We start from the raw sequence: 115,343 nt of genomic DNA on the forward strand, positions 1-115,343 counted from the left end.
GCGCAGCGAAGCAATCCAGAGCGGTTCCACACTGCCCTGGATTGCTTCGCTGCGCTCGCAATGACGTCGGCATGATGATCCGATCGGTCAATTCAACGCGCCGAACGGCACATCCGAATCCCCTCGCTTAACCTTTCAGATAGGTTAGACCTGTCATATAGGTTGCAACGCCGACTCCCCGGGCACGTACCCGAGAGAGCGGCGTCGGGAGAGAACTATGAAATCACGGATCTGCCTGCTCGCCGGTGTTTCGTTCCTGGCCGCAGTTACCGCCTCTGGCCCGGCGATGGCGCAAAGCGCCGCGCCTGCCGCGGTATCTGCCGCCGCTGAAACCGCGCCCGAGATCGTCGTCACCGCCCGCAAGCGCACGGAGACGCTGCTCGATGTTCCCGTCGCCGTCACCGCTGTCAGCGGCGATGCACTGGCCAAACGCAACATCAATTCGGTGCGCGAGGCCGCCGTGCTGACGCCGGGCCTCAACATCAGCAGCGACGGCGCGGGCCGCGCCTTCGTGTCGATCCGCGGTGTCGGCGTGACGCTGGTGCAGTCTGTCCAGCCGGGCGTGGGCCTGTTCGTGGACGGCATCTATCGTCCCAACACGGCCTATCTCAACAACCCGCTGCTCGACGTGGAGCGGATCGAGGTGCTGCGCGGACCACAGGGCACGCTGTACGGCAAGAACACGCTGGGCGGCGCGATCAACGTCATCACCCGCCAGCCCGGCAACGATTTCGAGGCGCGCGGACAGGCCAGCTATGCCGGGCCGGACAATGCCTGGCTGGTGTCCGGCTCCGTCTCGGCGCCGATCGTCACCGACAAGCTGGCGATCCGCGTGGGCGCCTCGCACCGCCAGCAGGACGGTTTCATCAACAACACCCAGATCGGCGGCAAGGCCAACAGGCTGAACACCGATCTCGGTCAGCACCACCATCCGCGCCACGCCCACCGAAGACCTGACGATCGTGATCAACGGCTACTACGACTGGGTGAAGGGCGCCAACGTGCCCTACGCCCGCGTCACCGGCCCGACCGACTATTCGCGCGACAACCAGTTCGACAGCCTCGGCACCACCACGTACCGCTATCGCGGCATCAATGCCCGCATCGAAACCCCGATCGAGGCGCTGAACACCAAGGTCTCGCTGCTCGCCGCCTACGATCTGCGCAACACCAGCGCGCCCGACACCGATGGCGATTTCGGCCCGAGCGACCCTGCCCTGCCGATCCCCGCCGTGCGGCAGGGCGGCACCGATGCACTGCGCACCAAGACCGTGGAACTGCGCTTCGACACCGAATTGAGCGACCAGTTCTCCACGCTCTTCGGTCTCTTCTACAGCCGCGAGACGACCCGCTCCGACCAGCTGACCAACATCGCCATCCCGCTGATCGGCCTCAGCCTCAACAACCGCGCGCAGAATTCGACCAAGGCCGATACCTACGCCGCCTTCGGCACCGCATTCTGGAAGCCGAGCCCTGACTGGGAAGTCGCGCTCGGCCTGCGCTACGATCACGAGGACCGCTCCGCGACCGGCCGTGTCAATGGCGGCACGCCCACCAGCGTCGGCCTGAAGTCCAACCAGGTCGAGCCGCGCCTTTCGGTGACGCGGCACTGGAACAAGGAGTTCATGACGTACGCCTCGGTCGCGCGCGGCTATCGCGGCGGCGGCTTCAACGCGGTGACGGCCCCGGTGCGCGTCTACAAAGGCGACTCCGCCTGGACTTACGAAGTGGGCGCCAAGTACGCCTCGGCAGATCGCAGCTTCACCCTTGCGGGCGACGTGTTCTATTCCGATTACAAGAACTACATCGGCCTCAACTCGATCGCCCCGGCTTCGACCGGCGGGCTCGTCACCGTCGATCTCAACTCGGGCGACGTCGAAAGCTACGGCGCCGAAGTGGAGGCCACTTTCAAGCCGGTGCCGGAATGGACTCTCTCGGGCGGCGCCACTTATATGCATGCCCGCCTGACCGACAGTTCGCCTTACACCGCCGTCACCGGCCGCACCCTGGCGACCGACCGTCTGACCTTCCAGCCCGACTGGATGTTCAACCTGTCGAGCGATTACGTCGTGCCGGTCGGTGAAAACAGCCTCACCTTCAGCGCCAGCGTCAACGGCAAGGGCAGCCGCTCGGCCGCCAGCCTCAACCAGACGACGCCGACGATCCTCAAGAGCTACGTCCTCGCCAACGGCTCGATCACCTACCGCATGGGCAATGTCGAACTCGCGGTGTTCGGCAACAACCTGTTCAACAAGAAGTATTTCGACAGCTACATCGAGAAGACGACGCTGGCGCTTGCCGGGCTGCCCGCGTCCGACCTCGGCATCATCGGCGACCTTCGCCGCTACGGCGTGCGCGCCAGCTTCCGTTTCTGAGGGACACCATGTCAGCCCACTACACCCCGCAGCCGCGCAAGCCTCTGCCCGAAGGTTTCCTGACGGCGCTGCGCAGCCTGTTCGGCGATCGCCTGCAGATGGGCGAGGCGATCCGCCTGCAGCACGGCAGCAGCGAGGCGCACTTCACGCCAAGCCTGCCCGATGCGGTGGTCTTCCCCTCTCGACCGAGGAAGTGGTCTCGCTGGTCAAGCTGTGCGGCGCGGCGCAGGTGCCCGTCATTCCCTTCGGCGCGGGCACCTCGATCGAGGGCAACACCATCCCCGTGCGCGGCGGGGTGACGGTGGACCTCAGCCGGATGGACGCGATCCTCGAAGTCCATGCCGAGGACTTCGACTGCACGGTGCAGGCCGGGGTACGGCGCGAACAGCTCAACGAGCACTTGCGCGACATGGGCCTGTTCTTCCCGATCGATCCGGGCGCCAACGCAACCATCGGCGGCATGGCGGCCACCCGTGCCTCGGGCACCAACGCGGTGCGCTACGGCACCATGCGCGAGGCGATCCTGTCGTTGCGGGTGGTGACGCCCGACGGCAAGGACATCCGCACCAGCCGCCGCGCCCGCAAGTCGGCGGCCGGGTACGATCTCACCCGCCTGATGATCGGCAGCGAGGGAACGCTGGGCATCATCACCGAAGTGACCCTGCGCCTCCACGGCATCCCGGAAGCGATATCGTCCGCAGTCTGCAGCTTCGAGACGCTGGAAGGCGCGGTCGATACGGTGGTGCAGGCGATCCAGATCGGTGTGCCGCTGGCGCGAGTGGAAATTCTCGACGACACGCAGATGCGCGCCGTCAACCGCTGGTCCAAGCTCGACTATCCCGAGCTGACGACGCTCTTCTTCGAGTTCCACGGGTCGCAAACTTATGTGGAGGAGCAGGTTCGAACGGTGGAGGAGATCGCCGGAATGAACGGCGGCGGCCAGTTCCGCTGGTCGAACCTGCCCGAAGAACGCTCGAAACTGTGGAAGGCCCGGCACGAGGCCTACTACGCCGCCGTCAACCTGCGTCCCGGCGCGGTCGGCTGGGCGACGGACGTCTGCGTGCCGATCAGCCGCCTCGCGCAGTGCATCACCGAAACCAAGCAGGATCTGGAGACCTCCAGCGTCCCCGGCACGATCCTGGGCCATGTCGGCGACGGCAACTTCCACGTCGTCTTCTCGGTCGATCCCACCGTGCCCGAGGAAATGGTCGAGGTGGAAGCGATCAACGAACGCCTCGTGCGCCGGGCGCTGGCCATGGACGGCACCTGCACCGGGGAACACGGCATCGGCCTTGGGAAGCAGGATTGGCTGGTCGAGGAGCTGGGTGACGCGGTACGCCTGATGCGCCTCATCAAGCAGGCGATCGACCCGCACGACCTGTTCAATCCGGGCAAGATCTTCGCGAAGGAGGGCTGATCGGTGGCAAGCATCGCCCTACCCGCCGCTCCCACTTTCTCCAGCCGCCTGGTCCCGCTGCTGATCCTGGCTATCGCGATGGCCGCGGGCTTCACGATGATGGGCTCGTTCAGCATGGTGCAGGAAGGCGCCAAGGCGGAAATGGGCCTCAGCGATACTACGCTGGGCGTCGTGCAGGGCGTGTCGGCGGCGGTGCCGCTGGTGCTGTTCTCGATCCCCATCGGCATCCTCGTCGATCGCCGCAACCGGGTCCGCCTTCTGATCGCACTGAGCCTGATCTGGACTGCTGGGACGCTGCTGACCGCCTTGGCGCACAGCATTCCCGTGCTGTTCGCCGCGCGCATGCTGGCGGGTATCGGCACCACCGGCGCGCTGACCGCCGCGCTCTCGCTGACCGCAGACTGGTGCGGCCCCGCCCAGCGCGGTCGGGCGATGCTGGTCGTCACCCTGGGCAAATGTCTGGGCCAGGCCGGTGCCTTCGCGCTGGCGGGCTGGCTGCTCGGCCTGCTGCTTCACGCGTCGCTGCCCGGTCTTTCCGGTCTGGCACCGTGGCGGAGCACGCATGTCCTGCTGGCCGCGATCAGCCTGGCGCTTACCCTGCCGCTGCTGACCTTGCGCGAACCCGCACGGCAGGAGGTGATGGCCAGCACGCATGCGCCCTTGCGCGTCGTTGCGGGTGAACTGTGGGCCCGCCGCGCGTTCCTGATACCGCTGTTCGTGGGGCAGGTCGGCGTGGTGATGGCCGATGCCGCCGCCGCGATCTGGGCCTCGCCCGTCCTTTCGCGCAGCTACGGCCTTGCCCCGCAGGACTTTGCCGGGTGGATGGGCGCGCTGATCTTCGCGACCGGCGTGGCAGGCTCGATCCTGGGCGGCATCGCGGCTGACTTCGGTCACAAGAGCGCCCGGCGCGGCGGCCTTCTGACCGGCGCGGTCGTGGCGGCGGCGATCGGCGTGCCCGCCGCGCTGTTTCCCGTCGCGCCCACCGTTCCGCTCTTCGCGCTCGCCATCGGCATGCTGATGCTGTGCGGGACGATCACCGGGCTCATAACCTCGGTGGCATTGACGGTATTGATCCCCAACGAGCTGCGCGGCCTGTGCATCGGCGCGTTCATCGCGCTTGCCGGCCTCGTCGGCTTCGGTGTCGCTCCTTCGCTGGTCACTGCGGTCAGCGGCCTGCTAGGCGGCGAGCCGCATCTCGGCCAGGCGCTGGCCATCGTCGGTGTAGGCGTCAGCGTGATCTCGGCGCTGGCCTTCGCGCAGGCCAGGCGCCACGCCCCACTTTCGGCGACCCGCGAACCTATCTGATAGCTATTGCCAACAGCTATCAGATAGGTTAAACTTTCTCCCGAAAAACAAAACGAGAGGCTGCCCGCATGCGAGGCCAGATGGCTGCGATCGAGGTTTCACCCGAGATGCTCACACTCGTAGGCCCCGGCAAGGTCGGCCGGATCGGCCCGCCACCGCGCGCGGTCGGGTTGGTCATTACGTTCGGCACGAAGGGCAGGGGCGCCAGCCTGCGCTACCTTTCCAGACCCAGTGTCCGCCTGCTCGACAGCGAGGTCGAAGCCCGCCTGATCCTGCTGGTCTCGCGCAATGCGTGCGAGCGGATCGCTGGCGGTCCCCTGCGCTTTTCCGACCATGCACTGTTCCACGTCCCCGTCGCACTCCGTACCATCGCGCTAGCAATCCGCGACTGCGATCTGCCGGAAGCGGCGGCCACGCCCTATCGGCTGGCGAAGAGCATCGAACTGCTGTGCGACCTGCTGCGCGCGCACGGCGCCGATGCGCTGGTGCCGATGAGCGCGGATGGCGCGCTGTCTCCCGAAGACACCCAGCGCCTGCTGGCAGCGCGGCGGGTGATCGACGAGCGCTGGGCCGAGAAGCTGACGCTGGACATGATCGCCCGCGCCTCGGGCCTCAATCGCGGCAAGCTGACGCGGGGCTTCCGCGAGATGTTCGACTGCACCGTGGCAGACGCCATCTCCGGCCAGCGCCTTGGCGAAGCGCGACAGATGCTGCTGGCGACCGACCTGCCGGTATCCTCTATCGGCTATCGCTGCGGCTATCTCAACAATGCCAGCTTCACCCGCGCCTTCGTGCGGCACTTCGGCGAAGTCCCCACCCGGTTCCGCGCGCGGAGCCTCGCGGCATGAGCACGCGCCCTGTCGAAAGCGGCGGCTCGCTGGTGGAGCACGCGGTGCAGGCAGTGCGCAGCCATATCCGCGATCACAACCTGAAAGTGGGTGACAGCCTGCCCGGCGAAGGCCATTTCGCCGCGGCGCTGGGCGTCAGTCGCGCGGTCATGCGCGAAGCGTTCGGCGCCTTGGCGGCTCTACGACTGCTCGACGTCGGCAATGGTCGCCGGGCGCGGGTCGGCGCGATCGACGGATCGGTGATCGGCGCCTCGCTGGACCACGCGGTGACCACGTCACAGATCAGCGTGGCCGAAGTTTGGGATGTCCGGCGCACGCTCGAAGTCCGCATAGCCGCCCTTGCGGCAGAGCGCCGCAGCGACGAACAGGCCAGGCAAATCCTGGCTCTTGCGGATGCTATGGTCCGGGATCAGGCAGACATGGCGCTGATGACCGCGCATGACACGCAATTCCATCAGGTCCTCGCGGCATCGACCGGAAACATGCTCTTTGCCCAGATCGTCCGTTCCTTTGCGCCGCAAATGGAAATTGCCGTTCCGCGCGCATGGGAAACCCGCCATGCGCAGGCCGAGAAGATGGCGATCCTCTCGCTGCACCGGCGCATTGCGGAGGCCATTGTCGATAAGCAGGCTTCAGAAGCGATTGCAGCCATGGAAGCCCATTTCGATGCCTCGATCGGCGATAACCTGGCCTGGTAACTTTACAGGAACCTATATTCCAACGTCGTCAAACGAATTTCTCAGTAACAACTGCGACGAAGCAAACTCACCAGCGAATGGGCAAGACTGCCAAACCGCATTTTTGCGCTTCCCTGATAGCAGGCGGCACCACTCACCGTACGATCGAAAGTAGCCAATCAGCAGCAAGAGGACGCAAAACCGATCATCGGCAGCTTTATCGAAACGAATAGGCCTACCGTCAGGACTCATTGATTGAGACAGAAGATGACGGTTGCAGCGATGCAGATGCCGGACATGAAGGTGTGGGCACAGCGTTCGTATCGAGTATGAATGCGCCGCCAATCCTTAAGCGTGCGGAACATGTTCTCGATCCTGTGTCGCTGGCGATAGAGCACGGCATCGCGCGGGATCGGTGCCTTCCGGTTTCTCTTTGACGGGATGCAGGCGGTGATGCCGCGCTCCGCGAGCGCCTTGCGAAACCATTCGGCATCGTAGCCTCGATCCCCGAGCAGTGCATTGGCTTTGGGCAGGGCGTCGAGCATCAGGGCAGCGCCTTCATAGTCGCTCATCTATCCTTCGCTCAGCAGCATGACCAGCGGTCTTCCCTGACCGTCGCAGACGGCATGGATCTCCGAGTTTCAGACCGCCTTTGGTGCGTCCGATACGTCGGGGAACAGCCCCTTTTTGAGCAGGCAGGCTACCCTACGATGCGCCTTGAGATGGGGCGCGTCGATCATCGACTGGTCGGGCTTGCCGCCTTTGGCCGAAAGAGCCGCGAAGATCTTGTCGAATACGCCAAACCTGCTCCACCGGATGAAGCGGTTATAGATCGTCTTGGGAGGTCCATAGTCAGCGGGCACATCGCGCCATCCCAGGCCATTCCTGATCACGAAGATAATACCACTGATGATCCGACGATCATCGACCCGTGGCACGCTGTGCGACAGCGGGAAATACGGCTCGATCCGGCGCTTCTGCGCCTCCGACAGCCAGAGCAGATCACTCATGGCGACGTCTCTCACGCAACCATTGAACCAACCTATCCCATCCTCGCAACCAATTTAATAGGTCCCTGAACCTAGATCACCTCAAGCGCGGCGAAGTGGGGATTGGGTGGGTGGATCGAACGGATGCGCGGTAGGCAGCGGAGCACTCGGGCACATCGCGACTTCAAACCTGGCCGCGTTACTGAAGGTCAATTCGATGTTAGGGCTTTTCGGCACTCGCTTTGTAAAGCTGCTTTATTTCGGCAAGCCTTCAGACGTCGTAGCTCACGTATGTAATAGTACGCTACTTCTAAAACCACCTCAAATTCTAGTCTTGCGCGCCGCGCCGATCCTGCACGTGAAAATCCGACCCTATTCGTGGTCATAAGACTTCCTCACTCGTCGGACTCTTCCACCGGAAGAGGTACATTGTGGCGGCTACGATAGCGGCGCTGTGCCCCAACTGCGCTCCATTCACCGAGGCAGTCGATTTTCCTGGATCGTACTTCGGCGAAAAGGGTTCCTGCCACGGCATCAGTCCGCAGCAGCCTTTTTGACGGCAACGTGATCGGATCTCGGCGGCTCTGCGAGCCGGGCACTCGTAGCCACGATCGCGACAGCAATTGCAAAGATGATAATTGTCGTCCTTGCCCAACCCTGCTGAGAAACCCTTCAAAAATTCGCCTGTTCGACTCCACCGGGCGCAAGTCAGTGCAGCTTTAATTGACGGCGGCATTACGCCTGCTGCAGCACATCAACTGTCCCAGCTGCTTCTTGATTGACGACGTCCAGGCAGCCCTTTTTTGAGCTGCAGACGCAGATGCTTGATGTTTGTGAATTGCCCGCTCCGCGCGAGATCGAACGGTACGCTCAAGGGGCGTGTCGCTAGAAATCCATTTCCAACCCCTGATCATCGAACCGAACATGCAGACCTTTGGCATCTGGCTCGGAAAACACGCACCGCCTCAGTCGCGGCTATTCTCCGCCTTCGACTTGAACCAACCGAACCGTAAAGACGCTTCCTTGTCCCTGGCCTTCGCTTTCGACAGAGACGCTGCCGCCATGCAAGGTCACCAGTCGGTGCACGAGAGCAAGACCGATGCCTAGTCCCCCTTGCGCATAGGCGCGATGATCCTCCACTTGCGCGAAAGCCTCGAAAATGCGCGCCTTCATATCGGCCGGTATGCCCATGCCATTGTCTGCAACCTCAATGACTATCTCGCCGCCGATGGTGCGGGCCGATAGCTTGATGGCGCCACCAGGCGGGGTGTACTTCGCTGCGTTTCCGAGCAAATTTGCGACGATCTGGGCAACCCGGGAATAGTCGCCGTCAAACCAAACGGGTTCCTCGGGCAGCACGACGGTCAGGTGATGATTCCCAGCCTCCATGTGGTGCTGGCTGCTTTCAACTGCGAAGCTCAAGGCGTCTGCCAGCGCAATCCGTTGAATTTTCAAAATCATTTTGCCTTCGGTGATGCGGGAGACGTCGAGCAAATCTTCCACCAGTCGCGTGAGGTGGGACACCGTACGCTCCATTCTGGCATGGATGATACCCGCCTGATCCGCGGAACGCGGACGCCCAAGAAGCTCCACCGCCCCCATGAGCGCTGCGACCGGGTTGCGCAGTTCGTGAGCAAGTACGGCAAGAAACCGATCCTTCGCGCGATCGGCCTCGCGAAGCGCGGCCGCGGACGCCGCCAGTTCATCGCGCTGGGCCGCTATCTGTTGCCGTTGCCGATGAAGATCGCACAGAACGCGCACCTTGCTACGCAGAACATGCGGTTCGATCGGTTTGGAGATGAAGTCGACCGCACCTGCCTCGTAACCCTGGAAACGTCGATGCGTATCAGCTGCGCCCGCTGTCACGAAGATGATAGGAACATGGCGTGTTCGCTGCATGCCACGCATCAGTTCCGCGAGTTGGAAGCCGTTCATCTCGGGCATCTGCACATCGAGAAGCGCAACGGCAAAGTCGTGCGCGAGTAGCAACTCTAGTGCTTCTGTACCTGATCGAGCCTTGAGAACTGTTATATTTTCGTCTGTGAGCAAAGCTTCGAGCGCCGTCAGATTGGCGGGAAGGTCGTCGACCAAGAGAACAGGAACGTGATCACTCATGTTCATGCCGCTTTCCTTCCGGCCTCGAGGAGGCGATCAGCGATCTGCGACAGCGAGAGCACGTGGGCGCTGCCGCAAGCGGCCAGCGCGGCATCTGGCATCGCCCGGGCATAAGCGGTCTGGGGGTCCTGCACATAGACCTGTCCGCCCGCTTCCGCCACCGCCTTAAGGCCCCGCGCACCGTCTTCGTTGGCGCCGGTCAGCACCATTGCTATCAAGTCGGAACCATATGCTTCGGCTGCGCTCTCAAACAGGACATCAATCGATGGCCGAGAAAAGAAGACCGGTGCGTCTGTGGACAGCGACAGCGTTTGGCTTGAACCTTCGGTCCGTTCGACAAGCAGGTGGTAGTCCGGCGGAGCAAAGTAGATCGTACCCGCCGTGATCGGCTCTTTGTCCTCAGCCTCACGAACCGCAACCTGGCACTTGACATCGAAGAGCGCGGCCAGTTCGCTGCGGCGTCCCGGAGGCACGTGGACAACCACGATAATCGGCAGGGCGAAGTCGCCGGGCAGCACCGGCAGGATGTGAAGCAGTGCCTGAATCGCGCCAGCCGAGGCGCCGATCACAATGGCCGCGGAGGCAGAGGCAACTCTCATGCTTTTCGCCGCTGGTAGATTTTCTCTTCGCGAACGAAATCTGCAAAATCGGCCGAGTGGGCTGAAAATCGCAAGGATCCTTCGAGCCCAGCCCGAGGAACCCGTTGCGGGTCAGCGAGTCGCGGAACAAGCCAACAGCGCGATCCTGTAGCGCTCGGTCGAAGTAGATCATCACGTTGCGGCAGGAAATCAGGTGCATTTCGGAGAAGACCGCGTCGGTAACCAAGCTGTGGTCCGAGAACACCACCCGCTCGCGCAGGGACTTATCGAACACTGCCCCTCCGTATCCGGTCGTGTAATAGTCGGAGAGCGACGATCGCCCTCCTGAAAGCCGGTGGTTTTCGGTGAAAGCCTTGATCCGCTCGAGCGGATAGATGCCGCGCTCGGCGGCTTCCAGCGCTTCGGAATTGATATCGGTTGCGTAGAACAATGTGCGCTTCTCCAGCCCCTCCTCGCGGAACAGGATGGTAAGCGAGTGCAGTTCCTCGCCTGCGCTGCAGCCCGCGATCCATACCTTGAGCGAGGGATAAGTGCGCAAGTGTGGCACGACCTTCTCGCGCAGCGCCTTGAAATAGCTGGGATCGCGAAAGAAATCGCTGACCTGCACAGTCAGGAAGCGCAGAACTTGCGCGGCCAGGGCAGGATCGTGGAGTAGCTTGTCCTGCAACGCTGAGAAGGTGGCAAACCCCATGCGCTCGCGTGCCTGGCGCAGGCGCCGCCTGATGGACGCCTGAGCGTAATTACGAAAATCGTAGTGGTAGCGGCGATAGATGGCCTCCAGCAGGAGGCGGATTTCGATATCCTCTATTTTATCCGCGTCCATCAGCATGACCTCATGCTCACCGCGGCATCCATACGCGCACCAGGCTGAGCAGCTTGTCGACTTCCAGCGGCTTTGCCATGTAGTCGTTGGCGCCGGCCTCGATGCACCGTTCCTGGTCGTCCGGCATCGCCTTGGCGGTCAAGGCGATGATCGGCAGCTTTGACCAGCGGGGATCCTGCCGCAACGCGCGAGTAGCGGTAAGCCCGTCCATTACCGGCATCATCACGTCCATCAGCACGAGGTCAATGCGCTTGGCAGGCTCGGATGCCGAGGCATCGAGCGCGTCGAGCGCCTCTTGGCCATTGCGGGCGATCTCCACGCTGGCGCCTTGCGGCTCGAGGATGTTGGTGAGGGAAAATACGTTGCGCACATCGTCCTCGACGACCAGAATTCGCCGCCCTTCCAGGATCGCATCACGATTACGGGCCGCGCGGATCATCGTCTGCTGCTCGGCCGGCAAGTCCGTCACGACCTGATGGAGGAACAGCGAAACCTCGTCGAGCAGCCGTTCAGGTGAGCGCGCGCCCTTGATGATGATGGAGTCGGAATAGCGCCGCAGCCGCTGCTCATCCTCGGGCGACAAATCATGTCCGGTATAGACGATCACGGGCGGGAAGGCGTACGCACCTTCCTTGCTGAGTGTTTCCAAGAGGCTGAACCCACTGGCATCAGGCAAATTGAGGTCGAGGACCATGCAGTCGAAGGTCGTCTCGCGCAGCGCCGCAAGGCATTCGGCAGCGCTGGCGACGCCAACTGTCTCTACATCGCCGGTAGCCAGCAAACGGCTGACGGCGTCGCGCTGCACCGCATCGTCCTCGACAATCAGAACCCGCTGCACATCGGAGGAAAGCTTGGCGGCCAGCGCCTCCAGCACGCCCGCCAGTTCCTCGCGCTTCACCGGCTTGACCAGGTAGCCGATCGCCCCGAGCGCCAGAGCGGTCTGGGTATGATCACTGCCCGAAACCACGTGAACCGGAATGTGCCGCGTCTCGACGTCTTGCTTCAAGCGGTCGAGCAGGGCGAGGCCTGATTGATCGGGCAATCCCACGTCAAGCACGACCGCATGAGGCTTGAACTTGCGGGCAAGGTTCAGTGCTTCTTCGGCCGTTCCGGTGACAAGACACTGGAAGCCCATCTCGCGCGACATGTCGCGCACGATTCCCGCGAATGCCGCGTCGTCCTCCACTACAAGCAAAACCCGCTGTCCGGCGCCGAGCACCTCGCGATCGTCCTCAACCTGCCTCACGATCGGTACGGCACGCGGCTGCGGCGAACTGGGCTGGGGCGCGGCGGCTGGCACCGGCAAGGACACTTCCGCAAGCCGAGCCGGATCGAAGGTCAGCGGGATAGTCAGCGTGAAGCGGCTGCCTTCGCCAACGATACTGGTCAGGGCAATGGAGCCGCCGAGCAGCCGCGCCAGTTCGCGCGAAATCGACAGTCCGAGACCAGTACCGCCAAATTTGCGGCTGATGGTTCCGTCAGCTTGCCGGAAAGCTTCGAAGATGCCCTTCTGCTGCTCATGCGGTATGCCGATGCCGGTATCGACCACTGTGAAAGAGACCTGCCCCTGCCCGGCGAGCGCGATCTCCAGCGTGACAGACCCGCGCTCGGTGAACTTGAAGGCATTGGAGAGCAGGTTTTTGAGAATCTGCTCGAGACGCTGGCGATCCGTTTCGATTTCGCCGGGCACAGCGGGGTCTACCGTGACCGAGAAGCCAAGGCCGCGATCTGCCGCCACCGGTTCGAATACCGGGCGTAAGTCCCGCGCGAACCGTTCGACGAGCACGGCTTCCGGACGGATCTGGAGATGCCCGGCCTCAATTTTCGAAAGGTCGAGAATATCATTGATGAGCGCCAGCAGGTCGTTGCCTGCGGATTCTGATGGTCCGGGCGAACTGGACCTGTTCATCGGTCAGATTCTCGCTGCGGTTATCGCCCAGCAACTTCGAGAGAATCAGCAGCGAATTGAGCGGAGTGCGCAGTTCGTGGCTCATGTTTGCCAGGAAGTCACTCTTGTAGCGGCTTGCTTGTTCCAGCTCGGCCGCCTTGGCCTCGACCGCTGCGTTCGAGCTGGCGAGATCGTCGCGCTGGTTCTCAAGCAGCTGCGCCTGCTCTTCGAGCTGCGAGTTGGTCTGCTCCAGTTCCACCTGCTGCTGCTCGAGGCTGGCCTGGGATTCCTTGAGCGCGCGTCCCTGCTCCTCCAGTTCCTCGTTGGAAACCCGAAGTTCCTCGCTTTGCACCTGCAGTTCCTCGGCGTGATGCTGAAGCTGAGATCGGTAGCGGGCCGAGCGGATCGCACTGCCCATCGAACTGGACGCTTCGGCAAGAAACGCCAGTACGTCCTCATCCACCCGCTGGAGAAAGCCAAGTTCGATAACACCCTGGACCGAACCGTCAGCGCTGGCAGGAGCAATGACCAGGTGGCGCGGCTTGTCATTCCCAAGCGAAGAACCGATCGTCAGATAGCCGTCGGGAATGTCGCTGAGCACCACCGGCTCGCCGTCCACCGCAACCTGGCCGAGCAATCCCTGCTTGCGATTGAACCGCTCGATGATCTGGGCATCAGGCGCCACTCCGTAAGCGGCGACGCGGCGGAAATGTCCGTTCTCGGACGAGAACACGGCGCCGGCCTGCGCCCCAAGATAGCGGACGAGGAAACCGAGAATGCCATCCCCCAGCGTGTCGATCGGCTGATCACCAAGCAAGGCGGCGGCCATCTCGACCTGACCAGTCTGTAGCCACTGCCGCTTGCGATTGGCAACGGCGGAGCGGTACATCAGCAGGCCGATGATCAGGGTCAGCGCGATCCCCAGCAGGCTGGAAAGCAATCCGCTCACCCACGCCGAGCGGTACGCCTGCTCCATCTCGGCGATGCGCTCGGTGCGCAGGCGGATTTCCTCCTGCTTCATGACACCCAGCTGCGCGCGCAGCTCGTCCATCTCGATCTTGCCGCGATCGCTGTTGACGATCGCCAGCGCCTGCGCGGCGCCGCCGGACTGCCGGAGTGCGATCGTTTCCTTCAGTTCAGCCAGCTTGCCATCGATGCGAGCGCGCAGCGGCGCAACACGAGCCTGCTGATCGGGATTGTCCCGGGTCAAGGTCGCAATCGTCGCGAAGCGGGCATCGATGTCGGACAGGGCCGCACGATAGGGAGCGAGATACCTCTCGTTTCCAGTCAGGAGATACCCCCGCTGCCCGGTTTCGGCATCCTGCATGGAGGACGTGAGATCGTTCATCCCGACGATGACTTCGTGTGAATGAACGATCTTGCGCATATCGTCGCGCAGCACAGTCACATTCATGTAAGCGACGCTGCCGCTGCCGATAAAGAAAACGACAGCCATCGCCAGACCAAGCATTGTCCAAGGGTCCATCCCCCGGCGCGATCCATGGTCATAACGGGCCTCGATGCGGGCAGGATTGAATCTCATGTAGCGTCCACAACAAGAACCCAGGAAAGCCTTCGCTTGCGTTGATTGTGTAGCTGGAGCAAGCACTTCTTCACTTCGAAAGGGGGCGCAGATCACGTCCTGCGCCGAAAACCGTGACGCCGCCCGCAAACAGACCGCTCACAAGTTCGCTAGCAAGTGCGACTTTAAGGCCCGTCCCTCGCTCACGTTGCCAGGCGACCGTCAGCGGAGGCGTACCACAGCTTCCAGGCCGACCTGCGCTTGGCAGCCGTTCCCATGGCCGATCCCTTATGAGACGCTCGGCGATCAAATCTGGGTCGCGAGGTGTAAACGGTACGGGAAGGAAGGCATTTACAGCGACTCGGTATGGACAACATAGCGCCAGGGACCGCTGCGGATCGCGTCGAAAGGATAGCAGGTCGCAAGGTCAAGCCGTTCGCCCATTGAATCATCCGGCGGAGCATAGCGGTCCCACCGCACGATGCTCGTACCGGTCACTCGGTAGCGCAGCAGCGTCCCCTCGCGCGTCTGAAGGGTGACAAAATCACCTGTGCGCATGTCATGCAGAAATCTGAAATGGGTGTCGCGATGAGCGGCTATAACGGCGGTGCCGGCGTGCCCTGGCATTGCCCCGGCCGGGAGCAGCGTCGGGCCGAAAGCGAGGGCTTGGCCCGATCCTCCGCCGAGAACGACGCGCGTCACGCCCAGCCTTGCAACAGATAGGCGCGCGACCGGCGCGGTATCGGCCCAGGGCCAGGGCCTGCGGGGCCGGTGGTCGACAAGACTCGCCTCGAAGGCATGGTCCAGCAGTGCTTGTGCGACCGCTGCCTTGGCGGGTATGTACAGCCCCCTGCCGATTTCGACCATTCCGCCCAGGCATAACGCCAGCAACAGGGTCGCCGCGACGCCGTGCCTGCAAAGGGCCTCTTTCGAACGGCGCGCAAGCTTGCCGGCGCGGCTCACGCCGCCCTCCGGCGCAGCAGGCAGGCGAAACCGGCAAGGCTCGCGAGCAGGAGGGCCAGGCCCCGGCCGAGCAGACCGAGAAAACCGGTGCCTGTCTGGGGCAGGTCCAGCGCCGCAGCCTGCATCGCGGCGCTATCGCCCGAACCTTGTGGATCAGCGACGTCCGGAGCAGCGCCCTGGCCGAAGAGAGTGTCGAAGTCCCAGCCCGCCGGCAGGTTGATCGGCAATTCCTCACGCGTCAGACGGGCGCCGGCGGGGCGAGACGGTGTCTCGTCAACCGCGACGAGGCTGGTGCGACTGGTGACGATACCGCTTTCCATGCCGATCCGTTCGACTTCGGCATCGGCCTGTTCGTCTTCCAGTTTGCCGAGCGCGCGGTCTGCCTCGATGTGGCTGATGCGGCTGCGGGCCCAGACTTTTTCTATGGCCGGGCTAGGCAGAGCGCTCGCCAGATCGACACGTCGCTCCCACGCCTTGCCGCCGATCGTGCCGCTCACGGTCAGGGTGCCCGAAAGGTGGTCGGTACGCCCCACCAGCACCAGCGGCCTGCCGGCATAGACGTCCGGAAGGCGCGAGGGGGTGAGCTCGAGCGAACCGCCTTCAACCCGCACGGAGAGGTCGCGCACTGCGGGATGACTGAGCACGTCGAGCAGCGGCATCATCTTGGCGGTGACTTCCCCGAGGCGCCGATATGCGTGTAGAGCCCCCACCGATCGTCGACATGCGCTCCATCAGGTAGTCGTTTGGCGCCGAGCCTATACCGACCATGAAGACATGGCTACGGCCCCCATCGGCGCCGATCGCGGCTACCATCTCGCGCTCGTTGGAGATTTCCCCGTCGGTCAGGAAAACGATCTGGCGCAGGATGGATGGATCGCTGCCGCCACCGGTCGCGGCATCCGCCAGCGCCGCCTTGAGCGCGGGCAGCATCTCCGTTCCGCCCTGCGCCTCCAGCGATCCGGCGAAGCGCCGGGCGAGATCGACCTGGTCAGGCGTGGCGGCGACGCTGTGGTCGAACAGCCGGGTCATAGTATCGTCGAAGCGGATCACGTTGAAGTGGTCCTGCGGTCGCAGCGTACCCAGCGCATGGAGCAGGCTGGCCTTGGCCTCTTCCATCGAATCGCCGCCCATCGAGCCGCTGTTGTCGATCACGAACACCATCTCGCGCGGAGGTGTCGGCAGCGAGGAGGTGTCGGCGGGCGGGGTCACCGAGGCCATCACGTAATCGCCCCTGGCGGTATGCTGCGCGAACAGGCCAAGTGTCGGATCGGCGGAGGCGGAGCGCCATTCCAGAACGAAGTCCCGGTCCGCCGGGACACTGCCGTCCAGCTTGATCGTGCGATCGCCGAGTGGACCGGTGATATTGACGCGGTGGTAGCGGCTGATGAGGTTGGCGACCTCGAAACCGGGGGCGAGGCGGACCGAAATCGACGTCGGGTTGACCGTTTCTCCAAGTCCCGGAGCGAGCACCGGTGCGGCGGTGACGGCATTGGCGTCGGCGACGGCAGCCACCGTGCCCAGCGTGTGCGGCGGTGTATAACGCGGGCCGGCGACCAGCGGCAGTCGGAGCGAGAAGGTGCCGTTGGCCTGGCCTACAGGGGCCTGGTACTCGATAGCGATCAGCACCGTTTCGCCCGGGCCGACGTTGGCGACCATGGTGGTGAACATGTTGGGTCGCTGTTGCTCGACGAGGCCGGCCTTGCGCCCGCTCGCTTTCGCCGCCTCGTAAGTGGCGCGGGCCTTTTCGCGGGGCTCTATGTGGCCGACGATCACGCGCTGGCCTACCACCATCCTGAGCGAATCCACCGCACCGTCCTGCGGCAGTGGATAAAGGTAGCTGGCCTCCATCCACTTGCCCGAGGTGTTGCGGAACGCCTGGACCACGCGCACGCGGGCCGTCTGACCGGTCACGGTCACGTCGATGTCGGTGCCGAGGCGCACGGCGGACATGCTCCGGACGATGCCTTGGCCACGCAGCATCAGGGTGCCGGTGGCGGGCCCCTCATCGCCCGAAGCGTCGTCGGATGCGCTCTCGTCGGCAGCGGCCGCGGTGGTTGCGTCAACGGCAAGCGCAATGGGAGCCCCGAAGGCCAGCACGGCGGCGGGGATCAGGGCGCGGCGGAGAGAGAGTGAATGCGGCATCGGATGGCTCCTGCGACTGGGGAGCCCACCCTCTATGCGCAGGGCGGTGCACACAGCCACGAGCAGTTTCAGCCGGTTCCTGCCGAGCCTTGCGCACGGCGACGCAAACTAGCGGAAGGATTGACGCAATGTGCGGATATGTGCGCATATGTACGCATGGACACGACCCTAGGAGATGACCGGCCAGACGCCGAGGGCCTCTCAGTAGAAAGCGCCGAGACCGCGCGGCGCGTACGCGAGGAAATCGCCCGGCGCCGTTTGTCGCGCCAGGCGCTGGCGGACATGGCGCGCATCAGCCTGTCGACGCTGGAAAAAGCGCTGGCGGGCAAGCGAGCCTTCACGCTCGCCACACTCCTGCGGATCGAGGAAGCACTGGGCGTAAGCCTTCGCTCCGCCTCTGCGCCGCCGGCGCCGACCGGCGGTGACATCGCGCCCGAGGCCATGGGGGCCTACGCCCGCTCGGCTGTGACCTGGCTGGAGGGATGCTATCTCACCGTCCGGCCCAGCTTCGGCACCACAGGCGGCCTGTTCGCATACCTGACGACGATCCGCTGGGTCGCGGAGAAGGCCTGCCTCGGCTTTGCTGAATCGGGTCGTTCGGATTCCCGGTTCGAGCAGGCCGGGCAGGTTTCCATGCCCAACCTCTCGGGCCACATCTATCTCGTCACCAACGAGCAGGGGCAGTACCGCCTCGCCATCCTGTCGCGCCCGACGATCGATGGCGGACTGTTCGGCATCCTGACGACCCTCGAAGTGGGCCATGGCTCGCAGTTGGTGCCGGCCGCTGCTCCCATCGCCTTGCGCAAGCTGGGGGATAGGGAGGACGCACCGCTTGGCCTGGTCACGCCCGAAATGCTCCATTTCGCCGCATATCGGGAGATGCTGGACCGCTCGATCGAGGGCGACTTCGCCCGCCTGCACGTTCCCGGATGAGCCGGGCCATGCCGACGGTCCATGTTCAGAAATGGATGTCTATGTAGTTTGTCAGGCCGTCGCATCATTCGAACTCGCGCAAGCGATAGTAGCGCCGCCTTTGGATGGTCGCGACCTGCCAGGTCTCGTCCTTGTCGTACACGCGGCTGCGTCGGGAGTGTGGGTGATCCCAATGCGGCCGGCGAGGGTGAAGTAGTCGGTGCCGATCTCTTTGATCGTATCGTCGAGGAGCGGGCGCTGGGCACGGCGCGGCCTCCGCTCGCGCAATTCCCATGAGCCGCCTTTGGGCACTTACTTAAGTAGTATCACGAGTATTGCACAGTCGATCCATTGCAGCGTCAGCCCATTGTTCGCGCGAAAGCGCTGTGCGGCCTTGCGATCGAGGATGCCGGTGGGGGCGGGAGAATAGTAACGCCGGGCTTTCGACAGCCCTTGCAATGCGTGCAATCGGTACCAGAAAGCAGCTTTTTAAGCACGTAGCCGCTATTCGCCTTTCAGTGTATCCGATGAACATGCCTGAACATGCTCCGCTCACCGTGCTCGAGACGTACCAACTTCACGGCGGTGCTTGGCCCAAATTGCGTAGTGATCACTTAGCGGAACGCTCATGGCTCGATCGCTTTTGCGACCTTTTACCGACTGGCGGTACTGTGCTGGATATCGGTTGTGGTTCCGGGCTGCCAGTTGCTGGCGATTTGATCGGCCGCGGCTTCAAGATCACGGGAGTAGATGGCACGCCGGCAATGCTTGAGCTGTTCCAACACAATCTACCTGGCGTTGAGGCGCATCTCATCGACATGCGGAAGCTCGCCTTCGATCGACGATTTTCAGGTCTTCTCGCATGGGATAGCCTTTTCCATCTCTCGCCTTCTGACCAACGTGAGATGTTTGCGCGCTTCCATGCGCATGCAGAATCTGGTGCGCCCCTTATGTTCACCAGTGGATCATCTGAAGGCGAAGCCATTGGCGATTTGGAAGGAGACCCACTCTATCATGGCAGCCTTGACTCTGAAGAGTATCAAAGCCTTTTGGACAAGGCTGGCTTCGTCGTCTTAGATCACGTCGTTGAAGACCCGTCTTGTGGCTTTCGCACCATCTGGTTGGCCAAACGCAAAGAGTGAGGAGAACGACGACCAAGATCGTGGACGCGCTCGTCAAAAGTTTGAAAGTTGCGCGCACCGGTGGTCTCGACCCGACTCTTGTCGGCCGCTCAACGCCGAAATTTCGCTTACCAAGTGCGGACCGGCAGCATTTCAATCCCGCGCACGTAGAAGCGGCCGATTACGGAATTCCAGCTTACCGGCGCGAAGCAGTTGCTCCGCAGCCTTCAGGCATGGCGTGTTGGTGCGAATGGGAAGTTAGATGCCGGCCAGTATCCACGCCTTTACATTTGCTCGATGCCGATTTGGAACCTGTTGTTTGAGCGGCGCCGATGCTGATGCGTCTGGGAGGAATTTGAGACGAAAGGTAGCATCAGGTGCTATAGCGAAGACAGTGCCGCAGCCAGATCGTCCTTGCGAAACGGTTTGGTCAGCCGCGGACGTTCGGCATCGATACCTTCAAGGTCCGCATACCCAGATGCCAGCAAGACGGGTACTTCTGGACGTGTGGATTGCACATTCTGGGCCAGTTCGAGCCCGCTCATTCCCGGCATCAGGTGATCGGTGATGAGGACATCGATATGCTGTCCTGATGCCATGATCTGCAAGGCTTCCTCTGCTGAACTGACTTCAATGGTCTCGTAACCGAGGTCCGATAGCATGTCGGCGGTGCTCATACGGACCAACGCTTCGTCGTCGACGAGAAGGGCAGTGCCCATGCGTGGGGCGTAAGGGATAATCGGAGGCGGTATCACGTACTCGTCAGCCCTTTGTTCGCTGAGCGGGAGCCATAACCGCATGTTCGTGCCGAGCCCGAGATGACTCTCGATCGTGAGCGCGCCGCCCAACTGGGAAGCCAGTCCGTGCACCATGGACAATCCCAGCCCCGTACCCTTGCCGATACCCTTGGTGGAAAAGAACGGCTCGATGGCACGGGCTATCGTGGCTTCGTCCATGCCGGTGCCGGTATCGGCTACCGAAAGACAGACGTACCTGCCTGGCACTAGCCGTGACCGGTGCCCCGAACCCACGTTTGCCACCGAAGCCGAGATACGTAGCGTACCTCCCTCCGGCATGGCATCGCGGGCATTCACGGCGAGGTTGAGGACCGCCATTTCCAGCTGGTTTGGATCCGCCTTGGCGGGCGGAATGTCCGCAGGGCTCTCGACGACGACCTTGATCTGCGGGCCAGTCGTGCTTTCGATGAGTTCGCCCATGTCCGCGACCAGTTTCGCAATATCGACCGCTGTGGATTGCAACGGCTGACGCCGCGCGAAAGCGAGCAGGCGCTGCACGAGAATCCTTGCGCGTTCTGCCGATTGTGCCGCGCCGGCAATCAGACGCTTTTCGCGCTCCCCGCCCACGTCTCTTCGCTGCAATAGATCGAGCGCACCTACGATCGGCGTGAGAAGATTGTTGAAGTCATGAGCAACGCCGCCGGTAAGCTGGCCCATGGCTTCCATTTTCTGGCTCTGACGAAGCGCTTCATGTGCTTCCTCCCGCTCGGTGACAGCTTCGGCAACCCGGGCCTCCAGCGTGGCGTTGAGGTCGCGAAGCGCAATCTCGGCCTGCTTGCGCGCGGTGATGTCAAGCGCTGTCCCGGCGACGCGCAAGCAGCGCCCGCTTGCGTCGAATAGACCCCGGCCCTTTGCTGCGACCCAGCGTTCGACGCCGTCCTCCTTGCCGATGGTGCGGTAATCGACATCGTACAAGGTACGAAGATCGGGGTCGGCAGCGGCAAGGTAGGCTGCTATGGTCGCGTCGCGGTCTTCCGGATGAAGCCCGCCGTAGAAATCGTTCATGCTCACCGGCACATCCGCGGATATCCCGAACATAGCCTTTGTCCTGGCCGGCCAGATCAAGCGGTCGCTGATGACATCGACATCCCAGAAGCCAATTTCTGCGTTCTCGACGGCCAGACGCAATCGCTCTTCGCTTTCCTTGAGACGCGCTTCGGCTCCGACACGCTCGACATGCGCCCAACACCGTTCGACAGTCTCCTTGACGAGCGCGATTTCCAATGTGGTCCAATGACGAGGTTCATTCTGATGGATCGCCATCATGGCCACCAGTGAGCCATTCTTGACGAGCGGGCAGCACACGATTGCATTGATGCCGATCGCCTGAAACATCTCCCGGCCCTCACCGGCATCCAGTTCTTCCGCCACGTCACTTACGACGAGGGTATTTCCCTCACGCATGTCGGCGGCTGCGCGTGGACCGAACAGATCGAGGCTGTAGACGCCGGCGGAGCTTACGATGCCGCTTGCCGTGTAGTCGCTGCAGAATCCAGAATCGATCAGCATCGGTGTCGACGTCCGCATAGGCGCATCGCGACGCCGCCAGCTTGCGCCCCAGCATCTCGGTCGCTGCTCGCATGGCGTCCGATGCGTCTCCGGCGCGGAACAGACGTTCCTCGATTTCTCCGAAGAACCGCAGTCGCGCTTCACTTTCGCGGAGCGTCGCTTCGGCTTCATGTTCACGCGTACGGTCGCGGAATATCTTGACGAATCCTGCATCACCGCCTGCCAGAGGCATGGTGAGGCCGGATCCCCAGAACCGCGAGCCGTCCTTGCGGACGTGCCATCGCTCGTTGACAGCGCGCCCGTCACCAACGGCGCGCTCCATCTCCTTGGCAGGCTCGCCACTTCCCGTGTCTTCTGTCGGGAAGAACATAGCGCCCGAATGGCCAAGTGCCTCGTGCTCTGCGTAACCCAGGAGCCGAGTGGCGCCACTGTTCCAGCCCGTGATCGTACCTGCAAGATCAAGCGTCACGATGGCGAAGTCTTCCGCCCCTTCTACGATCTGGCGGTAGCGTGCCTCGCTCGTCCGCAACTCGAGTTCGGTCAGGGCGCGGGCGATGACGATTCCCGCGGTGCGCACGACGAAGCCGACGATCTCTAGATCTTTTTCGACCGGAGCGCAGGTTTCGCGGTGATAAAGGGCAAGCGTACCCACGACTTCGCCCTGGGTGGACCGGATCGGGAATGACCAGCAGGCACGCAGGCCGTGCGCCAGCGCCAATTCCCGGTACTCGGACCATAGCGGGTCCGTTGCGATGTCGATGACGAACACCGGTTCCTTGCGGTGTGCTGCGCTCCCGCATGAGCCAACGGCGGGACCTATCGCGATACCGTCGATCGCTTCGTTATAGGCAGCGGGCAAGTTGGGGGCAGCGCCGTGCCTCAGCCGCTGGCTTTCCTGGTCAATCAGAAGGATCGAGGCGATGACCCCCGACGAGGACAACTCTTCGACCTCGCGCACGAGAGCCTCAAGGGTCACCGCAAGCGGTGCTTGGGCGACCGCGAGTTCGAGCACGCGGTTCTGAGCATCCGCCAGCGCGGCAGCATCGCGAACTTCGTATTGTCGAGCCCGGGCTTTCAGCGACGAGCGGATTGCGCCAAGCATCGCTTCGGCATGCAAGGGTCGCTCGAGCAGGACAACGTTGCCAAGCTCCGCCAGGCGCGCCGTTGCGGCGACTGTGCGCGGCGAGCGCGAACCGTTGGCAAGCACGACGAAGGGAACATCCGACCATTTCGGTTGCCCGGCCACCCAGGTTGCCAGTTGGGACGGAATTGGTGCTGCAAGAGCTTCTTCGGTGAGAAGAACAGTCCCGGCCCCTTCCAGCAGCCGCTCGACAAGGTCCTGCTGGTCAGAGCAGATGTGCGATGGAATCGCATTACGGGCAAGGAGGTCGGCGGCGATGGCCGCATCACGCCCGCGCGGCGCCAGGATCAAAACACGGAGGTTCATCCTAGCCGTTCGGCAACTCGCCATCCGGTTGAGCAGCCATCAGATTTCTTCCTTCACCTAAAAACGTGGGCACGCCGGTCAGAACGCCCTGGAATTGACGGAGCGGCTCACCCAATTGCAAGCCGTCCTCACTGATCTGAAACTCCCGGATCGTTCTTTCGTGCCGTGCCGTTCGCGTCTTGATCACAGATATGGCCTGACGAACTTCTCCGTGTGCCTCGAAATACCGAAGTTGAACCACGGTGTCCGACAGGTAGCTGAGATCGACATCCGAACGGACGTCTCCCGTCACGCCATGAAGGCCAAGGATAAGGAGGCTCGCCACACCTTTCTGACCGAGGTAGGTCAACATCTCGTGCATCTGCAGAACGAGGAATTGCTCGTTTGGCATCGATTGGAGATAGGCGTTGAGGCTGTCGATCACGACAATGCGGGCGCCGTGGCTTTCCACGGCGCTGCGAACCGAGGCTGCGAATTCGCCAGGCGACATCTCCGCCGGATCGATGGCGCGCATCAGCAGTTGCCCGCTTGTCAGATAGGGCTGCAAATCCATGCCAAGCGCCTTGCTGCGGACCATCAGCGTGGGCATGCGTTCGTCAAACAAGAAGTAAGCCGCGTTCTCGCCGCGCTCGAGAGCCGCGACCATGCATTGGACCGAAGTGGTCGTCTTGCCGACCCCGGCCGGTCCTGTCAGCAGAGTGGCCGTCCCGGGTACCAGCCCGCCGCCCAGCAAGGCGTCCAGTTCGGATGAGCCGGTCGTGATCGCCGCAGCGTTGTCGGCAGTGTCGTGCTCCGATGCGACGAGACGCGGGTAAACTCGCAGTCCGCCGCGCTCGATCTCGAAATCGTGATAGCCGCCCCGGAAGGCCAGACCGCGCATCTTCACGACATGGAGGCGTCGGCGCTGCGCGCCGAAGCTGGCGAGCGTCTGATCAAGCGAGATGACGCCGTGGGCAATGCTGTGGAGTTGAAGGTCGCTCCCCGAGGCACCTTTGTCATCCAGAAACAGGACGGTACATTCCCGGGTCGAGAAGAAATGTTTCAGCGCCAGGATTTGGCGCCGGTATCGGATGGGGCTTTGGGCGAGCAGCCTCAGCTCCGAAAGGCTGTCCAGCACCACGCGTGCAGGCCGCAACTCGTCGACCTTGGCCATAATGCTGCGAACCGTTTCCCCCAGTTCGACTTCACTCGGATGCAGAAGTGTCTGCTCCTGATCTTCGCTGAACCCATCGGCGGGAACCATCTCGAACAGGTGCAGACTGTCGAGAGACCAGCCGTGGGATGCGCCAACCGCCCGAAGCTCCACCTCGGTCTCGGCTAGCGTTATGTAAAGGCAGGATGCCCCCGCGGCCGCACCACTCAGCAAAAATCCGAGACCAAGCGTCGTCTTGCCCGTGCCCGGTGTTCCCTCGATCAGGTACATACGATCCAGGGTAAGGCCACCGTTTAGAATATCGTCGAGCCCGACTATGCCGGTAGAGGCCGTCTTGAGTGTTGGATCGTTGGCAGGCAATGGCGTTTCCTCGTTTGGATTAAAAGTCTGTTGGCAAAGGCAAACCGAAAGGGTGATCCGCTACCTACCAGCACGACGAACAAGGACAAAAAACCTAAAACGCCCCAAGCACAAAGTGTATCGAATCGGCTATAATCAGCCGTGCTCGACCATCTTGCTGCGTTCCCGACGTCCTGCCCTAGCATGCGTAGAAACGTCCAAGTTCATTCTCGTTCCCGCTGCCAACCGGGATTGCGCATGGTTCACACTCCATGCCGTCAGAGCCAGTCTTGTCCGAAGTGCAGACCGATCAAAACTTCCAGAACTGTGTCAGTTTGATGGGCAGCCTTCTAACTTTCGGTCTCCGGGATGAACGGTTAGCGGGGGAGCCGCGCTGGTTTAGAACGATCGGAATGAGGCGCAGATCTTGAAGTCAGTAAGACATCTTGGGTAGCGAATTTTCTCAGTCGTTCAGCAACCAACTTTACGCCCTTAGGTGCGGACAAGCAGCTTTCTCATCTTGCATGCCTAATATTGTCCGTTTGCGGGCAGTGATATTTCGTCAGATTATCTCTGAATTATGGCAGATAACGGCACCTTTTTTATTTCACTCTCCACCATAAAATTCCAAAGTTTTTCCTTCCATTAGCCCCAGCGCTATCATTTTAGATAAATTCAACACCTTGGCAGGAAAGCTGAATGACTGACCGGCTGACGTCGGTAGGATCATGAGGCGGGGCTGAAGCCATCCTTGTGTGTATGTTTGTCGAGATACCGCATGATGATGTCATCGGTGATGTTGCCGGAAGTGGTCGAGAAGTAGCCGCGTTGCCAGAAGCGCTGTCCCCAGTAGCGCTTGCGGATGTGCTCGAACTCCTGCTGGATCTTGCGTGACGAGCGCCCTTTGGCCCGACGCACGAAGTCCGCGACCGAGACGTGCGGCAGGATTTCGACGAACATGTGAACGTGATCCTTCGACAGGACCCCATTGATGATCGTCACGCCCATCTCGGCGCAGACTTGCCTGATGATTTCCCGGACCCGCAAGCGCACGTCGCCATGGAGCACCTTGAAGCGGTACTTCGGCGCCCACACCAGATGATAACGGTGATGGAATGTTGTGTGACAACCGCTCTTGTAGCGCATAGCCTGTAACCTGAGGGAAAACCGAAGACTTACGCCCTTCAGGCGGTCTTCGGTTTTCCCTCAGGTTACAGGCTTGCACGCGAGTCTAAGGCTGAAGCCAATATCCGACTGAAGTCGGAGGGGTTCCTCCTCGGAAGAGGACTCTAAATAGCAAAAAAATCGTTTAGTTTATTGCCAGAATGCTACCAATAACGGCCTATCCTATCGCCGATGCAGCATGAAATCCCGACACGCCGCCGAGACCCGGACCTGGATGAGAGGAGGCTCCGATGTGAAACAGTCGCTTTACGGGGGTTGCATGGTTTCGGGTCCCAGTGAAGGGGCGAAACAGATGGAACTGGTCGATGGAGCATACACCGGAATAAGGGTCGCCACCGACGAGGTTGGCGTTGGCCGCCTCAAGGTCATGCGGGCCGAGGACGCGCATGCCCAGCGTCGCGCGTTCGAGGTTGGGCACATGCGCGGTGATGCGCGCGATGATCCGCCGCGCATAGGCCTGCGCCATCTCGTCGTTCCAGCGGCCGTCGGCAGGCACCGCGATCTCACCGGCGGCGTCGCCCCGGATCGTGCGCGGCAGTTCCTGTAGCTGGATCCACAGCATCGAGGTGCCCGGCGGGCAGCGCGAGGGATCGGCGTGGGCGGGCTGGCCGACGACGATGGTGGCTTCGGCGGGAAGCAGCCCCCGGTCGGCCTCGTTCACCGCGCGCGAGATGCCGTCCATGCCGGGCGTCAGGTGCAGCAGGCCGACTTTGCCCAGCTCCGGATCGGCCCACTCGGGCGGCTCGGACAAGGCGATGTGTATCTGCATGCAGGCGCGGCCGTAGCGGTAGTCGGCGGCGCGCTCCGCCGTTGCGGGCGGGATATGCTCGGCCGGGAGAAGGCGCTGGTAGAGCTGCGTCGGCGTGACGTTGCAGGCCACCCCGCGCCGGGCGGTGAAGGTGCGGCCATCGGCGAGGCGTACGCCCGTCGCGCGGCCACGTTCGACGATGACTTCCTCCACGTCGGCATCGGTCAGCAGCGCGCCGCCGCCGCCTTCGATGATCGCCCGGAAGCCCGCGACGATGCGATCGCTGCCGCCTTCGACGAAGGGCAGGCCCGCCGCTTCCAGCGTGAACATGACTACCCGCGCCATCATCGCCGAGGCTGCGCTTTCCGGGCCGAGGCCGACATGCAGCACCCACGGCGCGATCAGCGCATGGACGAGGTCCGAACCGAACCGCGCCTCCAGCCAGTCGCGCGCGGATTTCAGCGAATCAGCACCGAAGGCGCTGAGCTGATCGATGCCCTGTTTCAGCAGCGTCTTGCCCAGCAGGCTGACGGTATCGAACGAGCGCGGCTCATTGCCCAGCAGGCCGAACAGGAGCGGCGCCTGTTCCTCGACGCCCGCCATCGCGCGCGCATGGGCGGCACCGTCGCCGGGATACGCCGCGTCGAATGCCGCGACGTTCGCTTCGCGCGATCGGCGCAGCAGCAGCGAGCGGCCATCGGGCAGCAGCACGCCGGTCGGGATTTCCGCCTGGACCATGCGGACGCCATGCGCTTCCAGCTTAGGCGCCAGCTGCGGGTAGAACGGTGTCGTCACGAACAGCGGATAGGACATCGAGAACAGGTCGTGCCGGAATCCCGGCACGGTCGCCTCCTCGGTGCGGATGCAGCCGCCCGCCACCGCCGCGCGCTCCAGAACGAGCACGCGGCGGCCCTTCGCCGTCAGTTGTGCCGCGCAGACCAGCGAGTTGATCCCGCTGCCGACAACGATGGCGTCCCAGTTGGTCTTCACGCGGGCACGGCGGTCTTGGCGGCAGGCGTGCGGATGCCTTCCGCCTCCAGCAGCGGCAGCACGGTATCGCGGAAGTAGGGGAACTCTTCGGCGTAATCGACGAAGGAGAGGGTAGTGCCGCCGAACCCGGCGCGGTGCAGGCCGATCAGCCCTTCGGCCACCTGTTCGGGCGTGCCGATGAGCGGGACGCCGCCGTGGCCCATGCCCATGCGGTCGCGGATCAGCGCCAGCAGATCATGCGGGAACGACTGCGCGTGCGCGAACTGCAGGTTCACGAGGTTGTCGAGCGCAACCGAATCGAGCGCGTCGCCAGTGAAGTGCGCCACGTAGTCCTTGGCTTCCTGTTCGGTCGGGCGGCAGACGACATGGCTGAAGGTCAGCACCTCGGCGCTGCGGTCCTGCTCGGCGGCTGCCTTGTGCAGGTCGGCGACTTCGGCGGCCGAGCGCGAGAGGTCGATCGCCGGGGTGAACAGGAAGTCGGCGTTGCGCACCGCGAAGTCGCGTCCCTGCGCGGACCCGGCGGCGTTGATGATCGGCGGGCGGGCGACGACGGGCTTGGGATCGGAGTGGATCTGTTCGAGCTGGAAGTGCTTGCCCTCCCAGTCGAAGCGCCCTTCGCGCGACCACAGCGCCTGCACCACGTCGAACCATTCCTGCGCATATTCGTAGCGCGTCTCGTGATCGGCGGCGAGCTTCAGGCCGAGCGCGCGGTATTCCGGCTCGTTCCAGCCCGCCACGATGTTGAGCCCTGCGCGGCCGCCACCGATGCGGTCGATCGTGGCGATCTGCTTGGCGATGACGACGGGGTTGTTCACTGCCGTATGAATCGTGGCGAAGACGGTGATGTCGCGAGTCGAAGCGAGCAGGGCCGAGGCCCAGGTCATCGTCTCCAGCACTGAGCCATGGAAGTCGGTTTCCCCGCCGTAGCCGATCCAGCGGGCGATCGGCAGCATGAAGTCTATCCCCGCCTCGTCGAGCATCTTCGCCAGCCTGAGATTGTTCTCCCAGCTTGCGTTCCAGCGCTCGGGAACCGTGGTGACGGACATACCGCCCGAACAGTTGGTTGCAAAGGTGCCCAGCTTGAAGTGGCCCGGACGCACCATCCCTCGATCCTGTGTCATGCTACTCCCCTTCTTCGATTTCTAAATAAAAAATTATGTTAGCTTTTGATGCTTGTCCATCGCAAAAATTACAGTTAGATTTCGACTCAAGGACAAACAGGAGTCCGAAACATGGGGCGAAGCAAGGCTTCCAGGCCGCCTGCGGGCGTGCCGGGACCGGGTGATCTCGATCAGCGCTGGCATCTCGCTTCGACACCGCACGAAGTGAATGTCACCGAACTCGAATTCGCATTGATGCGGGTTCGGGAGTCGTTCGAACGCTGGCAGGGCGAGTGTTTCGCCGCCGCCAGCGGGCTGTCCGCTTCGGGCAGCGAGAACGCGCTGCTGCACACCATTCGCCTTCACGAACGCGCCAAGCCGCTCAAGGAACTGGCGCGCCTGACCAACCGGGACGACGTTCCCAACATGCAGTACGCGCTGCGCAAGCTGACGAAGCTCGGATTGATCGAGCAGATCGGCAACCGCAGCAACGCGGTCTATCAGGTTACTGACAAGGGCCGCGAAATCTCTGATCTCTATGCGGAATTGCGCCGCCGACACCTCATCGAATTCACCGAAGTGGTGAAGGATATGGATGAACGGCTGCGCCAGACGACCCAGACGCTCAATCTGCTTTCCGGCATCTACGAACAGGCCGCGCGCGTCACCGCGACGCACCAGCGCTTTACTGACGGCCGATAGACGCCGGTTCATTCACTGACTGACACAGGCCGGAATTCCGGCGGCGCATACTCGCGTCCAAATAGTTCATATCTAAAGATTTTAGGCTTGAAGTTGTTTGCAGGAGGCTAGCGGCACCACGTCCCGGGCACACGGGCGGGCGCCTTGGTGAAATCAGTACCAAGGGGAGTAATCGTCATGAGGACATACACCAGTATCGCCGCCCTTGTGGTGGCGACCCTATGCGGCGTCTCGCAACCGGCGCTGGCGCAGGAAGCGCAGGCGGACAGCGGGGGCTCGGCGGCGAGATCGTCGTCACCGCGCAGAAGCGCGAGCAGAAGCTGCAGGACGTCGGCATCGCCATCACCGCCTATTCGGGCGAGCAGCTGCGCACGCTCAACGTTACCGACAGCCGCGATCTCGCGGCGTTCTCGCCGGGCGTGCATACCGGCGGCAACATCGCCGGGCAGAACACCCAGTTCACCATTCGCGGCGTGACGCAGAACGATTTCAACGACATCGTCGAGGCGCCCAACGCGGTCTATCTCGACGAAGGCTACATCGCGATCGCGCAGGGGCAGACTTTCGCGACCTTCGACATCGACCGTGTCGAAGTGCTGAAGAGCCCGCAGGGCACGCTGTTCGGCCGCAACGCGACGGGTGGCCTCGTCCACTTCGTCAGCACCAAGCCGAGCCTGACCGAAACCACGGGCTACATAGACGTAAAGGGCGGCATCTACGATTCCGTTGGTTCGCCGATGATGTTCCACGGCGAGGCTGCGCTCAACGTGCCGCTATCCACCACGCTGGCGGTACGCGGCGCGGTGATGTGGAACAAGAGCGACGCGCTGCTGCGCAACCGCTATCCTTCAGGCGCGGTGGGCGGATCGCCGGGCGCCGGAGCGGGCGCGAACCTGGGTGACGACGATACGCTGGCAGGTCGCCTGACGGTGCTGTTCGAGCCGACCGACACCGCCCGCTTCACGCTTTCTGGCAACGCCGCGCGCAGCCGCATGTCCACCGCGCCGTACCAGAGCAAGTCCACCATCGGCGTCTTCAATGCCGACGGCGAACTGATCGACGTGCGCAATGCCGCCGCCAATGAAACCCGCGCGACGATCGGCGCGAACGGGCAGGACATGGGTTCGGACACCGACAACAACGGCGTCTTCGGCGACAGCTACGGCCGCCCGGTCGCAGGCGGGGACTTCTTCGGCTACATCGACCCGGACGGGAAGGACTTCGCCACCTCCAGCGACTTCGCCTTCAAGAACCACAACCACGTCAAGACGCAAGGCCTCAACCTGACGGCTGAGTTCGACCTGTCGGATGCGGTCAGCCTGACTTCGGTGTCGGACTACAAGCACTTCGAGAAGCTGCTGTTCGTTGACGTCGATGCCGGGCCGGGCAATCAGGCGGCGAACTATGCGGGCGTCAATGCCAACACGTATTCGCAGGAACTGCGCCTCAACGGCTCTACCGACAGCCTGAACTGGGTGGCGGGCGGCTTCTACCTGCACATCGACAACCACTCGCTCAACGGCCTCAAGTTCCCGGTCGGCAGCGTGGTGCCGGGTGCGCCGATGGACCTTGGCGTCGATGCGCGGCTCAAGACCGACTCCTATTCCGCCTTCGGTCAGGTGGAATGGAAGTTCGCGCCCAAGCTGACGATGATCCTGGGCGGCCGCGTGATCCGCGAACAGAAGGACTACGCCTTCTTTCAGGGCATCTGGAGCACGCCGGATCTGCGCAAGGTCCACACCGGCACGCCCATCGTGATCGGCCCCGACAACGGCGCCCCTTACACCGACAAGCGCGGTCAGACGCTGTGGGCGGGCAAGGCGCAGATCGAGTACCGCCCCGACAGCGACCTGATGCTCTACTTCGGCGTCAATCGCGGCGTGAAGGCGGGCAGCTACAACGCGCAACTGGCGGGCGGCCTTGCCGTGCCGACGAGCGCGATCCCCTACAAGGGCGAGACGCTGACCAGCTACGAAGGCGGCTTCAAGTACACGTTCCCGGACGGCCGCTCGCGCTTCAACGTCTCGGCCTATTACTACGATTACAAGGACTACCAGGCGTTCCTGTTCACCGGCGTTTCGGGCGTGGTCATCAATGCCGATGCGCGCACTTACGGGATCGAGGCGGAAGTGTTCACGCAGCCGCTCGACGGACTGGACACCGGCCTTTCGCTCTCGTGGTTCGACGCCAAGGTCAAGGATGTGCCGCTGCGCGTCGACGGCCCGATCGTGCGCGACGTGGAGCCGGTCTACGCCCCGCACCTGCAGGCCACCGGCATCATCCGCTACGGCTTCGACGCGCTGGGCGGGCGGATGTCGGTGGGCGGCGATGCGCAATACACCAGCAGCTTCTACTACAACCTGCGCAACTTCTCGGCCGACAAGTTCGGCGGCTACGTGATGGTCAACGCCAGCGTGAACTGGAAGCTGGACCCGTGGGACATCACCTTCGCGGTGCGCAACCTGACCGACGCGCGCGCGGGCGTGCAGGGCTTCGACCTCGCGACGTTCTGCGGCTGCAACGAAGTCTCGTACAAGCCGCCGCGGATGTTCCAGATCGGCGCGCGCTATTCGTTCTGATCCCCTCAAAGGGTCGTCATTGCGAGCGGCGAAGCGGCGAAGCGGCGAAGCCGCGAAGCAATCCAAGGCCGCATAAGCCGCCCTGGATTGCTTCGCTACGCTCGCAATGACGAAGGTATGGGTATGGAATGAAACGGGCGCTTCCCTTGCGGGAGGCGCCCGTTTTCCGTTTCAGCGGCGGCGCAGCGTCTGGGAGGGCGTTTCGCCGAACAGCTGGCGGTATTGCCCGGCGAAGCGGCCGAATTCGAAGAAGCCCCAGCGGCTGGCGACGGCGGAAACCGTAACACCCTCGCTGGCCGAGAGCAGGTCGTCGCGCACGCGGCGCAGGCGCACCGTGCGCAGGTGCGCCATCGGCGAGGTGTCGCGGAACCGGCGGAACCCGTCGAACAGGGCGCGGCCGCTGACGCCGCTGGCCTTCACCAGATCCTCGATGCCGATGGGGTCGGCCGCGTGGTCCTCGATGAAGGTCTCGACCAGCCGGACATGGCGCGGCGCCACGGTGCAGGCGCGCGAGTGCAGGCTGTCCGAATAATTGTGCACTTGTCCTTCGAGCAGGCTCGTCAGCAGCGCGGTTTCCAGCAGTTCGAGGCTGACCGCATTGGCGCCGCTGCGCCCCTGATGCTCGACATGGCTGATGAGCAGTTGCACGAAGGGCCACCAGCTGGCGCCGGGCCCGTCCTTCGGAATGGCGAGGCGGAAGTTGAGCGGTTCGCGCAAGGGGCGGCCGAGCATCGCGGACAGCTGCTGCTCCAGCGCGGCGCGCTCGATGCGCACCATCAGCTTGGCGCAATCGGCCGACCAGCGCATCGCCACCTGCTCGGTCGGGTTGAGGATCGTGCCGAGTTCGCCGTGCGCGGCCACCAGTCGCCCGCCCGCCTCGACTTCCGCCTTGCCCGAATAGGGCAGCATCAGCAGGTAGAAGTCGCTTAGCCGCGACGGCTCCACGCGCACGTCGGCGCCGTAGCTCATCGCGCTCAGCGTGGTGCGCTTGAGCCGCACCGCGTTCTGCCACGCATCGACCCGCCCGCCGCGCTCGCACGGCGTCAGGAGATGGTCGCAATAGATCCGAGCGACCGTGTCGCGTGCATCGTCGACATCGGTCGACGCGAACAGGCGATGGCCGCTCAGCGGGCGGAATGTCCCGTCCAGCATGAGCCTGTGCTCCCCGTCATGGTCGGGCTTTCGGCCCGTCATCGTTATGGCGAAAGTACATCACGGAATGCTGCCATCTGCAACCATTCCATCGGATAAGGAGTCCCGCTTGAGGACCGCGACCATGCGCAAAGTGCAGCGCCTGTGCGCGCGGCGCTGCAAAACGCGCGGCAGGCGCTGCGGCGCCTTCCCCGCGCCCGTCGCCGGTACCAGACCGGCGCCATCGAAGCATGGCAAGGACGATCGACATGAAGGGTATCACAGGCAGGACAGTCATCATCACCGGCGGCGCGGCAAGCATCGGCAAGGTGCTGACCCGGCGCTTTCACGAGGAAGGTGCGAACGTGGTGATCGCGGCGCGCTCGGGCGCTCCGGCTGAGGAACTGGCGAGCGAACTGGGCACGCGGGCGCTGGCGGTGGAGACCGACATCCGCGATGACGCCGCGCTTTCGACGCTGGTGGCGCGCACGGTGGAGGCGTTCGGCGGTATCGACTGCATCGTCAACAACGCCTGCTCCTACGTCGACAACGGCGCGGCATCGAGCAGGGCCGAGTGGCTGGAGACGCTCGACGTCAATCTGGTCAGCGGGGCGATCCTGGTGGAGATGGCGCGGCCTCATCTGGCTAAGAATCGCGGCAGCGTGGTCAACATGGCCAGCATCAGCAGCCATGCCGCGCAGGCCGGCCGCTGGACCTATCCGGTGTCCAAGGCGGGCATCCTCCACCTGACCAAGCAGCAGGCGCTGGACTATGCGCCGCACGGTATCCGCGTGAATGCGCTGGTGGCGGGCTGGACATGGTCTGACCCGATCGCGGGGCTTTCGAGCGGTGATCTGGCGAAGGCCGATGCGGTGGCCGCCGAGTTCCACCTGCTCGGGCGTCTCGGGCGTCCTGAGGAAGTGGCCGACGGCGCTCTGTTCCTGTGTTCGGACCATGCCAGCTTCACCACCGGCTCCGAACTGCGGGTGGAGGGCGGCTATCTGGCGATGGGGCCGGAGCAGGCCGGACCTGCCATCGCCAAGCTGACCGGCGGCTCGGGCAGCGTGATCTGATTTCGGCACTGGCCGAATGGCGGCTGCACTGGCTGCATAGAGCCCGCGCGGCCGCCCTACCTATCCTGTGGTCATTCGATCAATCACAGGAAAAGGCTGGGCAAGATGACCAAGATCGGCATCGTGGGAGCAGGACAGGCAGGGTTGCAGCTGGGCATCGGGCTGCTGGACGGCGGCCATCAGGTGGTCATGCTTTCCAACCTCACCGGCGCGCAGATCGCCGCCGGGCGCGTCACGTCGAGCCAGTGCATGTTCGACACCGCCCGATCGCACGAAAGGGCGCTCGGCATCGCCTTCTGGGATGATGCCTGCCCGCCGGTGGAGGGCATCGGCTTCGCGCTGGCGGGGGAAGGTCCGGACAAACTGCTCGACTGGTCTGCACGGCTCGATGCGCCGGCGCAGTCGGTGGACCAGCGCGTGAAGATGCCGCGCTGGATGGATGAATTCGAGGCGCGCGGCGGCGAACTGCGCATCGTCGATGCCGGTATCGCCGAACTGGAAGACCTCGCGCGCGAATGCGATCTCGTGCTCGTCGCCTCGGGCAAGGGGGAAGTCGGGCGGCTGTTCGAGCGGGACGCGGAAAAGTCCCCCTTCGACAAACCGATGCGCAGCCTCGCGCTCACTTACGTCCACGGCATGCGCCCACGCGCGGAATACAGCGCGGTCAACTTCAACCTGATCCCGGGCATCGGTGAATACTTCGTGTTCCCCGCGCTGACGCTGAGCGGCCCGTGCGAGATCATGGTCTTCGAGGCGATCCCCGGCGGCCCGATGGACTTGTGGAGCGCCGGGGCCAGCCCCGAGGAGCATCTGGAAATCAGCCAGCACATCCTCAAGCGTTTCCTGCCCTGGGAATACGAGCGCAGCCGCGACTGCACGCTGACCGATGATCTCGGTGCGCTTTGCGGCCGCTTCCCGCCGACGGTGCGCAAGCCGGTGCTGACGCTGCCCTCGGGCGCGAAGGCGCTGGGCGTGGGCGATGCGGTCTGCCTCAACGATCCGATCACCGGTCAGGGGGCCAACAACGCCGCCAAGTGCGCCGCATCCTACCTCGCCTCGATCCGGGAAAACGAGGACAAGGCTTTCGACGCGGCGTGGATGCAGCGCACCTTCGACCGCTACTGGGACTATGCCCGCGATGTGGTCGCATGGACCAACGGCATGCTGCAGCCCCCGCCGCAGCATATGGTCCAACTGCTCGGCGCGGCCGGAGCGCAGCCGCGCGTGGCGCACTGGTTCGCCAACAACTTCGACGATCCGCGCGGGTTCTTCCCGACCATCGCCGACCCGGCGCTGACTGCGGCCTTCCTCGCGGAAACGGTGTGAGCCATGGACCGTATCGAACTGCGCCGCACTTTCGGCCGCTTCGCCACCGGCGTCACCATCGTCACCTGCGAGCGTGAAGGCGCGGTCCACGGGATGACCGCGAACAGCTTCACCTCGGTGTCGCTCGACCCCGCCTTGGTGCTCGTCAGCATCGGCAATCACGCACGCATGGCCGCCATGCTGCGCGAGGGCGGGCAATTCGGTCTCAACATCCTCGGCGCGGAGCAGCAGGGGCTGTCCAACCACTTCGCCGGACGACCGGGGGCGGCCGAAATTCCCTTCACCCGTCACGGCGCGGTGCCGCTGATCGAGGGCGCCCTCGCCCATCTCGTCTGCACCTTGCGCGACGTCTTCCCCGCCGGGGACCACGGCCTGTTCGTCGGCGAAGTGCTGCACCACGCACAGCGCGGCGGCGCTGAGGAGGAACCACTGCTCTTCTACGGCGGACAATACCGGCAGATCGACCGGGCCGCCTGACCAGACACTCAAAACAACGACGGGGAAAACACAATGACCATGAGGACGATGAAGACCGCGCTGAAGCTGGCTCTGGCCGCAGGCGCACTGGCCGCCCATCCCGCGCTTGCGACCGAAGCGGGCGGCGGCGTTTACCCCAACGGCGCCGAGGGCTATTCCGGCGCCGCCCTGCCCCCGCCCGGTACCTACCTGCTCGGCTACGTCGAGCACTACGATGCCGACCGCTTCAACGACGGCAACGGCGATTCCGGTCAGTTGCCAGACTTCCACGCCCGCGCCGACGCTGCGATCGCGCGCATCGTCCACGTCACCGACAAACGCATCCTCGGCGCGAGCTGGGCAATGCAGGCGATCGTGCCGGTGGTGAACCTGCGCGTCGGCGCGGCGGGCATGGCGGACGAGACGACCGGCATCGGCGACATCATCGTCGATCCGGTCATGCTGGGCTGGCATTTCCCGAGCGGCGTCCACATCACCACGGGCGTCGACGTGACGGTGCCGGTGGGCCGCTACAACCCGCGCAAGCTGTCGAACATCGGCCGCAACTACTGGAGCGTCGAGCCGGTCGTCGCCTTTGCCTATTACGGCAAGAGCGGTTTCTCCGCCGATCTCAAGCTGATGTACGATATGAATTTCCGCAATACGAACGCGATGGTCACGCCATTCAACCCGACCGGCGCCGATTACCGGTCAGGCGACGAGTTCCACGCGGACTTCGCGGTGGGCCAGCAGATCGGCAAGCTGAAGCTGGGCGCGGCAGGCTACTTCTACACCCAGACGAGCGATGATAAGGTTTCCGACGCGGGCGCGCAGGCCACCATCGACGCGCTGCGCGGCTTTCGCGGCAAGGTCTTCGCGGCGGGGCCGTCGATCAGCTATCAGGTCGGCAAGGCACAGATCATCGGCACCTGGCAGCATGAATTCCATGCCGAGTACCGACCGCAGGGCGAACGGCTTTGGCTGAAGATGGTCCTGCCACTCTGATCGGAACCAAGAGAAATAAGGCGAGAGCTTAAAGGAATGCAAAATGGCGGTTTGAAAGACGAAAAGGAGCGCATAGCCGAACGGCTGGTTGCCATCCCCGCCTGGCAACCTTTGGCAGAACTGGCCCTAGGCGGCTTACCACCCGCGATGGCGGACAAACCGTTTCGACCGGAGGAGCCCTCTCGCCTTCAAGACTTAGCCTTGTCGAGCGACATTCGCACGTCGAGACCCATTGAACGGCCCTTTCATTCAGGCACCCGTCCTTTGAATACGACAACTTCGGTCGACGAAGAGGCTGCCCTGCCCCAGCTCTCGCACGACTCTCAAGACCTTGTGCAGCATCTGACCACGCATGGTCAGTTCGTAGGCCCGCACCTCCGAACGAGAATACATCACCATTTCCATGAGCGCGAGCGCCTGCAATTCGGTCAGCCGCTGCGTCAGCATTTTCTCGCTTAAGGCTACCCGCAAACAGGTGCTGATCGCGTTCCAATCAATCCCGGTGGATACACTGAAAGCAGCGATCGCAGAGGCTGAGAACCAAGTGTCCAGGAACGGGTGCACCACCGACCTTACCGGCTCGGGCAACATCCATTTCACACATATCCCGGCCGGTTATTTTGCCGTTGATCCGCAAAGGGTTACTTAGATCAGAGGCGGGGGCGTCTGGTTTGACGATGGTCGGATCAACGGGCAGACCGTCAATCTGCGGCTTGCTTCGACATCCTCGTTGTCGCAGCCCAGGCTCAAATCGGAACCCAAAGGACGAATACCGAGGCGAAGGTCGAGGGCTGCGGCAAGATGGGAACTGGCCAATGACCTGGCTCAATCCCTGAATCGTTCGGAAGGGCGCGGTGACCTCGATCGAGCGACGTCAGCACCAACATCCCCTCACCGATTTTCACGCCATCACATTCCGGATTGGCCACGAGTGGTTCCGATATCCCGCTCCCATGCTGCCGATAATCGATGGTGACCGGGTGGTCGTAGTGGGGTGGAAAGTCAAATCCGACATCGCCGACAATTTCGTTGTGCTGCCTTACGAAAGCAAGCTGATGCGACTCTTTCATGGTTGGCTCTTGTTCGTCTTTGGAGCAGTCGCCATCGTAATTGCTCGGGGACTTCTGGCTAATCTTCTCTGGCTGCTTGAGGTTTTGACGGTAGAGATCGGATCATCCCTGATCTTCAATGCGATCGCGTGGCATGAAGGGTATCATCTGGCCGGACGCTATCTGCCGCCCAACTCGGTGAATGAAGCCCGCAAACCATAGCCGTCAACGCAAATCTTCAGAGGCAGCAGTTCCGCGCCACCCCCGAAAGCACCTTCATGCGCACACCGGATTCGCCGACGAGTTTGGGGTTGGTCCGCGTGATGTCCTGAAGTCTTCCGTTACCGCTCCTGACGCGGACGGAGGTGCATATAAACAGTATCGTTCCTGCTATTTCAACTGGCCTTGGCGCCGCAGCGCCGAATGCTGCGATCATTAGCCCCGCCGGCCAAGGCGTGGCGCACCTGACAAGGCCGCGACGAAGCGGAGGACCCGGCAAGCGAGGCGGACGGGTTGCACTGCGGCGAAGCGGGGCTATAGGGCTGCGACGCCTACCAATCACTTTGATGCCGCCAAAGGCCCTGCGCCGCCGCGCGCCGGAGGTGTCGCGACCACTAACGAGCGGCAAAGCCGCTCGTCCGGCCTGCTCTCAGAAGGATGCTGCCCGTCACGCATAGTCTCTCGGCTATGCCGACGAGACGCCCCCAAGTGGCACGGCTGACGCGGAGTGGAAGTAGAGCGCGATCAGAGCACGACCCTGAGATGCCACTCCCTCTCGTCCTCGCCTTCCCCGAAATAGCGGGTATCTCACGCGCCAAAGGAAAGAGATGTGTCGGCGCAGGATTAGCATAGGAAAGCCGCTTGGCGTCGCGCTGCCTAAAGCCTGACGGCCGAAGGCGCTACTAGAGCAAGCGCTCGCCGCGAACACAAAACAGGCGGTGAAAGAGCTGTTCGCTGCGCTCGCGGCCGAATGGCGTAAGCACCACCGACTTGGCTTTACCCACGGGATCGTGGATCAACCCTAGTTCGTGCAACGTCCTAAGGCAGATCAATCAAAGGACTTCCAGGCCCTACAGGCCCCTGACAACCGATCCAGATCGTGCAGTGTCAGAAACATCAATGCCAGCACCGCGTCATCGATCCGGTCGGCATCAATATCTTGCTCTTCCATCAGCAGTTCCTCACGGCGTCATCTGTATATCTCACGGCGTAACCTTCGGCGCCACCACGCAGGCTAACGGATCGATAGACGGAACGGCTGTGGTTGGTGGCAAGCGGCGACATTGGAACATTTGAGACTGTCGGCCCCGAGGTACCAGGCGTCGATTCCGGACGATCCGTGGGAGCGAACCTGCCTTCCGTTGGCACCGCTATTTCGGATACTGATGAGTTGTAACGCCGGATCTGAAAGCCGTCGTTTCTTTACCTGCGCTGACCGATACTCCTCCTCATCGAAATGCCTCCTCCCTCGTGGGTCATTCGCTTCGAACGCTATTCCATCGGTGACGAAGCCTGACAGCCCGTTGCCGCGACCAGGAGCACAGAGATGCTTCGTTAAGAATAAATTATCCAACCACCTTATGAATAGCACAAACTTTATACAGATCTAGGCGAACTATGCAAATGACGACACGCATAAGGATGCCACGGAGCGAAAAATCCGTTCACGAAATCGTGAGAACAAATCCTGCATTATCATGATAGTTATTTATACTGATAGTTAATTTATTATAATTTCTTGTCTTTTTCGGCTTCCGACTTGCCTGTAAGCTCGATTTGCACCTTGTGGATTGCGCCCGGAAACGGACCATTGGCCGCATAGTCCGTGGATACAGGCGCACCGGTGTCGATGCCGATGTCCATAGTCTCGCCCTGGCCCGCATCCTTGACATCGGCATAATCGAGATGGCTGCACCCTGCCTCGGCACCGTTAACGGTCATGCACATCGTACCGCCCGCTTTGCCGGCTCCGTCCGGAGTGAATGCGAACCCGATGTTCGAAGCGCCACGACCAAGGGCGATCTTGCCGACGATCTCGGCCTGATCCTGCGGGCGCTGCGTATAGGCCTGACGCACAACGGGCACGCCATCGCGCAGATAGAACGCCCAACCGCCAAAGCGGCTGCCGCGCGCCAGGATCGGCGCGGTGGCGCGCTCGACGTCGAGCGTCACGTCGGCGGAGATGGTGAATGCACGGCTGCGGAAGCTGGGCGCCTGGTTCTCGCTGATGCTCAGGTTCCCGCCCCAGTACGCAAACGAGGTGCGCCCCGAGGCATAGTGGGCATGCGAGGCGCCGAGCCGCGACTTCGCGAGGTTGTCGTCGAGCGGCAGCACGTGGTTGCGCCGCGCCTCCTCCAGCCACAACGCCTGCATCTGCGCCAGCTTGGCGGGATTGGCGCTGGCCAGGTCGCGGGACTGGCTAAAGTCCCTGGCGAGATCGTAGAGTTCCCATTTGTAGTCGGTGTAGGGGTTGCCGCCGGGATTGCCCATTTCCCAGGGCATCCGGCGCGGGGTGGTGTTCGCCATCCAGCCGTCGGCATAGATCGCGCGGTTGCCGAACATCTCGAAGTACTGGACCTTGTGCTGCTCGGGCGCGCGGGGATGGGTGAAGGTGTAGTCGAGGCTTACGCCGTCGACCGGCTGTTGATCGATGCCGTTGACCTGGCGAGGGACCGGCAGGCGCACGGCTTCGAGGATGGTCGGGAAGATGTCGGTCACATGGGCGAACTGCGTGCGCACTGTCCCGGTATCGTTCAGGTGCCCCGGCCACGACACGACCATGCCGTTGCGGATGGCGCCGAGGTGTGAGGACAACTGCTTCATGTAGCGGAACGGCGTGCCCATCGCCCAGCCCCACCCGGCGGGATATAGCTCGATGGTGTCCGGCCCGCCCATTGTGTCGATCACCCCGGCCACTTCTTCGGCGCTCTGCTCGAAATCATGGCTCATGTGCTGGACCTGATTGAGCGTCCCGGCCGGTGCGCCCTCGCCGCTGGGGCCGTTGTCGCCCACGAGGTAGAGGACCATGGTGTTGTCGGACTGGCCCATGCGGTCGAGTTCGTCGAGGATGCGGCCGACCTGCGCGTCCTGATAGGCGATCATCGCCGCGAACACTTCCATGTAGCGGGCATAGACCCGCTTCTGCACGGGTGTAAGCGAGGACCACGCCGGGATTTCGGCCGGGCGCGGCGTCAGCGTGGCATTAGCCGGGATCACCCCTTCGCGCTTCTGGCGCTGGAAGTTCTCTTCGCGCAGCGAATCCCAGCCCCTGTCGAACCGGCCCTTGAAGCGGGCGATCCATTCGGGAGGGGCCTGGTGCGGCGCATGGGCACTGCCGGGCGCGAAGTAGGCGAAGAATGGACGGTCCGGGCCAGTCGCCTTCTGCTGGTGGATCCAGTGGATCGCGTCATCGGCCAGCGCGAAATCCAGCGTCTGGCCCTGCGGCAGCGCCGGTGCGTCGACCGAGAGGGTATTGCGATAGAGGCGGGGGTTCCACTGGTTGGTATCCCCGATCACGAACCCGTAGAAATAGTCGAAGCCGAGCCCGGTGGGCCAGTGGTCGAACGGGCCTGACAGCGAGGATTCCCATGAGGGAATGTTGTGGTGCTTGCCGAAGAAGGCGGTGTTGTAGCCGTTGTCGCGCAGCACTTCACCGATCGAAGCGGCGCTGCGCGGAATGATGGAACTGTAGCCCGGATAGCCCGACGCCACGTCGGTCACCGCGCCGCTGCCCACCGCATGGCTGTTGCGCCCGGTCAGCAGCGCCGCGCGGGTGGGCGAGCACATGCCGGTGGTGTGGAAGTTGTTGTACCGCACGCCCCGCTTGGCGAGGCGATCGAGGTTGGGCGTGGGAATGGCGCCGCCGAACGCGGAGGTCACCGCAAAGCCGACGTCGTCGGTCATGATCAGCAGGACATTGGGCGCCCCGGCCGGTGCAGCGACGGGCACCGGCCAGTCGGGACGGGATTCGGCAACAGTGGTCCCGGTGACGCCGCGAAACGGGCTGTCGATGATCGGCAACACTTCGCGCGACCGGCCGTCGGGTGTGCTGGTCTGGATGTTCGACGCGGGTGCCACAGGTACGTTGGTCTGGGCACAGGCCGCGGCAACAATGCCGCAGCTTACGGTCAGGATCGCACTCGATCGCGCGAGTGCCTTGCGCAGAGATCCATTGCCAAACATGCCTGCCTTCACTCCTTGTTGTCTCGTCTGGTGAGGCACCGCGCCTGCCGCGACACGGCGCCCCCGTCAGGTCAGAACTTGAACTTCGCACCAATTCGAAAGGCGCGGCCCACTTCGTCGAAGTAGGCAACATTGGTTACCGTCGTCGTCTGCGGCGCGATCGAGGGATCGGTGTCCAGCAGGTTGTTGACGACGCCGTAGATCTGCACCGAACCGTCATCGGTCAGGTCGTAGCGCAAGTTGAGGTTGAGGTAGAACCGCGAGGACACGGTATTGTCGTTGATATCGACGCCCTCGACGAAAAGGTTGTCGTACTTGCCCGCCCCCACGAAGCGCCCGACCAGCGAGCCGCCGACGCGGCCGTGCTGGTAGGCGATGGTCGAGTTGCCGGTCCAGCGCGCTACGCCCGCGCCGTTGAACTGGTTGGCAAGGTTGGTGACGACCGCGCCATTGCTCTGTTCGAACTTGTCCACGTACGTCAGCAGGTTGCGCCAGGAGAACCGGCCGCCCAGCAGATCGGTCGAATATGACAGCTCGAAATCTACGCCGGCGGTAGCGAACGAGGCGAGGTTGATCTGGTTGATGTTGATCTGCGAGATCGTACCACCCGAACGAACCACCAGGCCGCACAGGCTCTGGTCGCCGGCATAGCAGCGATCGACGATGTTCTGCGCCGTCAGGCTGGTGATGGCGTCGTTTATCTTGATGTCGTAGTAGTCGACCGAAAGCTGGACGCCATTGATCCAGGTCGGCGCGTAAGTGACGCCGGCGGTGAAAGTGTTGGCTTTCTCCGGCTTGAGCGCGGTGCTGCCCGAGGTCAGCGTGGGAATGAAGATCGAGGCATTGCCGTTCTGCGGATCGGTCACGCTGGTGATGCGTGTAACGGACGAGGCGTAGAGTTCGGAGATGTTGGGCGCGCGAATGTCTCGCGATCGGGTGGCGCGCACCATCAGGCCCGACCCGATATCCCAGGTGCCGCCCAGCTTCCAGGTCACGTAGCCGCCACTGGTCGAATAGTCGGCGTAGCGGACCGCGCCGTTGAGGTCGATCGCCTTGGCAAACGGCAGGTCGCGCACGACCGGCAGTTCCATTTCGAGGTACGCCTCCCTGACGCTGTAGCGACCGTCGATCGGCTTGTAGTTGCCGGCCGCATAGGCGCCGGCGATCGAAGCGGCATCGGCGGTGGCGCTCGCTTGTTCGTGGCGATATTCGGCGCCGAGCGATGCGGCCAGTGGGCCGGCCCACAGTTCCGCGACGGGGCCGGTGAAGTTCACCGCCGCGACGTGCTGCTGGGTGACGAGGTGATAGTACTGGTCGCCCGTCAGGTATTCCTTGGCGGCGGTCGAATTGGTATCGCCGAACGGGTTGTAGGCGATGCAGCCGTTGCTCGGCGCCGTCAAGGTCGATCGGCACACCGCCTTGCCGGTGGCGGGGTCGATGACCGGATCTATGGCGGCCAGGTAGCGCGCATTGTTGCGCACGCCGTTGAAGCGGCCGACATAGTCGGTCTTGCCGTACTGATAGTAGGCGTCCCACTTCCAGGCGCCGATGCGGCCCTTGGCGTCGGTGACCGAGCGGTAGGTCTGGGTGGTGTTGTCGGACGTGTTCGGTCCGACGTCGAGCGACAGGCGCCCGAAGCCGAGGTTGGTCAGGCCCTTGGCATCCATTGCTGCGGCAAGCGCGGCGGGCAGGTACGCATTGTCGCGCTGGATCGTCAGCGTGCCGAAGTCGAATGGCGCGATCGCCTGTCCCGACGCGCGCGAACGAGCGTAGTAGAACGCGGTGCCGAACTCCAGCCCGTCGCCAGCGTCATAGTGGATGTCGCCGCTGGCCAACTGGCGCGAGATGCGCGGTGCGAGCGAGAAGTCGCTGAGGAAGCCCTGGCCAGCGCCGTCGCCGCCGATCATATACTGCGAACCGGCCAGCGTGCCCTGATTGAAGGGCACCGGGGTCCCATCGGCCGCGAACTGGATGCGGCGGGCGTCGGTGGTCCCGGTCAGGTCGCCGTAGGTCAGACCCGAGGTGACGAGACCGTAAGGCGTCATCGTCGAAGTGCGGACATGGTCGGAGATGATGCGCACCGGCAGGCCATTGATGGCGCGCGCGGGATTGGTCAGGATGCCGTATTCGCGCCGACCCCAGTCGCGCGTATACATGCTGCCGATACCGTCGTTGTGGAACACCTCGACCGCGCCGGACACGTGGAGACGGTCCTCCAGGAAGGCTGTGCCGCCATGCAGCGCGAAGCGATAGCCTTGCGCATCGCCCACTTGCGCCACATCGTACTGCGCATCGCCTTCCAGGCCCGTGAAGTTCTTCTTGTAGATGAGGTTGACCACGCCCGCGACCGCATCCGAACCATAGACCGCCGAAGCGCCGCCGGTGACGACCTCCACCCGGTCGATCAGAAGCGTCGGGATCATGTTGATATCGACCTGGCCGGTGATCGCGGTGGACACGTGGCGCTTGCCGTCGACGAGCAGCAGCGTGCGGTTGCTTCCAAGGCCGCGCAGATCGAGGAAGTTCGTACCGGCCTGCGTCGCGGTGGAGCTGGTGCTGGCCGACGAGGTGGTGGCGCGGAACGAAGGCAGTTCATTGAGCGCATCGGCGACGTTGCTGGTCGCCCGGGCAGCGAGGTAGTCGCCGCCCAGTACGGTGAGCGGCGTGGGAGAAGATGCACCATCGCGGGCGATGCGGGTGCCGGTTACGACGATATCGCCGGCAGGCGCCGGGCTTTCGGCATCGGTTGCAGCGGACTGTGCCCCCACCGGCACTGCAACCTGCGCCGTCGCAGGACTGGCCAGAGCGACCGACAACGCAGCGAAACTGGCCGTGCAGCTCAGAACGTCGTACCTCAGATGCAATTTGGAAAGCATGATGTTTCCCCCATTTGTCCAAGAGATGAATGCGCGCCTTGCCTCGCGCTGGCACCTTGAGCTCCGCCCCCGTTTTATTTTAGCATTGAACTATATAAGCCCGACGCCGGAGCGTCGGGCCTTCCCGGTCAGGCGTGCGCGGCGACCTTGCGCGCGGCCTGACCGGCCTGCGCGAACCCGTGCAGGAGGATGTCGACGTCGTTCGCGGCTACGGTCATGGCGTAGCCCTGTTCGATCCGCGCTGCGGCGGCTTCGGCAGTCGTGGTGAAGATACCGCACGGCGTATCGGCACGCTTGCAGGCTTCGAATACGCTCTGGCATGCCTGCTCGTGGCGCTCGTCGATCTGCGGGAAGCAGCCGAGCGACAGCGCCAGGTCGCCGGTCCCGATGAAGACGAAGTCGACCCCGTCGACCGCCGCGATCTCGGCCGCATTGTCGACGCCGGCGGAAGTCTCGATCATCACCCCGATCAGCGGATTGATGCTGCGCTTGTGATAGCGCGTGAAGCCTTCCGCAAGCGGGCGCACGCCGCCGCCCGAACGGATGCCGTCCTTCGGGAACGTGGCTGCAGCCACCGCTGCGCGGGCCTGCTCGGCCGTTTCGACCAACGGCACCAACACGCCCTCGGCGCCGCTGTCGAGCGCTTCGCCGATCGCCGGCATGGTGTTGGCAGCCACCCGCATGATCGCCGGCTTGGGGCCCAGCACGCTCACGGCGAGGTGCGAGGTCATGCGATCCCACAGGCCATGCTGGAGATCGATGATGGCAGCGTCGAAATAGTCCATTGCGCCGATCTCGATCAGCGGCACCGAACCCATCGCGAACCACGATGTGATCATGCCCCCGGCCTTGAGAGCCGCGCGCATGTCGCTCGCATTGGCGAGCACTGGATTGAGGGTGGTCATGTACATCCTTGAATAGATCCGGCTTGAATGGGGTCCGGCTGGAGGCGAGTTCAGAGAGCTCCGCCCGAGACAATGTCCTTGTTGTCGAAATCGCCCCGCGTCTTCTCCATCAGTGCGAAGAAGCGCCCCTGCGCGACATCGACGAAGCGGGTCATCAGATCGTAGACGGCGATGGAATTGCGGACGCGGAAGCCTTCCAGCAAGTCGGTCAGCAGCGCGATCACCACCATCTGCGTTTCCTTGTCGTGGAGCGTGCCGATCCGCACGGTCTGGACGTGGTCGACGAAGCGGCCGATCGTCGCGGCCAGGCGGGGGTTAGGCACGGCGTTGAGCCAAGCTTGGCGAAAGCGCGTGTTGGCCTGCATCAGGGCGAGCGGCTCATCCTGCTCCACCGCGTCGCAGGCCATGCGATAGGCCGCTTCGAGATCGGCCACGGCTTGCGCGTCAAGATTGTATGCGGCAGCCGCCGCAGCGCGCGGCTCGAGCATCTTACGGATCTCGAAGATGTCGGCGATGTCCTTCTGGGATAGTTCGGGCAGCATGAAGCCGCGCGTGGTGCCGACGAGGTATCCTTCATGGACCAGCCGCAGCAGCGCCTCGCGAACGGGCATACGCGACACGCCTAGTTCCGTGGCCAGCGCGGTATCGACCAGCTTGTCGCCCGGCCCCACGTCGCCGCGCTGAATGCGGGCGAGCACCTCCATGTAAGCGGGCGTTCCGCGCGCCCCACGATCGAGCTGATGCACTGTCATATCCGTATTCTCTTTCAAGACATGCCGCCTAACAAGTGCGTAACAGAATACGGTTTATAGATCGCTTGTCCATGCAAAAATACGCAAATTAGGAGATTATGGCAAAATAATTAAGGATCACACCCTTGACGGCCGCGCAAATCCATATTCTGTTATGCATATCAGTATTCGAAACGATGAGGGAAGTTTCCAATGCATACAGGGATCGCACATAACCGCTGGCTCGGAGCCAGCGCACTTGCACTCACACTGGCCGCAGCGACACCTGCGCTGGCGCAGGAAGCGTCCGCGCCGAACCCCGACATTGCCGAGTCGCCCGCCGGCGACATCGTCGTCACCGGCTCGCGCATCGCCCGGGACGGCTCCAGCGCACCCACTCCGGTCACCGTGCTCGGCGCCGACTATATGAACCAGCGCGGCCAATCGAACGTCGCCGATGCGCTCAACGAACTGCCTTCGTTCCGCCCGGCGCAGACGCCGCAGGGATCGTCGAACCGCTCGCAGATCGCTGGCTCCAACTTCGTCGATCTGCGCGGCCTGGGCAGTTCACGCACGTTGCTGCTGGTCGACGGCAAGCGCTTCGTGCCGTCCGCCGGCACCGGCCAGGTCGATCTCAACAATATTCCCTCGATCCTGATCGATCGCACGGAAGTGGTGACCGGCGGCGCTTCGGCCAGCTACGGGTCGGATGCCGTGGCCGGCGTGGTCAACCTGATCCTGAAGAAGGACTTCACGGGAATCCACGGCGATATCCAGTATGGCCAGTCGCAGAAGAACGACGCCAACGAATACCGCGCCGCGCTGCTCGTCGGCGGCTCGCTGCTCGACGATCGCCTGCACCTCATGGCCGCCGGCGAATACTACGACAACGAAGGTGCGGGCGACCAGTTTACCCGCGACTGGGGCCGCCGCCAGCCCGGCCTCGTCGTAAACCCGACTCCGGGCAACGGCACGCCCACCCGCGTGATCACCAACAACGTCCACGATTCGCGCCAGACCGACGGCGGCCTGATCACTTCGGGCCTGACCTGGGGCTCGCTCACCGGCACCAGCGATTCCCGCCTCGTGCAGTTCGCCGCCGACGGCACGCCCACGCCTTTCACCGTTGGCCAACTGGCCGGCAGCCAGCTGATGATCGGGGGCGACGGCGCCAGCTACTTCTACCGTGGCTTCGACCTGCTGCCGAAGATGGAGCGCAAGATCGGCTACGGCCGGGTGGCCTTCGACGCCACCGATTCACTGCGCCTGTTCGCCGACGTGTCCTATTCGGACAGCCAGGTGAACGGCCAGAGCGCCAACGCCTACAACTACGGCAACCTGAAGATCGCGGTCGACAACGCCTTCCTGCCTCAGGCGGTCCGCGATGCGATGGTGGCGAACAACCTGTCGTCGGTCAGCTTCGGGCGCTGGAGCGGCGATATCGGTCAGGTCACGACCGAACTGTCCACCCGCACTTTCCGCACCGTCCTGGGTGCCGAAGGCAAGATCGGCTCCGACTGGACCTATGAAGCCTCGTACGAATACGGCGAGACCAAGTACAGATCGCAAATCCACGGCCTGCGCCAGTCCGCCCTGTTCAGCCAGGCGCTCGATTCGGTGATCGACCCGGCGACCGGCAAGGCCGTGTGCCGCATTGCGCTGACCAACCCGGGCACGTCCTGCCTGGCGTTCAACCCGTTCGGCGTCGGCAATTTCAATCCGGCCTCGACCGACTACTTCACCGGCACCGCCTGGCTGCGCCAGAAGACCGTGCAGAACGCCGCCGCCTTCAACATCCAGGGCAAGGTTCTGGAACTGCCCGCCGGGCCGCTCCAGGTGGCGCTGGGTGCCGAGTACCGGAAGGAGCAGGTGAACGCCGATTCCGATACGGCGTCCCAGGCCTCGCTGTGGGACTATGCCAACCCCAAGCCGCTGCACGGATCGTACAACGCCAAGGAATTCTACGGCGAAGTCAACGTGCCGCTGATCAAGGACTGGGCCTTCGCCCAGCGCCTCGATGTGACCGGTGCCGTGCGTTACACCGACTACAGCACCTCGGGCAGCGTCACGACATGGAAGGCGGGCCTCGACTGGGCAGTGAACGACTTCCTGCGCCTTCGGGCCACTCGCTCGCGCGATATCCGCGCGCCCAACATCACCGAACTGTTCAGCACCTCGGTGTTTGGCCAGAACACGCTGCGCGATCCCAAGACCGGCGGCAGCTACTTCATGCCCACGATCACGTCAGGCAACACAGCGCTCAAGCCGGAGAAGGCCGATACGCTGACCGCCGGGATCGTCCTGACGCCGGGCACGCACCTGCGCCTTGCGGTCGATTACTTCGACATCAAGATCAACGATGCAATTTCGACGCTGGCCTTCCAGTCGATCCTCGATCGCTGCCAGACGGGCGAAACCGTGCTGTGCAGCCAGATCGTGCGCAATAGCAGCGACGTGGTGACCTCGGTGACGAACAAGTACATCAACGTCGCCAGCCTGAAGAACCGGGGCGTGGATATCGAGTTCAGCTACCGCCAGCCGCTGGACGAAATTTCCTCGCTGCCCGGCACCGTCAGCCTGCGCGCCTTCGCGACCTACACGATCAAGTCGACCACCAGCGACGGCCTCGTCACCACCCGCCTCGACGGGCAGGTGGTGAACACCGTCGCCAGCGTGCCGAGCTGGATCGTCAACACCAACCTCGGCTACGATGTCGGTCGCTTCGGGATGCAGTTGCAGGGCCGCTTCATCAGCGCCAGCAAGTACGACAACACCTATGTCGAAGGCGTCGATATCAACGACAATTCCGTGCCGAGCCGGCTCTACGTGAACCTCTCGGCACAGTACAAGCTGCTGGACAGCGACCTGGGTAACGTGGAAATCTTCGCGGTGATCAACAACCTGCTGGACAAGGACCCGCCGCTGGTTCCCGTCTACGGCGTGGGCGCCACCAACTTCGCATATTACGATGCGATCGGCCGCGCCGGCAAGGTGGGCGTCCGCTTCAAGTTCTAAGCTCCCAGCCGCGAGGGTCCGGTCGGCCATGACCGGCCGGGCCCTCGCTTCCATGACCCCAGACGCCTTTAACTGGTGACAGTTTTACGAGATGGAACGAGCCACACCCATGGATATGCCCGCCCTAGCGTCCACTTTGGCGGGGGATGGCGACGCCGCCCTGTTCGCCAAGGTCGCGCGCCGCCTGCTGCCGTTTCTGTTCGTGTGCTACCTGATCGCCCAGGTGGACCGCATGAACGTCGGCTTCGCCAAGCTCACCATGCTCAAGGACCTGGGGTTCAGCGAGCTGGTCTACGGCATCGGCGCGGGCACGTTCTTCATCGGCTACGTGCTGTTCGAAGTGCCCAGCAACATCGCGCTGAGAAAATTCGGCGCGCCGATGTGGCTGGGGCGGATCATGATCACCTGGGGCCTGCTGTCGATCGCGATGCTGTTCGTGCGCACGCCCGCCAGCTTCTACACCTTGCGCTTCCTGATCGGCGTGGCCGAGGCCGGGTTCTTCCCGGGTGTGATCTTCTATCTCACCTTGTGGTTCCCGGCCGCGCGGCGCACCCGCATGACGGCGATCTTCATGACCGCGATCGCGGTGGCCGGCGTCGTCGTCGGACCGGTCTCCGGCCTGATCCTGGAGACGCTGCATGATTTCGGCGGACTGCCCGGCTGGCAATGGCTGTTCATCATCGAAGGTACGCCGGCAGTGCTGCTGGGCATCGCCTGCATGAAGCGCCTCGACGCCGGACCTGCCAGCGCGCTCTGGCTCACCCCCGCAGAGCGCGACCGCCTGGCCGCCATCGTCGCGCAGGATGGCCCCGCAGCTGGCCCCGCAACTGGCCATGCCCCGCTGTCCTCAGTCATGACCAACGGCCGGGTCCTCGCGCTCAGCCTCGTCTACGGCTGCTACGGCACTTCGTTCTTCGGCTTCGTGTTCTGGCTGCCCACCATCATCCAGAGCGCCGGCATCGCCAGCCCGCTGATGATCGGCGTGCTCAGCACCATCCCCTGGCTGGTCGGGGTGGCCACCATGCTCACCCTCGCTTCGCGGGTGTCGAGCTTGCGCAACGTCGGCCCGCTGTTGATCGCATTGGCGCTGGTCTCGGCTTTCGGCTGGGCCGTGAGCCCGGCGGCGCTCGTCAGCATGCCGCTGGCGATGCTGTGCTGCTCGCTGGCGATGGCGGGTACGATGGGTTCGCTGCCGGTGTTCTGGAACCTGCCGACGGCGATGTTCACCGGCACCGCTGCCGCCGCCGCTATCGCGCTGATTTCGGCGCTGGGCAACATTCCCGGCTTCCTTTCGCCCTATCTCGTCGGCTGGATCAAGACTGCCACCGGCGCCTTCGATATCCCGATGTACGTCTTCGCCGCGACCATGCTGCTCGCCGCGATAGTTCTTTCGTTCCTGACGCGAGCACCCGCCCATGACTGACACCACCGCCCTTTCCACCACCACCACCGACGTCGTCGAGCGCCTGCTCGCCGCACTTGGCCCCGACATCGTCACGCTCGCACAAGAAGCAGACGGGCGCCGCTTCGCCGACTGGAGCGGTATTCCCTCGGGCGACGTCCTCGCCCTGATCCGCCCCCGCTCGACCGAAGAACTCTCGCAGGCCATGGCGATCTGCCACGCCGCCGGGCAGCCGGTGACCGTGCAGGGCGGACTTACGGGCCTTGCCGGCGGTGCCAGCGCGCTCGATGGCGAGATCGCCGTCAGCCTGGAGCGCATGAAGGCGATCGAGGAGGTCGATGCAGTCTCGGCGACGATGACCGTCCAGGCAGGCTGCGTGCTGCAGAGCGTTCAGGAAGCCGCGCTGGCGGCGGGCTACTTCTTCCCGCTCGACCTCGGCGCGCGGGGAAGCTGCACCATCGGCGGCGTGCTGGCGACCAATGCGGGCGGCAACCGCGTGATCAAGTACGGCATGACCCGCGACCTCGTGCTCGGCGTCGAGGCGGTGCTCGCCGATGGCCGCGTGATCAGCGGCCTGCACAAGATGCTCAAGAACAACAGCGGCTACGATCTCAAGAACCTGCTGATCGGCAGCGAGGGCACGCTGGGTATCATCACCCGCGTAGTCCTGCGTCTGCGTCCTCGCCCATTGGGAGTCTCGACCGCGTGGTGCGGACTGGACGACTTCAAGGCTGTCACCACGCTGCTGCGCCGTGCGCAGTCCGAACTCGCCGGCGGGGTATCGGCGTTCGAGGTGATGTGGCCGAGCTACCACGACTATGTGCTGGGCAACTTCCCCGAACTGCGCCGTCCTTTGGCGGGGAGCCACGGCTTCTATGTGCTGCTGGAAACGGACGGCGCCGATCCAGAGGCGCAGGGCGAGCAGTTCGAGGCCTTCCTCGCCCGCATGTTCGAAGAGGAAGTGCTGGAGGACGCGGCGGTCGCGATGTCAGAACGCGCCGCGCTGGATTTCTGGGCGGTGCGCGATGCGCCGGGTGAGTTCCCGCGCCTCGTTCCCAACATGATCGCCTTCGACATCAGCTTCGCGGTCAGCGACCTGGCCGAAGCTGCGAGCCGCATCACCCAAGGCCTGGAGGCGCGCCATCCCGGCTCGCTGGCGCTGGTCTACGGCCACCTCGGCGACGGGAACATCCACCTCATCGCCGACGTGCCGGGTGCGACGGCGGAGACGGTCGAAGCCGTCGAGGCCTTCGTCTACGGCGTCGTCTCCGACCTGGGAGGCTCGGTTTCAGCGGAACACGGCATCGGCCTCAAGAAGCGCAAGGTGCTCTCGCGCACGCGCACGCCCGACGAACTGACGACGATGAGCGCGATCAAGCAGGCGCTCGATCCTCGCGGCATCCTCGGGCGTGGGCGCATCCTGGGATGAGCGCGACTATCCCTCCCTTCCGCGATCGGCTCGACTGGAGCGCGGTGCCCGGCCAGGTGGTCGACGGCGCAATCCGCTACATGCTGATCCGGCCCGACGCGCTCATGGGTGCAATCATGCGCCTGTCGCCCGGTGCGCAGGCCGAGATGCTGGCGGCGCTCCACGCCTCCGTGCTGGACTTCGGCGGGCGATCGGCCGGCACCTACAACAAGACCGCCAGCCGCCCGCTGGTCGAGGTGGTGGCTCAGACCGCGCCGGACCTGGGCTGGGGCCTTTGGACCGTAGCCCACGAAGCGGACGCCATCCGCGTCACCGTCGAGGACAGCCCCTTCGCGGCCCCCTTGACCGGCGCGGCGCAGCCTGTGTGCACGGCGATGACCGGGATGCTCTCGGCCGTCGGCACGATCATGAGCGGCTCGCCCGTCACCGCCACCGAAACCCGGTGCGCCGCGCAGCACGGCGGCACCACCTGCCACTTCGCCATTCCAATGGAGCATAATGCATGAATCCGATGCTCGGCCCCAACCGCCTCAAGCTCGGCACCTTTGCCAGCAACGCCGACGGCGGCTTGTCCCTGACCACCGTGCCCGAACGCTGGACCGCCGCCTGGGACGACTGCCTCGCCGCGGCACGGACCGCCGACGAGGCAGGCCTAGACTTTCTGCTGCCGATCGCCCGCTGGCAGGGTTTCGGCGGTGCCACCCGTGCGCGCGAATGGTCGTTCGAGACGCTGACCTGGGCCTCGGCGCTTGCGGCTGCGACCAGCCGCATCGCGCTGTTCAGCACCGTGCACGTGCCGCTCGTCCACCCGCTGTTCGCGGCCAAGGCGCTGGCCACGATCGACCACGTCTCGCACGGGCGCGCCGGTCTCAACATCGTGTGCGGCTGGAATCCGAGCGAGTTCGGCATGTTTGGCATGACGCTGGACGACGACGGCTATGCCCGCGCCGCCGAATGGCTGGATGTGATCGAGAAGCTCTACGCCGCCGATGGTCCCATCGACTTCGAAGGCCGCTTCTACAAGCTGAAGCAGGCGATCACTCGCCCCGTCGCCCTGCAAAGGCCGCGCCCGGTGACGATGAACGCCGCCTTCAGCCCGCCGGGCCGCGACTTCGCCGCCAATGCCTGCGACCAGCTGTTCACGACCTTCACCACGATCGAGGAAGGCAAGCGCCACATCGCCGACATCGCCACGCGCGCCGCCGCTGCCGGGCGCGAGGTCGGCGTGAGCACCGTTTGCCACGTGGTGTGCCGCCCCACCGACGCTGAGGCCGAGGCCTATTACGAAGACTATGCCCTCACCAACGCCGACCACGATGGGGTCGAGCAGCATATGAGTTCAAAGCAGAAATTCTCCGGCTCGCACGATGACGAAAGCTATCGCCTCTACCGCCAGCGTTTCGCCGGCGGGGCCGGCAGTTTCCCGCTGGTAGGCTCGCCCGAGACGATCGCACGGCAGATGGCCGAGATATCGCAGGCCGGCTTCTCCGCCATCGCGCTGTCGTTCGTGAACTACCGCGAGGAGTTGCCTTACTTCTGCGAGAACGTCCTGCCGCTGCTGGTCGAGATGGGTTTGCGCGAAGATGTCATGGCCGTGGAAGCGGCCTGATGCGCAAGCAAGCCTTGATCGGTGGCGTGGCCCTGGTCGCCGCGATGATGGCAACGGCAATTGGCGCCGCGCCGGCACCGGCCTCGGCTCCTGACCCGAAGATGCGCAGCGCCGAAGCGGTGGCGGGCAAAGACCTCCGCGCACTTTACGATGTGCTCTGCCCCGTCGATGTCGTGCACCCGCCGGCGGAGAACGTGGCCGATCGGGCGAGCTGGTATTCGCCCCCGGCAAAGGCGTTCGACGATCTCTATTACGTCGGTCAGCAGGGCGTTTCCGCATGGGCGCTCAAGACCGACGAGGGCCTCATCCTGATCGACGCTCTGTTCGATTACTCGGTCGGTCCCGAGATCGTCGACGGGCTCAAGGCGCTCGGCCTCGATCCGGCGACGATCCGCTATGTCGTCGTCACTCATGGCCATGGTGATCACTACGGCGGCGCGCGCTACCTGCAGGACACTTACGACGCGCGGGTTGTGGCGAGCCGCAAGGACTGGGACGTGATCGCGCAGACCACCCGCTGGACCGATCCCAAACCTCGCCGCGACATCGTTGTCGATGGGGCGATGGACCTGGCCCTGGGCAGGACGGTAATCAGTCTGATCGAAACGCCCGGCCACACGCCCGGCACGCTGTCGCTGCTGTTCCCCGTCCACGACGGGGCTGAGCGCCATGTCGCCGCGCTGTGGGGCGGCACCGCGTTCAATACCCGGACGCGCGAGCAGTACGCGGGCATGGCCGCCTCGGCCGAGCGGTTCGCGGGGCTTGCGCGCCAGCGGGGTGCGGACGTCTGGCTGTCCAACCATCCGGTGTTCGACGATACGTTCGCGAAGATCGCCGCGGAGCGGAAAGGGGCAACCTCTCCCTTCGTGACGGGCCAGGCGACGGTGCAACGGGCCTTGAAAGTGGCCGCGCAGTGCAGCCGGGTCGCCCTTGCACGCGACTACCCATAGACCTCGAACCGGGTGGGCCATGACCTGCCGGACGGGCCGCAAGAACAGAAACGGAGCTTCCATGACTTATACGAGAACTCTCATTCGCGCGGCCGTCGTAGCCGCAGGCGCCACCTTGCTGCCGAGCGCAGCATCGGCGCAAAGCGCCCCGCCGCCGCAGTTCGCCATGTGCAAGGTCTGCCACAAGACCACCGACAAGGCTCCTTCCGCCATCGGCCCGACCCTTTGGCGCGTTGGCGGCCGCAAGGCCGGGACGCTGCCGGGCTATGCCTACTCGCCGGCGATGAAGCAGTCGGACCTGGTGTGGGATCGCAAGACGCTGATGGCCTTCCTCGCCAAGCCGCGCACCGTCGTGCCGGGGACCAAGATGGCCTATGCCGGGACCTCCGACCCCAAGGCGGCCGCCGCGCTTGCGGACTACCTGCTGGGGCTCAAGTGACCGTGCGCCGGATCGCCACCCTGCTGGTCGGCCATGCTACCCTAGCAGCCATGCCGGCGCTCGCCGCTCCCGATAAGGACGGGGTCGAGATGCGCGAGATATCGCCGGGTCTCACCTTGCCGTTCCGCGCGCTCGCGCCCGGATTGCCGCCGGTGCCGGACTACGGCAAAGCCAAGGCACCGCCGCTGCCGGTCGCCATTCCCGAGGGCTTCACGCCAATTTTCAACGGTCGTGACCTCGCCGGATGGCACGTCAGCAAGACATCCCGCCACGGCACCGCACCCGTCTTCGAGGTGCGTCAGGGCATCCTCATGGGCATGCAGAGCGCCCCGGGCCAGGGCGGCCAGTTGGTCACCGATCGCAAGTACCGCAATTTCGAACTCTCTTTCGACTTCAAGCCGGACTGGAGTGCTGACAGCGGCGTATTCTTCCGCACCACCGAAGAAGGCGCTGGCTATCAAGTCACGCTCGACTACGTTTCGAGCGACCGCGCCTACACGGCCGGGCCGGGGTTGAACCTGGGCAGTTTCATCGGTGAAGGCGGCGTCCAGGTGGGTGAGGTCCCGGCGACCTCGCCCAAGCTCGATCCCGCGCAGGCGGCGGCGAAACCGCAACCCGACTATGCGCATCCGCCGATCGAACCGGTTCCCGACTTCTGGAAGCGGGAGCAATGGAACCACGTCCGGATCCGCGTGGCCGGAGATGTCCCCCATGTAACGGTGTGGATCAACGGCACGCAAGTGAGCGACACCACCGACACCGCCAACCATGCGGTCGGGGGAATGGTGGCGGGACCGATCGCGCTGCAGGTCCATGGCGGCTGGCAGCGCTGGCGGCCGGGCGACGTGCTGCGCTGGCGCAACATCGCGATCCGCGAACTGCCCAAGGACGCGAAGTAACATGGACCGTCGGCTGTTCCTCGTCTCGGGCCTGTTCGCCGCCTCGCTTTCGCTGAGCGGTGCGCGGGCGGCATGGGCTGCACCCGCGCCTGCGGCAAGCGCCCTGACGGCGCCGCAGATGCGATTCCTGTCCGCCTTTTGCGACACCATCATCCCGGCCACGGATACCCCCGGGGCCCTGGCCGCCGGCGTGCCCGCCTTCATTGACCGTATTGCCGTGCGCGCCAGCGACGAAGCGCAGATCGCCGCCTTGCGCACCTCTATCGACGGGCTGGAGCGGGTGCTCGACACGGCTGCGGGTCGGCCCTTCGCGGCGGCCCCCGCGCCCGTGCGGCACACCGTCCTTGCACAAGTTGACGCCGCCTCGATGCTGGGCCGCAAGGATTGCCGCGTGCCCGCCACCAGCGCGGACGATGCCGATGGAGCAACCTACCGGCTGCTCAAGGCTATCACGGTCTGGGGCTTCTATACATCCGAAGCCGGTGGCTCGCAGGACCTGCGCTTCGAACTGGTGCCCGGCGGCTATGCGCCCGATATCGAGCTTGCCGCCGACTGGCGAAACTACTGCAACGAAACGGTGCTTGGCCAATGAGTATCTCGAAGGACTTCGATGCGATCGTGATCGGCTCGGGCATCACCGGTGGCTGGGCGGCCAAGGAACTGACCCAGCGCGGCCTCAAGGTCGCGATGATCGAGCGCGGCCGCGTGGTCGAGCACGGCACCGATTACGCAACCGAAACGCTGGCGCCCTGGGAGTTCGACTACCGCGCCCAGCGCGATCCCGCCGCCACTCATGAGGGCCTCGCCGGCTATGGCATGAGCAACGCCAACCTCAACGGTGCGTCCTCGCTCTACCCGCTGACCCAGGCGCCGGGCTTCTTCGTGGCACCGGAGGATCATCCCTACCAGACGCCGCAGGACGCACCGTTCAACTGGACCCGCGCCTATGTGATGGGTGGCCGCTCGCTGGTTTGGGGCCGCAAGTGCTTCCGCATGAGCGACCTCGACTTCACCGCCAACAAGCTGGACGGCCATGGCACCGACTGGCCGATCCGCTACGCCGACCTTGCACCGTGGTACGACCATGTCGAAAGCTTCATCGGCGTCTCGGGCAGCACCGAGGGGATCGCCCATCTGCCCGACGGCCAGTTCCAGCCGCCGATGGCGCTCAACCACGTCGAGCAGAAATTCAAGGAATGGATGGAGGCGCACTATCCCGGTCGCAAGTTCATTCCCAGCCGCCTCGCCAACATGACCGAGGCAAAGCCGGACGAAGGCCGCTCGAACTGCCAGTACCGTAACCTGTGCGCGCGTGGCTGTTCCTTCGGGGCCTATTTCAGCACGCAGAGTTCCACGCTCCCCGCCGCGCAGGCGACCGGGCTGCTGACGGTGCTGACCGACAGCCGCGTCGTGTCGATCGAACACGATCCCGCAACCCGGCGCGCCAGCGGCGTGCGCATGCGCAATACCACTACCGGCGCGACCACGACGGTGACCGGGCGCACGATCTTCCTGTGCGCATCGAGCTTCAACAGCACCGCGCTGCTGTTGCAATCCACCAGCGAGGCGTTCCCCACCGGCCTTGGCAATACCAGCGACGTGCTGGGCCGCTACATCATGGACCATGCCTCGGGCGTGCAGGTCGTCGCGCATGTGCCGGGCTATCAGGACCGCAACTACACGGGCTTCCGGCCGACCAACCATTTCATCCCGCGTTTCCGCAACGTCGGGGGCGACACCTCGCCCGCGTTCCTGCGCGGCTACGGCATCCAGCTCGACGCCGCGCGTGCCAGCTGGGAAGCGGGGGCTTTCGGCGCGGGCATCGGTGACGACCTCAAGCGCAAGGCCCGCCAGCGCGGCGACTGGCGCCTGCGCTTCAACCTGTTCGCCGAGACTTTGCCCGATGCCGAAAACCGCCTGACGCTGGACCCCGCGGCTCGCGACAAGGACGGTATCGCGCAAATCCGCGTCGCCCTGCGCTTCGGCGCCAACGAGCGCAAGTTGCTGGACGACGCCATCGCGCAAAGCGTCGAGATGGCCGAGGGCTTCGGCGCCACGGTCGTCTCCCGTCCCGGCGAGGGTTATGCGATCAAGGGCGCCATCCACGAGATGGGCGGTGTGCGCATGGGCCGCGATCCGGCCACCTCGATGCTCAACGGCTTCAACCAGATGCATGCGGTCGAAAATGTATTCGTGACCGATGGATCGGCGATGGCGTCAAGCGCCTGGCAGAACCCTTCACTCACCTACATGGCGATGACCGCGCGGGCTGCCGCATATGCGGTCGACGAGATCAAGCAAGGGAAAATCTAGCTATTGTTTCAATGCATTAGGGTGATATTTTTGCTGTATATCTTACTTCTACGCCCCCCAAAAGCATACGTTTGGGTTGCCCACCAGCCCTTGCCTAACTTGAATCAGCAAACTCATCACTGACGCGATGCCTTATCAGGTACCGATCTTAGTCTGTTCATTCCTCACTCTAAGTTGCTCGCGAAGGTCAGGATTGTCCGAAACCGACCCAGGCTGTGCGGAAACGTCTTCGCTGTCGTGGTCGATGGATGTCGTCCCAGGCCGAGTTTACGCGACGTTGTCTTAGCTGGCGATTGGTCTCAGCAAATTGCGGGTCTCATGACGTTGAGAGCGCGAGTGAGGTTGTAGGCGAGGACGTGGAGGGCCATTCGCGACTTGAGGATGCCAAAGAGATGCCCGACAGTCTGGCACCGGATGCGCATAGCGTCCGGATTAGCATCGAGCCGGTGCTGCATCTGTGCATGACCATAAGGGCGAAGATGGTCCATACAGGACCGCCTTTTCCGGTATTCGATTTAGAATTAAGGCTTGATACCGATCCATAGATACCTCTGCGCGGGAACGATTAGGCAGAATGATGGCTATGTTTGAACAGAGCTCAGTATCGGAGCGGATCTGAGCGGGTACCGAAGTCCTGAAGACTATGTGCGGCAAGCGGCATGAATCCGGGGTGATACTGGTGAAACACTCTAGGCTCAGGGCCTATTAAATTGGTTGCGAGGATGGGATAGGTTGGTTCAATGGTTGCGTGAGAGACGTCGCCATGAGTGATCTGCTCTGGCTGTCGGAGGCGCAGAAGCGCCGGATCGAGCCGTATTTCCCGCTGTCGCACAGCGTGCCACGGGTCGATGATCGTCGGATCATCAGTGGTATTATCTTCGTGATCAGGAATAGCCCGGGATGGCGCGATGTGCCCGCTGATTATGGACCTCCCAAGACGATCTATAACCGCTTCATCCGGTGGAGCAGGCTTAGCGTATTCAACAAGATCTTCGCGGCTCTTTCGGCCAAAGCCGGCAAGCCCGACCAGTTGGTGATCGACGCGACCCATCTCAAGGCGCATCGTGCGGCAGCCAGCGTGCTCAAAAAGGGGCTGTTCCCGACGTATCGGAGGCACCAAAGGCAGTCTGAACTCGGAGCTCCATGCCGTCTGCGACGGTCAGGGAAGACCGCTGGTCATGCTGCTGAGCGAAGGATAGATGAGCGACTATGAAGGCGCTGCCCTGATGCTCGACGCCTTGCCCAAAGCCGATGCACTGCTCGGCAATCGAGGCTACGATGCCGACTGGTTTCGCAAGGCGCTCGCGGAGCGCGGCATCACCGCCTGCATCCCGTCAAAGAGAAACCGGAAACCGACTCTTCAGACCCTGTCGTTCACAGACGGGTAGAGGAATGGTTAGTAAGTCGCACATCGTCTAGCAGGTGTTCGATCGCAGTGCGCTGCGCATCGGTGCCACCAATCCTGACGTCCCCATTGCAATGAGGTAAGTCATCGTGTCTCGCACGATAACCTTACCAAGCGCCCGCCGCCGTATCTGCAAGATATAGCGCGTCCAAGAGACAAACTTATTTGAAACCGTCCAGAACTGATACCCCTTCCTCGAAAGGCGTGTGCCATCAGCACCGGGAACACTCACGGGCAATAGCCGGGCGCCTTGCGCCTGACGCCGTGAGAGACACCTGGGAAGGAAGACAATGAGTTCCAGAGCTCTAGTATGCACCCTCATGTTAGGCGTGAGCACTCTCGGACTGACACGCCCCGTGCTAGCACAGGATCAAAGTTCAACGGGGCTGGACGTGCCAGCGGAGAAAGCACCAGCCGCAGAAGACGATGTTGCCGCAACGCCTCAAGACATCATCGTCACGGGTTCGCGTGTCATCAGGGACGGCTCGGCCAGCCCGACACCGCTCACAACCGTATCGACCGAAGCGCTGCTGGCGGCCTCCCCTTCGGGCACGATCTCGGATGCGTTGAATAATCTTCCGGTGTTCTCGGGCTCGCGTAATTCGTTCAGCAACCCTGGTTCCAACGCCACCGGCGTGCAGGGCGGCAACGGTGCCGCCAACGTCCTAAACTTGCGCAACCTGGGCACATACCGGACCCTCGTACTGTTCGACGGGCACCGTATTCCGCCCACGCTCTACAACTCGACCGTCGACGTCGATCTGATCCCGCAGGAACTGATCCAGAGCGTCGATGTCGTCACCGGCGGCGTTTCGGCAGTCTACGGCTCCGACGCTGTCTCGGGCGTGGTCAACTACGTGCTGAACAAGAAGTTCAACGGCTTCCGCGCCCATGCCGAGGCCGGCCTCTCGCAGTACGGAGATGCAGCGACCCGCAACATGGGCGGCGCAGCGGGCTTCGACGTCGGCGATCGCGGACACTTCGAGGCCAGCGTGCAGCACCGAGAGGCCGATGGCATCCTCCACCGCGTCGGTTCGCGCAGCTGGGACAACCTGGCCGCGCTGCAGGGCACGGGCTCGGCGACCAATCCTTATGTGCTGGACCAGGACGTGCGACTGGCTGCCTACAGCTTCGGCGGCAAGATCGCCTCGGGCGTGCTGGCCAACAAGACGTTCAACGCCAACGGCGTCCTCAGCGCCTTCGACGCCGGCACCTCGACCAACACCTCGTGCTGCCAGATCGGCGGCGACGGCGCCTACCAGGACGCCTCGATGATCTCTCCCTCGCGCGCGACGCAGCTGTTCGCCCGCTTCGACTATGACCTGACCGACGACGTCCACGTCTATGTGCAAGGCGCCGCCAACCTCAAGAAGAATAAGTCGTACACCGGCTGGAACGTCCTCAACGGCCTGACCATCAGCGCCGACAACGCTTTCCTGTCGCAGGACATCCAGGACCAGCTCGACGCCGCCGGGCAGACCACCTTCAAGATGAACGAAATCTGGTCGGGCGCCCCGCGCATCGAGGCGATGTCGAAGACCCGCCAGATCTACGTGAATGCGGGGATAGACGGCAAGCTGGGCGACTGGAACTGGGACGCGACGTACACGCACGGGTCCTCGCGCCTGAAGACAGTTATCAGCAACATCCCCAACCAGCAGCGCCTTGCCGCCGCGCTGGACGCCGTGGTCGATCCGGCGACCGGCAATGTCGTGTGCGCGGCCTCGCTGGTCAACTCGGCCTATGCCAACTGCGTCCCGCTGAACCTCTTTGGCCCCACCGCGTCGAGCCAGGCCGCGCAGGACTATGTGCTGGGCAGCGTCGGCTTCCTGACGCACACCAACATGGACGCCGCCGATGCCGCGATCAGCGGCACCCCGTTCGACACCTGGGCCGGCCCGGTCAACCTCGCGGTCTCGGCCGAATGGCGCCGGGTCTCGTTCGACGCATCGAGCACCGCGACCGCCACCGACTATGCGGACTGCACCAACCTCACCTACAACTGCAGCGTCACCACCGCGACCACTTCGGCGACGGCACTCTATCCCACCACCTTCCCCAACAGCGACACCGTCTCGCAGAGCGTCAAGGAAGCCGCACTCGAAGTCGAGGTGCCGCTGCTCAAGGACGTTCCCCTCTTCCGCTCGCTCAAACTGAACGCGGCGGCGCGCTATACTGACTACAGCACCAGTGGTGACTACTGGACGTGGAAGATTGGCGGTGTGTGGGAGGTCAACAACGACCTCAAGCTGCGCGGTACCATGTCGCGCGACATCCGGGCGCCCACGCTCTACGACCTGTTCCAGCCGACCACCGTCGTCGTGGGCACCTACACCGACGTCGCAGGCAACAAGTCTGTCTATGTGCCGTCGATCAACAACGGCAACCCGGATCTGACCGCGGAAGTCGGCCGTACCTACACGGCAGGGGCCGTCTACAAGCCAAGCTTCCTGCCCAGCACGACCTTCACCGTGGACTATTACCACACCGTCGTTTCTGACGCGATCACCACGGTACAGGGCTTCAACGCCGCCACACAGCAGGCCTGCATCAACACCGGCCTGTACTGCAACCTGATCGAACGCAACGCCGACGGCGACGTGACCGCATTCTACATCCGGCCGGAAAACATCGCCAAGGTAAAGACCTGGGGCATCGACGTCGAAGCCTCCTACGCCGGCCGCCTGTTCGACAAGGCGCTCAGCCTGCGCGTGCTGATGAACTACCAGCCGCACATCTACTACGAGCAGCCGGGCATCGCGACGATCGACCAGGGCGGCGCGGGCTGGGGCCAGAACGGTCTGATGCCCAGCCCGAGTGTGCAGGTTTCCGCGTTCCTGGGCTACCAGCTGACGGATTCGATCAAGCTCGACCTGTTCGAGAAGTTCCGCAACAAGTTCCGCCGCAGCGGTGTCGAGGCGCAGGTGTTCGCGGACGAATACGTCAGCAGCTATGCGACCACCAACCTGACGCTCACCTTCGATACCGGTTCGGCATGGAAGCTCCAGGACGGCGCGTTCTACGTCAGCGTGAGCAACCTGTTCAACGCCAAGCCCCCGCTCAGCGGCTACTATTCGGGCCAGAGCTCGGCCGGGCAGTCTTATTCGTTCTCCGACGATCCGACCGGCCGCGCCTTCCTCGTGGGCTTCCGTGTCAAGGGCTGAGGCGGGAGATGAACAGCAAGGCGCTCCCGATAACCGCAGCGATAAAGGCAACCGTGGGCGCGGCGCTCCTCCTGCTGGGCAGCCAGCAGACGGCGGCTAAATCGCCAGTTCAGGCCGCTCCGGCGGTCAAGACCACTTTCGTGCCGCTCGCGCGCGGGTGCCGGGGGTGCTATACGAACCGACAGTGCCCGGGCCCAAGGCCGCGACCGCCGTGTTCGCGATGCATTCCTCGGCGGACTACCTGAGCTTTTCCGCTTGCACCGAACTGGCGCAGCGCGGCTACCGGGTCCTGTGCGCCAACAACAGCACCAGCAAGTCCGGCGCCGCCAACGACGGCATGCTCGACCAGGTGCTGGTCGAGGCCAAGGCGGCGGTCTCATGGCTGCGGCGGCAGCCGGGCGTGCGGCACGTCGTGCTGCTGGGCCACAGCGGCGGCGGTACGGTGATGAGCGCCTACCAGTTCATCGCGGAGGGTGGCCTCGGCGCCTGCCGCTCGGCCGAAAAAATCTGGAAGTGCCCCGGCAGCCTGGCGGATCTGCCCCCGCCGATGGCGTGATGCTGATTGATTCCAACTGGGGCCTTGGCGCGATGACGCTGTTCAGCATCGACCCAGCCGTGAAGACCGAGGACAGCGGCACCGCGCTTGACCCGGCGCTGGACATGTACAATCCCGCCAACGGCTTCAGGGCAAGTGGCTCGCATTACCCGGCCGCCTTTACCCGCGCCTTCCTCAAGGCCGAAGGCGCCCGCAGCAACGCCCTGATCGCCAGCGCCGAAGCGCAGCTGGCCGCGATCGAGGCAGGCAAAGGCCCCTACTCGGACGATGCGCCCTTCGTGGTGCCCGGCGCGATCCTGCTCGGCAGCAACAACAAGTTGTTCTCGCAGGACGTCACGCTAATGGCGCACACGCGCAAGCCCTGGCCGCTGCTCCACGCCGATGGGAGCATGACTAACGGGATCATTCCCACCGTACGCGTGCCGGAGAACCAGCATAGCCAGACCCCTCGCTGATGAAGGGCGCGCTCAAGACGACGGTGCGCAATTACCTCAGTTCCTACGCGATCCGCACTGGCCCAAACTTCGCCTACGACGCGAGTTCAGTGCACGGCGTGGAGTGGACCTCGACGTATGCCAGCCCTCCCGGCAACGTGCAGGGCATCACCGCCCCGCTGCTGGTGATGGGTATGACCGGGCACTGGGAATACCTCGCCAGCGAAACGATCTACGAACTCGCGAAAAGCCGGGACAAGTCGATCGCCTTCGTCGAAGGCGCGACGCATCTCTACGACACCTGCAAGGCCTGCGAACACACGCCTGGGCAGTTCGGCGATACGCTGACGACAACCTACGACCATATCGACGGCTGGCTGAGCAAGCCGGGACGCTTTACCGATCGTCCCCATTGAGGCTGCCGGCCCGAGAGGCGTCGTAACAATACAAAAAGGAATGAAGATGCGCAGCAAGCTGGGCCACTCGGCTCTCGTCGCCTCGGGCCTTGCCGCCCTGGCATTCGCCGGTGCCGGCCATTCGCAGACGGCGGCTCAGGCGATGCCGACGACCATCGGCCATGACGCGCAATTGCTGATCACCGCAGTTCCCGCGCGAGGCAAGGCCGCGCTGTCGGTGACGAGCCCGGCCTTCGCCGCCGGCGCCGACATTCCGCTGGCGAGCACGCAGTACGGCGACAACCAATTCCCCGGCCTTGCGTGGACCCGTGGTCCGAAGGGGACGCGCTCCTACGTCGTCGTGATCCAGGGCATGCTCGGCAAGGACGGCGCGCTGGAGGCCCGCACCAGCATCCATTTCGTCGCCTACGACATCCCGGCAGGGACCACCTCACTAACGCAAGGGATGACCACGCTGCCCGCAGGCGCCGCCTATGGCCCGAACGTCCACGGCCCTGCCGCCGCCTATGCCGGGCCGCATACCCACGACGCCAGCCGTCACCCCTATCACGCGCAGGTGTTCGCGCTGGACTCCGCTCTGGATGCCCGCGCCGGGGCCAGCTTTGCGGCGCTCAGGGCGGCGATGGCGGGCCATGTCCTCGCCTCGGGCGAACTGGTGGGCTTCGCCGCGAAGCCCGCGTCGGCGCTGGGCGCAGGCGAACTCGCCGCATCCGTGCCGGTCAGGGTCGAGACCGGGCAGATCACCGGCGGTCCCGGCCGCGATACGTCGGTCGCGGTCTACAAGGGCATCCCCTATGCCGCGCCGCCGGTGGGCGATTTGCGCTGGCGCGCACCTGCCCCGGCCCTGCCCTGGACCGGCACGCGCAAGACCGAGACCTTCGGCCACGCGTGCCCGCAGCCCGGCGGCGAGATGGCGCGCGGCATGGCGCAAAGCGAGGACTGCCTTACGCTCAACGTGTGGTCGGGCGCCAAACCGGGCAGCGGCGAGAAGCGGCCGGTCTACGTGTGGATCTATGGCGGCGGGTTCATCGGCGGCACCGGCGCCAGCCCGGAGTTCGACGGCGAGGGCCTGGCGAAGAAGGGCGTGGTCGTCGTGACCTTCAATTACCGCGTCGGGGCGCTCGGGTTCCTTGCAACGCCAGAACTGAGCAAGGAGTCCCGCCACGGTGCCTCGGGCAATTACGGATTGCTCGACGATATCGCGGCGCTCCAGTGGGTCCAGCGCAACATCGAGGCCTTCGGCGGGGACCCGGCGCAAGTGACAATCGGCGGGCAGTCCGCCGGGGCCGGCTCGGTCGGTTTCCTGTCGATGTCCCCGCTCGCCAGGGGGCTGTTCCGCGCCGGGATCGCCGAAAGCCACGCGCGCTATCCGCGTGATACCGAACTGCGCTACCTTTCGGTCTCGTGGCGCCCGCTCGCATCGGCCGAGAAGCAGGGCGCGAAGTACGCCGCCGATCATGGCGCGAAAACCCTGGCCGAGCTGCGCGCGATGCCGTGGCAGCAGGTGATCGAGGGCAGCGCCACGATCGACGCCGGGGTCGAGACCGGCAGCGACGGTAAACCGCCGCTGTTCCGTCCGGTGGTGGACGGCTGGGTGATCCCTAAATCGTACTGGGACACCTACCAGTCGGGCACCCAGAACCGGATCGCCTACGTCGCGGGCAACAACAAGGACGAGACCGGCGCCGTCCCCGAAACCGCCTTCGCGGCGCTGCGCGCCAGCAAGACCCCGCCCCGCGCGGGCATGCCGCAGACCAGCGTCACCGTTGCTCAGTTCGAAGCCTCCGCCCGGCGCAAGTTCGGCAAGCTGGCCAGCGAGTTCCTCAAGCTCTACCCGGCCCGCACTGACGACGAAGCGGCCCTGCAGAACAACGCCTCGGTCCGCGACAATTCCCGCGTATCGACGTGGTTGTGGGGCACGCTGTGGACCAGGGCGAACCCGCAGCCGCTGCACACCTACTTCTGGACCCACGCCATCCCGGGACCCAGCCACGATACCCGAGGTGCGTTTCACGGCTCGGAGATTCCTTACGCTTTCAACAGCCTCGACGCCCTGCCGCAACCGTGGACGGCGCAGGACCGCGCGATCGCGGAAACGATGTCGTCCTACTGGGCCAACATTATCAAGACCGGCAATCCGAACGGGCCCGGCCTGCCCGAATGGCCGGCCTACTCCGCCCAAGTGCCGCAGGTGATGGAACTGGGCGACAACTTCGGCCCAATCCCGGCAGCGAGCTCGGAAAAAGTCGATTTCTGGAAGCGTTTCTACGCCACACAGCCAGCCTGGTGAAGCGCGGCGAACCTATCTCTGCGCTATCGCCTTCGATACATCGTTGTCAGCAAGCAGGCATAGGGAAGGGCGTCCGGGACCGAGGAGATAGCGGAAGATGCCAATGCTGAACGGCGCCGAAGCAACAGTACGAATGCTTCAACTTTATGGAGTCCGCCATATTTTCGGACTGTGCGGTGACACCAGCCTTCCGTTCTATGACGCACTCGCCCGGCTCGACCACGGCATCGACCATGTCCTGACCCGCGACGAGCGCAGCGCCGGCTACATGGCCGATGCCTATGCCCGCCTCACCGGTCGCCCGGGTGTCTGCGAAGGTCCAAGCGGAGGGGGCAACCTACATCCTGCCAGGGGTAGTGGAAGCGAACGAAAGCGGTATCGCCCTCCTCGCGATCACCTCGGACATACCGGTATCCGGCCGCGGCCATTTCGCCCTTACCGAACTCGACCAGAAGGCGCTGTACGCTCCGCTGACCAAGTGGAATGCGGTGGTCGACCGGGCCGATCAGATTCCGCATCTGCTGCGTACCGCTTTTCGTGCGATGACTACGGGCCGCACCGGCGCGGCGCACATCGGATTGCCCTACGACCTCCAGAAGCACGAGATCGACGCGGATCTGCTCTGGGCCCAAAGCGAAAACGCCCGTTTCCCCGCCCTGCGCTGTGGCCCCGACCCCGACGCGGTGGAGCAAGCGGCCGAGGTTATCCTCGCGGCCCGAGCGCCGGCATTCATCGTGGGCGGCGGTGTCGCGATATCCGGGGCAGAAGCATCCCTGCGCGCGCTGGCCGAACTGCTCGAGGCACCCGTCGCCATGTCCGTCAGTGGGCACGGCGCCCTGGCCGATCGCCATCCCCTCGCTGTCGGGGTCGTCGGCACCAACGGTGGCACCCAGGAAACCCGCGAGGCCATCGCCGACGCGGACACGGTGATCTTCGTCGGCTGCCGCGCGGGATCGACCACGACCGAACACCGCACCGTCCCTGGCAGGGACGTGCGCATCGTGCACATTGACGTCGATCCGATGGCGATTGGCACCAACTATCGGACCGACGCAATTCTGCTCGGCGACGCGCGTCTGTGCCTCGACGCATTGCGCAGCGCGATTGCCCGCCGCCTCAAGGGCCGGCAACGCAGCACCGGTGCAAGCGAACGGCTGGCCTTGCTCAAGATCCGCAAGCGCGAGTCCTTCGCTCGCCTGGCCGCATCGACACAAGCGCCAATCCGCCCCGAGCGCGTCGTCGCTGCGCTTCAGGCGGCGCTTCCGCGCGAGAGCGTAATCGTTGCCGATCCCGGCACACCCTGCCCTTACTTCTCCGGCCATTTCGCGCTGGACGAAGGAAGCCGCATCATCACCAACCGCGCGCAGGGCGCGCTGGGCTTCGCCTTGCCTGCCGCGATCGGCGCCTGCTACGCCGCTCCGTCGTCCAAGGTAGTGGCAGTCATGGGGGACGGTAGCTTCGGCTTTGCCGTGGGGGAGATGGAAACAGTGGTGCGCAAGCAACTGCCGTTGACGATGGTCGTCCTCTCCAACTCTTCCTACGGCTGGATCAAGGCCAGCCAGAAGACCGGCTACGGCGAGCGATACTTCTCCGTGGATTTCAACCGTACTGACCATACCCGTATCGCCGAGGCCTATGGCGTCAAAGCTTGGACAGTGAGCGACCCGGGCGAACTCGATGCGGTAGTCCGCGCCGCGATCGCACACGATGGCCCCACACTGATCGACGTCATTTCGCAGCCGCTGGAACAATCGAACGTGCCTGTCAGCCAGTGGATGGGATGACCATGACTGACGGCGTACCACTCCGCGGCGGACCATTCGCCTATCGCGACTTCCGCTTGTTCTGGATAGCGCGGATGGCATCGATGCTATCCCAGAGCAGCCTGGTAATTGCGCTGGGCTGGCTGGTTTACGATGTCGCCCGCAGGACGATGGACGTGCGCGAGGCCGCGCTCCAGCTCGGCCTCATCGGTCTGGTCCAGTTCGTGCCGATGTTCGTGCTGACGCCGCTGACGGGCTGGATGGCCGATCGCTACGACCGCCGCCACATGGCCGGATGGTCGTGCATCGCGCAACTGGCCGGCGCGGTGGTGCTGGCCTGGATGGTCCATGACGGGCGCGGATCCCTGCTCACGTACTTCCTGATCGCGGCTCTGACCGGTATCACCCGTGCCGTCTACCGTCCGCCGATCAACGCCCTCGCACCCAACACCGTGCCGCGCCCGCTGCTCCCGCGCGCGGTCGCTGCGAACGCCGTCGCCGGGCGGGTCGGTGCGATCCTCGGCCCGGTGGTGGGCGGCTACGCCTATGCCATCGCGCCCTACTTCGCCTTCGCGCTGAGTGCGGCGCTGCTGGCGCTGTCTTCGGGCGCGCTGTTCGCGATCAGCGCGATCGAGCGGCAGGAACTCGACCGTAACCGCCATCCGCTGCGCCAGATGGTCGACGGGCTGACGTACGTGCTGCGTCACAAGCTGGTGCTCGGCGCGATCAGCCTCGACCTCGTCGCTGTGCTGCTGGGCGGGGCGACCGCGCTGCTTCCGGTCTACGCGCGAGACATCCTCCACGTCGGCCCGGCGGGCCTCGGCAACTTGCGTGCCGCGCCCGCGATCGGCGCGTTGGCTTCGGGGCTATGGCTGTCATGGAAACCGCTGGACGGCAGGGTCGGCATCAAAATGCTTGTCTCGGTCGTCATCTTCGGCATCGCCACGATCGTCTTTGGCCTGTCACGCTCGCTGCCGCTGTCGCTGGTGTGCATGGCGGTGCTGGGCGGTGCGGACATGATCTCTGTCTACGTGCGCCAGTCGCTGGTGCAGATCGCCACCCCCGATGCCATGCGCGGCCGGGTCGGCGCGATCTCCTCGCTGTTCGTCTCCGCATCCAACGAGCTGGGCGAAGCCGAGAGCGGTTTCCTCGCCGCCGCCATAGGCCCGGTTCTGGCAGTGGTGCTGGGCGGCGCCGGGACCATTGCCGTAGTTGTACTATGGGCCCGCTGGTTCCCGGCGCTGCGCAAGGCCGACAGCTTCGAGCACCACATCGAGGAAGTGGTGTCCGCTGCAGCGCCAGGAGAGCGCGGTAGCCGAATTCCTTAGGTGGCGTGAACAAATTTGGGAATGGCTATATCCCCCAGCGCCGGTCAGCCACGCTCCGGGATGGATCCCGGCCGTAAACGGAACGGCAGGTTGCAGGGAGCAGCATCAGTATAGCTGATGCTTTGGCTACGCGAGGTTAGCACTGGAGGGTCACCATATTGCTACTTGGCGCTTCAGTTGAATTCGCGGCTCCCGAACGGTCGGAAAGCGCGAGGTCGAGGCGTGCGTCAACGCTCCAACCCCAATCACTATCACAGTCACCAGAACAAGGAGCGCTGCGGGCGCCAGTAACCAAATGAGCTGAGGCATTGACCCCCTCGGCAAGGATAGCCAACCAGCGCGATGGCGCGCAAATACAGATGGATAGGGCACGACATCAGGTGCGTGGGCCCGTCATAGAAAACGGATAAGAACATCTCGAAGATGGCGGTCACGAATTCCGCCAGCATCAGGCCGGGTGGCAATAGGTCTGTCTGCCCGATCAACTAGCGCGGCAACACCCGCAATCCCAGCACCACGAGCGCCGGTGCATGATCCTGCTATTGGGCAATGGTGGAATATGTAAAGCCAGCAAAGGTCCATCATGGCGTTGGTAAAGGCCATCGCGCGGATCAGGCCTGGGGCGAACACACGGCCGGCGTGGCGGATCATTGCAACAAAGTAGAAATCTAAGAGGAATCCGCGAAATCCGTTGCAATTGCGGATCGATCGCAATAGCGGCCCTGCCAAATTGTATAAAGGGACGCTTACCGCATGATCCGACTTGTATCTCGTGGGCTGTTGTTGGGCACCATGCTGACCTCGGCAACGACAGCGTTCGCTGACGATGAGGGCAGCAAGGACACCAGCGTCATCGTCGTGACCGGTGAACGTGAACGCACCATCTCGTCCGCCGGCACCAAGAGCGCGATGCCGATCGCCGAGATTCCGCAGTCGATCAGCGTGGTAAACTCGGAACAGATTGCGCGTCTGGGGTTGCAGAACCTCAGCCAGGCACTGCGTTTCGTGCCGGGCGTCACCGGCGAACTGCGCGGCTCTAGCGCCGAAGTCTACGACCTGTTCACGCTGCGCGGTTTCGACGCCTATCAGTACCTTGACGGCCTGCGCGTGTTCTCCAGCCCGACCGGCTACGCGCAGGCGCAAGTCGATATGTCGCGTCTGGAACGTGTCGAAGTGGTGAAGGGGCCGGCATCAGCACTTTACGGCGCCAGCGGCCCGGGCGGCCTTGTCGCCATGACCAGCAAGCTGCCGCTCGACAAGGACCTGTATGGCGCTGTCAGCGCCAGCCTTGGCAATTACGATCTCTATCGTCTCGATGCCGATATGGGCGGCAAAGTAGGCGAAAATATCGGCTATCGCCTCTACGCCAGCGCCAATGGCGCGCATACGCAGCAGACCTGGGGCAAGCGTGAACGCCAGACCGTTTCGGGTGCGGTGACGCTGGGTCTTGGCGGTCCGACAAGTCTGACCCTGCTCGGCAACTACTCGCATGACCCTTATAATGGCACGTATGGCGGCTTCCCGGCCGTCGGCACGCTGTACGACAATCCCAACGGTCAGGTGTCGACGCATTTCGATGCGGGCGAGAAGGACAACCGCATCAAGCGCAACCAGGCCGCCGGAACCTTTATCTTCACGCATGATTTCGGCAGCGGCTGGAATTTCCGCTCGTCGGGCCGTTATCAGTACCTCAGCTCGAACTTTGCGCTGGTCTATTCGTCGGGCACCCTGGATGACACCCAGACCCAGCTAAGCCGTGGCTCCTACGTCGCCGACGAGTCGATGAAAAGCTGGACGTTCGACAACCAGCTGAACGGCACGGTCCAGACCGGCCCTGTCGAGCATCACGTAATGTTCGGCTTCGACAGCCAGGTGCTGCATTCGCGCGAGGAAGCCGCGTTCGGCACCGCGGATTCGATCGATATCTACAACCCGGTCTACGGCCTGACCGCCGTGCCGAAGACGGTGGACGAAGTGGTCGGCGGTGTGCCCAGCTCCTATCCGTATAACAACCGCCAGCGCGGCCTTTATGTGCAGGACGAAATGGCATTGGGTGGCCTGCGCGTGACCTTGAGCGGTCGCCAGGACTGGACCCGCGTTCACCCGATCGGTTCCGATGCGATCGAGAAGAACAAGTTCACCTATCGCATTGGCGGGCTCTACAAGCTGCCCTTCGGCCTTGCACCCTATGTTTCCTACTCGACGTCCTTCCAGCCCCAAGGCAACACGGTGGTCGACGAGAACGGCAACATCAATGGCTATGCCGACCCGTCCGTGGGCAAGCAGCTGGAGATCGGCGCCAAGTATCAGGTGCCCGGCACCCAGATCCTGGTGACCGGGGCGTGGTTCGACATCAAGCAGAGCAATGTGCTGGTCTATGTCGCGAGATCTGGGCGGCTACCAGCTCAATGGTTCGCAGCGCTCAAGGGGCGTCGAGGTCGAGGCGACGGCGCCGCTGCCGCACGGTTTCCAGGCCAAGGTGGCCTTCAACCGCCAGTCGGTGCGTGATCAGGACGGCGCTCGCGTTGTCATGGCCGGTCGCGGCGGCATCACCGGCGATCTCGAATGGGCGCCCAAGGATGGCGCGCTGCAGGGCTTCGCGCTCGGCGGCACGCTGCGTCATGTCGGCCCGGTCGCAACCGGCGTGGTGGGGCTCAATACCCCCAGCTATACGCTGGTCGATGCGCTGGCCCGGCTGGACGTTGGCACGCTTTTCCCGCGCCTTGGCGGGATGACGCTGTCGGTCAATGCACAGAACCTGTTCGACAAGAAGTACCTGACGGGCTGCTATGCCGCCTATAGCTGGTGCTGGTACGGCAATCGTCGCACGGTGGTAGCCACGATCGGCTATCACTTCTGATCGGGTATCAACGGAATTACGACGTAACGAAATGGTCTGCGCCGCGCCTTTAAGGCGGGGCGCAGACCATTTCTGATTTTGGCCGACTGCGGAACGACCCGTCTTGATCCATCGACAGGTGACAACTGCCATTCCCCGACCAGTTCCCGGTGGGCTTCATTCTCGCTTAGGAGTGCGGGAAGTGTCGAAACGCTAAAGTTGCCCGCTACGTACAGCGCTTCGAGCCTGATTATAACGGTGAGCGTCTCGTTGATCCGCAACACAAGTCATGTTCTGCTCTTCGCGCTGCTTTGGGCTGTCTCAGCATGCGGAGGAGGTCTTAGCGGAATTCCGTCAATCGCCACCTGCCGTCGAACGCGCAATCTCCCATGAGTACTAAGGACGCTGGGAGATTTTTGATGCGTTTTCGGAACAAGACAGTGGTGGTGACGGGTGGCGGCTCAGGTATTGGCGAGGCGGCGGTGCGCCGTTTCGCGGCTGAAGGTGCCCGGGTGGTGGTCGCCGATATCCGGCCCGAGGCGATGGAGCGGGTGCTTGCTGCGATCGGCCCGCAGCGTCACCTCGGCCTTGTCGTCGACATGGAGGACATGGCCGCGATCGAGCGCATGATCGCCGTTACGCTCACGCGGTTCAGGCGGCTCGACGTGCTGGTAAACAACGCCGGGATGGGCTCGTTCGGGCGCGTGACCGAGATCGACATGGACCACTGGCGGCAAGTGCAGCGGGTGGACGTGGAATCGGTGTTCTGGGCCAGCCGCCTGGCGATCCCGCATCTGGAGAAAGTCGGCGGATCGATCGTCAACGTCGCCTCGGCCTCGGGCATGGCGGCGGATTACGGGTTCGCGGCCTATAATGCAGCCAAGGCCGCCGTTCTCAATCTTACGCGCGCGATGGCGATCGACCATGCGCCCGCGATCCGCGTCAACGCCGTCAGCCCCGGCCTCACCGCGACCCCGCTTGCCACCGGACTGACCGGCAATGCCGAAATGATGGCCGCCTACGAGCCGGTGCTGGCGATGGGCCGCCCGGCCGATCCGGGCGAAGTGGCTGCGGCAATTGTCTTCCTCGCCTCGGCCGATGCGTCCTATGTCAACGGCCACAATCTCGTCGTCGACGGAGGCATGACCGCACACACGGGGCAACCCAACTTCACCAGGCTGCTTGGCGAAAACAGCCATCTGGTCGAGGCGGAAAGCGCCGTGAAGCGCTGACGGATTTCCGTCCATCGCCTCCGCCGCAAGGCGGAGGCACAAGGCTAAACAAGTCAAAAAACACTCAGGAGGGGATTTATGAAACGAGTCTATCGTTGCTCTGCGGCCGTGCTCGCGCTGGTCGTTCCGGTCTTGGCGCATGCCCAGACTTCTCCGACGCCCGCTTCAGCGCCGGAAGCCGAGCAGGCCGGCATTGCCGATATCGTCGTTACCGCCAACCGCCGCAGCGAGCGGTTGCAAGACGTCGGCGCCTCGATCAGCGCCATCTCGGGCGATGAACTGAAGTCGCTCGGCGTCAACACCGCGCTCGACGTGGCGAACTTCACGCCCAACATCGAAATCATCCGCAGCTATGCCTCGCCGGGTTTCAACACCCAGATCACCATCCGCGGCGTCGGCCAGCCCGATTTCCAAGACACCACCGAGGCGACCGCAACCGCCTACGTCGACGAATTCTACATGATCGGCGCCGGGCAGGCGGACTTCCTGAGCTTCGACATCGCCCGCACCGAAGTCGCGCGTGGGCCACAGGGCACGGTGCAGGGGCGCAACGCCACGGCGGGCAGTATCAACTACTACACCAACCGGCCCAACTTCGACGGCACTTCGGGCCGGGTTTCCGCCACTATCGCGCAGTACGGCACCTTCCGCAGCGACGGCTATCTGAACCTGCCAGTCAGCAACACGCTGGCGCTGCGCGGCGCGTTTTCCACCGACACCAGCAACGGCTACTTGCGCAACATCAATCCCAATTCGAACTGGCGCAAGGGCGCGGCGGGCAAGTTTTACGCCGGGCGTCTCCAGGCGCTGTACCAGCCCAATGATCGGCTCTCGCTGTTGCTCAAGGCGGAACTGGGCAGGATGGGGCCGGTGGCGGGCGGCAATGAAAAGGCCTATCCGGTCGGCCAGATCGCCGGACTGCCGGGTACGTATCCAATCGCGACCGACGCCTATGGGCAGAACCAGCAGAACATCGGCGCGGGCGCGACCGACGTGACCAATTCGGACGGAGGCAACGAACTGCAAAGCAAGATGCAGCACTATCTTGCCACGCTGAACTACGATGAGGGCGACGGGCTTAGCTTCACCGCGCTGGGCGGCTGGTTGCAGACGAAAAAGTACAGCATCGAGGACTGCGACCACACGCCGCTGCCGATCTGCAACTTTTCCAACAAGGCGCGTTCACGCCACTGGATGACCGAAGGGCGCGTCAACTGGGACCGTGACGCGCTACGCCTGACGGTGGGGGCGAACTACCTGCGCCATTCCATCGTAACCACCTCCGCCTCGCCGCTGTTCTTCGGGGCAAGCGTTACTCCCTTCGGCGACACGCTTTACGGTCAGGCCTTCCGTGACCAGCAGACGCTGAAAAGCTGGGCGCTTTTCGGGCAGGCGGAATACGACCTTACCAGTCAGCTGACGGTGATCGCGGGCGTGCGTTATACGCATGACGACAAGGTGCTAAACAGCATCAACGCGGTGACCAACAGCCTGCCGCTGGACACGCCGCTGCCGATGTCGATCGAGGCGTATGAAGCGCTTCGGCGCCAAATCTTCGCATCACCCGATGCCAGCTTCACCGAGCTTTCGGTGGCCGCCAACGGCGATCTGGCGCACTTCCGCAAGGGTTTAGTCAACGCCAACGTGCAGTTGAACTACAAGCTGGTGGACGATGTGCTGCTCTATGCCAGCTACAAGCGCGGGCAGAAGAGCGGCGGCTTCATCACCGGCAACGTGGCGGGCACCGCGCCAGAGCTGCGCCCGTTTAAGGAAGAGACGAACAACGCCTTCGAACTGGGCTGGAAGGCGGACCTGATGGGCCGCCAACTGCGCGTCAACGGCGCGGTGTTCTACTATGACTACCGGAATATGCAGAACACCAGCCTGATCGGCATCACCAACGTCATCACCAACAACGACGCCAAAGTCTGGGGCGGCGAGATCGAACTGACCGTAAATCCGATGGGCGGCCTCAGCATTTCGGCCTCGGGCGGCTATGTGCATACGAAGGTGGATGGGATCTACAACCCGACCGGCGCCGTGGCGGTGCTTTCCGACAACCGCCTGCCGCTCGCCCCGCGCCTGACCGGGAACATCCGCGCGCGGTACGAGTGGGACCAGTTTGACGGCAAGCTGTTCGTGCAGGGCGCGGCGCGGGCGCGGACCTGGATGTTCCGCGACAGCCTGAACAACCCCTCGACCAAAATCCCGGGGCTGTTCGTCGCCGATGCGCAGGCGGGTTACACATCCGGCGATGGCGGCTGGTCGCTGAGCCTTTACGTGAATAACGTGTTCAATACGCGCAGGGCGATCAACCTGTTCGACATCTCGACGGTCGGCAATGGCGGCGAGGTGGTCTACCAAATGCCGCGTTGGTTCGGCGGGACGGCGACGGTCAACTTCTGATACGGAAAGGGCGGCCGGCGAGCCGCCCTTTTGATTGCAGGATCGGGATCCTCTACCGCCGCATCAGTGCCACCAGCGACGAACGGTTGTGGATCGACAGCTTGGCGTAGATGCGCCGCAGGTGGTTCTCCACGGTATACTCCGAAAGCCCGGTGATGAAGGCGATTTCCTTGTTCAGCTTGCCCTCGCACACGAGGTCGGTCACTTCCTGCTCGCGTTTGGAGAGCGGGGTGGCGCTCGCCGCGTCGGTGCGGCGGAAATAGCTGCTGCGGAAGGTGCTGAGGCCGTTGGCGCGGTCCAGCAGGTCGCGCAACATGTGGCTCGCCACCATGTCCTGAAGGCGCGGGGCAAGCTGATCCAGCTGCGCCATCGGCACCGAACCGCGATGCTTGGTCGCACGCTTGCGGTGGAAGCCGATCGTCGAATAGACCCCGGCATCAGCCGCCGGGTCGAGGCGCCGACAACGTCGATGCCGTAGTGGTACATGAACTGCCAGTACCGCCCGGATACTTGCGCGATGTTCCCGACCCGCATGTCCGATCCCGCCAGCACGCCATCGTCGTCCACCCGGTCCGGGCGTTCCTGAAGGCGCGGGTCGGTGAAGGGATCGTCGTGGAACACTGCATTGCTGTGATAGATGTGCTTCACCTCTTCCGAGATGCCGGTGTGGTAGAGGTAGGACAGCTGCGGCTTGTCTCCCATCCGGTCGCACAGGAATATTGATGCGCTGTCCAGCGCGCATGCCTTCACCACGTGCTGCGTGAATTCGCAAATATCGCCTGAAAGCCTGGCTTCCATCTCCACGTCGCTCTCCCAGTTCGGTTCCGGTTGTTCGGATACCTGCATGCCGTCTGCACATTGCGGCGCGGCCTGGGCGGCGCAGCTTGGGCAGTGTCTTCCATATAGGGAGAACGGCAGGGTTATGAAATAACGGGTTTCCGTCAATCCCCTCCGCGCGCCGCACCGCCTAGTCTCCTCCCACACAACGATGAAATGAGGATTCGAGGATGGCGAACGTGCGGGCAAGCAAAGTCGACGGCGGAGCGCTGGTGGCCCGAACGCTGAAGGAGGCGGGCGTCTCCACGGTCTTCGCGCTGCATGGCGGGCACCTGGACGCGGCCTTCAAGGGCTTTCTCGACGAGGACATCGAGCTGGTCGATGCGCGCCACGAGGCCTGCTCGGGCCACGCGGCCGAAGGCTGGGCGCGGGTGACCGGGGAGCTTGGCGCGTGCATGATAACTGCCGGGCCGGGCTTCACCAACGCGCTGACCTGTATGGCCAACGCGCGGCTGGACGGGACGCCGGTGCTGTTCATGGCAGGCGCGCCGCCGCTGCGCGAAGAGGCGCTCAACGTGCTGCAGGGCGGCGTCGACCAGATCGCGATGGCGACCCCGGTGGTCAAGCACGCGATTCGTATCACCGATCCCGATCGCATCCCCGATCTTCTGGCCAATGCGATCACCATTGCCCGCAATGGTCGTCCCGGCCCTGTCTTCGTGGAACTGCCGATCGACGTGATGGCGCGACCCGGCCGCATGCCATCCCCGGTACCACGTCCGGTCGAGCCGGTCGGCACCGCGCCGCTGCCTGCGCAAGTGGACGAGATCGTCGCGCTGCTGCGCAAGGCGAAGCGTCCGGTCGCGATCTTCGGCAGCCTGGCGCGCTATCAGGCAAGCGGAGAGCAGGTGCGCCGCTTCGTCGATGCGCTGGGTATTCCCGCCGTGTTCAGCAGCCGCGCGCTTGGCCTCCTGGACCCCGCGCATCCCGGCTATGCCCATGATCCCAGCGCCATCGCCGTGGCCACCGCACAGGGCGAACCGGCGGACCTGATCCTGATGATGGGCTCGCGCTTCGGGTTGTTCCTGGGCGGACGGACCCGCGTTTTCTTCCCCGAGGACGCGCCGATCGTGCAGGTCCATGCCGATGCCGCCGAGTTCGGCCGCATCCACCAGCCTGCCGTCGCCACCACGGCATCGGTCGGCGCCGTGCTTGATGCCGTGACTGCGGCCTGGACCGATGGCCCCTCCCGCTTCGAAAGCTGGCAGGGCACCATGTGCAAGGCCGCCGCCGCCGTTGGACAGGAGTTCACGCCCGAAACGCACTCGGGCCAGATCAATCCCTATTTCGCTGCGAAGGCCTCCGTCGAAGGTTCGCCCGAGGGCACCACTTACGTGCTCGAAGGCGGCGAGGCGGGGTTGTGGGCGGGTTATCACGCGCGGGTTTCCCACCCCGGCGGGGTGCTGACGTTCGGCCAGCTGGGGGCGCTTGGCGTTGGGTTCGGGCTCGCCATCGGCGCGGCCTATGCGCGGCCCGGCAAGCCGGTGGTGCAGATATCGGGAGACGGCGCGATCGGCTTCCACCTTCAGGAATTCGAGACGATGGTGCGCCAGAAGCTGCCGATCGTCACCGTGGTCCTCAACAACTCGTGCTGGGGCCAGTCGCTTCACGGCCAGCAGATCCTGTACGGCGAGAACTACAGCTGCATCTCGGTGCTGGGCGATATCCGCTACCATGAGATCGCGCAGGGCTTCGGCTGCTATGGCGAACGGGTGACGACGCTGGAGGAGATCGGCCCGGCCATCGCGCGCGCCTTCGCCTCGGGCAAGCCAGGGTGCATCGACGTGACGGTTGCCGCCGAAGTCGTCCTGCCGATGACCGCCGCGATGCTGGGCGAGGCGCGTGACGACGAGGTGATGGTGCCGTATTACGAGAACATCCAGCTGTGAAGGCGATGGTGCTCCATCGCGGGGCGATGACGCTGGAGGACGTGCCCGAGCCCGAACCGGCCAAGGGGCAAGTCCTCGTCGCTCCGCTTGCCTGCGGGGTTTGCGGCAGCGACCTGCATGCGCGCGATCATGCCGATCACTTATGCGCACTGCTTCACCGGGCAGGCTTTCGCGGCTTCATGGACCCTGCGCGGCCGGTGGTTATGGGGCACGAGTTCTGCGCAGAGCTGCTCGAATCAGCGTCGGGCTTGCCGGCAGGCGCGCGGGTAGTGGCGCAGCCGTTCCTGGTCGATGACGGCGGGCTGACGTTGATCGGCTATTCCAACCGCTACAACGGCGCCTTCGCGGAACGGATGCTGTTGCAAGCCGACGCGCTGCTGGCCGTGCCGGACAATGTGGATACGGATGTAGCAGCGATGACCGAGCCGCTGGCGGTGGCGGTCCATGCGGTGAACCAGTCGGGCGCCGACGGGACTTGCGCCTTTGCCGTCCACGGCTGCGGGCCGGTGGGTCTGTTCATCATCGCCCGGCTCAAGGCGCTGCGCCTTGGCCCGGTGCTGGCGGTGGAGCCCAACCCCGCTCGCCGCGCCATGGCCGAGCGTATGGGAGCCGATCAGGTCATCGCTCCCAATCCCGCTGCGGGCGCGGCATGGTGGCGGGAGAGCGACTTGCACATCGGTCTGTCCGATACGATGGCGGCGGCGTCGGGGGCAAGCGCGCGGTGTTGTTCGAGTGCGTGGGCAAGCCCGGCATGCTTGCCGCGCTTGCAGAACATGCGCCCGTTGCCGCGACGATCGTGGTTGCGGGCGTGTGCATGGAGCCCGATGCCATCGAACCCTCGCTGCTGATCCAGAAGTCGATCCAGCTGCGTTTCGTCTTTGCCTACACCCCCGCTGAGTTCGCCCAGGCATTTGCGATGATCTGCGCCCGGCCCGACGCCCTGGCACCGCTGGTCACCGGCGAGACGACGTTGGCGCAGGCCGGACTGGCATTTGCATCACTTGCCGGTGGCGGCGACCAGATCAAGATGATGGTCAAGGCAACCTGAAGGAACAGAAGGAGAGGACCATGTACGAAGCCCTGCAATTCTATATCAATGGCCGCTGGGTCGCCCCATCGACCGATACCGTGATCGACGTGGTGAACCCCGCTGACGCGGGTGTCTCGGGCACGGTGGCGCTGGGCGGCGCGGCCGATGTCGATGCCGCCGTCAGCGCCGCGCGCCGCGCGTTCGACAGCTTTTCCCGAACCAGTGTGCGCGAGCGCGCCGAACTGCTCGACGCGGTAATTGCCGCTTACCAGCGCCGGGCCGAGGATCTGGCGAAAGCCATCACCGCCGAAATGGGAGCGCCCAACTGGCTGGCCAGCGCCGCGCAGGTGCCGATCGGTATCGGCCACCTAACGATCGCGCGGCAGATGCTGGACGGCTACGCCTTCCAGGAAAGCACCGGCACGACGCTGCTGGTTAAGGAGCCGGTCGGCGTCTGCGGCTTCATCACGCCATGGAACTGGCCGCTCAACCAGATCGCCTGCAAGGTCGCCCCGGCGCTGGCGGTGGGCTGTACGATGGTGCTCAAGCCTTCTGAAGTCGCGCCGTTTTCCGGCCATATCTTCGCCGAGATCATGGCCGAGGCGGGCGTGCCGGCAGGTGTGTTCAACCTTATCCACGGTGACGGGCCGGGCGTGGGCGCGGCGCTTTCCGCGCATCCGCAGGTGGACATGATGTCGTTCACCGGCTCCACTCGCGCCGGGGTGGAAGTGGCCCGCGCGGCGGCCCCCACCGTCAAGCGTGTGCATCAGGAACTGGGCGGAAAGTCGGCCAACATCGTCCTGCCCTCGGCCGATCTGAAGGCGGCGGTTGCGGGCGGCGTGGCGGCGATGATGGTCAACAGCGGCCAGTCCTGCAACGCGCCCTCGCGCATGCTGGTCCCGCACGCGCGCATGGAGGAAGCCAAGGCGATCGCCGCGCAAGCCGCCTCCGAACAGACCGTGGGCACGCCTGACAGCAACGCTAAGCTCGGCCCCGTGGTCAGCGAAGTGCAGTGGAACAAGATCCAGCGCCTGATCGAACAGGGCAGCGCCGAAGGCGCGACACTGGTGGCGGGCGGTCCGGGCCGCCCCGAAGGGCTGGGTAACGGCTACTACGTCAAGCCGACCGTGTTCGCTGATGTCACCAACGACATGACCATCGCTCGCGAGGAAATCTTCGGCCCTGTTCTCACCATCCTCGGCTACGATGACGAAGAACAGGCGATCGCCATCGCCAACGACACTGAATACGGCCTTGCCGCTTACGTGCAGGGGCCGCAAGCGGAGGCGCAGGCTATCGCCGCGCGGTTGCGGGCGGGGCAGGTGTCCCTGAACTACGCCGAACTGGACCTGACCGCGCCGTTCGGCGGTTACAAGCAGTCGGGCAACGGCCGTGAATGGGGCGCGCATGCCTTCGGGGAATTTCTTGAGGTCAAGGCGGTTATGGGAACGGCGCCCGCCGATGCCTGAACCCTCTATCCTCGCCCTGCTCGATGCCGCGCTCGCCGCGGATGCAGAGGCGACTGCGGTCATCTATCGCGGCGTGCACCGCAGCTTCTGCTGGCTGGATCGACGCAGCAACGGCTTCGCGGCGGCCTTGGTCGCCGCGGGCCTCGTGCCGGGCGAGCGGATGCTGCTGTGCCTCCAGAACGTGCCGGAGTTCCTGGTCGCACTGCTCGGCGCAGCCAAAGCGGGGGTGGTGACGGTGCCGGTCAATCCGATGTACCGCCGCCCCGAGATCGAGCGCATCGTTGCCGATTGCGAACCGGCGGCGGTCGTTTGCGAACTTGCGCATGCCGATGCGTTCGACACGTCGGTGCGCTTTACCGTAGGCGACGGCGGCAGCTTCCCGCAGACAGAGATCACCGAGCGCCCCGTGAAGGGCCCTGCCGATCCGCTGATGCTCGTCTACACCTCGGGCACCACCGGCAGGCCCAAGGGGCAGTCATCAGCCACGCCAACCTGCTGGCGGGTGCGGAGTTCTACCGCAGCCAGGCCGACCTTCAGGCGGGCGAGCCGATCCTCGCAGCCGCGCCGCTGTTTCACGTTACAGGCCTCAGCGGCCACATCGGCGCGGCACTGGCCGCAGGGGCGCCGCTGATCCTCTCCTACCGCTTCCAGGCCGATGAGATGCTCGACCTTATCGAGCGTGAGCGTCCGGTGTTCTGCGTCGCCGCCATAACCGCGCTCGGCGCGCTGATCGATGCACCTACCTTCAACCCGGCGCGCGTCACAAGTCTGCGCACCGTGTTCTCCGGCGGTGCGCCTGTTGCGCCAGCGATGCGCGATCGCTTCCGCATGGCGACCGGCCTTACCTTGCGCAACGTCTATGGCCTGACCGAAACGGTCGCCCCGGTCATCGCCTGCCCATCCGCGCCCGATGCGCCGGTCGATCCGGCCACGGGCGCGCTGGCGGTGGGCAGAGCGGTGCGTGGCGTCACCGTCGCGGTGATCGGCGAGGAGGGCGCGGTCTGCCCAGTCGGCGAGGCGGGTGAGATCGTCGTCACTGGCCCCAGCGTCGTCAGCGCCTACTGGCGTAGCCCCCAGGCCACGCAAGAGGCCATGGGCGCGCTGGGCTTTCGCACCGGCGACATAGGCGTACGCGACGCTGACGGCTGGATCTACCTGATCGACCGCAAGAAAGATATGATCGTCGCCTCCGGCTTCAAGGTCTGGCCGCGCGAGGTGGAGGACACGCTCTACCAGCACCCCGCCGTGCGTGAAGCTGCCGTCGTCGGCGTGCCGGACAGCTACCGTGGTGAGACGGTCAAGGCGGTGGTGGTCCTTAGCGCTGGCGCTGCCTTGAGTGCTGACGATCTTGAGCAATTCTGTCGAAAACGGCTCGCAGCCTACAAAGTGCCTCGGATCATCGAGTTTCGCGACGGCCTGCCGAAGACAGCCACGGGCAAGATACTGCGCCGCGAATTGCGGAGCTGATTATTCCTCCGAGGTTTGCAACTGCGCGCAGACCTTTGGCATCCGCTCCGCTTCGCGCGGGCGTCAGTTCAATGGCAAGCGGTTCGTGGCAATTGTCCAAAAGGGGGCTGATTACGGAGTGAGTTATCCCGGGATTTGGCTAGGTCGTGCCGGTGGCGGACCGTCTGTTTTTAGGATGCTGCCGGATTAGTGACTATGGCCTCTAAGGGCGCGTAGTTGTCAGGCGCGACTGCGACGAGCGGGACAGTTTCGCCCGAGCGGCTCAGCTGTTGGCCGAGAGGCGATCGAGATAGGCGCAGAACATATCCGCGACCGCATCGGCATACACCTCGCTCCGCTCCAACAGATGGCGCTCCTCCGATATGCGCTTACCCGTTTCCGACATGGTCATCTTAATGGTCTCCATCGCGACCTCACGGCGATCCACAGCCAAGTCAGGGAGCACCTCCGCTATGAAGTCGCGCATGACCCCGGTCGCCCTTTCGCGGGGATCGTCTGCGAGCTCGGCATCGCGATAGTAAGGGGCGGCATCCGCAAGGGCGACGCGCATCTGCGCCTCCTCGCGCTCGGACCGGACAAAGGCGCGGACGAGATTGCGCATGCGCTCGAACGGTGGCTTCGATCGGTCCTCAAGGAGGCCGCAAAGCAACTCGACATTCTGCCGCCACTCGTCGGTCTGCAGGCGGAAGAGGATCGACGCCTTGTTCGGAAAATATTGGTAGAGCGAGCCCACGCTCACCCCCGCCCGCTCCGCGACTCGCGCCGTGGTGAACCGGTGTGCGCCCTGCTCGGCCAGAACGCGAGCGGCAGCTGTCAGAATGTCCTTGACCAGTTGGTTGGAGCGGGCCTGACGCGGCGCTTTGCGCGCACAAATCCCGGGTTTTTCACGGCCTGCCAAGGGTACATTCCCAAACGCGAATAACTAATGCGACGAATTAATCGTATTTTCGGGGTGGGCGCAAGATCGCCCAGACCCTCACGGAGAACAACATGACCACCCTGAATTCCGAGCCGGTCGCGCCCCTGCTCGACCGCCTCTTCACCGAGGCCGATGCGAGCCGGGCCGACATCCCCGCAGCCTTCGCCGGCATGACCGATGATCAGGCCCACGCCATGCTCGGAAGCCGGACCGAGTATCTCGACCTCTACACGCGGATGAAGGATCTACCCCTCCCTGTATCCCGCGAAGCCGGCTCCCTACTTTATATGCTAGCGCGCTTTGGCAACGCCCGCTCAATCGTTGAATTTGGCACCTCATTCGGCATCTCCACGCTGCATCTGGCAGCCGCAATCCGGGACAATGGCGGCGGTCGGGTCATCACCACCGAGTTCGAACCGTCGAAGATCGCGCGCGCCCGGAGTAATCTCGAGGCCGGGGGCCTGCTCGACCTTGTCGAAATCCGTGAGGGCGACGCTTTGATGACGCTTGGCCGCGATCTGCCTAAAAGCATTGATCTCGTTCTGCTCGATGGCGCCAAGGGTCTCTACAACGACGTCCTCGACCTGCTGGAGAGCCGTTTACGCCCCGGCGCCCTCCTCCTCGGCGACAATGCCGATATGTGCCCCGATTATCTGGAACGGGTTCGTGCTATCGGCAGCGGATATCTTTCGATCCCGTTCGCCGACGACGTCGAACTCTCTATGAAGATCGGCTGATCGACCAAAAAGAACTCCGAATTGGGCGATCGACCAAGCCGCTACCGGACAGATGAACTAGCGGCCGCTCTCAGCATCTGTGAAAGCGGCCAGGAACGGAAAAAATGGTCACTGAACAGACATCGTGCGACGCGTGCTCGGTTGGCCATTCCCCACCCAATACAGACTATGCAACTTATCCGCTTGCCCTAGCTCAATGGAAAAAGGACCGCACCGCCAGAAGGGATGGCGGTGCAGCCTTCGTCAGACCTGAACGGGCGGATCAGCCCAGCGCGATGGTGGTCTCATCAAAGAGCGAGATCCACGCTCATCCGCTCGGGGATTATCTTTTGTTCCCATGCCCACTGGATCGCCATTTCCAGGCCCTTGCGATTTGCCTCCATCCCCATGGGCGGGAACGGATCGGGCAGACCACCCTCGGTAAGGTCACGGCTTTCGCCAATCATGCGATAGAGTTCGCGGACCACGTCGGGGCGGTTAAGGGCGATGTCCTCATGCACCACGAACACGTGGTTGATCGGCACCACGCCTTCGCGCGCAAACCAGTCCTTCGCGGCATTGAAGGGATCGGAAACCAGCCTCTCGACGCGCGGGTCCTTGGGCAGGTCCACGCCCTGGAGCGTCGCGGCCAGTTCGCCGTCCAGCATCATCTGGCCGATATCCGAGCCCTTGGGCAGGCGCACGCAGTTGTCAGGGTCAGCATATTCGAGCAGGTGCCCCTCGCCCACCGTCATCCATGTCACCTTGTCGAGATCGACGCCGTATTCATGCTGGAGGATGCCGCGCACCCACAGGCCCGTGGTTTGCGCATAAGTGCGCACGCCGACCTGCTTGCCCTCGATGTCCTTGGGGTCGATGTGCCCGAGGTCACGGTTGAAGCCCGCGCAGTGGTGCTGGAACCGGCCCGAGACCGGCGCCGGCAGCATCACGTAAGGCTTACCGTACGTTCGCGCCTGAAGATAGGTCACGATCGCCAGTTCCCCGCAGTCGAAGGCGTCCTCGCGCAGCATCGGCTTGAAGCCGTTCTGCGCCAGCGGCGGCCCGCAGAAGTCGAGCTTGACGATGTCCGAGGACACCCGCCCGTCCTTGAGCGCCGCGGTCTGCGGATAGTCCTGCACGTTCGCGCGCAGGGTGAGCACGTCTGTAGTGGTCATGGGGCCTTGCATCCTTCCCGGATCAGTAGAGCTTGACTTCGATCAGGCAGGGGCCGTCCGTCTGCGCGGAACGGACCATCTCCTTGTGGAAATCCTCGGCGCTGGAAACCTGTACGCCGGGCACGCCCATCGACTTGGCCATCGCCACCCAGTCGATGGTAGGGCGGTCGATGTCGATCATCGCCATGGCCTGCGGGCCGGGGGTCACCCCTGCCCCCATGTTGGTGTATTCGGCCTTGAGGATGGCGTACTGGTTGTTGGCGAAGATGATCGTGGTGACCGGCAGGCCCTCGCGCGCCTGGGTCCACAGCGACTGGATCGTGTACATCGCGCTGCCGTCGCCGACCATGCAGAAGGTCCGCCGGTCGGGGCAGGCAAGCGCCGCGCCGGTGGCGACGGGGGTGCCATAGCCGATCGAACCGCCCATGTTGTTGATCAGGTCATGCGGGCGGGCGCCCATCGTCAGTCCCATGGTCTGGCGGCCGGTGGTGAGCGATTCATCGACGAGGATGGCGTTCTCTGGCAGCGCCGCCGAAAGGGCCTGGGCGATCGTCTCGGGCGTCAGCGCCCCGGACGGGGCCGAGGCTTCGATGCGCTCCTGCACAAAGCCCGGCGTGTCCCTGAGGCCCAGAGCCTCCACCAGCATTTCGAGGCCCAGCGCGCTGTCCTCGTCCACATCGACCAGCGGGTGGACCGTGGTGCCCGGCGCCTTGAGCAGGCTGGGCTGGTCGGGATAAGCGAAGAACGCCACTGGCTCACGCGTTTCGAGCGTGACGATGTGCTTGAAGTCCTTGAGGAACGCCTGTCCCAGCGGCACCGCATAAGGGATGCGCTCCAGGGGCGTGCGACCGGCGCCGCGCTCGATGCGGGCGGTGAAGAACTGCGAGCCGAGGCGGCAGCCGGTCCCGGCGGCGATCTTGCCGGCCAGTTCCAGCGCGCGGCCCCGCGTCGCCTTGTTGCCCAGGATCAGCAGCGTCGGCTCGCCCGAGCGCAGCACCTTGGCGACCTGCTCGACCCGCGCGGCATCGGGCGCGGAGCGGCGAGACGCGCCCTGAACCGGCACGCGGCCCTCGCCCGCATCCTTCCAGGCCGTGTCGCCGGGCAGGATCAGCGTGGCTATCTGGCCGGGGTGCTCGCTTGCCTTCGCGACGGCGCTGGCGGTGTCCCAGGCGATCGTGGCGGAGCTTTCGGCGCGGCGCACCCAGTGGCTGAGCGGGCGAGCCAGCCCCTCGATGTCCGAGGTGAGCGGCGGGTCGTACTTGAGGTGCGAGGCGGAATGTTCGCCGACGATGTTGACCATGCCCGAACTGGCGCGCTTGGCGTTGTGAATGTTCGACAGGCCGTTGGCGAGGCCGGGGCCCAGATGCAGCAGCGTCGAGGCCGGGGTGTCCTTCATGCGATACCAGCCGTCCGCCGCGCCGGTGCACACGCCTTCGTAGAGGCACAGCACGCTCTTCATCCGCGGATTGTCGAGCGCCGCCAGAAAGTGCATCTCGGACGTGCCGGGATTGGCGAAGCAGATGTCTACGCCATTGTCCACGAGCGTGTTGACGAGCGACTGCGCGCCGGTTCGGTTGGTATCGCTCATGTTCAATACCCCGCCAGTTCACGGCCCTGGCCGACCACGCCGTAACTGCGGCTGGGGGCGGACATCAGGAATTTGTAGCCCTCCGCGATTAGGCGCTCGACGTTCTTGGCATTGGTGTGGGGGTTGCCCACGACGACATTGTGCTTGTGGCAGGTCTCGACGATCTTCGACATCGCACCCATCACCTCTGGATGCTCGTACTGGCGCGCGTAACCCAGCGCCTGCGACAGGTCGCCCTCGCCGATCAGCACGAAGCCGATGCCCGGCACGTTGCCGAGGATATCGTCGAGGTTCTCGATCGCCTCGGGGCTTTCGCACATCATGCCGACCAGCAGTTCGCCGTGCGGCGCCAGCGGCCAGACATCGGCCCTGGCGTAGTATTCGGGCTGGCTGACGCCCCAGTAGCGCGCGGCGGTTGCCGGGCCGTCGCCGCGAATGCCCTTGGGCTCGTAGAGTGCGGCGCCGGTCGGCTTGGCATAGCGGGCCGAGGCGACCATGTTGTAGGCCTGCTCCACCGTCGAGACGTGCGGGGTGATGACGCCGTAGACGCCCCGGTCCAGCACCTGCTTGGCCTGGAACTGGTTCATCTCCGCCCCGTTCGCCGGGATGCGCGCAATCGGAGTGACCGAAGGCGCCACCGACCCGCTCTCGGCGATCTTCTTGCGGTTGAGCATGTATTGCAAGGCATCGCCCAGCCCCGCCACGTCGTAGGGGTTGTGCTCCATCTCGAACACCACGCCGTCATACGGCGCGTCGGTCATTTCCTGCGCGCTCAGCTTGTCCACCTTGGTGAAGCAGGTGAAGGCCGGCTTGCCGGATTCGAAGGCGCGGATGATGCCGTTGAGGCGCTGGTCGGTCATTATGTGGTCTTTCGTTCGGGAAGGACGGCCCGCCGCCTGCGGGCGGGCCGGGTCGTTGCATCAGTCCTCGGGCTGCCAGTACATGAAGCCCATGCCCTCGCCGGTGCCGGCCTCGGTGCGCCAGCACGGCACGTAATCCACCAGCGTCATCTGCGCGCCGGTCTGCTGCAGCGCCATCATGACGATCGAGTAGATCTTCACCTCCGACGTGCCTGACTGGTAATAGCCGTCGGGGATCGCCGCGAGGCCCTCGTAATCGTAGGCGGCGAGCTTCTCCATCACGTCGCGGTCGAACGCCTCGTCGTTGACGAAGTGCGAAAGCCCGCCCGACGCGATCACTGCGACGCGGATGTCGTCCGGCCACGCTTCGATCGACTCCCGCAACACGCGGCCGAACTCGATGCAGCGCGCCATCGAAGGCTGGGTCGGCGGGTAGAACAAGTTGAACAGCACCGGCACGTGCGGTGGCACATCGTCGCCCATGATCTGGTGATAGACGAAGCTGTAGGCGTGCGGGACCACCGGGTAGTCCGGCGCATAGCCCTGGCGCTTTTCCATCCAGGTATTCTGCGGCCAGGCCTGCAGATCGTTGAGGTCGAAGTTCTCTTCCTGGAACTTCTTGATCAGATAAGTCGCGAATTCAGGATAAGCCTTGTGCACGACATGGTGATCAGGCGCATAGACGGCACGCTGCGGCGGACCATTGTGGACTTCCGCGCCGGTGTAGATGGTGATCGAGGGCGACTGGTCGGGCCAGATTTCCTTCTGGTCCTTGCCCAGCACGATGCACACGTCGATCTCCGCGCGCTGGTAGGCGGCGGCCATCTCGTCGAGCGCGGCACGGCAGCGGGCGGCGCGGGTCGTGCGTTCTTCCAGCGTCAGGAAGGGCGCGAAGGCGGCGCGGCGCTCGGCCTCCAGCTCGGAATAGGTCCAGGTCCGACCCTGATACCACAGTTCGGGGTTGTTGCGATCCCGCTGCCCGTTGGTCAGCCAATCCTCCGGGGCCTGACCCAGCATCCCGCTGTGCGGAACCGCCATGCCGAATACGATCTGCGCCATTACATCCTTATCCCATCAAAATAGAGCGTGCGATCCTGCGCCAGGATCTAGAAGCGCGCGGGAGCCACCGCCAATCCAATGTGTGCCCCGGGTGATTGCATCGCTTGCCTTACTCGCCGATTTCGAGCGCGACCTTGGGCGCCCATTGCGGGCGCAACAGAATCCATGTCGCGGCGGCGCCGATGATCAGGAACACGAAGATCACCAGCATCGGCAGGTCGTAGCTGCCGCTCACATGGAGCAGCCAGCCCGACAAGCCCGCGGCGACACCGCCGGCAAGGCTGGTGGCGACCTGCTGCACGCCCGTCGCCAGGCCGATCGCCGGCTTGGGGATCAGAGTAAGGCGGCACAGCGCCAAATTGTTAGCGGTGGCGAGGCCCAGGAATGAAAGCGAGAAGACGTTCCAGAACAGCGCCGCGTTCAGGGAATCCGCATGGGCGCCCAGCAGCACCGTGCAGGCCCCCACGAAACCAGCGATGACGAAGGCCTTGCGCACGAAGACCGGGTCACCGCCGCGCGCGATCAGCCTGTCGGCGATCCAGCCAGCGATGACGGCGACGATCGCTATCCCTGCAAAGCTGAAGAAGGTGAACAGCCCCGAACGTTCCAGCGAGAGGCCGCGCTGCTCCACGAGGTAGGCCGGCATCCACGTCATGCAGAAGAACGTGAAGTAGCCGTAGCAGAAGTTCACGATCATCGTGCCCCAGATCAGCGGGCTGGCAAGGATGCTGGCGAACGTCACCGAGGAAGCCTTGCGGCGGATTTCCGCCATGTCCTCGCGGCGCGGCAGATCGCTCTTGACCAGGAACATCCACGGCAACAGCCAGACGAGGCCGACCGCGCCGGTCAGGATGAACATCACCCGCCAGTCGTAGGCGGTGATCAGCCAGGCCGCGATCGGCGCGCCTATAGCCGGGCCAAACTTGTTGCCCATCGCGAAGATCCCCACGGCGGTGCCGTTCTGGCCTTCCTTGAAGTTGTTGCAGATCCAGCGATAGCTGGCGGGCATCACCACTGCCTCGGCGGCGCCGACAATCACCCGCATCAACACCAGCGCGAACAGGGTGGAGATGAACCCGGTCAGCGCCGTCGCCGCGCACCACAGCACGAAGCAGGTTGTATAGGGCGTCTTCACCCCGTAGCGATCGACGATCCAGCCCGCCGGTATCTGGATCAGACCGTAGGACCAGAAGAAGGCCGAATTGACCAGTCCGCGATCCACGCTGGTCATCCCGAAGTGCTGCACGAACGGCGCATCCGCCAGCGCCGAGGAAATACTCGTGCGGTCGACGAAGGCGATCATCACGCCGAGCGCAAGGAGGAACAGCACGGCCCAAGGCGTAGCTGCGGGCAGTGCCACTCTCTGCGCCTCGGCAGGCGGCCTCGATTGTTCGATTGCCTTGGCCATTTCGGTCCTCTCCACGTTTTTCAACTTCGACTGCGCGCCGGCGATCGTCAATCTGCCAGGGCCGGGTAGAGCTTCTGCGCGGTCTTCGCGAATATCCATTCGCGGTCCTCGTCAGACAGGCAGGCGAGGCGCGCCTGGGCGGTTGCCTTGATCTCGCCCAGTGTGCCGGGCGAAGTCGGATAATTAGAGCCCCAGGCCAGGCGCTGCGCACCAAACGCATCGACGAACTTGGGAAACAGCGTCTCGGCTGTGGCGGACCCCTTGACGGAGTCGCCCATGATGCGCGGGGTCAGCTTGAAGAAAATGTTCTCCACGGGCGCGAGGTCGAAGAGGCTTTGCGCGGCGGCATAAGGCGGCCCGTCGCTCACGTCCGGACGGCCGAGGTGATCGAGGATGATCGGCACGTTCGGGAAGCGCCGGGCCAGCGCGGTCACGGCGGCGAGGCCGACCGGGCCGGTCTGGATGCACATGGTCAGACCCAGTTCGGCCAGCAGTTCCCACGCCGGGTAGGCGCGCGGATCGTCGAGTTCGCTGGGGTCGAAGTCCTTGGTCGAGCCGCCGGTGAAGACGCGCAGGCCTGCCAGCCCCTTATCCACCCAGCCACGGATGGTATCGACGGCATCTGGTGCAAGCACGTCCACCGATCCCACCGCGATCAGACGGCCCGGATAGCGGTTGCAGGCATCGACGACATAGCTGTTGTCGAACCCGTAGGTGGTCGAGGAGTGGACTACCGCCGCCTTGGCGACGCCGGCCTCGTCCATCGAGGCTATCAGCGTCTCGACCGTGCTTGGCCGCTCCTGCGACCAGTCCGAACGCAGGCCGAACAGCGGCGCGGGGGGATAGGCGGCCTCGTCGTCCGAAATGACGTGAGGATGGATATCGACGAATGGGGAAGTCATGCACCTGTCTCCTGCCAAGGGCGCTGCGCGCGCCTCGGGTGCCTTTGTTGTCGTCGGTGTTGTGGGGCCGGCATCGGACCGGCAGGGAGTTGATAGTCAGCCGCGAGGGATAACTTGTGGGCTTCGAGGGTGGGCTAGTGCCGTGCATCCCAAACATTGGAACACGCCAGCACCCCGAGCTTGTTTCTGCGTCACTGGGGTCGGCGTGCCGGGAGGAGGTTCACTTTCCCTCCCCCGATCCACCTTTTAAAGCCCTTTCGCCTTCAGACGCGCGTCGAGACGCGGGTAGACACGGCGGGCGTTGTCTTCATAGATCGCCTTGCGATCGGAGTCGGAAAGTAGCTCGCAAGCATCGACGTAGCGCTTGGTGTCGTCGAAGTATTCGCCCGTATTCGGATCGCGCCCGCGCACCGCGCCGATCATCTCGGAACCGAACAGCACATTCGACGTCGGCACTACCTTGGTCAGCAGTTCCACACCGGGATGATGGTAGACGCAGGTATCGAAGTAGATGTTGTCGAGCAACCCTTCGAGGGGGCGGTCCATCATCTCCAGCGACATGCCGCGATAGCGGCCCCAGTGGTACGGCACCGCGCCGCCGCCGTGTGGAATAACCAGGCGCAGCGTCGGAAAGTCCTTGAACAGATCGCTCTGCAGGATCTGCATGAACACCGAGGTATCGGCGTTCAGGTAATGCGCGCCGGTGCCGTGGAAGTTGGGATTGCACGAGGCGGCGACGTGGACCATGCCCGGTACGTCGAGATCGCACAGCGCCTCGAACAGCGGATACCACTCGCGGTCAGTAAAGGGCTTGCCGGTCCAGTAACCGCCGGTCGGGTCCGGGTTGATGTTGACGCCCACGAAGCCCAGTTCCTCCACCACACGGCGCAGTTCCGGGATCGAGTTCTTCGGCGGCGCGGCAGGGCTCTGCGGCAGCATCGCGACGGGCACGAAGTTGTCCGGGTACATCTCGGTGACGCGGTAGACCAGGTCGTTGGAGATGGTCGCCCATTCCAGGCTGGTGCGCTCGTTGCCGAGGTGATGGCTCATCAGGCCTGCGATCGGCGAGAACAGCGTGAAATCGCTGCCACGCTCCTGCTGTAGCTTGAGCTGGCCGCCTTCGATGCCCTCGCGGATCTGCTCGTCGGTGACATGGGCGTCGGCGAGGGCGGGCGCGTTGGCCTCGTCGTCCGCGGCGGCGACCTGCGCGGCGCGCCAATCGCGGAAGTGCTTGGGCACGGTCGTGAAATGACCGTGGCAATCGATGATCATGGGATTCTCCGTGGGTTTCCTGAAAGACGCCGGCTCAGACGCGAACGGGCGCCTTGAGCGGATCGACGAAGAGTTCTTCCATCGACATACGGCGCGGGGTCAGGCCCTGCTTGAAGGCAGTCTGCTCCAGCGCCTCGATCGTCGCGCGGTTCTCCTCGATGCCGTAGGGCAGCGGGTCGGGACCGACGATCTTCTGTAGCGCGCGGTACTTGTCGGCACCGCCGCCGGTCGCCTCGCCGGAATCGAGCTTTGCCAGCCATTCCTCCTTGGCGCGGGTAAAGGCGTCGTTGAGCGAGCGGGCGATCCAGGGGTGCTCCGCCAGGATCGGATCTTTGATCACGATCGTGCCGTGCATCGGGTAGACGCCAGTGCGTGCGTAGTATTCGGCTTCGGCCTCGGCGGCATTGGGGATGAGATCGACGTAGGCGCTGGTATCGACTTCCTGCCAGCCGCCGGTCGGCGCGCCGGTGCGGCCGATGCCTGCCGCCGCCTCGACCCCGGCCTGGATCTCGTCTGCTGCCATCATGTCCGCCAGCGAGCGGCCTTCGGGCGCGTGCTGGACGTTGGCCGGTAGCTGGAGTTGGGTGACGTGCTCCTCGTCGTCGACGATCCAGGTGACCTTGGAATTGTCCATGCCGTATTCGTCGATGAAGACCTGGCGGATCCATACGCCGGTCGTCACCGAGTAGGCGCGCACGCCGACCTTCCGGCCTTCCAGGTCCTTGGGAGAGTTGATGCCGGAATCGGGCTTCACCAGCATGCCGCCGTGGTGGAAGCGGCGCACCACGAAGATCGGCAGGCCGACGAACGGCGCCCCGTAAGCGCGGGCAATGATGTAAGTGGTCGGCGCCAGCTCGCACACGTCGAACTCGACATCGCGCACCATCCGACGGAAGGCGCCGATCTGCGGCTTGACGGTGATGAACTCGGGCTCGACCCCTTCGATCTTGATGCTGCCGTCGCGGATAGCGGACGTGTGCGGATGTTCGGCAATCGCCAGCTTAAGGCGGACTTTCTGGCTCAAGGTCGCTCTCCTTGGGATGAGTTTAAGGACGACAACGGCGTGCTTGTGCAACGTCCGAAACGCTTGTCCGCGAAAAGCATCGCCTACCCCTCTTAAGTCAACGCGCACCGCTCCGGAACCAAGCGGCACCGGCGCACAATTTATAGTCCCGCCGGTTCCGCCGGACCGCGCAGGCGATAGGATTCACGCCGATCAGGATATAATTTTTGCGCATCCAGCAATAGGTTCATCGGTGCTGGAATCCGCTGATGGTGCACTGCGGAGTCAGGGTATCGCGGGCGAGACAGAGATCATAACATCCACAATCTAAAAGATCTTTTTACTTCTCTTCGTCGTTGTGCCGCTACCTTGCCTCGATGTCATGATGCAGCCGCGAAAGCCTTTCGACCCCCTGCCCTGGGTTGTCGAACCGATAAATTTCGCGCTACCGAGCACGTCGAGAGAGGATCATACAAATGACCAAGTCATCGAGCCAGGAACGGGCCCAGAGCCTCAGCTTCCGCCAGCTTCGTCTGTTCGAGGCCATCGGCGACCTCAAGAGCGTCCGCCGCGCCTCGGAGGCATGCAGCCTGTCGCAGCCCGCGGTCACGCAGGCCCTCGCCAAGATGGAGGTGCAGCTGGGCGCAACTCTCGTCGACCGGCGCGCCAGCGGCAGCTACCTTAACGAATACGGCCTCGTGTTCCATGCCCGCGTGAAGCGCTTCTTCGAACAGACCGAGCGCGCGATCATCGAGATCGGGGCAGCGATAAACGGCGAAGCAGCGCGTGCCATGACCAACCGCCTCTCACGCTCGCAGCTGCGCACGCTGGTTGGCGTTATGGAGCATGGCTCGTTCGAACAGGCGAGCGACAGCTTCGACATCTCCGCCGCCTCGCTCCAACGCGCCGCCCGGGATTTGCAGGGGAACCTCCACGTCTCGCTGTTCTATCGCACCGCCGCCGGCATGCTGGTCAGCCCGCAGGGCATGAAGCTGGGCCTGCTCGTCAAGCTGGCGCTCCAAGAGATCGAACTGGGCGTGATGGAAGTCGATTCTGCTCTCGACGGCAGCACGACGCCGGTGGTGATCGGCGCGATGCCGTTCGGCGGCACCGTGCTGCTGGCCTCGGTGCTGGACCGTTTCCTCGAACGTCACCCCTGTGCCGACGTGCGGATCACGAACGAAGGCGCAGTTGAAATGTACAAGTGCCTGCGCGCCGGGGACGTGGATTTCGTGGTGGGGCTCCTGCCCGAAGAGACACCTGCCGAGTTGGTGTGCGAACCGCTAGTCGCGACGCCTTATGCCGTCGTCGCCCGCCAGGGTCACCCCTTGGCCCGTGCCGGGAAAGTGACCATCGAGGAACTGATGGCGTACGATTGGATCACCGGCACGCCCGGATCCAGTCGCCGCGCATGCTTTGACCGCATCTTCGAGGGCACGCATGGCCCGCAGACCCATGTTGCTACCTGCGCCCTGCCGGTGATCCGCCATCTGCTAAAAGGCAGCGACCGGCTGACGCTGATGACGTCCTATGAGCTGACCCATGAAGAAGGTCTTCGCACACTGCACTGCAGCCCGATCGAACCCGTCCCCGCAATCGGCATCACCACCCGCGCCGACTGGCTTCCAACGCCGGTCCAGTCGGACTTCATCGAAGTGATCCGCGCCCATGCGAATGCCCCGGTGCCCAAGCTCCGGAAGGCGGGGTAGACGCCAAGGCCGTCGAGCCCCCAACCCTTGTCCAGCGTTCAATCGACGAACCGAGGCACACCCAGTGGGTTATCGCTACGAATGATCTGCGGCAGCAGCGCATCCGGCGGATCCTGGTAGCACACCGGCCGCAGGAAACGCTTGATCGCTGCCGTGCCCACTGAAGTCGTGCGCGTGTCTGAAGTCGCCGGAAATGGTCCGCCGTGCACCATTGCGCGGCTTACTTCGACACCGGTCGGCCAGCCGTTAGCGAGGATACGTCCGACCTTTCGTTCGAGGAGCGGCAGCATCGTTCGTGCGGCTTCAATATCGCCATCGTCCATCTGCAAGGTCGCGGTGAGTTGCCCCTCCATCGCGGCAAGAACCGTCCGCATTTCGCCGAGCGACGTGCACCGCACGATGATGGACGCCGCACCGAACACCGCCACCGGACCGATTGCGATGCGGCGCTGACGCAGGTTCGCACGAGGAGGATTGCGGTTGGGCAGAGCGCGCTCAATGACGACGCCGGCCCGCGCCTTCACGCAGCAATTTGGCAAGAGACGCAGTTGCCCGGTCGTGCGGCCACGCTCCCCGGTCAGGCGTGCGAGTGGCAATCCGGATTCGGCCATGGCCCGCTCGATCAGTGGCTCACCGATGCCCTCGACCCGCACTGAGACTTCTTCAAGAAAGTGCGCGCGGGCCTCTGGCACGATCTTGCGGAAGACATCGAAAGCCGCGTCGGCGAGCGCGCAGGCCCGGGCAACATTGTCCAAAGTAGCGATGCTGAAAAGGGGGTTCCATGGCCTCTGCACGGGCGGGGTCAACCGCGTGAAACTTCTCGCCGCGCGCGACCGCGCTGGCGCCGACCAGGAAAGTGCCGTCCATGTTTGTTTGCTATCCAATACCATTGAAATCGCGATCGAGGCGCACCTGAGGCATTTGTCGCCCCATCGCGCTTGCCTGCGCGGTATTCCGATTGCACCCCTGCCAAGACTTATCACCCATGCACGGCCGGCTCGGTCAAAGCGAAGCAGCTTACCGAGGAGATCACAATCATGCCCGCGACCCTCACCCCGCGAACTGACAATACCCACCACCGACGGCGCCTGCCCCGCGACGCTGCATTACCCCGAAACGCCAGGGGCTTTTCCGGCCGTGATTTTATTCATGGACGGGCCGGGCATCCGGCCGGCCATCCGGGAAATGGCCGATCGCCTCGCGGCATCCGGCTATGCAGTGCTGCTTCCTGATCTGTTTTACCGCGCAGGGCCTTATGCGCCGGTCGATCCCAAGATCGTATTCACCGACCCCGCCCTGCGCGCCGCCCACCGCCAAAACTACATGACCACCGCCACGCCGGGCAATGTGATGGCCGACACTGCCGCTGTGATCGCCGCGATCGATTGCCTTCCGGAAACGGCCAATGGGGCGATCGGGGTCGTCGGTTATTGCATGGGCGGACGGCTTGCCCTGATTGCGGCGGCCTGGCATCCGACGCGCCGTAGAGCCCTCACCGTCTAGCTGCGCAGATCAAGGCCTGTGTCTATGTCGGCAGCGCGATCGAGGACGACAATTTCACCGACGCGCAAAAGGCCACGCTGGTGGCGGCATTAGAAGCCGCCGGGGTCGATCACAAAGTCGAGACCTACCCGGCCAGGCACGGCTGGGGTCCGCGCGACACCGCGGCTCACAGCCGTGCGCCACTGGCAGACGCTGGTCCCGTTCCTCGACGCGGCGCTTAAACCGGAGGCCTGAACAGTGGCAGGAGGGCGTAACGGCAACGCTCCTCCCTTCCTCCGGCACAATTTCAGAGCAGCGACCTGTCGATATAGAGCGGCATCAGATCCTCCCACTTGCTGTCCGTGAGGATCCGCTTGTTGCGCCCGTCTGCGTCCATAACGTAAATCTGGCCATACTGCTGGAAGGTATTGTCGTAGAGCGCCGCTTCATCGCGGAATCCATGCGCCGACCCGCTCCACATGATGCGACCGTCCGGCGCCCATACCGCGTGGCCATCGCTCTCCTTGCCGGTTGTGAGTTCCTTATACCCGGACCCATCGGGTCTGATCGTCGCGATCTGGAACGTGGTGCCATCGACCTTACGGGTGAAAACGATCCGTTTCCCATCGGGCGACCATCCCGGAAGATTGTCGAGCTCCTTGGTAAGGACGCGCACTTTTCGTGTCGTCAGGTTCAATATCCGCAGGCCCCGTTCGCCATCCTGACCCCACACCCGGTAGACCACTTCCTTGCCGTCCGCAGAATAGCTGGGGAAGCCGGAATGCACCAAGCCGTCGGTAAGCGGTTCGAGCCCGGTCCCGTCCTTGCGGATGCGCATCACCGTCGCCTTGGCATGGTCGCGCTCGCCGAACCAGGCGCCGACGCCAAACACGATCCACTCGCCATCAGGGGACCAACTGGGCTGGAATGCACCGGCGAGGCCCTTCTTCACCAGAACGGGATCGAGGCCCGCCTTGGTGTTGTCGAAGACGACCCTGCGCTCAGAGCCATTGGGTCTGCACGTCACGATGGAGGAGAACCCGGTCTGCTTTTCCGTAAAGGCCAGTACCCCCTGCCGCGAGAGGGTGGGAAACACGTCCATGAAGCGATAGTCGTAGTTGGGATCCCAGCTATACAGTGGCTTGTCGAGCTTGCGGACGGGCCGAAACGTCTGGATCTCGTACATTACCGAGGCCCGATCAGCCGTCCAGAAAGGCGACCGAAGGCCCTCGCGCTTGAAGCCTGGACGCCCCGAAGTATAGGCGATCCCTTCCTCGGGACCGCCTTTGACCACATAGCCGATCTCGTCCTGCGTGACATAGCAGGGCGAAACTTTGAGGCCCGGTGTGCTGGTGTGCTCGATTCGTTCGCCGCTTTCAACGTCCACCGAAACAATCTGGGAGGTGACTCTCCCGATCCATTCGGGACGTCGTGCGCCCCAGGTGGCTTCCGTCGTCAGTTCGTAGAAGGCGATTCGCCTGCCGTCCGGCGACCATGTCGGCGAACCCTGGCACCAGTCCTTGCGAGCGCTGACTTTGACGAAACCCGTCCCGTCGGGACGAATTCGGTAGATGGCCAGTTCCTGCGTATGCTCCCAGCCATGACCTTCGTCATGGCCACGCCAACTGGTGTTGCGGTCACTGGAAAAGGCGATCCATTGGCCATCGGGCGACCATGCCGGGCGATAATAGCAGTCCGGGCTGTCCGCCTCGCCGACGAGATCGCCGACGCCGGTAAGCTGGAGGAGCTTGCCGCTCGATATTTCCATGACCCAGATGTTTGCCTTGTAGCCGTTGCGGGTCGAGACAAACGCCAGATGCTTACCGTCCGGCGAAAGCGCTGCGGCATCGTCCACGCTGGGACCGCCTTCCAGGGCCCTTACCCCGGTGCCGTCGCCACGTGCCGTAAACAGGCTGGAATTGCCGTCGCCCGACCGCTCCGAGGTGAAGACCACACGTGATCCGTCACGTGAGATGGACGCATTGTAGTCGTAGGCGCTCTCGGCCAGAACCTTGCGCTCATCCGTCCCGTCGAGAGCGGCGACGTAGAGTTCGGAAACCGAAGGCGCGATGCGGTTCATCAGCATCACGCCCTTCTTCGTTGGCAGCGGCTTGGCGATACCGACCTTGCTCAGCAGTATCGAGGTCGGGACGACTGCCAGGAAATCTCTACGCTTCACTTTGCTCTCCCCTGCTATAATCCAGGCAATCTCTCGATCCCGGCCCGAGCTGTCCGCCCATTTTCGGTGCAGATGCTCTTGCTACGACAGCGGGGAGGCTTTGCACCAGCGCCATCATCGAAGTTATCAGCAAGGTTCGAGTGCCTATATCCGCTCCCTGCCTTTCCCGGATTACATCGATGCCGCGCCGCTGCCCTTTTGCAGTGTTGCACACATGGCCGGGCCCTTAAGCGGAGCCGGCGAAATATCGTAGCGGTAAAATTTACCAGCTCCCTGATGGGCTGGAGTCTGGGAGGACGACGATGAAGACCTGTACATCCGCCGCCATATCCTTGCGTCATGCCCTGATGGCGGGGGCGGCGCTCACGGCAGCGGTGCCGCAGTTCGCATCCGCGCAAGCTGGGCAATCGCAGACGGCGGACAGCAGCGGCGTCGAGGAGATCATCGTCACTGCGCAGAAGCGCATCGAGATCCGCGCAGGACGTGCCGATCGCCATCACCGCGCTCGGCACCGACCAGCTCGCCAGCGCGGGCGTCACCAGCACGCTCGACCTCAAGGCGGCGGTGCCCGCGCTCAACATCACCACCGGCACCGGCGGCATCGGCCTGCCGCGCATTCGCGGCATCGGCGCCACCGGACAGGGACCGGGGATCGAGAACCCGGTCGCGGTCTATGTCGACGGGGTCTACTACGGTGCCTCGTTCGGCATCCTGCAGAACTTCTTCGATACCGACCAGGTCGCCGTGCTGAAGGGGCCGCAGGGCACCCTGTTCGGCCGCAACGCCACCGGCGGCCTGATCCAGATGTCGACGCTGGGGCCGGACTTCGACTGGAACGGCAAGGCGGAGATCGGCTACGGCAACTACGATACCGTCCATTCCGCCGCCTACGTCTCGGGCGGGCTGACCGACACGGTCGCGATCAGCCTTTCGGGCCAGTACGACAACCAGCAGGACGGCTTCGGCAAGAACCTGCTCACCGGCAACGACATCCAGACCAGCAAGTCGTGGGCCGGCCGCGCCAAGCTGCTGTGGAAGCCGAGCGAGCTTACCAAGGTCACCCTCTCGGGCGATTTCAACGGCCGCGACGCCGCCGCACCCGCCTTCCGCAACTTCAGCACCAACGCGCTGGGGCAGGACGTGGTGCAGCAGATCATCGCCGCCGGGGGCAACCCGGAGCGCGACATCATGGCCGACGTCGACCCGGTCATGCACACCCGCGCCTGGGGCACCAGCCTGACCTTGGAGCAGGATCTGGGCGGCGTCTCGCTCAAGAGCATCACCGCCTACCGCCACTCCACCTTCGACTACAACTTCGACCCCGACGGCACCACCGTGCGCCGGATCGTGGTGGACAACCACCTCTACGACAAGCAGTTCACGCAAGAAGTGAACCTCGTCTCCGAGGCGGGCGGGCCGTTCAAGTGGGTGCTCGGCGGGTTCTACATGCACGGCAACGCGGGCAACGACGGGTCGCGCACCACCGGCTTGTTCACGTACGGCAACAACGGCTACGTGGACGACTACAATTCGATCAAGCTCGACAGCTTCGCAGGCTTCGCCGAGGGCACCTACTCGCTGGGCGACAGCACCCATGTGATCGCCGGCATACGCTACACCAGCGACAAGCGCAGCCTTTCGGCCTACGACGTATCCTTCAACGGCAATGTCCCGCCCAGCGGGTTGCTGACCGTCAGCGACACCATCAACGAGGGCAAGACCTTCAAGAAGGTGACGTGGCGCCTGTCGATCGACCACCGCTTCTCGCCGGAACTGCTCGCCTATGCCAGCTACAACCGGGGCTTCCGCTCGGGCACCTTCATCACCCAGTCGGACCCGATCGTGCTGCTGCAGCCGGAACTGGTGGACGCCTACGAAGTGGGCATCAAGTCCGACCTGTTCGGCCGCAAGGTGCGCTTCAACCTCGCCGGGTACTACTACGACGAGAAGAACATCCAGGTCATGCAGGTGATCTCGGGCGCGCAGACCGTCTACAACGCCGACGGCGCGCATATCTACGGCATCGACGCCGACCTGACCTGGCGCGTGACCAGCGACCTGCGCCTGTTCGGCGGCCTCAACTGGATGCATGCGCGCTATACCGACTTCGACACCGCGATCATCTCGACGCCCTACCCGCTCCCGGCGGGCTTCACGATCCCGACCGGGCAGACGTGCCTCGGCACCAATGGCAGCCCTTATACGCAGCTCGGCGGCAACTGCCTGCTGATCGGCGACGCATCGGGCAACAAGCTGCAGAACACGCCGACGTTCACCGCCTCGGTCGGCGGTTCGTACGACCTGCATACCGGGATCGGCAAGTTCACCCTCGCGGGCAACTACTACTACAACTCCGGCTTCGTGGGCTCGCCGGACGAGCGGGTGAAGCAGAAGGCCTACAACACCCTGGATGCGTCGCTGACCTGGCGGTCGAGCGCCGACAACCTGTTCGTGCGGTTCTGGGGCAAGAACATCACCAACGAGTTCTACCGCACCCAGATCGGCGCCACCAACAGCGGCGACAACGGCACCTACGCCGCGCCGCGCACTTATGGCGTGACCGCAGGGTTCGATTTCTGAACCTCATTCCTCCCCGAGACAAGCTTGGGGAGGGGGACCGCCCGCGAAGCGGGTGGTGGAGGGGGCGAGCCTCTCAATTCCCCCTCCGTCACCGCCTTCGGCGGCGCCACCTCCCGAGACAAGCTCGGGGAGGATTGGTCACGCGCTGCGTTTCAACGCGGCAAGCTCGCGCCGCACTTCCATGTACTTCGGCAGGACGCCGTGCGCGTAGGCAAGGAAGGTCGGCAGGCCCTGCGGGTCGATCCCGGCTTCCTGCGCATAATGCGCGATGATGGAGTCAGAGTCCTTCATGTATGCGCCCGGCGCATGCTGCACCGTCGGGAAGGTCACCTTGTCGAAGTGCGGCGCCAGTTCCGCGCGGATCGCGGCTTCGTTCGCATCGCCTTCGGAGAAGATCCGCTGCTCGAACCCGTCCAGCAGGCCCGCTTCCAGCAGGAACACGCGCAGCTTCAGACAATGCGGGCACGTCGCCTTGAGATAGAGGACGGGGCGAAAATCCTTAGTCATCGGGGGCTATGTCCTGTTCAGGGGCCGACGAACGCGACCGAAGTAGGCTTCGCGATGTCGAGATGTGCGGGCCTGAGGTCAAGACGCCCGCTCTTCGGATCGACCGCGAAGACCGCCAGGTTGCCCGATCCCTGATTGGCCACCACCAGCCACTTGCCGCTACCGTCCAGCGCGAAGCCCCATGGCACCTGCCCGCCGCAGTCCACGCCCTGCACCATCGTCAGCACGCCTCCCGCGCCGATCGCATAGACCTGAATGCGGTTCCCCGCGCGGTTTCCGGCGTATAGGAACCGTCCATCGCGCGAGACCGCCAGTTCCGACCCGCTCGGCGCGCCTGCGAAATCCGGGCCGTCGAGCGCGAGGTGCGACAATTCGGTCAGCCGCCCGTGCACCGCATCCCACGCGAAGCTGAAGATCGTGCCCGCCATCTCGGTCATCAGGAAGGCATGGCGCCCGTCCGGCGCGAAGACGATATGGCGCGGGCCGGACCCCGGCGGGAGCGTCGCGGAGGTCGCCGCGCCGCCGGCCACGGCATGAATATAGACCCGGTCCGTCCCCAGGTCGGGTGACAGCACCCAGCGGCCCGAGGGATCGACGGTCACGCCGTGCGCATGCGGCCCCTTCTGCCGCCGGTGCGGCCCGGAACCTTCGTGCGCCGCCACCCAGCCGGGCGACAGCGAACCGTCCGCCGCGACCGGGATCGCCGCGACCTGCCCGCTCCCGTAATTGGCGACGAAGACCTGCCGGCCCGCAGCGCCGAGCGCCAGATGCGTCGGCCCGCCGCCGCCCGACGCCGCACGCCCCTCGGCGGTCAGCGCGCCGCTTGCGGGATCGTATCCGAAGGCGAGCACCGCGCCTTGCGAGGCGCCGTCGTTGCCCACCTCGCTGACCGCGAACAGCCGCCGGTGGGCGGGGTCCGCCAGCACCCATGTCGGCCGCTCCACCGTCGCCGCCGTGCCGAGCGAAGTCAGCGCCCCGGTTCTGCGGTCGAGCCTGACGGCGACGATGCCCTGCCCCTGTCCCGCCTCCTGCGTACCGATGAACGCCAGTGTCCGGTCCGAGCTTACGCCAGACACCGTCTGGCAGCCGGCCAAAGTGAGACCCGCGATGCCGAGGGCGAGCGAGGTCTTGGGTATCATTGCACTTCTCCGCGCTTCCATGCCCCAGCGTAGGCGTTTTGCGCGTGGCGACGCCCCCTTGGCAATCAGATACAATCACCCCGACACCGGAACCTATCGGTACACGGTCTGGCGCGGCTCGTCCCTTATCGCATGCCGCCGCGGCAGTTTAATTCGCGTCGCCTGCCTGTTCACACGAGAAGCTCGACGCCTTGTCCATGGAGCCGGTCCCGCGATACCGGGCGACCAGCGGATAGGCACAGGTCAGTCGCTGCCTGACCAGTTTGCCGTTGTCGAATTTGCTGGCGACAAAGAATTCCGGTGCCTTCCGTCCGCTCGACCAGGCATCCATGATACCCAGCTTGTCGAACGTGTCGCAGCCGGGCCCGCCCTGGCAGTGGTCCATGCTTGGCAGAACGAACAGGCGCAGGCCGCTACGGGCATCGATGCCACCGGCTGTGCCCCTAGCCATCACGGCATCGTGCCAACCCATCAGGTCACCGGGGTGGTGGTAATCGTTCCAGCCGACGTAAAGGAGCAACTTGCCACCCCGCCGCAAGACGGCACCGAGATCGGGCGCGACGGCGAACTTTCCCTTGGTGCTAACTTCGGCTGCGATGACGTCTTTGGACCAATCCATCGTGAGCGGCGACCACTGGGCGGACTGGAATGCAGCGTAACGGAAGAAATCGGCGGCGTTGGTAAATTCCTTGCCGCTGGCGAACATACCGAGTTGCCCCTCGGAGCCGAGTGCGGGGCCCGCGAAGATCAGGTGCCCGCTCTTGGGATCGACCGGTCCGCGGTACATTAGGTCGAGGAACTCGATCTGCCTGGGGTTGAGGCACCCGGCGGTGGCACCGTCCCTGCAGAGAAGCTGGCTTGGACGGAAGGCGCAGGTCGCGGGATTGTCGATGAAGCCCTGCGCCTTGCCGACTGGCCCAGCGCATGCGGCGATCGCTGCAGCCGTGATCGAGGCATAATTTTCCTTCGGAATGAACCGCCCGGGATCCTGGGCGAGAAGCCATTGCGGCCAGATCTGTGCGGCGTTGAAGGCGGCCAGCGGGTTCGGCGGCGCCCCGGCGACTATGCCGTCGTAGTCTTCGGGATAGCGCTGCGCTTCGATGAGCGCCTGCAGGCCGCCAAGCGAACACCCGATGAAGTATGATCGGCTTGCTGCCCGGCCGAAATAGCGCGCGACGAGCCGCTTTGCCTGCACAGTCATCAGATGATTGGCGCGCCCCGCGTAGTCTTCAAGCTTTTCCGGCTGTCCCAGCGCGAAACGTCCGCCATGGCCGGTGGTTTCGTCGTGACCGGTATCGTTCGCAGCAACCGCATGGCCTTGCGCGAGACCAGTCATCATCGTCCCGAACGGGATGGAGCCGCCCCAACCGAAGTTGCCGAGGCCCAAGAAGTTGCCGAGGCCCAAGAAGTTGCCGAGGCCCAAGAACTTGCCGTTCCAGCCGTTCGCCGGCAGCCAGACCTCTGTGCGGATCGCCGATGCCGGGGTCGGCTTGAGCACGAAGGAGACCCGGCAGAAGAACGGGTTGGGAGCCTGGGTCGCAAGCCCGACAATGTTCATCCCGGGCGCGCGCTCCCAGTCCGTTCCCTTGAGCTGCAGCTCCGATGCCCCGACCAGCTTCGCCTGCGCACCTTCCGCCCGCGCGCTCAACGTTTGAAGAACACCGCCACAGTCCGAAGCCGAAGCGGCCTGCGCCGGGGCGGACGCCGCGGCTGCCATCACCGCGCCGGCCAGCGACAGGGCGATCGCGCATAGGCGCGTCATACCCGATGTCTTCGTCATGCGATCTCTCCAGCGAAGAGGATATGAACGGGCCGGGGCATGTCCAGACCGTTGCGGGTGGGAGCGACATGGCCGGTGGCGGCATCGATGCTGAAGACCTCGATGCGGTTGGACCGCTCGTTGGCGACCAGCATCCAGGAACCTGATGGGGCGATGGCGAAGTGCCAGGGAAATTCGCCGCCGCAGGCGATCCGCTGAAGGAAGGTCAGCTTGCCGGTCTCCGGGTCGATGGCGTGAACGACGATCGTGTTCTCGCCCCGGTCGGTGAGGTAGAGAATGGTTCCGTCGGCACTGATCGCAAGCTCGGACGCGCTCCTTTCTCCCGCGAAGCCGGACGACGAGGTCGAGCGTGCCGGCGCTGGCCCCGTCGGTCTCTTCCTGGCCTGCGAGCTACGGCTGGCCGGCTGTTCGGTGCTGGTGATCGAACAGGCGAGTGACTTGCCCACACCCTTGAAGCGCGCGCCCTTCGGACTGCGCGGTCTCTCCGTGCCGACCATCGACAGTTTCGACAGGAGAGGCCTGCTCGAGTCCCTGAAAGCGCGGATTCCCGGGCGGGAGATCGCAGCCGCGGCGCCCTGGATGAAGGAGGAGCGCAGACCTGGCGGACATTTTGCCGGAATCGACTTCCTTCTCGACCAGATCGACCAGACGCGATGGCCCTATCGCCTGCCACATTCGGCCACGCCCATGCCCGCCGATCTGGAGAGTATCGGCACCGTACTGACAGACCGCGCGGAGGAACTGGGGGTTGCGACCAAATATGGCCTGAGCGTTTGGGGCGTGGATGCGACGGATCACGACGTGACCGTCTGCGCCGGTGCGGAGACATTCCGGGGCGGCTGGCTCGTCGGGTGTGATGGTGGTCGCAGCGCCGTGCGCAAGGCGGCCGGTTTCGGCTTCACCGGCACCGATCCCGAATTCACGGGCTACTTTGCCCAGGTCCAGTTCGCCGACCCGTCCATGCTGGAGCCTGGCCACCACGATACGCCCGCCGGCGCTTACATCTTCGACCTTCCCGACATGGTCAGAATGGTCGAGTTCGATGGCGGCGCGCATCACCGCAGAGAGCCGGTTACCGGCGATCATCTCCAGGCGGTACTGCGCCGCATCTCCGGTGCCGACGTTGAATTGACGGCGATCGGACGTGCCACGACCTGGACGGATCGAGCCTATCTGGCGACCGAATATCGGCGCGGACGGGTACTGCTCGCAGGCGATGCCGCGCACATCCACTCGCCGCTCGGCGGTCAAGGCCTCAACCTCAACCTCGGTCTTGGCGATGCGATGAACCTTGGCTGGAAACTTGCCGCGACGGTCCGCGGCAACGCTGCCCCCGGGCTTCTGGACAGCTATCAGCATGAGCGCCGGCCGCTGGCCGAGCAGATCCTCGACTGGTCGCGCGCGCAAGTTGCGTTGATGCGGCCGTGTCAAAGCACGCGCGCACTCCGCGCCATCGTCTGCGACCTGATCGCGACACCGGACGGCGCGACCTATCTCGCCGAGCGCGTCTGGGGTGTGACGGTGGGCTATGATCTGGGCGGGAGCCTGCTGGTCCAGCTAGCCCCCACCAAATTCATCAGGCCGGAATCGCGGCGTAATCCATCGCCTCCAGATCGGTAAGCATGTCGGGACCGACAGGATGCCAATCCAGCAGTTCACGCGTCTTCCTGCTCGACGCAGGCATGTCGAGGCCAGCGAACATGGCAAACCATCCGAAGTGCTCCGGCGCATCCTCCGGAGCCAGTGATATGACCGGCAGGCCGATGCCGACACCCACGACTTGCGCAATCGCACGGGCGGATATGCCTTCCTCAGCCACCGCATGGTACCGCGCGCCGGCCTGTGCCCGTTCGATCGCAAGCGCATAGAGTTTGGCCACGTCGAGGACATGCGCGGCAGGCCAGCGATTGCCGCCATCGCCGACATAGGCCACGCTCCCCTTCTCCCGCGCAATCTGGATATAGGGCGTGATGAGGCCCTGCTTCACCGTGTCATGCACCTGCGGCAGGCGCATCACCGCCACATTCACGCCGTCCTCCAACAGTGCCTGTCCAGCCATTTCCGAAGCGATGCGCGGGTTGGGGTGATGGAGGTTCAGCACATCTTCCACGGCAGGCGTGCCATCGCCCGGATCCCCGATGCCCGTGCCTGAGGTGATGAGAAGTGGACGCTCGCTTCCTTTCAGCACGGCCCCCAGCGCCGCAATCACACGGCGATCCTTCTCGCAATTTGCGACGAAGTTGGAAAAATCGTGATCGAACGCGGTGTGGATCACGGCATCGGCATTGACCGCCCCGGCGCGGATGCTGTCCAGATCCTCCAGCGTACCCCGATGCGCCTGCGCACCCGCCGCAACGAGGGAGGCTGCGCCGGCCTCGGATCGGGTCAGGCCGAGCACGTCATGGCCTGCGGCCAGCAGTTCGGGCACAATGCGCGACCCGATGAAGCCTGTCGCACCCGTGAGAAAAATACGCATCATCGATACTCCGATAGTGTTCGGAGAACCTATCCGCCTGCATACCTTCCTGTTAAAGTAGTGATCTTATCATGGTATAGATCTCAACAGTCTGGACTTCTGGTGGAAATCGACAACGCCCTCGGCCAGTTCCTGCGCGATCGCCGCATGCGGCTTGACCCGGCGACGTTCGGCTTCTCGACCGATCGCCGTCGGACGCCGGGACTTCGCCGCGAAGAAGTGGCGCAGCGCGCCAATATCAGCCCGACCTGGTACACTTGGCTCGAACAGGGCCGTGGTGGCGCGCCTTCCGCGGATGTGATCGAGCGCATCGCGGCCGGAATGATGCTGACCGAGCCGGAGCGCGAACATCTCCATATCCTTGCATTCGGCCATCCGCCGGAAGTGCGTTATAGCGAGCCGGCAGGCATATCGCCCCGGTTGCAGCGCGTGCTTGACGCCATTGCGACCAGTCCCGCGATCATCCGGACGGCGACCTGGGATGTCGTGGCATGGAACAGGGCTGCTGCGGTGGTCCTGACCGATTATTCACGCCTTTCACGCCAGGACCGCAACATCCTGCGCCTGATGTTCTCCGATTCCCGGGTGAAGGCGGCGCAGGAGGATTGGTACAGCGTGGCGCGCTTCGTGGTCGGAGCGTTCCGCGCGGATGCCGCAAGAGCGGGCGCTGGCGCGGAAATCCGCCAGCTTGTCGATGAGCTATCCGCCATGAGCCCCGAATTCTCAGCCCTGTGGCGGGATAATGAGGTGGTCGGGCATGGCGAAGGCGCGAAGCGCCTGCACCATCCTGAAATTGGACCCGTCGAGTTGGAATTCTCCACCTTCTCCGTCGAGGGACGGCAGGATCTGGTTATGATGATCTACAATCCGGCGACCCCCGAAACGGCCAGCCGCCTGAAGGCTTTTCTTGAAGCTGGCCGTGTTCCAGAGGGAGTTGGGTTTTAAGGGCAATGCTGAGGTCGACCCTTGCGGGTCGCTCCACTGCCGATTTTCCGTTTCTAGGTGCGGCCCGTCGGCTTTCTCTTTCTGGATACCCAAGAATGGCCATGCAGAGAATGGCGAGTTTATGGCCGGAGGGTGACATCCGGCACCGGGTCTGCGATGCTCGCCTCTTCTGTAGCTTCAATGCAAGCAAGGAAGCCTAACCAAGGCGCGATGGCCGATCTTTTCAAGACTCTTTCGAAAGCAGCGCGCCTCGTCCGCAAGGGCCGCCCGATGTCGGCGCTGATCGCCATGCAGGGCGGGTTGCAGCCCCCGGCACCCGCCAAGACCAGATCCCCGAAGGCACCCCGGCGTCCCGGCGCAAAGCCTGCGGCGGCCCGGCAGGTGCGCCCGGCGCCCGGGACTTTCGGCACCCACGAGTTCGATTGCGCGCACGGCAAGATCAGCTTCCGGCTATACACGCCGCGGGGGCCGAAGCGGCGGGGCTTCCCCCTCGTCGTCATGCTGCACGGCTGCTCGCAGACGGCATCCGACTTCGCGACCGGCACCGACATGAATGCGCTGGCCGACGAACTGGGTTGCGTGGTCCTCTATCCGCAGCAGTCGCAGCGGGCGAACCTGGCCCGGTGCTGGAACTGGCACCGGCCGAGGAACCAGGCGCGCGGCGAGGGAGAACCGGCGCTGATCGCCGCGCTGGTCCGCCATGTCCTCGCGATCGCTGCGGGCAACCCGAAACGGGTCTTCATCGCGGGCATCTCAGCAGGTGGTTCGGCCGCCGCGATCATCGGCAGCGCCTATCCGGACGTGTTCACGGCAGTCGGCGTCCATTCCGGTGTCGCGCGCGGGACGATCCGGACTTTGCCCTCAGCGCTCGCCGCCATGCGTGGGGAAGGACGGGCCAGATCGACCGGCAGAGCGGCGCGGCCGCTGCCCACCATCGTCTTCCACGGAGACGAGGACCGCGTCGTCCACCCTTCCAACGCCGCCGGTTTCCTCAACACGCTGGAGCGATCGCAGCCCGGCCCGCTGGTTTCGCGCACGTATTACGGGAAATCCGGCAAGGGCCGGGACTTCACTCGGAAGGTCTACCGCTCGTCAGGCGGCAACATCCTGCTCGAGGACTGGACCATCCACGGAAGCGGCCATGAATGGTCGGGCGGCAGCGCCTTTGCGTCCTACACCGACCCTCTGGGGCCTGACGCCTCGCGCGAAATGATGCGCTTCTTCCTGTCGCAAAGGAGGGCGAGTTGAAGTCGGAAACGACGCCGGCATCGCAGAACCGGGATGACGGACGCGCGATTGCGCCCAGGCAGTTCGAGATCGATGGCAGCACCATGACCGGCATAGCGTCGTTCTATGCGCAAATGAACCGGCTGCTCATGGTAGGGGAAGCCTGGCAACTGGCCGAAAGCCTCGATGCGCTGAACGACGTGCTCTACGGCGGTTACGGCGCCATCAAAGGCCGCGAGCCCGTCCGCATGGTCTGGAAGGACATCGCCGCCGCTCGCGCCGCGCTGGGCCGGGAAGCGACCTGCGCCTTCCTGCGCGAACGGCTGGGGACGAGAACGATGTTCAACGGCTCCCCCATCGTCGATCAACTGGCCGCGCTGGAGAGCGGCGGCGGGACCACCTATTTCGACATCGTGATGCAGATCTTCGCGGACCATCCCAATATAGAGATCGTGCCCGCATGAGCTGGAAAAGCGATCGATGGGCGCGCGCGCTGTCACGATTTGCCTGCTCACCCCTTAGTCACCGATAAGGCAGGACGAGAGGCGAACTGATGATCCCCAAGCCATCCGAAGGCATGGAAATGGAGCTCAAGCTGGAACTGGATGCAGCGAGCATGGCAGCGCTCGGTGCGTCGGAGCTGCTGGCTGACGCGCCGATCGCCGTTTCACAGCGTGCGATCTATTTCGACACGCCCGACCAGGCCCTGCGTCGCGGTGAGCTGTCGCTGCGCATCCGCCGGGAAGGCGAGCGCCGGGTCCAGACGGTCAAGGCCTCCGGCACGACCGCCGGCTTGTTCGTACGTCCCGAATGGGAGTTCGACGTTACCGACGATCAGCCCGTGCTCGATCATACGAGCCCGGTCTGCGCGCTGGTCGGTAACGGCATCGACGGGATCGTGCCTGTCTTCACCGTCGAGAACGAACGCCGCCAGTGGATGAGCGGCGGCATCGAGATTTCGCTCGATGAAGGACGGGTGATTGCCGGAGATCGCGAGACGCCGTTCGTCGAGGTCGAACTGGAGCACAAGGAAGGTGACCCGGCCGCGATCTTCGCACTTGCCCGGACAATCGACGCGGTCGCCCCGGTCCAGCTTGGCGTGATGAGCAAGGCCGAGCGCGGCTACCGCCTCCTCGGCCCCGCGCTTGCTGCCTCCAAGGCGCACCGCGTGGCGCTAGATGACGGCATGACGGCGGCCAGCGCGCTGCAGGCCATCGGTTTCGACTGCCTGAGACACTACCGGCTCAACGTCCCGCTCGTGTTCGATCACCGGGACACGGCAGCGCTCCATCAGGCGCGCATCGCGATCCGGCGGCTGCGATCCGCGCTCACCATCCACAAGAGCGTGTTCGCCGATCGCACTGTTCCGAGGCTCAATGCGGAACTGCGCTTGGTGGCAGCCGAACTCGGGAAGGCACGCGACATCGACGTGCTGCTCAAGCGGACCGGGGAGGAGGAGGTGAGGGCACAATTGCTGGAGGCCCGGGTGAACGCCTACGAGGGGGCGGGGAGCACCCTGCAATCGGTGCGGACGCGCCGTCTCATGATCGATCTCGTCGAATGGATGAGCATGGGCGAGTGGCTGTTCGACGATGTCAACGCCGAAGCCCGGACGACACCGGTGCTCGGCTTCGCGGCGAGAACCTTGCGCAAGATGCGCAAAAAGGTGAAGCGCCAGGGCAATGACCTTGAGGCAATGGATGACGACAGCCGTCACGAACTGCGCAAGTCATCCAAGAAACTGCGCTACGCGGCGGAATTCTTCGCTGCGCTGTACGACCGCAAAAGGGATCGCAGGCGGTTCAAGCGCTTCCTGTCAGCGCTCGAAGGCCTGCAGGACAGCCTCGGTGACCTCAACGATTTGTCCGCTGCATCCCGAACGCTGCGGCGGCTCGGCGTGACCAGCGCGGATGCGGAGGAGCGCGCGGCTGACCAGAAGGCCAAGACCGCCTTGCTGGAGCAGGCCGCAGAGCACCACGACACGCTGATCGACGCCAAGCGGTTTTGGACGTAGCGGCCGCTTACCGACGTCGGTAGAGTCAGGAAGTGGCGCGGTGTCGTGCGGCGCGCCTGTGGGGCTTGCCAGACGATCCGTTTCCACTCCCTGCTCATCGAACCGGACGTGCAGATCTCCCGCATCCGGCTCTCGGACAAGATATCACGCCTTCACCCACGGCGGGCTGCGGCCAAGTTCGCCAGACGTACGAGGCCGAAGCGCTCGTACAGCTCAGGGTCGTGATAGGCTCCCTCGCGCTTTCGTCTGGTCTTGTGCTTGGCCCGCAGCCACCGGCGCAACCGCACCACTGTGTAACTGTCGATAGCCCGATATGCCCTGCTCGTGGTTCCAACCGAGAAGTAGTTGGCCCATCCGCGCAGCACCCGGTTCATCTTGGCCACAAGGTATGTGGTATCCTGCCATGTACGCGCTCGGTCTGTCAGCTCGTGGATCGTAGCGATCACGCGCTGGATGCTTTTCTTTGATGGCCGGTGGCCCATGTAGGCTTTGCCGGTTTTCGCGGAGTACATCCGACCAAACGTGTATCCCAGAAAGTCGAACGTCTCGTCCGGCACCTTACAGATACGTGTCTTTTCCTCATTCACTGTCAGCTTCAGCTTTTCCATGATCCTGCGCATGTGATCTAGCGCAGCTTCCGCATTGCCCTTCGCACACAGGATCACGAGATCATCAGCATAGGTGACGAGCCGCGCGCCTAGACGTTGCCCAAGACCGAGCTTCCGCCACCCCAAAACGAACCGGCGCATGTAGAGATTTGCCAGCAGTGGTGAGATGGGTGATCCTTGCGGGATGCCGCGCCGCTGATCGCGGGCCTGCGTCGTTCGTGTCTTCCTGCCCTTGTCATCCGTTTCTTCGACAGCGCATTCCAGCCAGGATTTGATCAGATGCAGAACGCGCGGATCAACGATCCGGCGCGATACCGATTTCATCAGCTCAAGGTGGGGGATGCTGCCGAAGTAGTCGGCAAGGTCGGCGTCCACGACATCCGGTCGGCCATAGAACAGTTGCTCCTCCACCTCGACCACGGCCTGCTGGGCGTTGCGCCCGGCTCGGTAGGCGTAGATCTCGGGTGGGAGGTCGGCTTCAAAGATCGGTTCAAGCACCAGCATCGCTGCCGTCATGCAGACCCGATCCCGCACGGTGGAAATGCCCAGCGGCCTGAGTTTGCCGTTGGCTTTTGGTATGTAGACCCGTCTGATCGGTTCCGGTCGGTACGTCTCCTCTTTGAGCGCAAGCGCCAGTTCCGCCAGCCATCGCTCGACGCCGTAGTCCTCGATACCCGCAAAGTCCTGACCATCCACACCCGGCGCGCCCCTGTTGGAACGACACTGGGCATAGGCATGAGCCAGAATGTCATTGCGGCTAATCTTGTCGTACAGCGCGTAGAACCGATAGCCGACTTCTGCCTTCGCTTTCGCGTGCAACGCCTTCTGCAGTTTCTGGACGCTTATCGGAGTTGATAGGTTACCCAATCTCCTGCCCCTCACCACTTGCTGCGTTCATCTTGAACTGAGGCTCCTTCCCTCCACCGACATTACCCGGCTTCCTCGGTACTACGGGCCTCTCCGCCACCCCATTGCGCCCTTCCCTCCCTCGCGGGCGTCCAGTTGCCGATCACCCGGCACGCGATGGGGCTTCCCGTGTTGCGTGCACTTTCCTTGCGTACATGCTGTCGCCACTACCCCGGTGCAGCAGACGGGTTCAACGTCGCTCAAACTCGCCCGTCCATATCAACCTTCCCCGTAAGGGTTAACGGGTCGGCCTGCACATCGTCCTTTTCGAGGATTGCTCAGCGTTCACTCACGTTGCGGCCTGTACGCTCGCACGGTCACCTACGTGACCGTTATCCGAGGGCTTCAGACATTTCGTCACCTCCACGCCTGCCCCGGTTGCTTCCGGCTGGAGCATCGCCGGGTGGGCCTCTCACCCACTAGAAAGTGCCGCCTTTGCACGGCGCACACCCTTCCCAGCCATTCAGCTGTCAATTTCTAATCCCCAGATGCAGACGTTCTGTTATTCCGACAGTCCCTGCCAATAGCAGACTTTCATCCTGGACACTCCATTACGAAACCCGATACGAGTTCAGGCAGCACTCGGCCCACCTCAAAGCTGAGGTGCTGAGCCGGACGGAAATGCCGCCCGGCTCAGTAAGTCTCATTCCTTCAGCACGAATTTATCGCCAGAATAGACCCTAATCGGATTCCCGCGTTCAAGATTCTGATGGGCCTGCCATTGTGACCTTCTTGCGCCGTCATTAGCTTGTCCATGCCGCTCTTCCAACAGGATCGCCAACTTCATCCGCGCCAGCCTTCGGTTGGCGTGTTGGGAGCGTTGCTCCTGGGCCGTGGCTACCAAACCGGTCGGCCGGTGTGTGGCCCGAACCGCACTGTCCGTCTTGTTGACATGCTGGCCGCCCGGTCCGCTGGCACGCATCGCCTGATAATCGATGTCCTCATTCTTCAGGGCGATGATCGCGTCAGGCTCGGGCGCCAGAGCTACACCAACGAACCAGTTTCGCCGCTTGTGCCGGGGACGAAAGGGGCTGGTCCCGATCCACTGGTTGGAACCTATCCGCTTCGCGGCAAAGGCAGATGCTGCCTCGCCCTCAATGCGGAGGAGGGTCGAGGCCGGTAAATCCTCCAAACCATCGAGCGCTTCGCATTCAAGGCCCATGCCCTTGGCCTCCTTTGCGAAAGCGCGCGCCAGTTGTGCCACTACCCATTGGCATTCCTTGGGGCCCTTGCCCGCCGTGATGTGCAAGATCACCTCGCTCATTCCACCCTCGTCTTGTAGCTGAGAAGAGGGCGAAGCTTGGCAATGACACGGATCAGGCCGGCTCC

The 115,343-nt window shown here is 64.0% G+C and carries 85 protein-coding genes and 12 pseudogenes (1 of these 97 cut by a window edge); 55 read left to right on the forward strand and 42 right to left on the reverse strand.

Annotated features, from left to right (window positions below; genetic code table 11):
- Positions 1-286: 286 nt before the first annotated feature.
- Positions 287-637 (forward strand): annotated as a pseudogene (locus KZO24_RS21755) (TonB-dependent receptor plug domain-containing protein); the annotation flags it as partial.
- Positions 638-962: 325 nt separating this feature from the next.
- Positions 963-2,375, forward strand: a complete 1,413-nt coding sequence (locus KZO24_RS21760; protein ID WP_486487679.1) for a TonB-dependent receptor — start codon at positions 963-965, stop codon at positions 2,373-2,375.
- 11 nt (positions 2,376-2,386) lie between these two features.
- Here the strand turns inward: KZO24_RS21760 and KZO24_RS21765 are convergent, their stop codons facing one another.
- Positions 2,387-2,518 (reverse strand): hypothetical protein, encoded by a 132-nt coding sequence (locus KZO24_RS21765; RefSeq protein WP_486487776.1) that lies wholly within the window; start codon positions 2,516-2,518, stop codon positions 2,387-2,389.
- Between KZO24_RS21765 and KZO24_RS21770 the strand changes: the two are divergent.
- From KZO24_RS21770 to KZO24_RS21785, 4 genes and pseudogenes are all read left to right on the forward strand, one after another.
- Positions 2,474-3,792: pseudogene (locus KZO24_RS21770) on the forward strand (FAD-binding oxidoreductase). The gene KZO24_RS21765 and the pseudogene KZO24_RS21770 overlap by 45 nt on opposite strands.
- A gap of 3 nt (positions 3,793-3,795) precedes the next feature.
- Positions 3,796-5,097 carry an MFS transporter gene (locus KZO24_RS21775; RefSeq protein ID WP_486487680.1) on the forward strand — a complete coding sequence of 434 codons (1,302 nt, stop codon included), beginning with the start codon at positions 3,796-3,798 and terminating at the stop codon, positions 5,095-5,097.
- 68 nt (positions 5,098-5,165) lie between these two features.
- Entirely contained in the window at positions 5,166-5,945 is a 780-nt protein-coding gene (locus tag KZO24_RS21780) for a helix-turn-helix domain-containing protein (protein WP_486487681.1), read from the forward strand.
- On the forward strand, positions 5,942-6,643 hold the full coding sequence (locus tag KZO24_RS21785) for a FadR/GntR family transcriptional regulator (RefSeq protein ID WP_486487682.1): 702 nt from the start codon (positions 5,942-5,944) through the stop codon (positions 6,641-6,643). The genes KZO24_RS21780 and KZO24_RS21785 overlap by 4 nt, the downstream gene beginning before the upstream one ends.
- A gap of 227 nt (positions 6,644-6,870) precedes the next feature.
- Here the strand turns inward: KZO24_RS21785 and KZO24_RS21790 are convergent.
- From KZO24_RS21790 to KZO24_RS21825, 8 genes and pseudogenes are all read right to left on the reverse strand, one after another.
- Positions 6,871-7,632: pseudogene (locus KZO24_RS21790) on the reverse strand (IS5 family transposase).
- Positions 7,633-8,586: 954 nt separating this feature from the next.
- Positions 8,587-9,732, reverse strand: a complete 1,146-nt coding sequence (locus KZO24_RS21795; protein ID WP_486487683.1) for a hybrid sensor histidine kinase/response regulator — start codon at positions 9,730-9,732, stop codon at positions 8,587-8,589.
- Complete coding sequence (locus KZO24_RS21800) at positions 9,729-10,325, reverse strand: chemotaxis protein CheB (RefSeq protein ID WP_285020541.1); 597 nt, start codon at positions 10,323-10,325, stop codon at positions 9,729-9,731. The genes KZO24_RS21795 and KZO24_RS21800 overlap by 4 nt, the downstream gene beginning before the upstream one ends.
- Positions 10,322-11,148, reverse strand: a pseudogene (locus KZO24_RS21805) (CheR family methyltransferase). The gene KZO24_RS21800 and the pseudogene KZO24_RS21805 overlap by 4 nt, the downstream one beginning before the upstream one ends.
- A gap of 16 nt (positions 11,149-11,164) precedes the next feature.
- Positions 11,165-14,522 (reverse strand): annotated as a pseudogene (locus KZO24_RS21810) (response regulator).
- A gap of 387 nt (positions 14,523-14,909) precedes the next feature.
- Positions 14,910-15,521 carry a class GN sortase gene (locus KZO24_RS21815; RefSeq protein WP_486487684.1) on the reverse strand — a complete coding sequence of 204 codons (612 nt, stop codon included), beginning with the start codon at positions 15,519-15,521 and terminating at the stop codon, positions 14,910-14,912.
- A complete protein-coding gene (locus tag KZO24_RS21820) occupies positions 15,518-16,183 on the reverse strand; it encodes a hypothetical protein (RefSeq protein ID WP_486487685.1) in 666 nt (221 codons plus the stop codon). The genes KZO24_RS21815 and KZO24_RS21820 overlap by 4 nt, the downstream gene beginning before the upstream one ends.
- On the reverse strand, positions 16,122-17,663 hold the full coding sequence (locus KZO24_RS21825; protein WP_486487686.1) for a VIT domain-containing protein: 1,542 nt from the start codon (positions 17,661-17,663) through the stop codon (positions 16,122-16,124). The genes KZO24_RS21820 and KZO24_RS21825 overlap by 62 nt, the downstream gene beginning before the upstream one ends.
- 156 nt (positions 17,664-17,819) lie before the next feature.
- Between KZO24_RS21825 and KZO24_RS21830 the strand changes: the two genes are divergently transcribed.
- The 3 genes from KZO24_RS21830 (at position 17,820) to KZO24_RS21840 (ending at position 20,019) form a co-directional block, all read left to right on the forward strand.
- Positions 17,820-18,596: a helix-turn-helix domain-containing protein gene (locus KZO24_RS21830; protein WP_486487687.1), complete on the forward strand. Its 777-nt coding sequence runs from the start codon at positions 17,820-17,822 to the stop codon at positions 18,594-18,596.
- Positions 18,597-19,108: 512 nt separating this feature from the next.
- Positions 19,109-19,717 carry a class I SAM-dependent methyltransferase gene (locus KZO24_RS21835; protein ID WP_486487747.1) on the forward strand — a complete coding sequence of 203 codons (609 nt, stop codon included), beginning with the start codon at positions 19,109-19,111 and terminating at the stop codon, positions 19,715-19,717.
- Positions 19,718-19,737: 20 nt separating this feature from the next.
- On the forward strand, positions 19,738-20,019 hold the full coding sequence (locus KZO24_RS21840; protein ID WP_486487688.1) for a hypothetical protein: 282 nt from the start codon (positions 19,738-19,740) through the stop codon (positions 20,017-20,019).
- A 57-nt stretch (positions 20,020-20,076) separates the two neighbouring features.
- On the opposite strand, the gene KZO24_RS21845 is transcribed toward KZO24_RS21840, so the two are convergent.
- From KZO24_RS21845 to KZO24_RS21870, 6 genes are all read right to left on the reverse strand, one after another.
- Positions 20,077-22,002, reverse strand: a complete 1,926-nt coding sequence (locus KZO24_RS21845; protein ID WP_486487689.1) for an ATP-binding protein — start codon at positions 22,000-22,002, stop codon at positions 20,077-20,079.
- Positions 21,890-23,449, reverse strand: a complete 1,560-nt coding sequence (locus KZO24_RS21850; protein WP_486487690.1) for a GAF domain-containing protein — start codon at positions 23,447-23,449, stop codon at positions 21,890-21,892. The genes KZO24_RS21845 and KZO24_RS21850 overlap by 113 nt, the downstream gene beginning before the upstream one ends.
- A gap of 1 nt (position 23,450) precedes the next feature.
- Positions 23,451-24,962 carry an ATPase domain-containing protein gene (locus KZO24_RS21855; protein ID WP_486487691.1) on the reverse strand — a complete coding sequence of 504 codons (1,512 nt, stop codon included), beginning with the start codon at positions 24,960-24,962 and terminating at the stop codon, positions 23,451-23,453.
- A 705-nt stretch (positions 24,963-25,667) separates the two neighbouring features.
- A complete protein-coding gene (gene tnpA, locus KZO24_RS21860; RefSeq protein WP_486487692.1) occupies positions 25,668-26,087 on the reverse strand; it encodes an IS200/IS605 family transposase in 420 nt (139 codons plus the stop codon).
- A gap of 196 nt (positions 26,088-26,283) precedes the next feature.
- Complete coding sequence (locus KZO24_RS21865; RefSeq protein ID WP_486487693.1) at positions 26,284-27,864, reverse strand: phytoene desaturase family protein; 1,581 nt, start codon at positions 27,862-27,864, stop codon at positions 26,284-26,286.
- Positions 27,861-28,985, reverse strand: a complete 1,125-nt coding sequence (locus KZO24_RS21870; RefSeq protein WP_486487694.1) for an LLM class flavin-dependent oxidoreductase — start codon at positions 28,983-28,985, stop codon at positions 27,861-27,863. Before KZO24_RS21870 ends, KZO24_RS21865 begins: the two co-directional genes overlap by 4 nt.
- Before the next feature lie 111 nt (positions 28,986-29,096).
- Here KZO24_RS21870 and KZO24_RS21875 point away from each other — a divergent pair, with 111 nt between their 5' ends.
- On the forward strand, positions 29,097-29,666 hold the full coding sequence (locus tag KZO24_RS21875) for a winged helix DNA-binding protein (RefSeq protein WP_211151642.1): 570 nt from the start codon (positions 29,097-29,099) through the stop codon (positions 29,664-29,666).
- Between the two features lie 221 nt (positions 29,667-29,887).
- Positions 29,888-32,245, forward strand: coding sequence for a TonB-dependent receptor (locus tag KZO24_RS21880; protein ID WP_486487695.1), 2,358 nt, complete (start codon positions 29,888-29,890; stop codon positions 32,243-32,245).
- Positions 32,246-32,416: 171 nt separating this feature from the next.
- Here KZO24_RS21880 and KZO24_RS21885 read toward each other — a convergent pair whose 3' ends face one another.
- The gene (locus tag KZO24_RS21885) at positions 32,417-33,397 is read right to left on the reverse strand and encodes an AraC family transcriptional regulator (RefSeq protein ID WP_486487696.1); all 981 of its coding nucleotides are present in this window, start codon (positions 33,395-33,397) and stop codon (positions 32,417-32,419) included.
- Between the two features lie 248 nt (positions 33,398-33,645).
- On the opposite strand from KZO24_RS21885, the gene KZO24_RS21890 reads away from it, so the two are divergent.
- The 4 genes from KZO24_RS21890 (at position 33,646) to KZO24_RS21905 (ending at position 37,236) form a co-directional block, all read left to right on the forward strand.
- On the forward strand, positions 33,646-34,449 hold the full coding sequence (locus KZO24_RS21890; protein WP_486487697.1) for an SDR family oxidoreductase: 804 nt from the start codon (positions 33,646-33,648) through the stop codon (positions 34,447-34,449).
- A 105-nt stretch (positions 34,450-34,554) separates the two neighbouring features.
- Positions 34,555-35,775 (forward strand): styrene monooxygenase/indole monooxygenase family protein, encoded by a 1,221-nt coding sequence (locus KZO24_RS21895; protein ID WP_486487698.1) that lies wholly within the window; start codon positions 34,555-34,557, stop codon positions 35,773-35,775.
- 3 nt (positions 35,776-35,778) lie between these two features.
- A complete protein-coding gene (locus KZO24_RS21900; RefSeq protein WP_486487699.1) occupies positions 35,779-36,252 on the forward strand; it encodes a flavin reductase family protein in 474 nt (157 codons plus the stop codon).
- Between the two features lie 33 nt (positions 36,253-36,285).
- Entirely contained in the window at positions 36,286-37,236 is a 951-nt protein-coding gene (locus tag KZO24_RS21905; RefSeq protein WP_486487700.1) for a SphA family protein, read from the forward strand.
- A gap of 249 nt (positions 37,237-37,485) precedes the next feature.
- On the opposite strand, the gene KZO24_RS21910 is transcribed toward KZO24_RS21905, so the two are convergent.
- On the reverse strand, positions 37,486-37,827 hold the full coding sequence (locus KZO24_RS21910) for a winged helix-turn-helix transcriptional regulator (protein WP_486487748.1): 342 nt from the start codon (positions 37,825-37,827) through the stop codon (positions 37,486-37,488).
- A 263-nt stretch (positions 37,828-38,090) separates the two neighbouring features.
- On the opposite strand from KZO24_RS21910, the gene KZO24_RS21915 reads away from it, so the two are divergent.
- Positions 38,091-38,507, forward strand: coding sequence for a hypothetical protein (locus KZO24_RS21915; protein ID WP_486487701.1), 417 nt, complete (start codon positions 38,091-38,093; stop codon positions 38,505-38,507).
- Positions 38,508-39,187: 680 nt separating this feature from the next.
- Here KZO24_RS21915 and KZO24_RS21920 read toward each other — a convergent pair.
- The 5 genes and pseudogenes from KZO24_RS21920 to KZO24_RS21940 all read right to left on the reverse strand — a co-directional run bounded on the left by KZO24_RS21920 (position 39,188) and on the right by KZO24_RS21940 (position 47,000).
- Positions 39,188-39,456 (reverse strand): annotated as a pseudogene (locus KZO24_RS21920) (DUF6429 family protein).
- 557 nt (positions 39,457-40,013) lie between these two features.
- Positions 40,014-42,467: an arylsulfatase gene (locus tag KZO24_RS21925; RefSeq protein ID WP_486487702.1), complete on the reverse strand. Its 2,454-nt coding sequence runs from the start codon at positions 42,465-42,467 to the stop codon at positions 40,014-40,016.
- Positions 42,468-42,538: 71 nt separating this feature from the next.
- Complete coding sequence (locus KZO24_RS21930; RefSeq protein ID WP_486487703.1) at positions 42,539-45,343, reverse strand: TonB-dependent receptor plug domain-containing protein; 2,805 nt, start codon at positions 45,341-45,343, stop codon at positions 42,539-42,541.
- Positions 45,344-45,471: 128 nt separating this feature from the next.
- Positions 45,472-46,248, reverse strand: coding sequence for an HpcH/HpaI aldolase family protein (locus tag KZO24_RS21935; protein WP_486487704.1), 777 nt, complete (start codon positions 46,246-46,248; stop codon positions 45,472-45,474).
- 50 nt (positions 46,249-46,298) lie between these two features.
- The gene (locus tag KZO24_RS21940) at positions 46,299-47,000 is read right to left on the reverse strand and encodes a GntR family transcriptional regulator (protein WP_486487705.1); all 702 of its coding nucleotides are present in this window, start codon (positions 46,998-47,000) and stop codon (positions 46,299-46,301) included.
- 192 nt (positions 47,001-47,192) lie between these two features.
- Between KZO24_RS21940 and KZO24_RS21945 the strand changes: the two genes are divergently transcribed.
- The 23 genes and pseudogenes from KZO24_RS21945 (at position 47,193) to KZO24_RS22055 (ending at position 76,868) form a co-directional block, all read left to right on the forward strand.
- Positions 47,193-49,994, forward strand: coding sequence for a TonB-dependent receptor (locus tag KZO24_RS21945; RefSeq protein ID WP_486487706.1), 2,802 nt, complete (start codon positions 47,193-47,195; stop codon positions 49,992-49,994).
- A 109-nt stretch (positions 49,995-50,103) separates the two neighbouring features.
- Positions 50,104-51,417 (forward strand): MFS transporter, encoded by a 1,314-nt coding sequence (locus KZO24_RS21950; RefSeq protein ID WP_486487707.1) that lies wholly within the window; start codon positions 50,104-50,106, stop codon positions 51,415-51,417.
- Positions 51,410-52,825, forward strand: a complete 1,416-nt coding sequence (locus tag KZO24_RS21955) for an FAD-binding oxidoreductase (protein ID WP_486487708.1) — start codon at positions 51,410-51,412, stop codon at positions 52,823-52,825. Before KZO24_RS21950 ends, KZO24_RS21955 begins: the two co-directional genes overlap by 8 nt.
- Entirely contained in the window at positions 52,822-53,331 is a 510-nt protein-coding gene (locus KZO24_RS21960; protein WP_459664531.1) for a V4R domain-containing protein, read from the forward strand. Before KZO24_RS21955 ends, KZO24_RS21960 begins: the two co-directional genes overlap by 4 nt.
- Positions 53,328-54,434: an LLM class flavin-dependent oxidoreductase gene (locus KZO24_RS21965; protein ID WP_486487709.1), complete on the forward strand. Its 1,107-nt coding sequence runs from the start codon at positions 53,328-53,330 to the stop codon at positions 54,432-54,434. Before KZO24_RS21960 ends, KZO24_RS21965 begins: the two co-directional genes overlap by 4 nt.
- The gene (locus KZO24_RS21970; RefSeq protein ID WP_271182233.1) at positions 54,434-55,384 is read left to right on the forward strand and encodes an MBL fold metallo-hydrolase; all 951 of its coding nucleotides are present in this window, start codon (positions 54,434-54,436) and stop codon (positions 55,382-55,384) included. Before KZO24_RS21965 ends, KZO24_RS21970 begins: the two co-directional genes overlap by 1 nt.
- Positions 55,385-55,445: 61 nt before the next feature.
- A complete protein-coding gene (locus tag KZO24_RS21975) occupies positions 55,446-55,823 on the forward strand; it encodes a c-type cytochrome (RefSeq protein ID WP_271182234.1) in 378 nt (125 codons plus the stop codon).
- On the forward strand, positions 55,820-56,722 hold the full coding sequence (locus KZO24_RS21980; RefSeq protein WP_271182235.1) for a 3-keto-disaccharide hydrolase: 903 nt from the start codon (positions 55,820-55,822) through the stop codon (positions 56,720-56,722). The genes KZO24_RS21975 and KZO24_RS21980 overlap by 4 nt, the downstream gene beginning before the upstream one ends.
- Before the next feature lies 1 nt (position 56,723).
- Entirely contained in the window at positions 56,724-57,314 is a 591-nt protein-coding gene (locus KZO24_RS21985) for a gluconate 2-dehydrogenase subunit 3 family protein (protein ID WP_008828082.1), read from the forward strand.
- Complete coding sequence (locus KZO24_RS21990) at positions 57,311-59,035, forward strand: FAD-dependent oxidoreductase (RefSeq protein WP_486487710.1); 1,725 nt, start codon at positions 57,311-57,313, stop codon at positions 59,033-59,035. Before KZO24_RS21985 ends, KZO24_RS21990 begins: the two co-directional genes overlap by 4 nt.
- Before the next feature lie 763 nt (positions 59,036-59,798).
- Positions 59,799-60,248: a transposase gene (locus KZO24_RS21995; protein WP_271182237.1), complete on the forward strand. Its 450-nt coding sequence runs from the start codon at positions 59,799-59,801 to the stop codon at positions 60,246-60,248.
- On the forward strand, positions 60,235-60,423 hold the full coding sequence (locus tag KZO24_RS22000; protein WP_271182238.1) for a hypothetical protein: 189 nt from the start codon (positions 60,235-60,237) through the stop codon (positions 60,421-60,423). The genes KZO24_RS21995 and KZO24_RS22000 overlap by 14 nt, the downstream gene beginning before the upstream one ends.
- A 409-nt stretch (positions 60,424-60,832) precedes the next feature.
- A complete protein-coding gene (locus tag KZO24_RS22005) occupies positions 60,833-63,604 on the forward strand; it encodes a TonB-dependent receptor plug domain-containing protein (protein ID WP_271182239.1) in 2,772 nt (923 codons plus the stop codon).
- Between the two features lie 184 nt (positions 63,605-63,788).
- Positions 63,789-64,160 carry an alpha/beta fold hydrolase gene (locus KZO24_RS22010; RefSeq protein ID WP_486487711.1) on the forward strand — a complete coding sequence of 124 codons (372 nt, stop codon included), beginning with the start codon at positions 63,789-63,791 and terminating at the stop codon, positions 64,158-64,160.
- The gene (locus KZO24_RS22015) at positions 64,160-64,615 is read left to right on the forward strand and encodes a hypothetical protein (RefSeq protein WP_486487712.1); all 456 of its coding nucleotides are present in this window, start codon (positions 64,160-64,162) and stop codon (positions 64,613-64,615) included. The genes KZO24_RS22010 and KZO24_RS22015 overlap by 1 nt, the downstream gene beginning before the upstream one ends.
- Complete coding sequence (locus KZO24_RS22020) at positions 64,615-65,010, forward strand: hypothetical protein (protein WP_486487713.1); 396 nt, start codon at positions 64,615-64,617, stop codon at positions 65,008-65,010. Before KZO24_RS22015 ends, KZO24_RS22020 begins: the two co-directional genes overlap by 1 nt.
- 46 nt (positions 65,011-65,056) lie before the next feature.
- Positions 65,057-67,300 (forward strand): carboxylesterase family protein, encoded by a 2,244-nt coding sequence (locus KZO24_RS22025; protein ID WP_486487714.1) that lies wholly within the window; start codon positions 65,057-65,059, stop codon positions 67,298-67,300.
- A 97-nt stretch (positions 67,301-67,397) separates the two neighbouring features.
- Positions 67,398-69,084 (forward strand): annotated as a pseudogene (locus tag KZO24_RS22030) (thiamine pyrophosphate-binding protein).
- Positions 69,085-69,086: 2 nt separating this feature from the next.
- Entirely contained in the window at positions 69,087-70,391 is a 1,305-nt protein-coding gene (locus tag KZO24_RS22035; protein ID WP_271182243.1) for an MFS transporter, read from the forward strand.
- A gap of 753 nt (positions 70,392-71,144) precedes the next feature.
- Positions 71,145-72,899 carry a TonB-dependent siderophore receptor gene (locus KZO24_RS22040; RefSeq protein ID WP_486487715.1) on the forward strand — a complete coding sequence of 585 codons (1,755 nt, stop codon included), beginning with the start codon at positions 71,145-71,147 and terminating at the stop codon, positions 72,897-72,899.
- On the forward strand, positions 72,847-73,251 hold the full coding sequence (locus tag KZO24_RS22045; RefSeq protein ID WP_486487749.1) for a hypothetical protein: 405 nt from the start codon (positions 72,847-72,849) through the stop codon (positions 73,249-73,251). The genes KZO24_RS22040 and KZO24_RS22045 overlap by 53 nt, the downstream gene beginning before the upstream one ends.
- A gap of 398 nt (positions 73,252-73,649) precedes the next feature.
- The gene (gene budC, locus KZO24_RS22050; protein ID WP_271182246.1) at positions 73,650-74,462 is read left to right on the forward strand and encodes a meso-2,3-butanediol dehydrogenase; all 813 of its coding nucleotides are present in this window, start codon (positions 73,650-73,652) and stop codon (positions 74,460-74,462) included.
- Positions 74,463-74,540: 78 nt separating this feature from the next.
- On the forward strand, positions 74,541-76,868 hold the full coding sequence (locus KZO24_RS22055; protein ID WP_271182247.1) for a TonB-dependent receptor: 2,328 nt from the start codon (positions 74,541-74,543) through the stop codon (positions 76,866-76,868).
- A gap of 52 nt (positions 76,869-76,920) precedes the next feature.
- On the opposite strand, the gene KZO24_RS22060 is transcribed toward KZO24_RS22055, so the two are convergent.
- The gene (locus KZO24_RS22060; protein WP_486487716.1) at positions 76,921-77,238 is read right to left on the reverse strand and encodes a LuxR C-terminal-related transcriptional regulator; all 318 of its coding nucleotides are present in this window, start codon (positions 77,236-77,238) and stop codon (positions 76,921-76,923) included.
- Positions 77,239-77,875: 637 nt separating this feature from the next.
- On the opposite strand from KZO24_RS22060, the gene KZO24_RS22065 reads away from it, so the two are divergent.
- The 6 genes and pseudogenes from KZO24_RS22065 to KZO24_RS22090 all read left to right on the forward strand — a co-directional run bounded on the left by KZO24_RS22065 (position 77,876) and on the right by KZO24_RS22090 (position 83,560).
- Positions 77,876-79,594 carry a thiamine pyrophosphate-binding protein gene (locus KZO24_RS22065; protein WP_486487221.1) on the forward strand — a complete coding sequence of 573 codons (1,719 nt, stop codon included), beginning with the start codon at positions 77,876-77,878 and terminating at the stop codon, positions 79,592-79,594.
- A 5-nt stretch (positions 79,595-79,599) separates the two neighbouring features.
- The gene (locus KZO24_RS22070; RefSeq protein WP_486487750.1) at positions 79,600-80,442 is read left to right on the forward strand and encodes an alcohol dehydrogenase catalytic domain-containing protein; all 843 of its coding nucleotides are present in this window, start codon (positions 79,600-79,602) and stop codon (positions 80,440-80,442) included.
- Positions 80,409-80,642: a hypothetical protein gene (locus KZO24_RS22075; protein WP_486487222.1), complete on the forward strand. Its 234-nt coding sequence runs from the start codon at positions 80,409-80,411 to the stop codon at positions 80,640-80,642. The genes KZO24_RS22070 and KZO24_RS22075 overlap by 34 nt, the downstream gene beginning before the upstream one ends.
- A gap of 20 nt (positions 80,643-80,662) precedes the next feature.
- Entirely contained in the window at positions 80,663-82,093 is a 1,431-nt protein-coding gene (locus KZO24_RS22080; RefSeq protein WP_271182250.1) for an aldehyde dehydrogenase family protein, read from the forward strand.
- A pseudogene (locus tag KZO24_RS22085) lies at positions 82,086-83,098 on the forward strand (class I adenylate-forming enzyme family protein); the annotation flags it as partial. The gene KZO24_RS22080 and the pseudogene KZO24_RS22085, both read left to right, overlap by 8 nt.
- Positions 83,099-83,269: 171 nt before the next feature.
- A complete protein-coding gene (locus KZO24_RS22090; protein ID WP_486487751.1) occupies positions 83,270-83,560 on the forward strand; it encodes an AMP-binding enzyme in 291 nt (96 codons plus the stop codon).
- A gap of 262 nt (positions 83,561-83,822) precedes the next feature.
- Here KZO24_RS22090 and KZO24_RS22095 read toward each other — a convergent pair whose 3' ends face one another.
- Positions 83,823-84,458 (reverse strand): TetR/AcrR family transcriptional regulator, encoded by a 636-nt coding sequence (locus KZO24_RS22095; protein ID WP_271182252.1) that lies wholly within the window; start codon positions 84,456-84,458, stop codon positions 83,823-83,825.
- Between the two features lie 92 nt (positions 84,459-84,550).
- On the opposite strand from KZO24_RS22095, the gene KZO24_RS22100 reads away from it, so the two are divergent.
- Positions 84,551-85,216 (forward strand): O-methyltransferase, encoded by a 666-nt coding sequence (locus KZO24_RS22100; protein WP_271182253.1) that lies wholly within the window; start codon positions 84,551-84,553, stop codon positions 85,214-85,216.
- A gap of 262 nt (positions 85,217-85,478) precedes the next feature.
- Here the strand turns inward: KZO24_RS22100 and KZO24_RS22105 are convergent.
- The 8 genes and pseudogenes from KZO24_RS22105 to KZO24_RS22140 form a co-directional block, all read right to left on the reverse strand.
- A pseudogene (locus KZO24_RS22105) lies at positions 85,479-86,370 on the reverse strand (type 2 periplasmic-binding domain-containing protein).
- A gap of 22 nt (positions 86,371-86,392) precedes the next feature.
- Positions 86,393-87,958 carry an acetolactate synthase large subunit gene (locus KZO24_RS22110; protein WP_271182255.1) on the reverse strand — a complete coding sequence of 522 codons (1,566 nt, stop codon included), beginning with the start codon at positions 87,956-87,958 and terminating at the stop codon, positions 86,393-86,395.
- A gap of 2 nt (positions 87,959-87,960) precedes the next feature.
- Positions 87,961-88,818, reverse strand: a complete 858-nt coding sequence (locus tag KZO24_RS22115) for an HpcH/HpaI aldolase family protein (protein ID WP_271182256.1) — start codon at positions 88,816-88,818, stop codon at positions 87,961-87,963.
- Between the two features lie 60 nt (positions 88,819-88,878).
- Positions 88,879-89,877: a DODA-type extradiol aromatic ring-opening family dioxygenase gene (locus KZO24_RS22120; RefSeq protein WP_271182257.1), complete on the reverse strand. Its 999-nt coding sequence runs from the start codon at positions 89,875-89,877 to the stop codon at positions 88,879-88,881.
- 109 nt (positions 89,878-89,986) lie between these two features.
- On the reverse strand, positions 89,987-91,285 hold the full coding sequence (locus KZO24_RS22125) for an MFS transporter (RefSeq protein ID WP_486487223.1): 1,299 nt from the start codon (positions 91,283-91,285) through the stop codon (positions 89,987-89,989).
- Positions 91,286-91,332: 47 nt separating this feature from the next.
- Positions 91,333-92,187: an amidohydrolase family protein gene (locus tag KZO24_RS22130; RefSeq protein WP_271182259.1), complete on the reverse strand. Its 855-nt coding sequence runs from the start codon at positions 92,185-92,187 to the stop codon at positions 91,333-91,335.
- Between the two features lie 246 nt (positions 92,188-92,433).
- Entirely contained in the window at positions 92,434-93,459 is a 1,026-nt protein-coding gene (locus KZO24_RS22135) for an amidohydrolase family protein (protein ID WP_271182260.1), read from the reverse strand.
- 34 nt (positions 93,460-93,493) lie between these two features.
- Positions 93,494-94,483, reverse strand: a complete 990-nt coding sequence (locus KZO24_RS22140) for a PhnD/SsuA/transferrin family substrate-binding protein (protein WP_486487224.1) — start codon at positions 94,481-94,483, stop codon at positions 93,494-93,496.
- A 455-nt stretch (positions 94,484-94,938) separates the two neighbouring features.
- Between KZO24_RS22140 and KZO24_RS22145 the strand changes: the two genes are divergently transcribed.
- Entirely contained in the window at positions 94,939-96,171 is a 1,233-nt protein-coding gene (locus KZO24_RS22145; RefSeq protein ID WP_271182262.1) for a LysR family transcriptional regulator, read from the forward strand.
- A gap of 38 nt (positions 96,172-96,209) precedes the next feature.
- On the opposite strand, the pseudogene KZO24_RS22150 reads toward KZO24_RS22145, so the two are convergent.
- Positions 96,210-96,593, reverse strand: a pseudogene (locus KZO24_RS22150) (aldehyde dehydrogenase (NADP(+))); the annotation flags it as partial.
- A 388-nt stretch (positions 96,594-96,981) separates the two neighbouring features.
- On the opposite strand from KZO24_RS22150, the gene KZO24_RS22155 reads away from it, so the two are divergent.
- Positions 96,982-97,674 carry a dienelactone hydrolase family protein gene (locus KZO24_RS22155; RefSeq protein WP_271182263.1) on the forward strand — a complete coding sequence of 231 codons (693 nt, stop codon included), beginning with the start codon at positions 96,982-96,984 and terminating at the stop codon, positions 97,672-97,674.
- 38 nt (positions 97,675-97,712) lie between these two features.
- Entirely contained in the window at positions 97,713-97,895 is a 183-nt protein-coding gene (locus KZO24_RS22160) for a hypothetical protein (protein ID WP_373877739.1), read from the forward strand.
- A gap of 65 nt (positions 97,896-97,960) precedes the next feature.
- Here the strand turns inward: KZO24_RS22160 and KZO24_RS22165 are convergent, their stop codons facing one another.
- Positions 97,961-99,832, reverse strand: a complete 1,872-nt coding sequence (locus tag KZO24_RS22165; protein WP_486487225.1) for a hypothetical protein — start codon at positions 99,830-99,832, stop codon at positions 97,961-97,963.
- A gap of 483 nt (positions 99,833-100,315) precedes the next feature.
- On the opposite strand from KZO24_RS22165, the gene KZO24_RS22170 reads away from it, so the two are divergent.
- Positions 100,316-102,412 carry a TonB-dependent receptor gene (locus KZO24_RS22170; RefSeq protein ID WP_486487226.1) on the forward strand — a complete coding sequence of 699 codons (2,097 nt, stop codon included), beginning with the start codon at positions 100,316-100,318 and terminating at the stop codon, positions 102,410-102,412.
- 138 nt (positions 102,413-102,550) lie between these two features.
- Here KZO24_RS22170 and KZO24_RS22175 read toward each other — a convergent pair whose 3' ends face one another.
- From KZO24_RS22175 to KZO24_RS22190, 4 genes are all read right to left on the reverse strand, one after another.
- Positions 102,551-102,919 carry a glutathione S-transferase N-terminal domain-containing protein gene (locus tag KZO24_RS22175; RefSeq protein ID WP_271182266.1) on the reverse strand — a complete coding sequence of 123 codons (369 nt, stop codon included), beginning with the start codon at positions 102,917-102,919 and terminating at the stop codon, positions 102,551-102,553.
- A 17-nt stretch (positions 102,920-102,936) separates the two neighbouring features.
- The gene (locus KZO24_RS22180) at positions 102,937-104,058 is read right to left on the reverse strand and encodes a lactonase family protein (RefSeq protein WP_271182267.1); all 1,122 of its coding nucleotides are present in this window, start codon (positions 104,056-104,058) and stop codon (positions 102,937-102,939) included.
- 148 nt (positions 104,059-104,206) lie between these two features.
- Positions 104,207-105,838 (reverse strand): tannase/feruloyl esterase family alpha/beta hydrolase, encoded by a 1,632-nt coding sequence (locus tag KZO24_RS22185; protein WP_486487227.1) that lies wholly within the window; start codon positions 105,836-105,838, stop codon positions 104,207-104,209.
- The gene (locus tag KZO24_RS22190; protein ID WP_271182269.1) at positions 105,835-106,335 is read right to left on the reverse strand and encodes a lactonase family protein; all 501 of its coding nucleotides are present in this window, start codon (positions 106,333-106,335) and stop codon (positions 105,835-105,837) included. The genes KZO24_RS22185 and KZO24_RS22190 overlap by 4 nt, the downstream gene beginning before the upstream one ends.
- Here KZO24_RS22190 and KZO24_RS22195 point away from each other — a divergent pair.
- A pseudogene (locus KZO24_RS22195) lies at positions 106,217-107,383 on the forward strand (FAD-dependent monooxygenase); the annotation flags it as partial. The gene KZO24_RS22190 and the pseudogene KZO24_RS22195 overlap by 119 nt on opposite strands.
- Positions 107,384-107,414: 31 nt before the next feature.
- Here the strand turns inward: KZO24_RS22195 and KZO24_RS22200 are convergent.
- Positions 107,415-108,314 carry an SDR family oxidoreductase gene (locus tag KZO24_RS22200; RefSeq protein WP_271182271.1) on the reverse strand — a complete coding sequence of 300 codons (900 nt, stop codon included), beginning with the start codon at positions 108,312-108,314 and terminating at the stop codon, positions 107,415-107,417.
- A gap of 99 nt (positions 108,315-108,413) precedes the next feature.
- Here KZO24_RS22200 and KZO24_RS22205 point away from each other — a divergent pair, with 99 nt between their 5' ends.
- From KZO24_RS22205 to KZO24_RS22220, 4 genes are all read left to right on the forward strand, one after another.
- The gene (locus tag KZO24_RS22205) at positions 108,414-109,259 is read left to right on the forward strand and encodes a helix-turn-helix transcriptional regulator (RefSeq protein ID WP_379525723.1); all 846 of its coding nucleotides are present in this window, start codon (positions 108,414-108,416) and stop codon (positions 109,257-109,259) included.
- 210 nt (positions 109,260-109,469) lie between these two features.
- Entirely contained in the window at positions 109,470-110,507 is a 1,038-nt protein-coding gene (locus tag KZO24_RS22210) for an extracellular catalytic domain type 1 short-chain-length polyhydroxyalkanoate depolymerase (protein ID WP_486487228.1), read from the forward strand.
- Complete coding sequence (locus tag KZO24_RS22215) at positions 110,504-110,950, forward strand: barstar family protein (RefSeq protein WP_271182274.1); 447 nt, start codon at positions 110,504-110,506, stop codon at positions 110,948-110,950. Before KZO24_RS22210 ends, KZO24_RS22215 begins: the two co-directional genes overlap by 4 nt.
- An 89-nt stretch (positions 110,951-111,039) precedes the next feature.
- Entirely contained in the window at positions 111,040-112,500 is a 1,461-nt protein-coding gene (locus tag KZO24_RS22220) for a CYTH and CHAD domain-containing protein (RefSeq protein ID WP_486487229.1), read from the forward strand.
- A gap of 152 nt (positions 112,501-112,652) precedes the next feature.
- Here the strand turns inward: KZO24_RS22220 and ltrA are convergent, their stop codons facing one another.
- From ltrA to KZO24_RS22235, 3 genes and pseudogenes are all read right to left on the reverse strand, one after another.
- Positions 112,653-113,975 carry a group II intron reverse transcriptase/maturase gene (gene ltrA / locus KZO24_RS22225; protein WP_486486653.1) on the reverse strand — a complete coding sequence of 441 codons (1,323 nt, stop codon included), beginning with the start codon at positions 113,973-113,975 and terminating at the stop codon, positions 112,653-112,655.
- Positions 113,976-114,657: 682 nt separating this feature from the next.
- On the reverse strand, positions 114,658-115,278 hold the full coding sequence (gene prfH / locus KZO24_RS22230; RefSeq protein ID WP_271182276.1) for a peptide chain release factor H: 621 nt from the start codon (positions 115,276-115,278) through the stop codon (positions 114,658-114,660).
- Positions 115,275-115,343: pseudogene (locus tag KZO24_RS22235) on the reverse strand (RNA ligase RtcB family protein) (it continues 1,031 nt past the right edge of the window). Before KZO24_RS22235 ends, prfH begins: the two are co-directional and overlap by 4 nt.

The organism is Novosphingobium sp. NFX11 (assembly GCF_057376415.1).

What these genes read in the sequence shown, in the direction of transcription:
- KZO24_RS21780 (WP_486487681.1), top strand. Translation starts at nt 5,166, where the DNA reads ATGCGAGGCCAGATGGCTGCGATCGAGGTTTCACCCGAGATGCTCACA.
- KZO24_RS21785 (WP_486487682.1), top strand. Translation starts at nt 5,942, where the DNA reads ATGAGCACGCGCCCTGTCGAAAGCGGCGGCTCGCTGGTGGAGCACGCG.
- KZO24_RS21795 (WP_486487683.1), bottom strand. Translation starts at nt 9,732, where the DNA reads ATGAACATGAGTGATCACGTTCCTGTTCTCTTGGTCGACGACCTTCCC.
- KZO24_RS21800 (WP_285020541.1), bottom strand. Translation starts at nt 10,325, where the DNA reads ATGAGAGTTGCCTCTGCCTCCGCGGCCATTGTGATCGGCGCCTCGGCT.
- KZO24_RS21820 (WP_486487685.1), bottom strand. Translation starts at nt 16,183, where the DNA reads ATGATGCCGCTGCTCGACGTGCTCAGTCATCCCGCAGTGCGCGACCTC.
- KZO24_RS21825 (WP_486487686.1), bottom strand. Translation starts at nt 17,663, where the DNA reads ATGCCGCATTCACTCTCTCTCCGCCGCGCCCTGATCCCCGCCGCCGTG.
- KZO24_RS21830 (WP_486487687.1), top strand. Translation starts at nt 17,820, where the DNA reads ATGGACACGACCCTAGGAGATGACCGGCCAGACGCCGAGGGCCTCTCA.
- KZO24_RS21835 (WP_486487747.1), top strand. Translation starts at nt 19,109, where the DNA reads ATGCCTGAACATGCTCCGCTCACCGTGCTCGAGACGTACCAACTTCAC.
- KZO24_RS21845 (WP_486487689.1), bottom strand. Translation starts at nt 22,002, where the DNA reads ATGCTGATCGATTCTGGATTCTGCAGCGACTACACGGCAAGCGGCATC.
- KZO24_RS21850 (WP_486487690.1), bottom strand. Translation starts at nt 23,449, where the DNA reads ATGAACCTCCGTGTTTTGATCCTGGCGCCGCGCGGGCGTGATGCGGCC.
- tnpA (WP_486487692.1), bottom strand. Translation starts at nt 26,087, where the DNA reads ATGCGCTACAAGAGCGGTTGTCACACAACATTCCATCACCGTTATCAT.
- KZO24_RS21870 (WP_486487694.1), bottom strand. Translation starts at nt 28,985, where the DNA reads ATGACACAGGATCGAGGGATGGTGCGTCCGGGCCACTTCAAGCTGGGC.
- KZO24_RS21875 (WP_211151642.1), top strand. Translation starts at nt 29,097, where the DNA reads ATGGGGCGAAGCAAGGCTTCCAGGCCGCCTGCGGGCGTGCCGGGACCG.
- KZO24_RS21880 (WP_486487695.1), top strand. Translation starts at nt 29,888, where the DNA reads ATGCGGCGTCTCGCAACCGGCGCTGGCGCAGGAAGCGCAGGCGGACAG.
- KZO24_RS21885 (WP_486487696.1), bottom strand. Translation starts at nt 33,397, where the DNA reads ATGCTGGACGGGACATTCCGCCCGCTGAGCGGCCATCGCCTGTTCGCG.
- KZO24_RS21890 (WP_486487697.1), top strand. Translation starts at nt 33,646, where the DNA reads ATGAAGGGTATCACAGGCAGGACAGTCATCATCACCGGCGGCGCGGCA.
- KZO24_RS21895 (WP_486487698.1), top strand. Translation starts at nt 34,555, where the DNA reads ATGACCAAGATCGGCATCGTGGGAGCAGGACAGGCAGGGTTGCAGCTG.
- KZO24_RS21900 (WP_486487699.1), top strand. Translation starts at nt 35,779, where the DNA reads ATGGACCGTATCGAACTGCGCCGCACTTTCGGCCGCTTCGCCACCGGC.
- KZO24_RS21905 (WP_486487700.1), top strand. Translation starts at nt 36,286, where the DNA reads ATGACCATGAGGACGATGAAGACCGCGCTGAAGCTGGCTCTGGCCGCA.
- KZO24_RS21910 (WP_486487748.1), bottom strand. Translation starts at nt 37,827, where the DNA reads ATGTTGCCCGAGCCGGTAAGGTCGGTGGTGCACCCGTTCCTGGACACT.
- KZO24_RS21925 (WP_486487702.1), bottom strand. Translation starts at nt 42,467, where the DNA reads ATGTTTGGCAATGGATCTCTGCGCAAGGCACTCGCGCGATCGAGTGCG.
- KZO24_RS21930 (WP_486487703.1), bottom strand. Translation starts at nt 45,343, where the DNA reads ATGCTTTCCAAATTGCATCTGAGGTACGACGTTCTGAGCTGCACGGCC.
- KZO24_RS21935 (WP_486487704.1), bottom strand. Translation starts at nt 46,248, where the DNA reads ATGACCACCCTCAATCCAGTGCTCGCCAATGCGAGCGACATGCGCGCG.
- KZO24_RS21940 (WP_486487705.1), bottom strand. Translation starts at nt 47,000, where the DNA reads ATGACAGTGCATCAGCTCGATCGTGGGGCGCGCGGAACGCCCGCTTAC.
- KZO24_RS21945 (WP_486487706.1), top strand. Translation starts at nt 47,193, where the DNA reads ATGCATACAGGGATCGCACATAACCGCTGGCTCGGAGCCAGCGCACTT.
- KZO24_RS21950 (WP_486487707.1), top strand. Translation starts at nt 50,104, where the DNA reads ATGGATATGCCCGCCCTAGCGTCCACTTTGGCGGGGGATGGCGACGCC.
- KZO24_RS21955 (WP_486487708.1), top strand. Translation starts at nt 51,410, where the DNA reads ATGACTGACACCACCGCCCTTTCCACCACCACCACCGACGTCGTCGAG.
- KZO24_RS21960 (WP_459664531.1), top strand. Translation starts at nt 52,822, where the DNA reads ATGAGCGCGACTATCCCTCCCTTCCGCGATCGGCTCGACTGGAGCGCG.
- KZO24_RS21965 (WP_486487709.1), top strand. Translation starts at nt 53,328, where the DNA reads ATGAATCCGATGCTCGGCCCCAACCGCCTCAAGCTCGGCACCTTTGCC.
- KZO24_RS21970 (WP_271182233.1), top strand. Translation starts at nt 54,434, where the DNA reads ATGCGCAAGCAAGCCTTGATCGGTGGCGTGGCCCTGGTCGCCGCGATG.
- KZO24_RS21975 (WP_271182234.1), top strand. Translation starts at nt 55,446, where the DNA reads ATGACTTATACGAGAACTCTCATTCGCGCGGCCGTCGTAGCCGCAGGC.
- KZO24_RS21985 (WP_008828082.1), top strand. Translation starts at nt 56,724, where the DNA reads ATGGACCGTCGGCTGTTCCTCGTCTCGGGCCTGTTCGCCGCCTCGCTT.
- KZO24_RS21990 (WP_486487710.1), top strand. Translation starts at nt 57,311, where the DNA reads ATGAGTATCTCGAAGGACTTCGATGCGATCGTGATCGGCTCGGGCATC.
- KZO24_RS21995 (WP_271182237.1), top strand. Translation starts at nt 59,799, where the DNA reads ATGAGTGATCTGCTCTGGCTGTCGGAGGCGCAGAAGCGCCGGATCGAG.
- KZO24_RS22000 (WP_271182238.1), top strand. Translation starts at nt 60,235, where the DNA reads ATGAGCGACTATGAAGGCGCTGCCCTGATGCTCGACGCCTTGCCCAAA.
- KZO24_RS22015 (WP_486487712.1), top strand. Translation starts at nt 64,160, where the DNA reads ATGCTGATTGATTCCAACTGGGGCCTTGGCGCGATGACGCTGTTCAGC.
- KZO24_RS22020 (WP_486487713.1), top strand. Translation starts at nt 64,615, where the DNA reads ATGAAGGGCGCGCTCAAGACGACGGTGCGCAATTACCTCAGTTCCTAC.
- KZO24_RS22025 (WP_486487714.1), top strand. Translation starts at nt 65,057, where the DNA reads ATGCGCAGCAAGCTGGGCCACTCGGCTCTCGTCGCCTCGGGCCTTGCC.
- KZO24_RS22035 (WP_271182243.1), top strand. Translation starts at nt 69,087, where the DNA reads ATGACTGACGGCGTACCACTCCGCGGCGGACCATTCGCCTATCGCGAC.
- KZO24_RS22040 (WP_486487715.1), top strand. Translation starts at nt 71,145, where the DNA reads ATGATCCGACTTGTATCTCGTGGGCTGTTGTTGGGCACCATGCTGACC.
- budC (WP_271182246.1), top strand. Translation starts at nt 73,650, where the DNA reads ATGCGTTTTCGGAACAAGACAGTGGTGGTGACGGGTGGCGGCTCAGGT.
- KZO24_RS22055 (WP_271182247.1), top strand. Translation starts at nt 74,541, where the DNA reads ATGAAACGAGTCTATCGTTGCTCTGCGGCCGTGCTCGCGCTGGTCGTT.
- KZO24_RS22060 (WP_486487716.1), bottom strand. Translation starts at nt 77,238, where the DNA reads ATGGCGCAGCTGGATCAGCTTGCCCCGCGCCTTCAGGACATGGTGGCG.
- KZO24_RS22065 (WP_486487221.1), top strand. Translation starts at nt 77,876, where the DNA reads ATGGCGAACGTGCGGGCAAGCAAAGTCGACGGCGGAGCGCTGGTGGCC.
- KZO24_RS22070 (WP_486487750.1), top strand. Translation starts at nt 79,600, where the DNA reads ATGGTGCTCCATCGCGGGGCGATGACGCTGGAGGACGTGCCCGAGCCC.
- KZO24_RS22075 (WP_486487222.1), top strand. Translation starts at nt 80,409, where the DNA reads ATGGAGCCCGATGCCATCGAACCCTCGCTGCTGATCCAGAAGTCGATC.
- KZO24_RS22080 (WP_271182250.1), top strand. Translation starts at nt 80,663, where the DNA reads ATGTACGAAGCCCTGCAATTCTATATCAATGGCCGCTGGGTCGCCCCA.
- KZO24_RS22090 (WP_486487751.1), top strand. Translation starts at nt 83,270, where the DNA reads ATGATCGTCGCCTCCGGCTTCAAGGTCTGGCCGCGCGAGGTGGAGGAC.
- KZO24_RS22100 (WP_271182253.1), top strand. Translation starts at nt 84,551, where the DNA reads ATGACCACCCTGAATTCCGAGCCGGTCGCGCCCCTGCTCGACCGCCTC.
- KZO24_RS22110 (WP_271182255.1), bottom strand. Translation starts at nt 87,958, where the DNA reads ATGAGCGATACCAACCGAACCGGCGCGCAGTCGCTCGTCAACACGCTC.
- KZO24_RS22115 (WP_271182256.1), bottom strand. Translation starts at nt 88,818, where the DNA reads ATGACCGACCAGCGCCTCAACGGCATCATCCGCGCCTTCGAATCCGGC.
- KZO24_RS22120 (WP_271182257.1), bottom strand. Translation starts at nt 89,877, where the DNA reads ATGGCGCAGATCGTATTCGGCATGGCGGTTCCGCACAGCGGGATGCTG.
- KZO24_RS22125 (WP_486487223.1), bottom strand. Translation starts at nt 91,285, where the DNA reads ATGGCCAAGGCAATCGAACAATCGAGGCCGCCTGCCGAGGCGCAGAGA.
- KZO24_RS22130 (WP_271182259.1), bottom strand. Translation starts at nt 92,187, where the DNA reads ATGACTTCCCCATTCGTCGATATCCATCCTCACGTCATTTCGGACGAC.
- KZO24_RS22135 (WP_271182260.1), bottom strand. Translation starts at nt 93,459, where the DNA reads ATGATCATCGATTGCCACGGTCATTTCACGACCGTGCCCAAGCACTTC.
- KZO24_RS22145 (WP_271182262.1), top strand. Translation starts at nt 94,939, where the DNA reads ATGACCAAGTCATCGAGCCAGGAACGGGCCCAGAGCCTCAGCTTCCGC.
- KZO24_RS22175 (WP_271182266.1), bottom strand. Translation starts at nt 102,919, where the DNA reads ATGACTAAGGATTTTCGCCCCGTCCTCTATCTCAAGGCGACGTGCCCG.
- KZO24_RS22180 (WP_271182267.1), bottom strand. Translation starts at nt 104,058, where the DNA reads ATGATACCCAAGACCTCGCTCGCCCTCGGCATCGCGGGTCTCACTTTG.
- KZO24_RS22185 (WP_486487227.1), bottom strand. Translation starts at nt 105,838, where the DNA reads ATGACGAAGACATCGGGTATGACGCGCCTATGCGCGATCGCCCTGTCG.
- KZO24_RS22190 (WP_271182269.1), bottom strand. Translation starts at nt 106,335, where the DNA reads ATGGTCGGCACGGAGAGACCGCGCAGTCCGAAGGGCGCGCGCTTCAAG.
- KZO24_RS22200 (WP_271182271.1), bottom strand. Translation starts at nt 108,314, where the DNA reads ATGCGTATTTTTCTCACGGGTGCGACAGGCTTCATCGGGTCGCGCATT.
- KZO24_RS22210 (WP_486487228.1), top strand. Translation starts at nt 109,470, where the DNA reads ATGGCCGATCTTTTCAAGACTCTTTCGAAAGCAGCGCGCCTCGTCCGC.
- KZO24_RS22220 (WP_486487229.1), top strand. Translation starts at nt 111,040, where the DNA reads ATGATCCCCAAGCCATCCGAAGGCATGGAAATGGAGCTCAAGCTGGAA.
- prfH (WP_271182276.1), bottom strand. Translation starts at nt 115,278, where the DNA reads ATGAGCGAGGTGATCTTGCACATCACGGCGGGCAAGGGCCCCAAGGAA.